Genomic DNA, 115,343 nt, shown 5'->3' with positions numbered 1-115,343 from the left:
GTTTCCTCCCAAAGTTTCGTTGGGAGGACACCATTCGCCTGCATTCGGGCGTAAAACGGAGCGATCTCGGGCCAAGACAACCGGAGATCGCAGGGCAGGGATGCCGGAAATGCGGCTAGACGGGATCCCAGGTGAAGATGTCGGCGGAGCGGTCGAGCTTGTAGAACGAGCCCTTCAGCGCCGGCATGCCGTGTTCCGCGATCGACTGCGGCGTCCAGCCCTCGCTCCGCTGCACCGAGCGGATCGGACGGTTCTGGCTGAACAGGAAGATCTCGTTCATGCGCACGCCGAAAATCTGGCCGGTGACGTCCTTGGCGGCATCGGAGATCAGATAGCCGCAGAGCGGGGCGATCTTCTCCGGTCCCATCTGCTTGATCTTCTCGACCCGCGCCTTTTCGGCCTCAGTCTCGGTCGGGATGGTGCCGATCATGCGCGTCCAGGCGAACGGCGAGACGCAGTTGGAGCGGACGTTGAAGCGGCCCATGTCGAGCGCGATCGACTTCGACAGCCCGACGATGCCGAGCTTGGCGGCGGCGTAATTGGCCTGGCCGAAATTGCCGATCAGGCCGGAGGTCGAGGTGAAGTGCACGAAGGAGCCGCTCTCCTGCTCGCGGAAGATGCGCGCGGCGGCGTGGCTGACGTAGAACGAGCCCATCAGATGCACCTTGATGACGGCCTCGAACGCCTCCACGCTCATCTTGTGGAAGATCATGTCGCGCAAAATGCCGGCATTGTTGACGACGCCGTCGAGCCGGCCGAAATGATCGGTCGCGGTCTTCACGATCTTGCTGGCGGGGATCGCTTCGGCGACCGACTCGAAATTGGCGACCGCGGTGCCGCCGCGCTTCTTGATCTCCTCGACCACTTCTTCGGCGGGCGCCGCGTTCGAACCGGCACCGTCCGAGGCTCCACCGGGATCGTTGACCACGACCTTGGCGCCCTCCGCCGCACAGAGCAGCGCGATCTCGCGCCCGATGCCGCGGCCTGCGCCGGTGACGATGATGACCTTGTCTTGCAGTGATTTGCTCATGCTAGCCTCTCCACGTTGCCTCTGGCCGCAGCTAACCCAGCTCGTCATGCGCGGGCTTGACCCGCGCATCCATCTCAGAAGAGGATGGATTGCCGGGTCAAGCCCGGCAATGACGAGCATGCGTTGTCCGCGCCGCTTACCTCTCGTTCGTAAACACGATCGTGCCGCTCGCCGCGAACATGCCGCCGACGCCGTGACATACCGAAATCTTCGCGTTCGGCACCTGCGCCGGTGCGATGCCGCGCATCTGCCGCACACTCTCCTGCAGCGCATACATGCCGTACATGCCCGAATGCATATAGCTCAGTCCGCCGCCATTGGTGTTGAGCGGCAGCTTGCCGCCGGGACGCGTATTGCCGTCGGCGATGAATTGGCCGGTCTCCTCATGCGGCATGAAGCCGAGATCGCCGAGGCCGAACAGCGGCAGATGCGCGAACGCATCGTAGATCATGAGGTGATCGACGTCCTTGTGTGCGATGCCGGCCTCCTTGAACGCGAGGGGGCCTGCGGTCTTGAACGCGCGCGAGGAGTTGAAGGTCTCCATCTGGCTGACCATCGGCGTCTCCACGCTCTCGCCGGTGCCCATGATATAAACGGGCTTGCGCGGAAAATCCCTGGCGCGATCGGCCGAGGTCAGGATCAGCGCGCCGCCGCCGTCGGTGACGAGGCAGCACTGCAGCAGGCGAAACGGATAGGCGATCATGCGCGAGTTGAGGACGTCGGCAACCGTGATCGGGTCCTTCATCATCGCGCGCGGATTCTTCGCGGCCCATTCCCGCTGCACCACCGCAACGGCAGCAAGCTGCTCGTGCGTGATGCCGTAGGTCTTCATGAAGCGCAGCACGGGGATCGGAAACATGCTGGGCGGACCGTAGACGCCGTAGGGCGCCTCGAACTGGCCCTGCAGGCTGTCGGCGGGGATCGAGCGCGGCGCCTTGCCGATCATCGACTTGCCGCTCTCGGCATGCGTGATCAGCACGGTCTTGCACAAGCCCGCCTCGATCGCCGCCGCGGCATGACGAACGTGCAGCATGAAGGAGCAGCCACCGACCGAGGTGCCGTCGACCCAGGTCGGCTTAATGCCGAGATAGTGGCAGACCTGCTGCGGCGTTTCGACCGCGGTGGCAAAGCCGTCGATGTCGGAGAGCTTCAGTCCGGCATCGGCGATGGCGTTGAGCGCGGCGTCTGCGTGAAGCTGGAGCTGCGAGGCGTTCGGGATGACACCGAGCTCGGTGGTCTCGGCCGCGCCGACGACGGCAACCTGGTTTTTGCGCATGGCTTATCCCTTCGCCGGACGAAACACGGGAAGGGTGATCTTGTCGTCGAGCGCCTGGAAGGCGACTTCGAGCTTCATGTCGAGCTCGAGCGCCTCGGGCGTCTGCGGGCAATCGATGATGTTGCTCATCATCCGCGGTCCCTCGACAAGCTCCACCACGGCGATCGCATATGGCGGCGTGAAGCCGGGCGCGGCGGGACGGTGATTGATCACGTAGCTGTAGAGGAAGCCCTTGCCACTCGCCTTGAAGATGCTGACCTTGCGCGAGGCGCAGGACGGGCAGAACGGGCGCGGCGGGAAGTAGACATGCGCGCAGGCGTCGCAGCGCTGCAGGCGCAATTCGCCCGCCTTCGTGCCGTCCCAGAAATGCTGGGTCTCCGGCGTCGGTTTCGGTCGCGCGCGCTGCGGTTCGGCCATGTCGGAACGCCCTCCCAGAAAGCAAATCTTGATAGGGCAGGCTTCACGCCCGCCCGTTTCGATCTTGATGCGACAATCGACCATGGTGCGTCAACGGTCCAGCAATACGCATGCATGCCATCATGCGCACAATGCTTGTGTCGAACTGAGGCAGCGCTATAGATTGCGCGCGACAATATTCCGTGAGACAGACATGCCCGAATTTCCGACGCTGGCGAAGCTCGCCGAAGACCTCGAAAGCGGCCGCACGACCGCCCGCAAGCTGGTCGAGGCCTGCATCGCCAGGATCGCCGATCCTGCCGGGGAGGGCCAGCGCACCTTCCTCCATGTCGACAAGGACGCCGCGCTCGCCGCGGCGGACGCGATGGACGGCTTGCGCAAGGCCAAGGCGGCGCCATCGCGCTATGCCGGCATCCCGATCTCGATCAAGGATCTGTTCGACATCAAGGGCCAGGTGACGCGCGCCGGCTCGCGCGCGCTCGACGATTCGCCGCCGGCCGAGCAGGATGCGGCGACGGTGGCGCGGCTGCGCAGGGCCGGCTTCGTCGTGATCGGGCGCACCAACATGACCGAGTTCGCCTATTCCGGCATCGGCATCAATCCGCACTACGGCACGCCGAAGGGCGGCTGGAACCGGGCCGTGGGCCATGTGCCCGGCGGCTCGTCCTCGGGCGCGGCGGTATCCGTGCTCGATGGCATGGCACACGGCGCGCTTGGCACCGACACCGGCGGCTCCTGCCGGATTCCGGCCGCGTTCAACGGCATCGTCGGCTACAAGCCGACGCAGCGGCGCGTGCCGCTCGATGGCTCCGTGCCGCTCTCATTCTCGCTCGACAGCATCGGGCCGCTGGCACGATCAGTCAGTTGCTGTGCCATACTGGACGCCGTGCTCGCGAACGAGCCGATCGCCCCGCTGAAGCCGCGTCCGATCCAGGGCATGCGACTCGCGGTGCCGACCACGATCGCGCTCGACGACCTCGATGCTGAAGTCGCCGAGACGTTCGAACGCGCCCTGAGGACGCTTTCCGACCATGGCGCCATCATTGAGCGCATCGAGATGGCCGAATTCCACGACATCGGTCCGATGAACGCCAAGGGCGGCTTTGCCGCGTCCGAGAGCTACGCCTGGCACCGCTATCTCATCACCTCCAAGGGCGATGTCTATGATCCCCGCGTCTCCGTACGGATCATGCGCGGCGAAGCGCAGAGCGCGGCCGATTACATCGATCTCCTCAACGAGCGCCGCTCGCTGATCGCCCGCGTCAACGCGCGCATCGCGCCCTATGATGCGCTGGTGCTGCCGACCACGCCCAACACGCCGCCGAAGATCGCCGACCTTGCCGATGACAAGGCATTCACGCGCGAGAACATCCGCGCACTGCGCAACTGCACCCTGATCAACATGATCGACGGCTGCGCCATCTCGCTGCCCGCACATCGCCAGGGCGACGTTCCCGTCGGCCTGATGCTGGCGGGCGCGGGCGGAACGGACCATCGTATTTTTGAACTTGCTGCCGGCATGGAGGCCGTCATTCGTGTTTGACCTGACTTTCACCGTCGATGCACAGGACACCACCACGCCGCTGACGCTCGCGATCGACCAGATGGTCATCGCCGGATGGACCGGCCGCGACCCCGTCGCGCGCGACAAGCACATAGCCGAGCTGCAGGAGATGGGCATCGCCCCGCCGGCCTCGACGCCGATTTACTACCGCGCCTCGGCGCGGCGGCTGACCCAGGAAGACAGCATCGAATGCACCGGCGGGGATTCCTCCGGCGAGGTCGAGTTCGTGCTGATCGGCTGGCAGGGCCGCATCTTCGTCGGCTGCGGCTCCGACCACACCGACCGCAAGGTCGAGGCCTACAACGTCACCGTGTCCAAGCAGATGTGCGACAAGCCGATCGCCGCCACGCTGTGGGAGCTCGAGGACGTCGTCGGCCATTGGGACAGGATGATCCTGCGCTCCTACGCCACGATCAAGGGCGAGCGCGTGCTCTACCAGGAGGGCACGCTGGACGCGATGCTGCCGGTGAACGACCTGATCGCACGCGGCTTCGAAGGAGGAAAATTCCCCGACGGCTGCGCCATGTTCGGCGGCACGTTTGCAGCCAAGGGCGGCATCCGCCCCGCCGACCGGTTCGAGTTCGAGCTGGAGGATCCCGTGCTGAAGCGGACGATCAAGCATGGGTACGACGTGGTGACGTTGCCGGTGAGGGGCTAGCTCTCCCCCCACCGTCATTGCGAGCGAAGCGAAGCAATCCAGAATCCTTCGGCGGAACCAGCCTGGATTGCTTCGTCGCAAGGGCTCCTCGCAATGACGGGAGATAGTCATCGGAAATCGGGTGGCGGGGTAAACGTCGGGCTGCCAAGGTGATTGTTATGACAATGACCGCACGTAAAACGGCCCAACCCTCCGGTCCCGACCTCGCCGCCCACGTCGACGCCCTCGACTGGCCTCAGATCACGGCCGAACTCGACACCCAGGGCTGTGCCGTCCTGAAGGGCCTGTTGACGCCGGACCAGTGCCGCGCCGTTGCGGCGCTCTACCCGGACGACACGCAGTTTCGCAGCCGCATCGTCATGGGCCGTCACGGCTTTGGCCGCGGCGAGTACAAATATTTCGCCTATCCGCTGCCGGATCTGATCGCACAGCTCCGCCCAGCGCTCTACGCGCGTCTGCAAGGCGTCGCCAATCGCTGGAACGAGGCGATGGGGAATGACATTCGCTATCCCGCCGCGCACGCGGCGTTCCTGAAACGCTGCCACGAGGCGGGGCAGGCGCGGCCGACGCCGCTGCTGCTGCAATATGAGGCGGGCGATTACAACTGCCTGCACCAGGACCTCTATGGCGAGCACGTGTTCCCGCTCCAGGTCGCGATCCTGCTATCCGAGCCCGGTCGCGATTTCAGCGGCGGCGAATTCGTGCTGACCGAGCAACGGCCGCGCATGCAGTCGCGGGCCGAGGTGGTGCCGCTGGCGCAGGGTGACGCCGTCGCCTTCGCTGTGCATCACCGCCCGGTGCAGGGGACACGCGGCACTTACCGCGTTAATCTGCGCCATGGCGTCAGCCGCATCAGGTCCGGCCAGCGCCATACACTGGGTGTAATTTTTCACGATGCCAAATGAGCGGAGCGTTGACGGCTGATTTGTTCGATAGCGTTGCCGAAGCGCAGCCGTCGCGCGAGGAGATCGCGGACGGTGCCGTGTTGTTGCGCGGCTTCGTCAAGCCGATCGAAACCGAGCTGATCGCCGCCGTGCGCGCGATCGTGGCGCAATCGCCGTTCCGCCGGATGACGACGCCCGGTGGCCATCTGATGTCGGTGGCAATGACCAATTGCGGCGAGCGTGGCTGGATCACCGACCACACCGGCTATCGCTACGATCCGATCGACCCGCGAACCGGCGCGCCCTGGCCCGAAATGCCGCCGGTGCTGCGCGATCTCGCGCGCCACGCGGCGGAGCAGGGCGGCTTTGCCGGCTTCGCGCCCGATGCGTGCCTCGTCAACCGCTACGAGCCCGGCACGCGGCTGTCGCTGCATCAGGACAAGGACGAGCTGGATTATGCGGCGCCGATCGTCTCGGTCTCGCTCGGCCTGCCCGCAACCTTCCTGTTTGGCGGCCTCGCACGTGCCGACAAGCCGCGCCGCTTCCGGCTGGTCCATGGCGATGTCGTGGTCTGGGGCGGCCCGTCCAGGCTCGCTTATCACGGCGTCGCGCCGCTCGCCGAAGGCGAGCATGCGCTGTTGGGACGGAAGCGGATCAATCTGACGTTCCGCCGGACGCGGTGATCTTCCTGCTCCCCTTGTGGGAGAAGGGAAGAGACCTCCGGAACGACGATGCTTCGCTTAAGGCTTCGGCGGGTGGATGAACGCCCACGGGCTCACTTCGGAATCCCGCGTCACTTCCACCGAGATCAGATACGGCCCGCCATGGCTGAGTGCTTTCTCTATCGCCGCCTTGAACTGATCGGGCGCGGTGACACGCGCAGCCGCGACGCCAAAGGACTCCGCGAGCTTGACGAAATCCGGATTGACGAGGTCGGACGCCACCACGCGGCCGTCGAAACGTTCGCGCTGGTCGCGGCGGACATTGCCGTAGGCGTTGTTGTTGAACACCAGCGTCACCACGCCGATGTTGAACTGCACGGCGGTTGACAACTCCTGCACGCCGAACATGAAGCCGCCGTCGCCGGTGATGGCGACCACGGGCTTATCCGGGTTCGCCACCTTGGCTCCGAGCGCGGTCGGGAAGCCCGAGCCGAGCGTGCCCTGATAGCCCGAGGTGATGAAGGTGCGCGGCTGGTAGATCGGAAATCCGTACCAGGAGGCGAAGCCGACCTGTGACAATTCATCTGTCACGATCGCGTTCGCGGGCAGCACCTCGCGCAGGATGTTCAGATAAGCCATCTGCGGCTGGACGCGCTGGATCTCGGCCTGAGCGCTCGCAGTTGCTTCGCGGATCGTGGCGCGGCGGCCGGAGGTCTTGCTGTAGCCGGCCTTGCGCACGGCAGCAGCGAGATCGGCGGTCGCGGCCCTGGCATCGGCGACAACAGCGGTGTCGGCAGCGAAGCGCCGCATTTCGACCGGATCGATGTCGATGCGGATGCTCTTCAGGCCCGCAGGCTGATACGGCCAGCGCGACATGGTCGGCAGCTCCAGCCGCGTGCCGATGCCGATCATGAAATCGGTGTTGGGCCACAGCTTGTAGGCCGCGGCCATGGTGAGGCCGAGCTCATGGGCGTTGGAGACGATGCCGCGGCCGCTGCGGAAGGCGACGACGGGTGCATCGATCATCTCGGCGAGTTCGAGGATCTCCTCGCCCGCATCGATCGCGCCGCTGCCGACGAAGATCATCGGCGCCTTGCTGCCCTTGATCAGCGCCGCCGCCTGCCTGATCAGGTCAGGATCGGGCAGCGGCGCCGGCAAGGGCTCCAGCACGCGTGCTGCAGCGGTGTCCGCGCGCTGCGTAAAGACGTCCCAAGGCATCTCGACCGAGGCGGGGCCGCGCCGGCCGGACGTCATCTCCTGAAAGGCGCGCGCCACCGTGGTCGGTGCGTTGCCGGGCGTCTCGATACGGTCGGCCCATTTCACATAGGTGCGCAGGGTCGCGAGCTGATCCGGCATCTCGTGCAGATGGCCGCGGCCCTTGCCGAGAAATTGCGTCGGCACCTGGCCCGTCACGCACAGCACCGGCTCGTTGCAGCCATAGGCGGTGAGCAGCGCTGCGCTGGCGTTGAGCACGCCGGGGCCGGGCACGACGCTGAACACACCGGGCCGGCCGCTCGCGCGTGCATAGCCGAATGCCATGTAGCCGCAGGCCTGCTCGTGCCGCGCGCCGATCACCTTGAGCTGGGCCTGGTGGAAGGCGTCGAACAGGCCGTAGACCTGCGCACCGGGCAGGCCGAACACGGTATCGACGCCATGGGCGACCAGGCCGCTTACGATCGCTTCGCCGCCGGTGAGGGTGGTCATTGCATCATTCCACTTCGATTGTTGATCAGGCTTCGTCGACGACACCGTTGCGCAAGCTGCCGATGCCTTCGGCCGCGACCTCGACGACGTCGCCGGGCTTCAGGTAACGCGGCGGATCGAACCGCGCACCGGCGCCGGTCGGCGTGCCCGTAACGATGATATCGCCGGGGACGAGCGTTGCGAAGGTGGAGATATAGTTGATGAGATAACGGAAGGAGAACATCAGCCGGCTGGTGCGATCGTCCTGCCTGAGCTCGCCGTTGACATGCGTGGTGAGCCTGACATCGGCGATCTGCGATTCCTGCACGTAGGGCACGAGCCATGGGCCGAGGCTGCCGCTGGAATCAAAGTTCTTGCCCTGGGTGACGTTGAACTTGGCGTGGCGCAGCCAGTCGCGCACCGAGCCTTCGTTGCACAGCGTCAGCGCGGCGATGTGATCGAGCGCAGCGCTTTCCGGAATATGCCGGCCTTGCTTGCCGATCACCAGCACGATCTCGCCCTCATAATCGAGCTGCGCGGACGCCCGCGGGCGCACCAGCGGCGTGTCGTGGCCGACGAAGGAGCGGGGCGAGCGCATGAACATGCTCGGATATTTCGGCGCGTCCTGACCGTCCTTGTACTCGGCGTTACGATCAGGATAGTTGACGCCGATGCAGATGATCTTCTCCGGCGCGGGCACCGGCGGCAGCCAGGTGATATCGGCGAGCGCGTGATCCGGCGCGCGGCCGGCGGCTTCCTCGGCAAAGCTCACGAGCTTTCCGGCCGCGATGACTTCGCGCAGCGTTGGATAGTGTTTTGCGTAGCGCGCGGAGAGATCGACGATGCCGCCCTGCAGGACAGCACCGTAGCTGACATCACCCTTGACGGAATAGGTGGCGAGGCGAGGAAGTTTCATCAGTCAGCCACCAGCACGTCCGCGACAAACTTCGGCTCGCGCACGGCCTGCCCGCTAAACAGCGAGCCCTGCTCGAACCAGGAACGCGGGGCGGGCGCGCCCCACAGCGTCTGGCGGCGCGGATCGCGCAGCGACCAGCGCAGCGGCTCGTGGTCGTGATCCCCCGTGAAATAGTCGCTGGTGTAGAGCTCGAGCCGGTGTCCGTCGGGATCGCGGACATAGAGGAAGAATGCGTTCGAGATGCCGTGGCGTCCGGGGCCGCGCTCGATGTTCTTGACGAAGCCTTGCGACGCCATGACGTCGCAGAGATGGATGATGTTCATCGCCGTCGGCGTCCAGTAGGCGAAATGGTGCAGGCGAGGGCCCTTGCCGTTGGTGATGGCGAAGTCGTGGACATTGCCCTTGCGATGCATCCAGGCGGCGGCGATGCGGCCGTTCGGTCCATCCTCCTCGGCGTATTCGGTGAGGCGGAAGCCGAGCCGGGCGTAGAACTCGACGGTGTCCTGCACCTCGGCGGCGAAGACGTTGAAATGATCGAGCCGCTGCGGGTGGCAGCCCCTATAGAGATCATAGCGGCGCAAGAGATGCGGCCGCCGATCCATCGACGCATAGAGCTCGATCTGGAAGCCGAAGGGATCGGTAAACTGCAGGGTCCGGCCCTGGAAGGGCTGGTCGACGAAAGCGTAGGCAAGCCCGTTCTCGGACAGGAAAGCGGCGGCCTTGTCGAGATCCCCGTCGTTGCCGACCTTGAAACCGAGGCGCGCGCACGCCGGGACTGCTGCTTTCCGCAGCACCAGCGAGTGATGCTGATGCTCCTCCGCGGCGCGCAAGTACACGACCTTGTCGTCGGCGTCCTCGACATGCAGGCCGACAATCGTCTCGTAGAACTCGCGGCTCAGCTTCAAGTCGGTGACGTCAAGCACGACGTGGCTGGAGCGGATGATGTTGAACGGCGGCTCGAAGATATGTTGCGGTACGGGCATTTGCGTTTCCCCTCGGCTCGGTCGTCATTCCGGGCGGCTCGAAGAGCCGAACTATGGTGCGCAATTGCGCACCTGAGAATCTCGAGGTTCCGGATTCGCTTCGCGCTCCGGAACGACGAAGCGTTAAATTCCCAGTTTCTGAATCTTGTGCGTGCCCCGCGCCAGCGAGACGTGCTTGGTTTCCATGTAGAAATCGAACGAATAATCGCCGCCGTCGCGGCCGATGCCGGACGCCTTCATGCCGCCGAACGGCGTCGGCAAATGGCGGACATTCTCCGAGTTCAGCCAGATCATGCCGGCCTCCAGCGCGTCGGCGACGCGCAGTGCGCGGCCAACGTCGTTGGTCCAGACATAGCCGGTCAGACCATAGCGGATGTCGTTGGCGATCTCGACGGCTTCGGCTTCGTCCTTGAAGGGCAACACGGTGAGGAACGGGCCGAACACCTCCTCCTGCGCCACGCGCATCTTGCCGTGCGCGCCGGTGACCAAGGTAGGCTCGACGTAATGCCCGCCGCCCGGGCCGTCATGGGCCTTGCCGCCGACCGCGATCACAGCGCCGTCCTGGCGCGCGACGTCGAAATAGCAGCAGACCTTTGCCAGATGCCGTTCGTGGATCAGCGGCCCGATCTCGGTGGCGGGATCAAGGGGATGGCCGACCTTCAGCGCCTTCACGCGCGCGGTGAGCTTCTCCGTGAACTTGTCCGCAATGCCGGCCTGAACCAAGAGGCGACTCGATGACGTGCAGCGTTCGCCGTTGAGCGAGTAGATCATGAACACGACGGCATCGAGCGCGCGGTCGAGATCGGCATCGTCGAACACGATCACGGGGTTCTTGCCGCCGAGCTCGAAATGCACGCGCTTCAGCGTCGGCGCGCCCTGCACCATGATCGCCGAGCCGGTCGCGCTCTCGCCGACGAAGCCGATCGCCTTGATCGCGGGATGCTCGGTCAGCGCCTTGCCGGCCTCTTCGCCGAAGCCGTGGACGGTGTTGAGCACGCCGTCGGGAACGCCGGCCTGCTTGACGAGCTTGCTGAGCATGTCCGCGGTGACCGGCGACCACTCGGCCGGCTTGTGCACGACCGTGCAGCCGGCGGCAAGGGCCGGGGCGATCTTCCAGGTCGAGAGCATGAACGGCGTGTTCCACGGCGTGATCACGCCGACCGGGCCGATCGGCACGCGCGTCGAGATGTTCCAGTGCTCGTCGCTCGGCGTGTTGAGGCCGTCGCGCGCCTCCGCGCATTTGTCGGCGAAGAAGCGGAAATTCTCGGCGGCGCGGATAGCGGCCTTGGCCATGAAGCGATAGGCCTGGCCGGTGTCGATGCATTCGAGCACCGCGATGTCGTCCGCATTGTCCTCGATCGCGTCGGCGACGCGATGCAGCAGCTTCTTCCGCATCGCCGGGCCCATATCGCGCCAGGACTTGAAGGCGAGCGCGGCAGCCGTTGCGGCGCGGTCGATGTCCTCGGCAGTGCCCCGCGCGACGCTGGCGAGCGTAGTGCCGTCGACCGGTGACTTCGTCTCGAACGTCTCGCCGGAGATCGAGGCGACGGTCTTGCCGTCGATCATGTGACCGATGCCGTCGGCACGCAGCTTCTTCAGCAGCGGTGCGACGCGGTCGCGGTTGGCCTGGAATACATCGGCTTTCGGGCTGGGCTTATCCATGGGCGGCTTCCACTTTCAGGGCGTCGTGGATGTTGTTGCGCTTCCAGCTGGTGTCCTTGTCGTTGATCTGCATGTCGAACGACAGAGCGAACTTGCTGGCAGCGAAGACGGGATCGAGATGTCGGGAGAGTGCCTGGAAGACGTGCTCGCCGGCCTGCTGCCGCGTCCTGAGATCGCGGCCCTCGCCGATGCGCAACACCATGTCGAGGAAGCCGTAGTCCTTCCGCGCGTCAGCGATCGCATAGTGCTCGCACCTGATGGCGCGGACGCGGATGCCGCCGAGCGGGAAGATGCCGGTCTCGACCGCCGCCTTGCGCACGATCTCGCACACCGCCGCGATATCGAGGCGGCCATCGAGATTGGCCGAATATTCAATCGTGAAATGCGGCATCGCGGTTTCACTCCCAGTATTCTTATGCGCCTAAGCGAAGTAGCAGCTGACCGAGCCGTAGGCGCCATAATCGGCCTGAATGGTGTCGCCCTTGCGGGTCTCGATCGGACGGATGAAGGAGCCCGCAAGCACGACCTGTCCAGGCTCCAGCGCAAGGCCGAGCGGCGCGATCTTGTTGGCGAGCCAGGCGACGGCGGTCGCCGGATGATTGAGCACGCCGGCGGCAAGGCGGGTCTCTTCGAGCTGGCCGTTCCGAAAACACAGCGCGCCGATCCAGCGCAAGTCTGCGTCGAGCGGGCGGATCGGCCGTCCGCCGAGCACGATGGCGGCATTCGCCGCATTGTCGGCGATGGTGTCGAAAATCTTTCGCGTCGCTTTGGTCTTGGGATCGACGCGCTCGATCCGCGTGTCCAGAATCTCCAGTGCCGGCACCACGAAATCGGTGGCGTTGAGCACGTCGAACAGCGTGCAGTCGGGCCCCGCGAGCCGCTTGCTCATGACGAAGGCGAGCTCGGCCTCGACGCGTGTCGCGATGAAGCGCTCGGTCGGAATGATCCCGCCATCGGCGAAGAACATGTCGTCGAGCAGCACGCCGGAATCGGGCTCGTCGATATTGAGCGCGCTCTGCATCGCCTTCGAGGTCAGGCCGATCTTGTGGCCCTTGACGATGCGCCCCTCGGCGATCTTGACGTCGACCCAGGCCTTCTGAATCGCGTAGGCATCGGTGATGGTGATGCCGGGGAAATCCTGCGACAGCTGCCGGATCTGCGTGCGGGTCTTCTCCGCCTCGTGCAGACGCCTCGCGCAAGCTTGGATATCGTCGTTGGAAAGCGCCATTTGTGATCTTACAAATTGGGGTGCCGGGAGATACTTAACATGTTAAGTGAATGCGTCAAACACAATTTCGGCTTGCTGCACTGCAAACGTTTTGCGGTTTGAAAGGGCATCATGGTGAAGAGACCGGCTGATCCAGCCAACGGAAGCGCGCCTGCCGCCCGGCAGGTGCCGATGCGCGATTTCTCCCGCTCGCTGCCGATGTCGCTGCTGCGAGCCCGCGAAGCGGTGATGCGGCAGTTTCGTCCCTCGCTGCGCGAGCACGGCTTGACCGAGCAGCAATGGCGCATCCTGCGTGCACTAGCGGCGATCGAGGCGGTCGAGGTCACGGAACTCGCGCGCACGGCGTTCCTGCTCGGCCCGAGCCTGTCGCGCATCCTGCGCGATCTCGAGGCGCGCAATCTGATCGAGCGAAAGACGGCGAAAGCGGACCAGCGCCGCAGCATGGTCTCGATCTCGAAAGAGGGCGTGAAGCTGATGGCCTCGGTGGCGCCGACGTCGGAAGCGATCTATGCCGAGATCACGCGACGCTTCGGCGCACGCAAGCTCGCCGAATTGCAGGAGATGCTCGGCGCGCTCGAACAGAGTCTTGCAGAGCTTGGCGCAAGCGAGGAGGCAAGTGCGGAGGAGTGAGCGCGTGATGGCCGGAACCGGGGGGTCGGGCGATGGTTTGACGTCGATTCGAAGGTGGTTGACGCTGGCCGTGTCGATGCCGGGGAGGTTAAACTGCCCATGCACGCCGCCAGGCCGATGCGGGGATCGGGAGGTGCCGATTCCGGGCGATCCGGGGCGGAAAATCGTGACGGAGCGGACCCGATCCCTTGCCGGATGACACCCCGGGCGGCAATAGTGAGCGCCGCTAGCGAGGTCGGCGTCAGCGAAGTCAGTATCCAGAGCGCGAGCGCATAGGCGTTGCGTCATTGCGAGCGTAGCGCGGCGCTCCGGTTCGCGCTAACAGCGGGTCGTGCTGTCGCGGCGCTCGTCATGGTGACGAAGGTCCAAACAACAAAGAAGGAAGGCAACGTGGCGAACAAGGTCAAGGAAATCTGGAAGTCGGGCAAGGCCGTGGTCAACGCGTGGCTCGCTATTCCCTCCGGCTTCTCGGCCGAGATGATCGCGCAATGCGGCTTCGACAGCGTCACCGTCGACATGCAGCATGGCGTGCAGGATTATCTCTCGATGGTGCAGTGCTTCCAGGCCATGGACAAGCACCCCGTGACCCCGATGGTCCGCGTGCCCTGGAACGAGCCCGGCATCATCGGCAAGGTGCTCGACGGCGGCGCCTATGGCGTGATCTGCCCGATGGTCAACACGCCGCAGGAAGCCAGGAACCTGGTCTCCTATTCCAAATATCCGCCGCAGGGCGTGCGCTCCAACGGCCCGATCCGCGCCGGCATGTACGGCACCGCCGGCTCCTATCAGAAGACCGCGAATGCCGACACCATCCTGCTGCCGATGATGGAGACCAAGACCGCGGTCGAGAACATGGAAGCGATCCTCGACGTCGAAGGCATCGACGGCGTCTATATCGGCCCGTCCGACCTCGGCTTCTCCTACGGCCTCGAGCCCAAGCTCGACCGCAGCGAGCCCGAGATCCTCGCGATCTACGAGAAGATCATCAAGGAATGCGGCAAGCGCGGCCTCAACCCGGGCATCCATTGCAGCGGCGCCGAGGGCGCAGCGCGCGCCATCAACATGGGCTTCAAGCTGGTGACGCTGTCGAACGAGGTCGGCCTGATGACGACCTACGCCAAGATGCAGGTCAACGCGACCCGCAAGGATTCGGGCGGGAAGGCCTGAGACCTCGCGAATGGCGAATGGGGGGTAGCGAATAGTGCTGCTCCCCTTTTTCCATTCGCCACTCGCTACTCACTATTCGCTCAAGGAGACCTGCCATGACCATCAGCCCCGTCATCCGCCTGCATCCTGATGATGGCGTGCTGATCGCGCGCGCCAGCCTGCCGCCCGGCACCGTCGTTGCCGACGGCGTGACCACGGTCGAGCGCATCCCCTCCGGGCACAAGGTCGCGATCAAGCCGATCGCTGTGGGCGAGCCTGTCATCCGCTACGGCCAGATCATCGGCTTTGCGACCATTCCGATCGCGCCGGGCCAGCACGTGCACGTGCAGAACATCGGCATGGGCGACTTTTCAAAAGACTATGCCTATTGCGCCGACGTCAAGCCGACGCCGAACTTCGATCTGCCGGCGACCTTCGAAGGCATTCGCCGCCCGGACGGCCGCGTCGCCACGCGCAACTATATCGGCATCCTCACCTCGGTGAATTGCAGTGCGCATGTCGCAAGCCTGGTCGCCGACGTCTTCAAGAAGAATCCCTTCACCGGCGACAATCCGCTCGCTGACTTTCCCAATGTCGACGGCGTGGTCGCGCTGACCCACAAGACCGGCTGCGGCATGACGCAGAACGAGCCCTTGGCGCTGCTCCGCCGCACGCTCGGCGGTTATGCGCGGCACGTCAATTTCTCCCACGTCATCGTGCTCGGCCTCGGCTGCGAGGTGAACCAGATCGGTGGTCTGATGGAGGAGCAGAAGCTCGCGGGACGCCTGCGCGCGATGGACATCCAGGAGGTTGGCGGCACCCGCAAGACCGTGGAGGCGGGCATCGCCTTCGTGCGCGAAGCGCTGGCTGACGCCAACAAGGTCAAGCGCGAAACGGTGCCGGCGAGCGAGCTGACGGTCGCTCTACAATGCGGCGGCTCGGACGGCTATTCCGGCGTGTCGGCCAATCCCGCGCTTGGTGCTGCGAGCGATCTCATCGTGCGTCACGGCGGCACCGTGATCCTGTCGGAGACGCCGGAGACCTACGGCGCCGAGCATCTCTTGACGCGCCGCGCCGTCAGCCGCGAGGTCGGCGAGAAGCTGGTCGACCTGATGCGCTGGTGGGACGAATACACGGAGCGCGAAGGCGCCGAGATGAACGCCAATCCGAGCCCCGGCAATAAGGCCGGCGGCCTCACCACCATTCTTGAAAAATCGCTCGGTGCGATGGCGAAGGCCGGCACCACCAACCTCGTCGAGGTGCTGCGTTACGCCGAGCCCATCACCAAGAAGGGTTTCGTCTTCATGGACACGCCCGGCTACGACCCTGTCGCGGCAACCGGGCAGGTTGCCGGCGGTGCCAATCTCGTCTGCTTCACCACGGGCCGCGGCAGCGTGTTCGGCTGCAAGCCGGCGCCCTCGATCAAGCTCGCCACCAACACGCCCATGTACAAGCGCATGGAAGAGGACATGGACGTCAATTGCGGCACCATCCTCGAAGGCGAGGAGAGCGTCGAGCAATGCGGCCAGCGCATCTTCGACCTCATCCTCAAGACGGCCTCGGGACAGCCGACCAAGAGCGAGAGCTTTGATTTCGGCGGCGCCGAGTTCGCGCCCTGGGTGCTCGGCGCGACGATGTAGCCGCGCTTCGCGCAGCACACATGCAATTGCGTGTCATTGGGGGACACGCGAGGCCGATGGGCAGCGCGTGTGGTTGCGCGAATTGCACCGATCGTTCGTTACGTAATGATACGGAGGCGAGGTTTCTTCGCTGGGGATCCGCGGCTTACACCTGATTAACACTGTTGCCGTAGACAGGGGGCGATGCGGCTCCACAGCGTGGTGGGCCGGCCTTTAAGGATCGAACCGATGCAAGCGATACGTCCCACGGGGGTGGAAAATCTCCTTGGTGAGGAGGAGCTGATTGTATCGAAGACCGATCTCAAAGGCCGCATCACCTACGCCAATGACGTCTTTCTCCGCATGGCGAAATACCCCTGGAAGCAGCTGATGGGCGCGCCCCACAGCCTGATCCGCCATCCCGACATGCCACGCTGCGTCTTCAAGCTGCTGTGGGATACGCTCCAGGCCAAGCAGGAAATCTTCGCCTACGTCGTCAATCTCGCGGGAGATGGCAGCCATTATTGGGTGTTCGCCCATGTCACCCCGACGCTCGACGATCGCGGCAACATCATCGGCTATCATTCCAATCGACGCAGGCCCGATCCGGCGCCGGTCGAGCGCATCAAGCCGATCTACAAGGCGCTCTGCGCGGAAGAGGCGCGCCACGCCAATGCCAAGGACGGCATGCGTGCGAGCTTCGAAATGATGGTCGGTCTGCTCAAGCAAAACGGTGTCGGCTACGATGAATTTGTGCTCTCTCTCTAAGGCGCAGGGAGCGACTGCAGTCGCGTGCCTTCTCGCCAGCATCGCGTTCGTCGCCTCGCTGCTCGGCTGGACCGGAATCGTCAATGCAGCGCCGCTCGGCGCGGCGATCCTGCTGCTCGGCTACGCGCTCTGGTGCCAGCACCGCACGGCGGTGGCCGTCGATGAGGTCGCCGATGTCTGCCGCAAGGCGGCGCGCGGCGATCTCGAAGCGCGGATCCTGAGCGAGCGCCAGGCCGGGCGCATCGGCACCATCCAGAAGTCGGTCAACGACATGCTCGACATCGCCGACGCCTTCGTCCGCGAGGCCTCGGCATCGATGGACTATGCCAGCCGCGGCAAGCATTTCCGCAAGATCCTCGCGCGCGGATTGCCCGGCTCGTTCCGCCGCTCGGCAACCGTCATCAATGCCGGCACCGACAGCCTCGGCCGCCGGGTGGTCGAGATCGCGGGCCTTGCAAAGCAGTTCGGCACGCATCTCGACGAAGTCGCAGGCAGCCTCATGAGCGCCGCGACCGATCTCGAATCCGACGCCGGCCAGATGGCGGCGGCGGCGGAGACGACGAACCGCCAGACCTCCGGCATGCGCAGTGCGTCCGATCAGGCCTCGAGCAACGTCGCGACGGTGGCGAGCGCCGCGGAACAGCTCGCATCCTCGATCGCAGAGATCAGCCGCCAAGTGGCCGGCTCGACCACGAGCACCGGCCGCGCCGTCGACGAAGCCAATCGTGCCGGCAGCGAGATTCGTAGCCTCGCGGATGCGGCGCTGCGGATCGGCGATGTCGTCAAGCTGATCAGCGAGATCGCCGAGCAGACCAATTTGCTGGCGCTCAATGCCACGATCGAGGCGGCGCGGGCAGGCGAGGCCGGCCGCGGCTTCGCCGTCGTGGCCTCCGAGGTCAAGAGCCTCGCCAACCAGACCGCCAAGGCGACCGAGGAGATCAGCGCCAAAGTCGGCGAGATGCAGCAATCGACGACCAATTCGGTCGCGGCTGTCGAGGCGATCGCGCAGACCATCGCCGAGATCGACGGTATCACCGCGAGCATCGCGGCCTCGATCGAGCAGCAGGGCTCCGCGACCCGCGAGATCGCCCGCAACGTCCAGGAAGCATCAGTCGGCACCTCGCAAGTGTCCTCCAACGTGTCAGGCATCAGCGAAGCCGCCGCCGACACCGGCCGCGTCGCCAGCCGCGTCAACAGCGCCTCCGAACGCGTCCACGGCGAAGTCGAGACCCTCCGCCGCGAGGTGACGCAGTTCCTGCAGCGGCTGACGTCGGCGGCGTAGGGCTGCGCCACTCACCGCTGTCGTCCCGGACAAGCGCGCCCCAAGGCGCGCGCCGGTCCGGGACCCATCACCAAAGGCAGAACCGTAGGGTGGGCAAAGGCGCGCACTTGCGCGGCGTGCCCACGAATTCTCGCCAATCAAACGCAGATCGTGGGCACGCTTCGCTTTGCCCACCCTACGATACTGTCCGCATGGCCCGCATCTTACCTAGGCACGGACTGCCCGTTGTTAGTGCTTGATCGCGTCCACCTCAGGTGTTCTGCTCAAAAAAGCTGCTGGAGCATCGCACCCCGTGTCGATCTACGTCGCATTACACCACGTCACGCACTACAAATACGATCGCCCGATCGATGTCGGACCGCAGACCATCCGCCTGCGGCCGGCGCCGCATACGCGCACGCCGATCATGAGCTATTCGCTCAAGGTCACGCCATCCAACCATTTCGTGAACTGGCAGCAGGATCCGCAAGGCAACTGGCTCGCCCGCTACGTCTTCCCGGAGAAGACGACCGAATTGAAGATCGAGGTCGACTTCACGGCGCAGATGACCGTGGTCAACCCGTTCGACTTCTTCGTCGAGCCCTATGCCGACAGTTTTCCGTTCGACTATCCGAACGACCTGAAGACCGAACTGGCGCCTTATCTGGAGACCATCAAGCCTGATCGCCTGTTTGCGAAATATCTCGATTCGATCCCGCAGGACGCTCCGAACACGGTCAACTTCCTGGTCGAGCTCAATCGCGAGCTTCAGAAGAAGGTCCGCTACATCATCCGCATGGAGCCCGGCGTGCAGACGCCGGAGGAGACACTCGCTTCGGGCGCCGGATCATGCCGCGACTCCGCCTGGCTCCTGATCCAGACCTTCCGTCATCTCGGCCTCGCCGCGCGTTTCGTCTCCGGCTATCTCATCCAGATCCGTCCCGACATCGACCCGATCGAGGGTCCGCCGGAAGTGGAGAACGACTTCACCGACCTGCACGCCTGGGCCGAGGTCTATCTGCCCGGCGCCGGCTGGATCGGTTTCGACGCGACCTCCGGCATGCTCGCGGGGGAGGGCCACATCCCCGTCGCCGCCACGCCGCATTATCGCTCGGCCGCGCCGATTTCCGGCAGCGCCGGCTTTGCCGAGGTCGAGTTCGCCTTCGATATGAGCGTGCGCCGCATCCGCGAGGCGCCGCGCATCACCAAGCCGTTCTCCGACGAATCCTGGGCGCGGCTCAATGATCTCGGCGAGCAGGTCGACGGCGATCTCGCCGCGCAGGACGTGCGGCTCACCATGGGTGGCGAGCCCACCTTCGTCTCGGTCGACGATCTGGAAGCTGCGGAGTGGAATACGGAGGCCGTCGGCCCGACCAAGCGCGCGCTGGGCGACGATTTGATCCGCCGTCTGCGCACGCGCTTCGCGTCCGGCGGCCTTCTGCATTACGGCCAGGGCAAATGGTATCCGGGCGAGAGCCTGCCGCGCTGGGCGTTTGGCCTGTACTGGCGCAAGGATGGCGTGCCGATCTGGAAGAACGCCGACCTCATCGCCAAGATCGAGAATCCGCGGCGCGCCGAGACGAAGGATGCTGAGGCCTTCATGGAGGGCACGGCGGCGCGGCTCGGGCTCGATCCCGGCTATATCATCCCGGCTTACGAGGACACTGCCTACTGGCTCCAGAAGGAAGCCGAGCTGCCCGTCAACGTCGATCCGTCGGACCCCAAATTATCCGATCCGGAAGCGCGCGCGCGGATGGCGCGCGTGTTCGACGACGGCCTCAACACGCCGCGCGGCTTCGTGCTGCCGGTGCAGCGCTGGAACGCGCCGCCGCGCTGGCGCAGCGAGCGCTGGGCTCTCCGGCGCAATCATCTGTTCCTGATGCCGGGCGATTCGCCTCTCGGCCTGCGCTTGCCGCTCGGCTCGCTCGGCTACGTCCCGCCCAATCAATATCCCTACATTATCGAGCGGGATCCGATGGAGGCGCGGGGCAAGCTGCCGGTGTTCAGCCTTCCGGCGCGCCCGGAATCGCCGCCGCGGGTCGAGCCCGAGCATCTCAACACGTCTGTCCCGGTGCGTACTGCGCTGTCGATCGAAGTCCGCGACGGCGTGCTCTGCGCCTTCGTGCCGCCGGTCGAGCGGATCGAGGATTATCTCGAAATGATCACGGCGCTCGAAGCCACAGCGGAGGAGATGCAGCTCCAGGTCCATGTCGAGGGCTATCCGCCGCCATTCGATCCGCGCGTCGAGGTCATCAAGGTGACGCCCGATCCCGGCGTGATCGAGGTCAACGTCCAGCCGGCAAAGAATTGGCGTGAGGCGGTCGACATCACCGTCGGGCTCTATGAGGATGCCGCCAGGATTCGCCTCGGCGCCAACCGCTTCCTGGTCGACGGCCGCCACACCGGCACCGGCGGGGGCAACCACGTCGTGGTCGGCGGCTCGAGCCCACAGGACTCGCCGTTCCTGCGCCGGCCCGATCTGCTCAAGAGTCTGGTCTTATACTGGCAGCGGCATCCGTCGCTGTCCTATTTCTTCTCGGGCCTGTTCATCGGCCCGACCAGCCAGGCGCCGCGCATCGACGAGGCCCGCCACGACAGCATCTACGAGCTCGAGATCGCGCTCTCGCACGTGCCGCCGCCGGGCTACCAGACGCCGCTGTGGCTGGTCGACCGGCTGTTCCGGCATCTGCTCGTCGACATCACCGGCAATACCCACCGCGCCGAGATCTGCATCGACAAGCTCTATTCCCCGGAGGGCTCGACCGGCCGGCTCGGCCTCGTCGAATTCCGCGCGCTCGAGATGCCGCCCGATCCGCGCATGTCGCTGGCGCAGCAGCTCTTGATCCGCGCGCTGATCGCAAAGTTCTGGCGTGAGCCGCAGGCCGGCAAGTTCGTGCGCTGGGGCACCGCGCTGCACGACCGCTTCATGCTGCCGCATTTCATCTGGGAGGATTTTCAGGACGTGCTCTCCGAGCTGAAGCAGTCCAGCTATCCGTTCGAGCCGGAATGGTATCTGGCCCAGCTCGAATTCCGTTTCCCCGCCTTCGGCCGCGTCCATCATGGCGGCGTGACGCTGGAGCTGCGCCAGGCGCTGGAGCCCTGGCACGTGCTGGGCGAGGAGGGGTCGGCCGGCGGCACCGTGCGCTATGTCGATTCATCGGTCGAGCGGCTTCAGGTCAAGGCGGAGGGTTTTGTCGAGGGCCGCCACATCGTCACCTGCAACGGCCGCCGCCTGCCGATGACCTCGACCGGCCGCTCCGCCGAGGCTGTCGCCGGCGTCCGCTTCAAGGCCTGGCAGCCGGCCTCCGGCCTGCACCCGACCATCCCGGTGCATGCGCCCCTGACCTTTGATCTCATTGATACCTGGAACGGCCGCTCGCTCGGCGGCTGCGTCTACCACGTCGCCCATCCCGGCGGCCGCAGCTACGACACCAAGCCGGTCAACACCTACGAGGCCGAGGCGCGGCGGCTGGCGCGTTTCCAAGACCACGGCCATACGCCGGGGCCGGTCCAGCCACCGCCCGAGGAACGCACAAATGAGTTTCCGCTGACCCTCGACTTGCGGACCCCGCTCCTGCAATGAGTATGATGGTGGGGCAGGGAGAGGCGCATGAGCGAGGGCGCAGCCGAGCAGGACAAGGCGGGTAGGGCGCAAGGCCAGCGTGAAGGCCAGCGCCGCCTTGCCCAATGGGTCCGCGACTATCGCCGCCTGCCCGGCATTCCCGACGAGTTCCTGGGCCCCGACGGCGCCCCGCGCGCGGTCTGGAGCCGCTTCTTCGATGCCTTCGGCGCGCTCGCGCCCGACGAGATCGAGCGTCGCTTCGGCATGGCCGACCGCCATCTGCGCGAGGCCGGCGTCACCTACCGTGCGCCCGGCGACAGCGCCGACCGGCCGTGGTCGATCAGCCATCTGCCGCTCCTGATCGACGAGGCCGACTGGCAGCAGCTTTGCGCCGGCATCACCCAGCGCGCCGAGCTGCTCGAGCTCGTGCTGGCCGACATCTATGGCGAGGGCCGGCTGGTCGCGGAAGGCGCGCTGCCGGCGGCCGCGATTGCCGGCAGTCCCGAATATCTCCGTCCCGTCTGCGGCGTGCCGCCGCCGGGCGGGCGCTATCTGTCGATCTATGCCGCCGATGTCGGCCGCGGACCCGATGGCCGCTGGTGGGTGCTCGGCGACCGCACCCAGGCGCCGTCGGGCGCGGGCTACGCGCTGGAGAATCGCCTCGTGCTCTCGCGCGCCTTCTCCGACCTCTACAAGTCGATGAACGTGCCGCGCGTCGCGCCGTTCTTCGAGGCCTTCCGCGACAGTCTTCGCGCGCGTGCCGACCGCGACGAGCCCAGGATCGGCGTGCTCACCCCCGGCAGCTTCAGCGAGACCTATTTCGAGCATGCGACGCTGGCGCGCTATCTCGGCTTCCTGCTGGTCGAGGGCGACGATCTCGCCGTCAGCGACAACCGCATCCACATCCGCACCGTTGCGGGCCTCAAGCGGCTCGACGTGCTCTTGCGCCGCGTCGATTCCAATTCGCTCGATCCGCTTGAGCTCGATGCCTCCTCGCATCTCGGTGTGCCCGGCCTGATCGACGTGCTGCGCAAGGACGGCGTCGTCGTCGCCAACATGCCGGGCTCGGGCGTGCTGGAGGCGCGGGCGCTGCTCGGCTTCCTGCCGGCGCTCAGCCGCCGCCTGCTCGGTGAAGAGCTGAAGATGCCGCATATCGCGACCTGGTGGTGCGGCCAGCGCAGCGCGCGCGAGGAGGTGCTGGCGCGGCTCGACGAGGTCGCGATCGAAGGCGCCTATCGGCGCGGCGTGCCCGGTTTCGACAGCGCGGGGCCGGTGCTCGCGAGCGAGCTGGATGCGAGCGACCGCCAGCGCCTGATCGACGCCATCGCCGCGCGCGGCATGGATTATGTCGGCCAGGAGGTGGTGCGGCTGTCGACCATGCCGGTGTGGGAGCAGGGCCAGATCACGCCGCGTCCCTTCGTGCTGCGCGTGTTCGCTGCGGCGACGCCCGACGGCTGGGCCATCATGCCCGGCGGTTTCTGCCGGATCGCCGAGCAGGCGGATGCGCGCGCGGTGTCGATGGGCGACGGCGCGCGCGCCGCCGACGTCTGGGTGGTCTCCGACAAGCAGGTCTCGACCGCGACGCTGCTGCCGGCGACCGACAAGGTCCGCATCCGCCGCATCGCCGGCGTGCTGCCGAGCCGCGCCGCCGACAATCTGTTCTGGCTCGGCCGCTATCTCGAACGCGCCGAGGCGACGCTGCGGCTGGTGCGCGCCTTGGGCTCGCCGAGCGGGCCCAACAAGGGCACCGCGGCCTCGCTGCAGTCGGGCGAACGCATCCAGCGCCTGCTGGTGGCCTGGGGCGCGATCTCGCAAACCTCGCGCGCCGCGCCAGGGCGGATCACCGCCGAAGCGTTGCAGAGCGCGGAACGTTTCGGCTCGGCGCTGTCGCTGGTGCGCGCGGCGCAGCGCACGGCGACCTCCTTGCGCGAGCGGCTGTCGCCCGATGCCTGGCAGGTCATCACCGAGATGGCCGAGCGCCTGGCCTACCAGGTCGAGGGCGACGACGGTGTGCTGAGCGCGGCCGAGCTGACCTTGCAGGAACTCGCCAGCCTCGCAGGGCTGGCGCAGGAGAACATGAACCGCGCCGCCGGCTGGCGCTTCCTCGACATCGGCCGCCGCACCGAGCGCGCCATCAACACCACGCGCTTCACCCGCCAGTTCGCCTATGACGAGGCCGGCGATGAGGATCTCGACATCCTGCTGACGCTGGTGGATTGCCAGATCACCTATCGCTCGCGCTATCTGCTGGCGCCGATCCTGGCGCCGGTGCGCGACCTTGCCGTGCTCGACGGCTACAATCCACGTTCGGTGGCGTTCCAGGTGACGACGCTGAACGAACACATTGCCGCGCTGCCCAGCCTGAAGGAGCACGGCCTGATCGAGAAGCCGCAGCGCCTTGCGGTGGCGATGCAGGCGATGCTGGCGACCGCGGAGGCCGAGAAGCTCGAGGTCAAGACGCTGTTCGCGCTGGAGCAGGATCTGCTCAGCCTCGCCGAGGCGATCGGGCAGCACTACTTCCCGCACGGCCCCAATGCCGCCCGGCCGGAAAAGCTGACGGGGCTGGCGTGATCTACGACATCCGTCACGTCACCACCTACGAATACGAGAATCCGGTCAGCTTCGCCCGCTGCACGCTGCGGCTGGAGCCCAGGAGCGGCGGCGGCCAGGAGCTGATCTCGCACAAGGTCGAGATCCGCCCGCGGCCGTCCGAGCGCAACGTCCGGCGCGACTTCTTCGGCACGCTGACCGAAAGCATCGTGATCGAAGCGGCGCATCGCAATTTGCGCATCGACTCGCGTTCGCGTGTCTCCGTGTCACGTAAGCCGCCGGCGCGCGATGTCGACAGTCCGAGCTGGGAGAGCATCCGCGACATCGCCTTCGAGGCGACCAGCCTCGGGCCGTCCTCGCCGGTCGGTTATGTCTTCGCGAGCCCGCTGGTGCCGGTGCTGCGTCCGGTCAGCGCCTATGCGGGGATGAGCTTTGCGCCGGGCGCGGGCATCCTCAAGGGCGCGGTCGATCTCATGCATCGCATCCGCACCGAGTTTCGCTACGACCCCAAGGCGACGGTGATCTCGACGCCGCTGAACGAGGTCTTCGACAAGCGACATGGCGTCTGCCAGGACTTTGCCCATGTGATGATCGCAGGGCTGCGCGGGCTCGGTCTGCCGGCGGCCTATGTCAGCGGCTACTTACGCACCATTCCGCCGCCGGGCCAGGCCCGCTTGCAAGGCGCCGATGCCACCCATGCCTGGGTGTCGCTGTGGTGCGGGGCGGAGCTTGGCTGGGTCGATTTCGACCCGACCAACGATCTGCTGATTGCCAACGACCATATCGTGCTTGCGGTCGGGCGCGACTTTTCGGACGTCTCGCCGGTCGACGGCATCATCGTCGGCTCGCCCAAGCAGAAGCTCGGCGTCGCCGTGGACGTGGTGATGGTGGAATAAACGCGGCCTCGTCGGCCGGGCTCGCCGCCGGGGTGTGCCGCGTCTTCACCGCAACCGCGATCTTGCATAGCACAACGGTAACATATTTCCGTAATCGCGTTCCCAAGGGTTTGGTCAGCCGGCCCAAGATGGGCTATGCTGGTCCTTGCGTCGCGGACAAGAATGAGACGTCGGGAGATGGCATGGGACACCAGCGGCGGACGGGGCTGCAGCCATGATAACCTTACCGAGACTGGCGGCTGAATCCCTCGAGGGCTTCCTCGGTAAGTTCATGCGTCGCCGGTACGATGAGACTTCTGCCAACATCATCGAAAGTGCGACCCGCACCGCGATGGAATGCATCGGCAACAGCGACGCGCTCTACCACAACATCGAACATACGATGCTGGTGACGCTGGCAGCTCAGGCCATCCTCGGCGGCCGAAGTCTTCATACCCATCTGTCGGCTGAGGATTATGTCCATGTCCTGATTGCCTGCCTCGCCCACGACATCGGCTATGTGCGCGGGCTGTTCGAGGAGGACGATGCGGACGGCTTCGTCATCGACGCGGCCGACACCAAGGTCTCGTTACCGCGCGGTGCATCGGATGCGAGTCTGATGATGTATCACGTCGATCGCTCGAAGCTCTACGTGACCCGGCGGCTGCGGCACATTCCCGGGGTCGATCCGGAGCGCGTTGCCCGCGCCATCGAGGGTACGCGCTTTCCGGCACGCGAAGGCCAGGACTATGACGACGAAGCCTCGATCCTGCGCGCCGCCGATTTCATCGGCCAGCTCGGCGATCCCAATTATCTGCGCAAGGCCAACGCGCTCTATTACGAGTTCGAAGAGGTCGGCATGAACCGCCAGCTCGGCTACGATTCGCCGGCCGACATCGTGAACCGCTATCCACAATTCTATTGGAACAGCGTCGCACCGCACATCCAGACCGAGATCGGTTACCTCAACAAGACCGAGATCGGCCGGCAATGGATCGCCAATCTCTACAGCAACGTCTTTCGCGCCGAGCGCGACATCTCGCTGTCCGGGCCGCAGCGGTAGACCTATTGTAGCCCGGATGGAGCGCAGCGAAATCCGGGATTCGGGGATGCTGGCGTTCCCGGATTGCGCTGCGCTCCATCCGGGCTACGAAATCCTCAATCCGTGAAACAATCATGCAACAAAAAACGATCACCACGGACGTCCTCGACATCGCCTATCGCGAATACGGCGCACCCGACGGCTGGCCCTGCATCATGGGCCACGGCTTTCCCTATGACGCGAACGCCTATGCCGAGACCGCCCCGATCATTGCCGAGGCTGGCGCGCGCGTGCTGGTGCCCTGGCTGCGCGGCTATGGACCGACGCGATTTCGTTCCGCGGACACGCCGCGCTCCGGCGAGCAGGCGGCGCTCGGCGCCGATCTGCTGGCCTTCATGGACGCGCTCGGCATCAAGCGTGCGGTCGTCGGCGGCTATGACTGGGGCGGGCGCGCGGCCTGCGTGGTCTCTGCGCTCAATCCGGAGCGCGTGGTCGGGCTCGTCTCCGGCAACTCCTACAACATCCAGAACATCGCCCGCGCCATGGAGCCGGCCTCGCCGCCGGAAGAGGCGGCGCTCTGGTACCAATATCTCTTCCACAACGAGCGCGGCCGCCGCGCGCTGGAGCGCAACCGGCGCGGCTTTGCCCGCCAGCTCTGGGCGATGTGGTCGCCGAAATGGGCGTTCGACGACACGACGTTCGAGCAGAGCGCGGAGTCGTTCGACAATCCTGACTTCGTCGATGTCGTGATCCACTCCTACCGCCACCGCTACGCGCTGGTCGCGGGCGACCCTGCCTACGCCGCGATCGAAGCGAAGCTCGCGGCCCAACCGCCGATCCGCGTCCCGACCATCGCGATCGATGGCGACAGCGATGGCGTCAATCCCGGCACCGCCCATCACGCGCGCAAGTTCGAGGGCCCATTCGAGCGGCGCGTCTTCACCGATGCCGGCCACAACCTGCCGCAGGAGCGCCCGGCCGAATGGGCGCGGGCGGTGGTCGAGGTCCGGAAAGCGGCCTCATAAAGGTCGTTTCTCGCCCGGCCGGCTGGCTTGTCTGCTGTCCCTCCGATTTTTCCCGATCCTGGGAACCTTTTGCGATTGCAGCCGTCCAAGCTGAGGAGCCGCTTCTATATGCGGCTCGTTGCAGGGGAGGATCTCGATGATGTCACAAGTGCGCAAGCTGGAACGTGTCGCGGTGGCGCAGGCGCCGGTCGAACGGCCCGACAGGGCGGAGGTCGAGCAGGCGATCCGGACCATGATCCGCTGGGCCGGCGATGATCCCGCGCGCGACGGTTTACGCGAGACACCGGACCGGGTCGCACGTGCCTTCGAAGAGTATTTTTCCGGCTATGCGCAGGATCCGACGGAAATCCTGCAAAAGACCTTCGAGGAGATCGAAGGCTATGACGAGATGATCGTCCTGCGCGGCGTTCGCTTCGAGAGCCATTGCGAGCACCACATGGCGCCGATCGTCGGCCGCGCCTGGGTCGCCTATATCCCGCAGGGCCGTGTCGTCGGCATCAGCAAGCTTGCGCGCGTGGTGGACATCTACGCCAAGCGCCTCCAGATCCAGGAGAAGATGACCGCGCAGATCGCCAATACCATCAACGATGTGCTCAAGCCTGAAGGCGTCGGCGTCATCATCAAGGCGACGCATCACTGCATGACCACGCGCGGCGCGCACAAGCCCGGGACCGATCTCGTCACCAGCCGCATGCTCGGGGTGTTCCGCGACAATGCGCTGACGCGCCAGGAACTGTTGGGGCTCGCCAATTCGGACGATTGACCCGCGGCTGCTCAAGGAGACGGCGCCATGACCGAGAACAACAAGCCGAGCGGACCCGACCTGAGCAAAGGCGTGTCGCTGACCGCGTTCAGGGATGGCAAACTGCTCGGTCATGTCGGCGAGGAAGACGTCCTGCTGGTGCAGGCCGGCAGCGAGATCTTTGCGATCGAGCCGGCCTGCAGCCATTACCACGGGCCGCTCGCCGAGGGCCTGGTGGTGGGCGACACCATCCGCTGTCCCTGGCATCACGCCTGCTTCTCCTTGCGCACGGGCGAAGCCACCCGCCCGCCGGCGCTGAACGCGCTGGCGGTGTGGGAGGTCGCGCGCGATCGAGACAACATCATCGTTCGGCGCAAGCGCGAGGCGCCAAGGCCGTCGATCGCTCATCGCAACGCGCCGACGCCGGAGAAATTCGTCATCGTCGGCGGCGGTGCAGCCGGCTTCGCGGCCGCCGAGACGCTCCGGCGCGAGGGCTTTGCCGGCGCCATCACCATGCTCAGCGATGACGGCGTGATGCCGGTCGACCGGCCCAACCTCTCCAAGGATTATCTCGCGGGCAGCGCACCGGAGGATTGGCTGCCGCTGCGGGGCGAGGACTATTATCAGGACGCGGGCATCGATCTCAGGCTCAACACTGACGTCTCCGCCATCGATGCGAAGACGCGCAACGTCACGCTCGGCAATGGCGACAGGCTTCCGTTCGACCGGCTGCTGCTCGCGACCGGCGCCGAGCCCGTCAAACTGCAGATCCCGGGCGCCGACCAGCCGCATGTCCACACCTTGCGCTCCGTCGCCGACAGCCGCGCCATCATCAAGGCCGCGGGGAGTGCCGGGCGCGCTTTGGTCATCGGCGCCAGTTTCATCGGCCTCGAAGTCGCGGCGTCCTTGCGGGCGCGCAAGATCGAGGTGCACGTGGTCGCGCCGGAAGAGCGGCCGATGCAGAAGGTGCTCGGCTCCGAGATGGGCGACTTCGTCCGGTCGCTCCATGAAGAGAACGGCGTGATCTTTCACCTCAAGGACACGGTCGAAAAGGTCGACGGCACCCGCGCCACGCTGAAGAGCGGAGCTGTCATCGAAGCCGACCTCGTCGTGGTCGGCATCGGCGTCAGGCCGCGCCTTGCGCTGGCCGAGCACGCCGGCCTTGCGGCGGACCGCGGTGTCAGCGTGAGCGAATATCTCGAAACCAGTGTCGCCGGCATTTTCGCGGCCGGCGACATCGCGCGCTGGCCCGATCCGCATTCCCGGCAAACCATCCGCGTCGAACATTGGGTCGTTGCCGAACGCCAGGGCCAGACCGCGGCGCGCAACATGCTCGGCAAGCGCGAGCGCTTCGACGCCGTGCCGTTCTTCTGGTCGCAACACTACGACGTGCCGATCAACTATGTCGGCCACGCCGAGAGCTTTGACGAGGTCGTGATCGACGGCAGCATCGGAGGCAAGGACTGCCTGCTGAAGTACCGCAAGGACGGCCGCGTGCTGGCGGTTGCGTCGATCTACCGCGATCTCGACAACCTCAAGGCCGAGCTCGAGATGGAGCGGTCGCGCGCCTGACGCGCCGCAGTCGATCTTGATTTACGTCAATGTTACTGCCGGTACGGATGCTCTGCTGGCTGTCGTCCCGGCACGGTGCGTGCTATTCTGGCGCGTGCCCCGGGCTACGCAAGCAGGAGTGGCCGTCATGACCAGTGCTTCGGACACGTCACATCACCCAAGTCTCGGCTCCGGCATCGCGGCGCTGCATGCCAAATGGGGCTGGATCGTCGCGCTCGGCGTCGTCTATCTCATCGCCGGCTTCGTCGCGCTCGGCAGCATGGTGATGGCGACGGTGGCGAGCGTGATCGTGGTCGGCGCCATGATGATCGTCGCGGGCGTCACCGAGATCATCGGCGCGTTCCAGATGAAGAGCTGGGGCAAGTTCCTGATCTGGGCCTTGCTCGGCGTGCTCTACGTGATCGCGGGCTTCCTGACCTTCGAGAATCCGCTATTCGCAGCCGTTCTGCTGACGCTGTTTCTCGGCGCCTCGCTGATCGCGTCGGGCGCCGTCAGGCTGTTTCTCGCCTTCAGCATGAAGCGTGAGAGCCCGTGGGTCTGGGTGGCACTGTCGGCCGTCATCACGCTGCTGCTTGGCCTGCTGATCGTGGCACGCTGGCCGGTGAACAGCGTCTATATCCTCGGCCTGTTCCTCGGCATCGATCTGATCATGGCGGGAGCGGGCTGGATCAGCTTGGGCTTCAGCTTGAAGCGGCGCGGCTAAGCCATCAGCAACTCGACGCAAGACCATGTTGCGGAACTCCGCTGATCTGACGCGCTGACAAAAAGCAGCACGCCGCGCGGCCGCCTCGCGCGGAGATCACCGGGGAGAAACCATGAAAGCCGCCTTGGCCCTGGCCGCAGCGCTCGCTGCCGCCTGCCTGTCCACATCCGTCTCCGCGCAAAAATCCTACGGTCCCGGCGTCAGCGACACCGAGATCAAGATCGGCAACACCATGCCCTATAGCGGGCCGGCTTCGCCCCTCAGCATCACGGGCAGGGTCATTGCGGCCTATTTCGACGAGGTCAACGAGAAGGGCGGGGTTGCCGGCCGCAAGCTCAATTTGATCTCGCTGGACGACGCGTTTTCGCCGCCCAAGACCATGGAGGCGGCGCGGCGGCTCGTCGAAGGCGACGGCGTCGCCTTCATCTTCGCGACCATGGGCACCGCGCCAAGCTCGGCGATCGCAAAATACCTCAACAGCAACAAGGTGCCGCAGCTCTTCCTGATCAGCTCGGCCTCGAAGTGGAACGATCCGGCCAACATGCCGTGGTCGATGGCGCTGCCCTGGGCGCCGAACTACACCAGCGAGGCCGCGATCGACGTCGCCTATGCCCGCGCCAAGAACCCGAATGCGCGCTTCGCCGTGCTCTATCAGAACGACGATGCCGGCAAGGAATACTTGCGCGGCGTCAAGGAGGCGCTCGGCGCCGACGCCGACAAGGCGATCGCGATGGCCTCAAGCTTCGAGGTCGCGGATCCCACCGTCGATTCCCAGGTGCTGACGCTGGCGAACACCAAGGCTGACGTCTTCATGATCTATTCGGTGACGCCGCGCGCCTGCGCGCAGGCGATCCGGAAAGCCCACGAGGTCGGCTGGCAGCCCACGCGCTTCCTTGCTAGCGGCTGCGCCAACAAGGCGACCGTGATGGTCCCTGCGGGCCTCGAGGCCGGCAAAGGCGTGCTCTCGCTCGGCGCGCTCAAGCCGTTCGTCGAAGCGCCGAAGAACGATCCGGCGATGACGGCCTATATCGATTTCATGAAGAAGCGCCTGCCCAATGCCGACGTCAACAACGTCGCCGGCCTCTACGGGTACACCGTCGCCGAGGCGCTGGTGGTGCTGCTGAAGCAGTGCAAGGACAATCTGACGCGCGAGAACATCATGGCGCAGGCTGCGAACCTGAAGAGCGTGCCGTTGTCGCTGCTGATGCCCGGCATCACGCTCAACACCACGCCGCAGGATTTCCGTCCGATCAAGGATGGCTATATGCTGCAGTTCGACGGCAACGACTGGGTCGTCGCGAGCGAATTGCTGAAAGGGACGTGAGGGGCGGGGCTCTCTCCGCGAACTCGGAATCGTAGGGTAGGCAAAGGCGCACTTGCGCCGTGCCCACCGCCTACTCAATACGGAAACAGGAGCGTGGGCACGCTTCCGCCTTCGCTCTTCGAGCTACGGCGGACGCTTTGCCCACCCTACGAGACTGACGCGAAGGTCGGCGAGCGGGAGGACTAAAATGGACTTTCAACATTCCGCCCGTTCGCTGGAGCTCCAGGACCGCGTCCGGCAGTTCATGCGGACACATGTCGAGCCGGTCGAGGAGCTCTATTACGAGCAGGTGAAGCCGGAGGCCGCGCGCTACAGGACGCCGCCCGTGCTGCAGGACCTGAAGAAGATGGCGCGGGAGCAGGGGCTCTGGAACCTCTTTCTCTCCGGCGAGCACGGCCCGGGTCTGACCAATCTCGAATATGCGCCGGTGAAGGAGATCATGGGCCGCATCCTCTGGGCGCCCGAGGTCTTCAATTGCTCGGCGCCCGATGTCGGCAACATGGAGGTGCTGGCGAATTACGGCACGCCTGCACAGCAGGAGCGCTGGCTGAAGCCGCTGCTGGAGGGCCGCATCCGCTCCGGCTTCTCGATGACCGAGCCTCAGGTCGCCTCCAGCGATGCCACCAATATCCAGTGCGCCATCACGCGCGACGGGGACGACTACGTCATCAACGGCCGCAAATGGTTCACATCAGGCGCGATGAACGAGGATTGCGAGATCCTGATCGTGATGGGCAAGACCGCGCCCGACGATCCCGACCGCCACCGCCAGCAATCCATGATCCTGGTGCCCAGAAACTCGCCGGGCGTGCGCATCGTCCGCGACATGTTGACCTACGGCTATGACGACGCCCCTAGCGGCCACCCCGAGATCGTCTACGAGAATGTGCGCGTGCCTGCGGAGAACATGCTGCTCGGCGAGGGCCGCGGCTTCGAGATCGCGCAAGGGCGGCTCGGGCCCGGCCGCATCCACCATTGCATGCGGCTGATCGGCTGCGCCCAGCGTGCGCTCGAATTGATGTGCCAGCGGGCCGTCTCGCGCGTGGCCTTCGGCAGGCCGCTCGCTGAGCAGGGCTCGGTGCGCGAGGACATCGCAAACTCGTTCTGCGAGATCGCGCAGGCGCGGCTCTTGACGCTGCAAGCCGCCGACAAGATGGACCGCGAAGGCAACAAGGCCGCGCGCGACCTGATCGCCGCGGCCAAGATCGTGGTGCCCAGCATGGCCGCCCGCGTCATCGACCGCGCGATTCAGATCCACGGCGCCGCCGGCGTCTCGCAGGATACGTTCCTGGCGCGTGCTTACGTCTACGCCCGCTTCATCCGCATCGGCGACGGCCCGGACCAGGTGCATCTGGCCGCTGTCGGCAAGGAGCTGATCAAGCGCGGCGGGGTGATGGGATAGAGCACCAGCGCTTGATCTGTTGATGTGGCTTCGCGCTATTTGCAAACGCGGCGGATGCCATCCTGACCGAGAAAGGTGCCTGTTGCCGCATCATAGGAGCGATAACGCTCCGCGCAGGAACGTGAAGCGGCGCCATCCATGCGGGCGAGGGCGTTGTCCGCGCCTTGTGCAGGCGCTGCGCCATCCGGCAACTCGAGACCCAGCCTGCCTGCCGGCGTCAGCGTACCATCCAGGTTGCGATTGGGGTTCTCGGCCTCGTAAGTATCGGGATGGCTGCCTGCAAAGCCGGATTGCGCGTAGGCGGCGCTCGCGGTCAGGCCCGACAACACGGCGACGGCAGCGAGAATTTTGAGTCCGTTCATGGTCGATCTCCATCATCAGCCGGCGCAGCACGCTGCCGGTGCGCTCAGATGTGGATCGACATAACCCGCCGACAAGCTCGCGTGATGCCATAAGCGCGCGTTGGCGCAACGGTGTCGTTCAAATACGGAAAGCATCGTTTGTTTGCGGAACGCGAAGGTGGTTGCGCGACCGCCGCGCACGAAACCGCCGAGGCAAACTAGCCGCGTCTTCCTCGCGTTTCGCGATGGCGGAGCGCGTCGACGATCACCTTGAATGCAGCCGAGTTCTGCCGCGAGGTCGGATAATAGATATAGTAGCCGTCGAATTTCGGCGACCAGTCGTCGAGCACGATGACGAGCTCACCGGATCGGACGTGCCGTGTCACCATGTCCTCGGGGACATAGGCGATGCCGAAACCTTTGACGGCGGCGTCGATCATCGCCCGGGAATCGTTGAAGGTCAGTTGTCCCTCGACGCGCACCCGGAGGTCGGGACCGTTCTTGGCGAACTCCCACACATAGTGGCCGCCTGCGGCCGCGCGCCGCTTGATGCAGACGTGCTTCAGCAGGTCTTGCGGATGTCTTGGTTTCGGATGCTCCTTCAGATAGGCAGGCGAGGCGACCGCGACGAGCCGCCAGTCCGGACCGATGCGCACCGCGATCATGTCCTTCTCGACGCTTTCGCCGAGGCGGATGCCCGCATCGAAGCCGTCTTCGACGATGTTGCGGAAGGCCGTGTCGAGGCTGAACTCGACCTTGAGGTCGGGGTATTTCTTCAGGACGGGCGACAGCTTCGGCCAGACGACCGTGTCCAGCGCATGGTCCGAGAGCGTGATCCGGATCGTGCCCGACGGCTTGTCACGCAGCGACATCAGCGCGGCGATATCGCGCTCGATCTCTTCGATGCGGGGCGCAACTGATTTTTGAAGGCGCTCGCCCGCCTCGGTCAGGCCGACGCTTCGGGTCGTGCGCGTGAGCAGCCGCAGCCCCATCTGCGATTCCAGGCGCTTGATCGTATGGCTGAGCGTCGATTGCACCACGCCCAGTTTCGCTGCGGCCTTGGTGAAGCTGCGCTCGCGGGCGACGGCCACGAAAGCCAGCAAATCGTTGAAATCCTGGCTTGCCATGGCCGCCACTATTCATGGCCCGGATCGATTAATGCAAGCAAATTATATCGACTAATCGGCCACCGCCCGGGACCCTAGATGATGTCGTAAACGCGCGGGCTGGGCTTCGCACCCGGCGGTCGCGTGGAGCGGGGTCTTTGCGCTGTCGCTTTGTGCCTCGACGCGATGCGCGGCCTGTGTGTCGGCGAGTCCGGCTTGTGACTCGAAGGAGAAAAGCAATGAAAGCGACAATCCTCTACGGACCCGGCGATGTCCGTTACGAAACCGTCGACGATCCCAAAATCGTCCACCCGACCGACGCCATCATCAAGCTGTCGGCGACGTGCATCTGCGGCTCCGACCTCTGGCCGTATCGCGGCCTGCAGCCGAGTGACGGCCCCGCACATATGGGTCACGAATATTGCGGCGTGGTCGTCGAGATCGGCAGTGCGGTGCGGACCGTCAGGCCCGGCCAGTTCGTCGTTGGTTCGTTCTGCCTGTCGGACAATACTTGCCCGCACTGCAAGTTCGGCTTTCAATCGTCATGCGAAAAGCGCGAGTTTATGTCGGGCGCGCAAGCGCCTTACGCCCGTGTCCCCCTTGCGGACGGCACGCTTGTCGCGACCAGGGAAGTGCCGGGCAGCGATCTCATCCCGCATCTGCTCGCGACCTCCGACGTGCTCGGGACCGGCTGGTACGCGGCCGACGCTGCGAATGTGAAGCAGGGCTCCGTGGTCGCGGTGGTCGGTGACGGCGCGGTCGGCCTCATGGGCGTGCTTGCGGCGAAAGAGATGGGCGCCTCGCGCATCATCGCCATGAGCCGCCACAAGACGCGGCAGGATCTGGCCAAAGCGTTCGGCGCGACCGATATCGTCGTCGAGCGCGGCGCAGAAGGCATCGCACGTGTCAAGGACCTGACCCGGGGCGTCGGCGCCGATTCGGTGCTCGAATGTGTCGGCACCCAGGAAGCGATGTCGCAGGCCCTGGAATGCGCGCGTCCCGGCGGCAGCATCGGCTATGTCGGTGTTCCCCACGGTGTGACGTTCGACGGCCAGGCCTTGTTCTTCGGCCAGCGGCGCATGATGGGCGGTCCTGCCCCGGTGCGGCGGTTCCTGCCCGATCTCATGGACCGCGTCCTCAATGGACGCATAAAGCCGGGCAGGGTGTTCGATCTGACCCTGCCAATCGACCAGGTCGCGGACGGCTACAAGGCGATGGACCAGCGCCGCGCGATCAAGACGCTGCTGACGGTGTGACGGCGGGCAGGGTGCTGTCTATCGGGGCGGCTTGGCAGCTCCCGATCGGCAGCCCGACGAGTCTATCGATAAAGGAGATCGTGACGTGAACATTTCATTCGAAGGCAAGGTCGCCTTGGTGACCGGCGCAGCGTCCGGTCTCGGTCTCGCGACCGCAAGGGCTTTCGCGGAATCGGGGGCGTCTGTCGCGCTAGCCGACTGGAACGAGAATGCGGCGCGCGCCGCCGCCGACGAACTCAATGCTCGAGGTCACAAGGCGATCGGCATCCGGTGCAATGTGGCAGATGATGCCGAGGTCGAAGCCATGATCTCAAGGACGGTCGAGACTTTCGGTCGGCTCGATGCCGCCTACAACAACGCTGGCGTCCAGAATGTGCTCGCGGAGACAGCCGACACCACTCGCGAGGACTATGACCGTGTCATGGGAGTCAATCTGCAGGGCGTATGGAGTTGCATGAAGTTCGAATTGCAGCAGATGCGCAAGCAGGCCAGCGGCGCCATCGTCAATTGCTCGTCTCTCGGCGGTCTCGTCGGAGGTGCGGAACGCGGGATCTATCACGCCGCGAAGCATGGCATCCTTGGGTTCACCAAGAGCGCGGCGCTCGAATATGGAACGCGTGGTATCCGCGTCAATGCCATTTGCCCGGGATTGATATGGACGCCGATGGTGGACCAGATGGTGGCCGACGGGCAAGGCGATGCGCTCAAGGCCATGGAAAAAAGCATTCCGATGGGGCGTGTCGGGCGTCCCGAGGAGATCGCGAAAGCAGTTCTGTGGCTATGCAGCGATGCTGCGAGCTATGTCACCGGCCAGTCCATCTCGGTCGACGGCGGCTTCGTCATGCGTTGATCGACATGTCGAGCCGCCGAGTGCGTCAGATTGCGGGCCGAAGCGGTTTGAACGCGGCGCGCAGCTCCGCGGAAAAAAGCTCGGGCTGCTCCCAGGCCGCAAAATGACCGCCTCTGTCGACCTCATGGAAGTAGGTGAGGTTACGATAAGCGCGCCGGGCCCAGGTCTCCGGGGCTTGATAGCTCTCGCCGGGAAAGACGGTGATGGCCACCGGGAGCGAGATCTCCGCGGTCTTCTCGGGGGCGGCGAGAGCGGGACTTCGCCCGCTGTATTCCCAGTAAAGTCGCGCCGATGAAACCGCGCTGTTCGTCAGCCAGTAGAGCGTGATGTCGTCCAGCACCTCGTCGCGGGACTTCTCGGGGTCGGTGCCATCGTAATTCCAATGCGAGAAGCCTGGATGACCGAGCATCCAGGCCGCCAGTCCCGCGGGAGAATCCGTCAAGCCGTACCCGACCGTCTGCGGCCTTGTTCCCATCATCACCGCATACGATCGGTTGCCCATCCTGGCCGCCGCGCTGAATGCGTCAAACGCCGTGCGTTCCTTCTCGGACAGGCCCGCCGGGGCAGACCCGCCGGCGGCGAGGATCGCGGCGATCTCGGGCGGCACGATCGCCGGCAAGTTGATGTGAATGCCGAGCAGGCCTGCCGGCGCCAGCCGCGCCATCGCGCTGGAGACCGGCGAACCCCAGTCGCCGCCCTGGGCGACGTAATGGGTGTAACCAAGTCGCTTCATGAGTTCTGCCCAGATGCGCGCGGTGTGCTCAGGACCCCAGCCGGTATCGAGCGGCTTGCCTGAGAATCCGTAGCCAGGCATCGAGGGGATCACCACGTCGAACGCGTCTTCGGGCCGCCCGCCATGGGCCGTTGGATCCGTGAGCGGATCGATCACCTTGAGCTGCTCGAAGACCGATCCCGGCCAGCCGTGGGTAATGATGACAGGGAGCGCATTGGGGTGCCTGGAGCGCACGTGAATGAAATGAATGTCGATCCCGTCGATAGCGGTGATGAATTGCGGAAGCCCGTTCATCCTGGCTTCGATCTTCCGCCAGTCGTACGCCGTCCCCCAATAGTGCATCAGCGGCTGGAGCTTCGCCAAGGGGATCCCCTGCGACTGATCGGAAACCGTCTCGCGGTCAGGCCATCGTGTCGCCAGCACACGACGTCGAAGCTCAACGAGATCGGCCTCGGGGACATCGATCCGGAAGGGGCGAATTGCGCTCTCGCCGGCAGCCGATGCTTTGTGCGCGGGAAACACGCTCGCGGAAATCGCTGCTGCAATTCCAAGCACGGCGGTGCTCAGAAGCGCGCGCCGATCTCTGTCAATGATGATCCCGGAATCGGATGACGAATTGGATGATACCGGCATGGGATGGCCTCCTGGCTTCGGGCGATCGGTGCCTGCGGGGCAGGACAGTCCTTCGTCTGTCCATGCAACATGGCCTGGAAGCTCGCCAATGGCTCGTTAGGCGTTGTTAAATGCTGTGAGCTGTCGCGAACGCTCGGCGTGGCGAAGCGAGACAAGCTCAGCATGGCTGTCCATGTCCGCTCACAAGGGCAGGGCGGACGGGGATAACGGCGGCACCCGGCGGTAGCGGCGCTGGGAACCATCCCAGTCCTATTACGTTTCTGTTAGTTGTGGAGGCCCCTCATGAGTAACGAGTGGAATAGCCACCGCACCTCAGTCGTCCTTTTTGCTGCTGCGGTGATCGTCGCAATACTCGCGGCGTTCGTCACGACGCTTGATCGGGTCGACACAAGGACGGCGAGCAACGAGACGCCGCCCGGTACGATGGGCCTCGCAAGGCCGCATCCGCCACTGGACCGAGCACCAGGGCAGCCGGTACTCGGCAACAATGAATTGCCGCATAGCGCGCCTGCCCGATGATCGAATTGTCCCTTGGACGGGCAGCTCGCGCGGCGGAGACGCATAATGGACCGCTCGCTATTTCTCGCCAGGCTGATGGGGCCAACATTTGTCGCGATCGCGCTCGGCATACTGATCAACCTCGGCATGTACCAAAGCATGATCGTGGAGGCGCTCCACACGGGCATCCTGTTCTATCTGTCCGGCTTGCTGTCGTTGCTTGCGGGCCTCGCGATCATCAATCTGCACAATAGATGGCAGGCGGACTGGCGCTCGATCATCACAGTAATGGGCTGGCTGATGACCCTCGGCGGCATCATGCGTATCGTCCTGCCGCAGGTCGCGGTGGCGATCGGTTCGACCGTCTACAGCGGCCGGGCCGCTACCGTCGTGGTAGCGCTGATAACTGGCGCCATAGGTGCTTTCCTCAGCTTCAATGGTTACGTCCGGCGCGCCTGAGGGCGCGGCGAACGGGACGCCCCCCGGGTGGGGCGACTAGGATCCCGAGCAGACCGCCATCGCCATGATGACATCATGCCGGTGTCTTGCCCGACGAGTCAAATCTATTTCGTAAAATCAGAATGATTTCGCGCCGGCAGCTAAGCCGTTGATTCAGCTGTCCCCGGCTACTGTGCATGGGGCTGTTTTTCAGTTTTTTGTCGGAGCGACCCCACCGAAGGCCCTGCAGCGGTGGACGCGCCGTTATCCCGCCTTGGCGATGCGGCCGTCCGCCGACCCCGCGCGCAGGTTCTGGAAGAACTTCTCGACCTCCCGCGACAGCGTCTCTGCCGTCTCGGTCAGGCTGCCCGCCGCCGTCAACACCGAGGATGCGGCGGTATCGGTCTCGCCGATGGCGTCGCGCAGCGAGGTGATGTTGGCGACCAGCGTCTCGTTGCCCTGCGCCGCGCTTTGCGCGTTGGACGAGATCTCGCGCGTGGCGGCGTCCTGCTGGCCGATGGCGCCGGCGATCGCCGAGGTGACCTCGTTGATCTCGCGCACCGCGCCGCCGATCTCGCGCACGGCATCGACCGCGTTGCGGGTCGAGGCCTGGATCATCGAGACGTTCTCGCTGATCTCGGCGGTGGCCTTGGCGGTCTGGCCCGCGAGCGCCTTCACTTCATGAGCGACCACGGCGAAGCCGCGGCCGGCGTCGCCGGCGCGCGCGGCCTCGATGGTCGCGTTCAGCGCCAGCAGATTGGTCTGCTCGGCGATCGCCTGGATCAGATTGAGCACGCCATCGATGCGCTGCGTGGCCGCGGCCAGGCTCTCGATCTCCGAGATCGACTTCTCGGTGCGCTGGCCGGTCTGCTCGACCGCGCCGGCGCTCTGCCGCACCTGGCGGCCGATCTCGACGACCGAGGCCGACAGCTCCTCGGCCGCGCCGGCCACCGCCGTGACGTTGTGCGAGGCCTGCTCGGTGGCGTTCGCCGCCGTGCCGGCGCGGCTGCTAGCGTCCGCGGTGACGCGCGTGATGGTCTGCGCGGTCTCGCGCATGGTGGAGGCGTTGTCGCTGAGGCCGCGCATGATCGCGCCGATCGCCCCGCGAAACTCCTCGACGGATTGCTCGATGTGGCGCGCGCGCTCCTCGCGCGCGGCCGAGCCCTGCGAGACCTGCGAGGCGAGGTTGCGGTTGCGGCCCATGGCCTCCTGGAAGACCTGGATCGCGCGCGCCAGCGCGCCGATCTCGTCGGCGCGGTCGGAGTGCGGCACCACGACATTCTCGGTCCCGTCGGCGACCTGCTTGATGGTCGCGGTGATCGCGGCGAGCGGCCGGGCGACCGAGCGGGCGATGATGACGATGCCGATCACGACCAGGGCCAGCGCCACGCCGCCGAGGCAGGTCAGGACGAAGGAGAGGGTGCGATTGGTCTCCGTCTCACGCGCGATCTGTCTGGCGCGCTCGGCATAGACCTTGGACAGCGCCTCGAGATCCTTGTTCAGCGCCGAGCGCACGGTGCGGTTGGCATCGTTGTCGCCCCATTCGCGGCCCGCGGCCGCGTTGATCTCGACGCCGCGGCGCACCAGCTCCTTGCGGAACTCGACGAACTGCTCGATGCGCTTCTTGAAGGTGGCGAACTGCTCGGCATCGTCGGCTTTGACGATGGTCTCCCAACGCTTCACGACATCGAGGATCTGGGCGTTGAACTTGAGCAGGCCCTCGCCGTATTTCTTCACCACGGCGGGCTCGGTCGACATGTAGACGCCGCGCGATTCCATCACGACCGCATAGACCAGCGAGTTGACGCGCTCGACGTTCAGCGCCGCGGCGTTCGCCGTCTCGATCGCGCTGGTCAGGTCGGCGCCGCGGCGGCTGTTGTAGTCGGACAGCATCGCGATCGCGGCCGTCAGCAGCGCGAACAGCGCGAAGATCGCATAGAGCTTGGTGGCAAGCGTGAAACGGCCGGCCAGCTTGGCGGCATTCCCAGATCGGTCTGATGTCATGGTGTTCAGGGGCCCGGAATGGCCTGAGGCGGCCGGTGAGCGGGGTGGTTTGAATTTGATGCAAAACTATGCAGAACGAAGATGGATGCGGCGTTAACACGGCCGTTGGCTGCCTCCGTCCTTGGTCGTAGGAAAGGCAAGTTATTTCAGCGTCTTGATCCAAAGGTAGAGTTTCAGGATAGTCTTAGGTCGGCCACCGGCCGACGCACCCCGGAGAGACCCTTGGTCTACCGCCATACCATCGACGCCACGACCCACACCTTCGCGGACCTGCGTGACCTCCTTGCCAGGGCGACGCCGCCGCGTTCCGGCGACCGGCTGGCCGGGATCGCCGCCGACACCGCCGAGCAGATGATCGCGGCGCGCATGGCGCTCGCAGACGTTCCGCTCGGCCAATTCCTGCAGGAAGCCGTGATCCCCTACGAGGCCGACGAGGTCACCCGCCTCGTCATCGACAGCCATGACGCGAAGGCCTTCGCGCCGGTGGCGTCCCTGACGGTCGGCGGCTTCCGCGACTGGCTGCTGTCGGATGCGGCGACGCCGGAGGTCCTGCGCAAGCTGGCGGGCGGCATCACGCCGGAGATGGCAGCGGCGGTGTCGAAGTTGATGCGCAACCAGGATCTGATCCTGGCGGCGCGGAAATGCGAGGTCACCACCGCCTTCCGCAATACCATCGGCCTGAAGGGGCGGATGAGCACGCGGCTGCAGCCCAACCATCCGTTCGACGATGCCAGGGGCATCACCGCCTCGATCCTCGACGGCATCATGCTAGGTGCCGGCGATGCCTGCATCGGCATCAATCCTGCGAGCGACGATCCGGCCGTCATCGCGCAATTGCTGCGACTGCTCGACGAGATCATCGCGCGGCTGAAGATCCCGACGCAGGCTTGCGTGCTGACCCATGTCACGACGACGCTGGCGCTGATCGGGCAGGGCGTGCCGGTCGACCTGGTCTTCCAGTCGGTCGCCGGCACCGAGGCCGCCAATCGCAGTTTCGGCATCGACCTTGCGCTTCTGAAGGAGGCGCAGCAGGCCGGGTTGTCGCTGGGGCGCGGCACGGTTGGGCAGAACGTGATGTATTTCGAGACCGGCCAGGGCTCGGCGCTGTCGGCGGGCGCCCATCACGGGGTCGACCAGCAGACCTGCGAGGCGCGCGCCTATGCGGTCGCCCGCGCCTTTGCCCCGCTGCTGGTCAACAGCGTGGTCGGCTTCATCGGTCCGGAATATCTCTATGACGGCAAGGAAATCATCCGGGCGGGACTGGAGGATCATTTCTGCGGCAAATTGCTCGGCCTGCCGCTCGGGATCGACATCTGCTACACCAACCACGCCGAGGCGGACCAGGACGACATGGACAATCTGCTGACGCTGCTCGCCGCCGCCGGCGTCACCTTCATCATGGGTGTCCCCGGCGCCGACGACGTCATGTTGAACTACCAGTCGACGTCTTTTCACGACGCGCTCTATGTCCGTGACGTCTTCGGTCTGCGCCGCGCGCCGGAATTCGACGACTGGCTGGTGCAGGCCGGGATTACAGGCGCCGATTTCCGTCTTGCCGGCGATGCAGGCCTGCTGCCCGATTTTGCCTCGCGGCTGATCGCCTGAGGCTGGAAGCCCCGAAAGGCTTTAGGAAACCATTGGTCCCTCTCCGAATTATGGTTGTGCCACAATATTGAGAAATTCCGGCGACGGCATTACGCTATGTGTCTGGCTGGCTATTTCCGCAACCAGATCGAGCGTGGCGGGGGAGCTTTGATGCGAGCTGAAAGTAACGGAACGTCCCGGCGGATCCTCTGTGTATTTCCGCGCTACACCTCCTCGTTCGGGACGTTCGAGCATTCCTATCCCCTGACCGATGGTGTCCGCGCCTTCATGCCGCCGCAGGGGCTGCTGCTGCTCGCGGCCTATCTGCCTCGGGAGTGGCAGGTCAAATTCGTCGACGAGAACCTGCGTCGGGCGACCAGGGAAGAGTTCGAGTGGGCCGAGGCGGTCTTCGTCAGCGGCATGCACATCCAGCGCCAGCAGATGAACGACATCTGCCGCCGCGCGCATGAATTCGATCTGCCGGTCGCGCTCGGCGGTCCCTCCGTCAGTGCCTGTCCCGACTATTATCCGTCCTTCGACTATCTCCATGTCGGTGAGCTCGGCGATGCCACCAACCAGCTGATCGAGATCCTGTCGCGCGACACCTCGCGTCCCGAGGCCCAGGTGGTGCTGACCACCAAAGACCGCGTGCCGATGACGGAGTTTCCGATCCCGGCCTACGAGCTTGCCGACGTGAAGAAATACTTCCTCGGCAGCATCCAATATTCCAGCGGCTGTCCCTATCAGTGCGAGTTCTGCGATATCCCCGGCCTCTACGGGCGCAACCCGCGCCTCAAGTCGCCGGAGCAGATCATCGCCGAGCTCGACCGCCTGCGCGAATGCGGCATGACCGACACGGTCTATTTCGTCGACGACAATTTCATCGGCAACCGCAAGGCAGCGATGGACCTGCTGCCGCATCTGATCGAATGGCAGAAGCGGACTGGCTACGTGGTGCGGCTCGCCTGCGAGGCGACGCTCAACATCGCCAAGCGGCCCGAGATCCTCGAGAAGATGCGCGAAGCCTATTTCATCACCATCTTCTGCGGAATCGAGACGCCCGATCCCGACGCGCTGAAGGCGATGCAGAAGGACCACAACATGATGGTCCCGATCCTGGAGGGCGTGCGCACCATCAACTCCTACGGCATGGAGGTCGTCTCCGGCATCATCATGGGGCTCGACACCGACAAGCCGAATACGTCTGAGGCGCTGCTCGGCTTCGTCGAGGAGTCCCGGATTCCGCTGCTGACGATCAACCTGCTTCAGGCGCTGCCGAAGACGCCGCTGTGGGACCGGCTGGAGCGCGAGGGGCGCCTGATCGAGGACGACGGCCGCGATTCCAACGTCGACTTCCTGCTGCCCTATGACGACGTCGTGGCGTCCTGGAAGCACGCCATGGCGGTCGCGTATGCGCCCGAGAAGGTCTATGCGCGCTTCCAGTATCAATGCGACCACGTTTATGTTCACCGCCTCAAGGTGCCGACCCCGGACGAGATGAAGACCTGGGCCAACATCAGGCGTGGCCTCGTCATGCTGCGCAACATCTTCTGGAAGGTCGGCGTGCTCGGCGACTACAAGCGCGTGTTCTGGAAGTTCGCGCTCGGGCGCATCAAGCGCGGCGATGTCGAAGGCCTGATCGGATGCACCCTGATCGCGCACCACCTCATCACCTTTGCGCGCGCGGCCTCCAGCGGCAGGCAGAATGCCTCGAATTACTCGATCCGGCTGCGCGAGGCCGCCGTTCCCGCCGAATGATGCGACATGTCTGATCCGGCCCTGCCGCGCCGTCCGACCCTCGATCTGCGGGCGTTCACGCCCGCGCGCGTGGCGCTCGGCCGCAGCGGCGCGAGCGTACCGACCAAGGCGCTGCTCGATTTCACGCTCGATCATGCCCGCGCCCGCGATGCCGTGCATGCCGCCTTCGATGCGCCGCGTCTGGCCGCCGATCTCGGCGCGCTGGGGCTTGCCGTCACCGAGGTGAGGAGCCAGGCGGTCGACCGCAAAGACTATCTGCGGCGGCCGGATCTGGGACGACGGCTCGACCCCGGCTCGGCCGAGGTCTTGGCGCGAGCGGCCTCGGCGCCGTGCCGGCTTGGGCTCGTGATCGGCGACGGCCTGTCCGCGGCGGCAGTCCACGCCCATGCGGTGGCCCTGGCGGGGCGCCTGCTGCCGCTGCTGGCGGAAGGGGATGATGTCGCGATCGACCATGTCGTCGTCGCCTCAGGCGCGCGAGTCGCGCTCGGCGACGAGATCGGCGCCATTCTCGGTGCGCGCATGGCCCTGATGCTGATCGGCGAGCGGCCGGGCCTGTCCGCACCCGACAGCCTCGGTGCCTACCTGACCTTTGCGCCGAAGCCCGGCCGCACCGACGCCGAGCGAAATTGCGTGTCGAACATTCACTACGCTGGGTTGAGCTACGACGAGGCCGCCTTCAAGATCGCCTGGCTGGTCCGCGAGGGGCTGGCCCGGCAGGTCAGCGGCGTGGCGCTGAAGGACGAGAGCGCGGACCGCGCGCCGCGTCGAATTGGCACGGCGTTGCCCGAATGACGGGCATCCCCGGCCCAGATCGCCACTTCTTGATCGATTCGGCCACACTTCGCCTGCTTGCGAAAAGACCGGTTCACCTGCTAAACCCCTCGCGGCGATTTTCCGCGCATTTTCAAAGGGCAAGCCTCCCATTTGTATGGCGTTTTCAAGCCGTTCGCGGGGCGCAATAAGCTCTCAGACCGAGCCGATTTAGGAACTGGATAAGGCATGCTCGAAAAGCACAGCGAGAATGAGGTTCATGTCGACAAGGTCGAGCAGGGACCTACGTCCTCGATCGCCTTCGGGCTGGAGCGCATCGGGCTGATCGCCGTCCGGGCGCCGATCGTCTCCTGCATCGTCCTGCTCGTCCTGATCGTCGGCGCTGTGTTCGGCATCCACCGGATCAAGATCGACGATTCACTGTCGCAGCTGTTTCGCTCCGACAGTCGCGAATTCCACCAATATGAAGAGGTCACGAAGAAGTTCCCGGCCGAGGAATTCGACGTCCTCGTCGTGGTCGAGGGCAAGAACCTGCTGGCCCGGAACAATCTGGAGAAGCTGCGCGACTTCGTCACCGACCTGCAACTGGTCGAAGGCACGCGCGGGCTGGTCTCGCTGTTCTCGGCACGCCAGGCGCCGGCACCGGGCAAGCTGCCGGCGGCGCTGTTCCCGGCCGAACTGCCCGAGGGCGCCGACTACGACAAGTTCATCGAGACCGTCAAAAACAACGAGATCATCCGCGGCAAGCTGTTGTCGGAAGACGGCACGCTGGCGCTGATCGTGCTGTCGCTCGATCCGGAGGTGGTGGCGTCCAGCAAGCTGACCAAGACCGTGGGCGACATCCGCGCCCTGATGAAGGAGGATCTCAGCGACACCGGTCTCAATGTGCAGCTCTCCGGCGTGCCGGTGATGCAGCTCGAGATCCGCAATGCCGTCGAGCGCGACGGGCTGACCTACAACATCCTCGGCATTCTCGCCGGCTGCATCATCGCCATCATCTTCTTCCGCAAGATCTCATTCATGGTCGCCGCGGCGTTCCCGCCGATGATCGCGATCCTGTTGGCGCTCGGCGCGCTCGGCTGGGCCAATTTCAATCTCAACATGTTCCTGAACGTGATGACGCCGCTCATCATGGTCATCAGCTTCTCGGACTCGATGCAGCTCACCTTCGCCGCGCGCGACCGGCTGATCGCGGGCCAGGACAAGTTCACCGCGTTCAAGAACGCGGTGCTGGTGGTGGGCCCGGCCTGCGTGCTGACGCACGGCACCGCCGGCATTTCCTTCATCGCGCTGCAGTTCTCCAACTCGGACCTGATCCGCAAGTTCGGCGAAGCGGGCCTCGCCGCTACCATCATCGCGCTGGTCGCGGTGCTGTCGCTGGTGCCGGTGTTCGGCGTGCTGCTCGTGCGCAACGAGAAGACGTTTGCGGTCAAATTCCAGAGCGCGGATGCCGGCGTCCAGGCGCTGCGCAATTTCTGCTATTGGATCGCGGTGCGGATGGTGGGCCGGCCCGGCCTGTTCAGCCTGATCGCGGTGCTGTTCGTCGGCGGCCTCGGCGTCATCTACGCCAATCTGGAGCCGCGCTACCGGCTTGCCGACCAGGTGCCGGACAAGCGTCAGGCGGTCGCTGCCAGCAACCGGCTCGATGCCAAGCTCACCGGCGCCAACCCGGTCAATGTGCTGATCCAGTTCCCCAAGGGTGAATCGCTCTATTCGCCGGAGACGCTGCAGACCATCGCGGACGTGCATGCGACCGTGGAGAAGGCGGCCGGTGTCGGCAACGTCTGGTCGGTCGAGACCCTGCGCCGCTGGCTTGCGGAAAAGGCCGGCAGCGCCGACGTCGCGACGCTGAAGGAATATGTCAGCGTCATTCCCGAGCATCTGGTGCGGCGCTTCATTGACGCCGAGCAGGACGCGGTCGTGGTCGCCGGCCGCGTGCCGGACAAGGATTCCAGCCAGCTCCTGCCGATCGTCGACAAGCTCGATGCCGAGCTCGACGCCGTCCGCAAGAAGCATCCGGGCTACGAGGTCGCGGTGACGGGCCTTGCCGCGATCGCCGCGCGCAACTCGGCCAGCATGATCGAGAAGCTGAACCGCGGGCTCACCGTCGAATTCGCGCTGGTCGCGATCTTCATCGGCCTTGCCTTCCGCTCCTGGGTGGTGATGTTCGCCTGCATCCTGCCGGGCATCTTCCCGGTGGTGATGTCGGGAACGGTGCTGTGGGCGATGGGCGAGGGCCTGCAATTCGCCAGCGTCGTCGCGCTCACGGTCTCGTTCGGTCTCGGCCTCAGCGCCACCATCCACTTCCTCAACCGCCTCCGGCTCGAGAGCAAGCCGGGCGTCGGCTCGGCGCTCGCGGTGGAGCGGGCGACCGTGCTGGTCGGCCCGGCGCTGATCCTGACCACGGTGGTGCTGGCCTGCGGCCTCGTCGTCACCGTGTTCTCCGACCTGCCGTCGCTCCGGCTGTTCGGCTGGCTCAGCGCCTTCTCGATGGTGATGGCCTTGGTCGCCGACCTCTTCATCCTGCGGCCGACGGCGATGTGGCTGATCAATCTGCACGCCAAGCTGCAAGGGACCGACAAGCCGGCGATCTAGTCGCCATCGCTTCGCACCACGGCGTCCGCGCGATTCCGGGAGAGCCCACCCGCGTCTGCGCGGAACTGCCGATCTTTCTTCACGGCTGAACGAACCTTTGCTGTGCCAGCCTGTTCAACCAGAGCTGTGAACGGCCCCAGCTGATATTGTCGTTTCAACAAGCAGGCGTGCGAGCGATGGCGCGCGGAGAAACTTCGGCGACAGCCTCAGTTCTGAGGAAGGGCGACATGCCCGCTGAGCCGGCTGATGAGGCGGCGTCTGGAGGTGGCATCGACAGCGTCGAGGCGCCGGATCGGACTCCTGCCAGCCTGGCTCGAACGGCCGGACCTGGCGCGTCCGCGCCGGATTGGGCGAAGGTCGCCCTCGTGACCGCAACGGTGGGCGTGTTCGCGGTCGCGGTCGGCCTGTCGTCGCCGCTGCTCGCTCTCGTTCTCAAGAGAGAGCAATTCAGCGGCCTTTTGATCGGCACCAATGCCGCGATGATGCCGATCGGGCTTTTGAGCTCCGCGCTTTGCGTGCCGCGTCTTGTGCAGGGAACGGGTGCCTACAAGGCTGCCGTCGGGCTTGCCCTGATCGCGGCCGCCGCGCTCGCCCTGATGATGGTCTTTCGCACGCTGTGGATCTGGTTTCCGGCGCGGTTTGTGCTTGGTCTCGCCATCGGCGGCTTCTACATCGTCAACAAGGCGTGGTTGAACGAGATCGCTGTGCCGGTCTATCGCGGCCGCGTCATGGGACTCTATGCGGCCGTGCTGGCCGCCGGTTTCTCGCTTGGGCCCTTCGCGCTTGCGCTTACGGGCTCCTCGGGGTGGTGGCCATTCGCGGTCGGCATATTGGCCCTGCTCGCCGCTGCGCTGATCACGGCCATCTTCGCGACGCGGCTGCCCAGCTTCTCCGTCAAGGAGCGCACGCCGATCACGAGCTTCCTTCCGCGCGCGCCCGTGCTTCTCGCGGCGGTCGCGACTTTTGCCCTGTTCGATCATGCCACGCTGACCTTTCTGCCGGCCTTCGGGATGAGGAACGGATATTCCGAGCAGGCGATGGCAATCGGCCTTGCCTTGCTCAATGGTGGCAACGTGTTCCTGCAAGTGCCGGTCGGTTGGCTTGCAGACCGGTGTCCGCGGCGGCTCGTGCTTTTGGGGCTTGCAGCCGCGACCGCAGCCGGCGCTGTCCTGCTCGCCATTGCCGTCCAGCAGGGACTGCTCATGTTGTTCATACTGTTGTTCGTCTGGGGTGCATGCGCATACGGCGTCACCACCGTCGCGCTTGCCGAGCTCGGCGATCGTTTCGGCGGCCCGACTTTGCTGGCGGGCAGCGCGGCCTTCACGCTCGCCAGCGGCATCGGCGGAATGTTGGGCGGCCCGCTCACCGGCGCTGCCATCGACACTGCCGGCGACAGCGGCCTGATCCTGGTCCTGGCAGGTGCCTACGGACTGCTCGGGCTGCTCGTCGTGGCTGTCCCGCTCACGCGTCGAGCCGGACGATACCGTACGGATTGAACTTGAAATCGCTCTCGGCGTAGTCCTGCTGGTGCGACAGCGTGAGCTTGCGATCGCGCAGCGTTGCATCGATCCCGCGCTCGGCCATGGCGTTGGCGATTTCCTCCATCAGCATCACCGCGGTCCATTCGTTGCCGAGCGGTTTCGCGACATGGACCTCCGGCAGGCCGACGAGGTGATAGCCGACGGTCTCGTAATAACGATCGCCGGCAAGCGGGCGCTTGGCGAAGGCAAGACGACAGGCCTTGGTGACGGCGGGGGTCATGCTCAGGCCGTGGCTGGTGATGGAGCCCTTGCGCGCCTGATCCATGAGACTTCGCCACCGCGCGACGCCGTGGGCAATGCCGGCGCTTTCGCCTTTTGCGGCCACGGCGCCGGCGTCGAACATCTCGTCCACGATCTGCAAGGCGGCGGCCGAAAAGGCGGCCGTCTTCTGCTGAGCCATCGGCGGGCCCAGCACGTAGAGGACTGATTTGTGGTTGGCCACGGCCGCTTCGTCGGATGCGGACCATGCCTTCGGGAAGACGCGGTCCCAACACACACCGAACGACCGCTCCATGTGCGGATCGGGCTTTGCTTGCGAATGGGTGCGGTCGATCTCGAAACCGAAATCGGCGATCGTCTCGGCCACCGCCTTCGGCGGTCGCAGCAGGCTTTCATTCTTGCCAAGGAAGCAGAGCACGTGACGCGGCTTCACGGACGAAGGCTGCATGTTCGCTCCCTGCTGATCATTGGCGAAGGCGCGAGTGGCCACGAAGAGCCCGGCGGCCTTGAGCAGATGTCTGCGTATCGGGTCCATCTCGGCAAGTCCGTTCCGGGTGAGTTCATGCCAGCAAAAAGCCCCCGGCTCGCGAGAACCGGGGGCTATGATTCCATTCAAGCTGGACGAAATCAGCTCTTCGTCATGGTGATGTTGACGCCGCGGATCTCGCCCTTGGAGCTGATCTGCACCGTCTGCTTGGTGCCGTTGGTGCGTAGCGACAGATTGGCGGCAAAGCCGTTGGCCTCGACGAACACGTCGATCTGGCCGCCGCCGGCGGTGCCCTGGAGGTTGCCGAAGATATTGCGGCTGGACTCGCTCCAATTTCCGGAGATGCGCTCGCCCTGGCTCGTCACGTCGCTGGTGAGGTCGAACTTGTAGCTGTCGGACGCGCAGTGCAGAGCCTGCTTCAAATTGAGGCCGCTGCCGGCGACCTTGTAGTCGGCCTTGCAGCGAATGCGCTCGGTGGAGCCGTCGGACAGCGACACCGTGCCGGTGCCGGTCCACGCGCCGTCGAAACCGGCAAAGGGGCCGGACGACTGAGCGTGGCCTGCCGAAACCGAGAAGAGCAGCGCCGCCCCGATGCCGGCCGCCTTGATTGCCAGTCCAGATCGCCCAAAGAATTTCATCTCAAATATCCCGTTTTGGAACGACGCCCGCTTACGCGTGATAACGTCTCGCCACATCGAAAGTTTAGTGCTCCGAGCCAGTGTCAGGTTCAAAGCCCGGCCGCCAGAGATGGCGGTTCACGACGTCTCTCGCCAGACCTGGACCGGTCGATTTGCCCTGTTTCTGCGTGTTTCCGGCGGGAAAGGCGGGGCGGACAGATGCAGCTCTGCAACAGGTATGCAGTAAAACGCAGTGCTTCCGAATTATGACGTAGTATCAATCTCTTACATCTGCCAATGAAGGCGCAGGGAAGACCTGATTTGGTGGGCGTGGCGCCAATTTGGCCGCATTTGCCAGTGCTTGTGCCTTCTCTGAGGCCGCACCTCCCGCGGCGACTTGCCATCAGAACAATCCGTTCCGGTCGTCCGCCCTGTGCAGTCCGGGTCCGGTGCGATTCTGCCGTCAGAATGAAGGAATACAATGCGTAAGCTTCTCGTCGCTCTCACCCTGCTGTCGGCATCCCTTTCGACGGCGGCCTTTGCCCAGGCAGGGCGCGGCACGGACGCCGAGCAGAAGGCCTGCACGCGCGACGTGCAGAAGTTCTGCCGCCCGGTCATCGACCAGGGCGATTTCACCATCCTGGCCTGCCTCAAGGAGAACCGGGCCAAGATCTCGCAGGCCTGCGACCAGGTCCTGAAGACCCACAACCAGTAAGCTCGGCCACTGGCTCACAAAAGGCGGCCCTCCGGGCCGCCTTTTCGGGCCCGATCCGCGGAAGGGCAGCCATCGAGAGACAGGATTGGTTTTGCGGTCGTATTCCCCTATATGGGGGCCGCGGCGGATCGCCGGCATGAGCCCGCGCGAGCGAAGAAGCCCTTCCTGTCCAAACGATTGTAAACCAGCCCTCGATGACCTCTGCGAGCGAATTGCGATCCGGTAAGGGTGACCGCGACGAGAATTTTCCCGTCGCGTCCTGGATCATTCATCCGCGTCATCGCGCCCTGATCCTGGCTTATTACAATTTCGTCCGCACCGCCGACGACATTGCCGATCACGCGACCCTGCCGCCCGACCAGAAGCTCGCTTATCTCGACCTGCTCGAGGCGGAGCTGCTCGGCAAGGGCGACACCCAGGCTGAGGCCGTCATCCTGCGCCGTGCACTGGCCGAGCGTGGCATGGCGCCGCGCCATGCGCTTGACGTGCTCATCGCGTTCCGCATGGACGTGACCAAGCTGCGTTACGAGAACTGGGACGAGGTCATCCACTATTGCCGTTACTCGGCGATGCCGGTCGGCCGCTTCATGCTCGATGTCCACGGCGAGAGCACCTCGACCTGGGCCGCATCGGATGCGCTCTGCGCCGCCCTCCAGATCAACAATCACCTCCAGGATTGCGGCAAGGATTTCCGCGAGCTCAATCGCGTCTACCTGCCGCGCGATGCGCTGGCAGCACACGGTGCCTCCGTCGAGCAGCTCGGGCTTTCGCAGTCGCCGCCGGCGATGCTGGCCTGCCTGCAGGCGCTGGCCGTGCGCAACGAAGCGCTGCTCGACGAGGGCAGGGCGCTCGCTGCGGAGATCCGGGATTTTCGTCTCGGCGTCGACGTCGCGGTGATCCAGGCCTATGCCGATCGCATCGTGCGCCTGCTCAAGGTGCGCGATCCCCTGCGCGAGCGGGTGCACCTGAACAAGTTCGAACTGCTCATCTTCAGCCTTGCCGGAATGTTCAGTGAGGCCGGCCGCCGCGCAATTGGACGCAAGGCCATTTCCAGACCGGGGACTGCACATGACGCTTGAGGCGACCTCGCCCGGCGCCAATTATGGCTCGACCGCATCCGGCAGCTCGTTCTACGCCGCGATGCGCATCCTGCCGCATGACCAGCGCGAAGCGATGTTCCAGATCTACAGCTTCTGCCGCCAGGTCGACGACATCGCCGATTCCGACGGCCCGCGCGCGGAGCGGCTCGCCGCGCTTCAGGAATGGCGCAACGACATCGACGCGCTCTATCAGGGCAATCCGCCGCCGCGGCTGAGGGACTACGTCGGCTCGGTGAAGACCTTCGGCCTCAAGCGAGAGGATTTCCTCGCCATCGTCGACGGCATGGAGATGGATGTGCCGCAGGACATCCGCGCGCCCGACATGGCGACGCTGGATCTGTATTGCGATCGCGTCGCCAGCGCCGTCGGACGGCTGTCGGTGCGGGTGTTCGGCCTGCCCGAGGAAGACGGCATCCAGCTCGCCTATCATCTGGGCCGCGCGCTTCAGCTCACCAATATCCTGCGCGACATCGACGAAGACGCCGGCCTCGGCCGGCTCTATCTGCCGCGCGAGGCGCTGCTGCATGCCGGCATCACCTCCGACGATCCGAACCGCGTGATCGCCGAGCGCGCGCTGCCCAAGGTCTGCCTGCCGCTGACGCAGCGTGCGAAGGCGCATTTCGAGAAGTCGGACGAGATCATGAACCGCAACAAGCGCCGCACGGTGCGCGCGCCGCGGATCATGTCGAAATACTATCATTCCATTCTGGATCTCCTGATTGCGCGCGGCTTCAACGCGCCGCGCCAGCCGGTGCGTGTGTCAAAGGTCACACGTATCCTGATCCTGCTCCGCTACGCTTTCATCTGATGCAAAAGACAGCACATATCATCGGCGCCGGGATTTCCGGCCTTTCCGCCGCCGTGCGGCTCGCCAATGCCGGCTTCAAGGTCGCCGTGCACGAGGCGACGCAGCAGGCCGGCGGCCGTTGCCGTTCCTATTTCGACGGCGCCACCAATCTCACCATCGACAACGGCAATCATCTGCTGCTGTCGGGCAACAGCCACGCGCGTGCCTATGCACGTTCGATCGGCAGCGAGGCCGGCCTCGTCGGCCCTGACAGTGCGCAGTTTCCGTTCGTCGACATCAAGACCGGGCAGCGCTGGCAGATCGATCTCGGCAATGGTCGTCTGCCGACCTGGGTGCTCGACGAAGGCCGCCGCGTGCCCGACACGGGCCTCACCGATTATCTGAAACTGGCGCCGCTGATCTGGGCGTCGGAAGACACATTGGTCGGCAAATCCATTCCTTGCGAAGGCGTGCTCTATCAGCGTCTGGTGCAGCCGCTGCTGCTCGCGGCGCTCAACGTCGATCCGCCCGAGGGCTCGGCCGGGCTTGCCGGCGCCATCGTGCGCGAGACGCTGCTTGCCGGCGGACAGGCCTGCCGTCCCCTGATCGCGCGCGACGGCCTCAGCGCCGTGCTGATCGAGCCGGCCGTGAAGTTCCTGCAGGACCGTGGCCATACCGTTCAGCTCGGCCATGAGCTGCGGTCCTTCACCAGCACTGACGGCAAGGCGACTGCGCTGAATTTCGGCGGCGAGGATGTCGTTCAGATCGGGGAGGGCGATGTCGTCGTGATGGCGGTGCCGCCGCGTGCTGCTGCGAGCCTGCTGCCGGGCGTGAAGACGCCGACCGAATACCGCGCCATCGTAAATGCGCATTTCCGGATCACACCGCCGGCGGGTTCGGCGCCGATCCTGGGCGTGATCGGCGGCGTCGTGGAGTGGCTGTTCGCGTTCCCGAACCGATTGTCCGTCACCATCAGCAACAGCGACCGTCTGGTCGACATGCCGCGTGAGGAACTCGCGCAGACGATCTGGAACGACGTCTGCAAGGCCGGCGGCGTTTCCGGCGAGTTGCCCCCCTGGCAGATCGTGCGCGAGCGCCGTGCCACATTTGCGGCGACGCCGGCGCAGAATGCCCTGCGTCCGGGGCCGGTCACTGCGCTGAAAAACCTGTTTCTTGCGGGTGATTGGACTGCTACGGGATTGCCTGCAACCATCGAGGGATCGGTTCGATCCGGTGATCGCGCCGCCGATCTGGTTCTCGCCGCCAAAGGATCCTGAAAGGCGGCCCTGACGGGCAGACGTCCCGGCCAATTTCAATCGACTATCGGAGCAATCGAGCGAGATGGATTCCGTGAACGCGACCAGCCGCGAAGCCCTTCAATCGGGCATCTTGCAATCGGGCATCCTGGAATCGAGCATTGCATCGGCGACGCAGGGCGTCCTCGACTTCCAGCAGGCGGACGGCCATTGGGTGTTCGAGCTCGAGGCCGACTGCACGATTCCGGCCGAATACGTCCTGTTGCGCCACTATCTCGCCGAGCCGGTCGATGCCGTGCTCGAAGCCAAGATCGCAAATTATCTGCGCCGCGTGCAGGGCGCCCACGGCGGCTGGCCGCTGGTGCATGACGGCGAGTTCGACATGAGCGCCAGCGTGAAGGCCTATTTCGCGCTGAAGATGATCGGCGATTCCGTCGACGCTCCGCACATGGTGCGTGCGCGCGAGGCCATTCACGCCCGCGGCGGCGCCATCAACAGCAACGTCTTCACGCGCTTCCTGCTTGCGATGTACGGCGTGGTGAGTTGGCGCGCGGTGCCGGTGCTGCCGATCGAGATCGTGCTGCTGCCGTTCTGGTCGCCGTTCCACCTCAACAAGATCTCATACTGGGCGCGCACCACCATGGTGCCGTTGATGGTGCTCGCAGCGCTGAAGCCGCGCGCGAGGAACCCGAAGGGCGTCGGCATCGACGAGCTGTTCCTGCAGGATCCGCGCTCGATCGGCATGACCGCGAAGGCGCCGCACCAGAGCATGGCCTGGTTCGTGCTGTTTCGCTCGCTCGACGCCGTCTTGCGCGTGATCGAGCCGATGTTCCCGAAGGCCTTGCGCAAGCGCGCCATCGATGCGGCGCTCGCCTTCACCGAGGAGCGGCTCAACGGCGAGGACGGCATGGGCGCGATCTACCCGCCCATGGCCAACATCGTCATGATGTACGACGCGCTCGGCAAGGATGAGAACTTCCCGCCGCGCGCGATCACGCGCCGGGGCATCGACAAGCTGCTCGTGATCAAAGACGACGAGGCCTATTGCCAGCCCTGCGTCTCGCCGGTGTGGGACACGACGCTGACGGCGCATGCGCTGCTGGAAGCCGGCGGCGACAAGGCGGTGCCGGCGGCCAAGCAGGGCCTCGACTGGCTGATCCCGAAGCAGGAGCTCGAGGTGAAGGGCGACTGGGCGGCGAAGCGGCCCGACGTGCGTCCGGGCGGCTGGGCCTTTCAGTACAACAACGCGCATTACCCCGACCTCGACGACACCGCCGTGGTGGTGATGTCGATGGACCGCATGCGCAGGGAGCACGGTGCCACCGGCTACGACGCGGCGATCGATCGCGGCCGGGAGTGGATCGAGGGCATGCAGAGCGACGACGGCGGCTGGGCGGCCTTCGACGTCAACAACCTCGAATACTACCTCAACAACATCCCGTTCTCGGACCACGGCGCGCTGCTCGACCCGCCGACCGAGGACGTCACGGCGCGCTGCATCTCGATGCTGGCCCAGCTCGGCGAGACCGAGACAACCAGCAAGCACGTGGCTGCCGGGGTCGCCTACCTCAGGAAGACCCAGCACCCCGAGGGGTCCTGGTACGGCCGCTGGGGCATGAATTTCATCTATGGAACCTGGTCGGTGCTCTGTGCCCTCAACATGGCCGGGGTCGACCACAAGGACCCCATGATTCGGAAGGCTGCCGGCTGGCTGGCCTCGATCCAGAACGAGGACGGCGGCTGGGGCGAGGATGCCGTCAGCTACCGCCTCGACTACCGGGGATGGGAGGCCGCCCCCTCGACCGCCTCGCAAACGGCATGGGCCTTGCTTGCCCTGATGGCGGCAGGCGAGGTTGATCATCCGGCCGTCGCCCGCGGGGTGGAGTACCTGATTGCAACACAGAACGAAAAAGGACTGTGGGACGAGCAGCGGTACACCGCCACAGGCTTCCCCCGCGTGTTCTATCTGCGGTATCATGGTTACCCAAAGTTCTTTCCGCTGTGGGCACTGGCGCGGTATCGGAACTTGCGGAACACCAACAGCAGGGTGGTAGGGGTCGGAATGTGACTTTGGGGACGGGGGACTATTTTACCGTGGGTAATGCCATCGACCCGCGGCCGATACTGATCGTGACCGGACTGGTTCAGGAGGCCCGCATCGCAGCTGGGCCCGGAATGGCGGTTATTTGTTCATCCAGCAGCCCGACCCAGTTGCGGGCGCTGCTGACGGTGGTGGATCCGGAGACGATTCGCGGCGTGATCTCGTTCGGCGTGGCCGGCGGGCTCGACCCGAGCCTGCGCTCCGGAGACGTCGTGCTGGCGACTGAGGTGCTCGACGGCGACACCCGCTGGGCCGCAGGGCTCTCGCTCGGCGACGAATTGATCGACCGCCTGACCTCGGGCCGTCGCCGCGTGGTGCGCGGCAGCCTCGCCGGTGCCGAGGAAGTGGTCACCAAGCGCGCCTGCAAGGCGGCGCTGCACTCGGAGACGGGCGCTTCGGCTGTCGACATGGAAAGCCACATCGCCGCCGCCTACGCCGCTGAAGCCGGGCTGCCCTTTGCCGCGGTCCGCGTCATCAGCGATCCCGCCCACCGCGCGCTGCCGGCGCTCGCCCGTGCCGCGATCAAGCCGAACGGCCAGATCGACCTCGCCGCCGTGCTGCGCGGTATCGTGCGCAACCCGGCAACCCTGCATGCCTTGGTCTCGACCGGCATCGACTTCAACCGCGCCCTGCGGAGCCTGCGTGGCTGCCGAGATTATCTGATCGGCACCGAGCTCGTCGAGAGCGAGGCACTGGTGTCGAAGGCGGCCTGAGCGGGTCGTCGATCGATAAAGATAGGGCCCGGTCGCCATTGGCGTCCGGGCCTTTTCTGTTTGTGGCCGATTCCGAACTCGCATCACCTCGACCGACTGGGTGGAAGACAGATCTGGGGCGGTGGACGAAAGTTAGGTGGCAATGGATATTGATCAAATAGATAGCTTTCGGACCGTGATCGCGACGATCATGAACCGCTCTGCCCGTGCGTGGGTCTATCTTCCGAGTGGCAGGACATGGAGTTTAGATTCCGAATCCGCGACGTTGGAAAGCGACGAGGTGCCACCAGAATTGGAAGATGAGCCTGATGCCGGGATTCCTCAATTCGCAAAACGACATGATCTGATGCAGGTAATGCCCGTAACAACCCTGCAAGACATCGTATCCAATGCGCGCCGGCAAAAGCCTGACGCGACCCTGGATGAACTATTTGCGGCTTTCGTTTTTTGCTACGAAAATGATGCATTTATGGAGCTGTAATAGCGCGGAGAGCTCAGCAGTTCGTGGGCCTTCTCGTTCGCGCCGCGCCGGGCGCTGCTCATGCAGTAGAATTCGTAGGATGGGTAGAGCGAAGCGAAACCCATCGTTTGGTGCGGGTGGTGGGTTTCGCGAAGAGCTCAACCCATCCTACCAGCTACAGCTTCCGGCGCAGGAAGTCCCCAATCTCAATCTTGATCCGTCGGTGGACCGCTGCCCGGTCGATACCGGGAGCATCCTTGCAGACGGCGGGCGCCTCAGCTTCCAGCGCGGGAGGGCATGGTCCGAAGAATATGAAATGGCCGCCCGGTACGGTCTCTTGCCGCGGCGGATGAGGGAATCCCGCCGCAAGAGCGAGGATGTTGCCGTCAGCCTTGAGAGCGCTGCTTTCCGCACGATAGAGCAACGTCGGCATTTCCAACGACGCTAACCCATCTCGATCGAACAAGGAGCCCCACGGCTCCAACAAGACGAGTGCCTTCACGGCGAGCGCATCCGACGACCTCCTGCCGACGGCGTTGGCCAGGGAGCCGTCAGTCGGGATGCCATCACAGGCCATCGGGTCGTCTGTGCGGTCTCGGCAGTAGGTCGCCAAGTGAGCCAAGCTGGGAGCTGCGCCCGCAATGATCAGGGTGACGGCGCCGCCGTAAGAGAATCCCATCATGCCAAGGCGATTTGGATCGGCATGCGTCGCGAAACGGGAGTCGGCCAACATGGCATCGAGCGCCTTGTGGATCTGGCGTGGTCGATCTTCGAGCGCCTCGCGAGGGCGCTTGGATCCCGGGTGATACGGTGCGACCACGACAAAACCTTCGCGCGCCAACGACGTTAGAAGATCGGCATAGGGCAGCGGAGTGCCTCCCGCTTTGATCGTTCCCCCTCCGCCATGCGAGAAGAGAACAATCGGAAAACGTGTCTTGGCCGCAATCGGCGCATCGCGGCTAGCGGCCAGAGTGTATGGTCCATCCTGAAAGGAAACTTCGGTCACCTCTGTCGGATACGCAACCAGTGTGTCAAACGGGACAACGTCCTGCACTGTGATGCGCGCGACGCCTGCGTGGAATGGCTGAGCATCTGCTTCCGGGGATATGCCCGCGACCAGCAGTGCGAGCACGAGAAATGAGGCGCGCAAAGGCCGAGACTCCAAGGTTGATTGAAACCTAGTACAATCTTAGATGGTGGGATGGGTAAAGCGAAGCGAAACCTATCGACTGATGTTGGGTGGTGATGGGTTTCGCGAAGAGCTCAACCCATCCTACGCTTCTACTGTGCATGGGGTTATTTTTCGAATTGTCGCAGGAAGGAATCCATTGGGCCGCAGGGTGGCGCGCGATGGATTCCGGGTTTGCGCTGCGCGCCCCGGAATGACGGCGAGTGGCGCGGCAAGCGGCTGGTCGAAATGACCCGTCGGGCAAAACAGGCGAACACCCGTCAATCCCTTCCAGCAAAAATATTCCACTTTACCGAATTTCGGATTTGTGGCATAGGGCGATTATCCCGGCCCTCCCAGAGGGGCGCTTCGCGATCGTCACGAGATGCGGGTCGGGGTGCGGTAGCAGCGCCGGCGCGAGAGGCGATGACAGGGCGGGCAACCGTGAGTCATGCGCATCGCGGGACGAACGGCGTGGTCACAGCGGTTTTGGTCGTCGTCGGGGGCGAGCACACGCTAGCTCTCGGCGATCAGGCCAGACCGTCCGCGGACGGAGAAGTCGTGTGGTCCTGACGCCCGCAGGCTGGCGTCAAGCCTTGCGGTGATGCGGCGGCCCGACCGGGCGCGCATCGATCAATCGCAAAGGCGACGGGGGCAACAGTGCAACGCTCCCCGAGGAGAGCACGAAGGACACCGTTAAAACCATCGCGCAGGGAAGGCCGGGCGACCGGCAACACCTGTAGTCCACCCCGTGTGCGTTTTTCCATGCACGCGGACCGCGGGTGCCGCCGGCGCCCGGCCTTCCCTGCGCCCTCTGGCTTTCATGGGGCGTGAACGAGACGCATAACCCGGGCAAATGCACCGCGGGAATGCGAAGGTGTGTCTGCGATGAAGAGCGCTGATGGAGAAGCAAGCTGGTGCCGCACACTCCGTCATTGCGAGCGCAGCGAGGCAATCCAGAATTTTTCCGCAGAAGCAGTCTGGATTGCTTCGCTGCGCTCGCAATGACGGCGAGAGAGAATGACTCGATCTCCTCTCGCGCCCCGGACGCAGCGCAGCGTCCCTTCGACGATGCGCTGCAGAGCCGGGGCCCATGCATCGACACGGCACGCGGCTGCTGGGTCCCGGCTCTGCGCAGCAGCGCAAAGAGCGCTGCAGCGCGTCCGGGACACGGGCCGCTCGTCTAACGGCGCACAAGACAAAGGCCCGGTCGCGTTCGCGATCGGGCCTTTCTCGGTTGTAAATATGATTGGCGCTTTACGCGGCGGTCGAAGCCTTCTGTGCGGCCTTCGCCTGCGCGGCCTCGGCCTCGTCCTTGCGAATCTCCGACAGGCGCTTCTGCACTTCCGCCGAGAAGATGTACTGTGCCGGGCGCTGCTTGCTCATGTCGATCTCGGGCGCCATCGGGCCCGAAGTCTTGATGCCGCGCAGCGACACCCACATCGCCTTCAGCGGGTTGTTGAGGGCTGCGGTCGCCGCCGTCGGCTCGTAGCCGCAATGGGCCATACAGTCGGCGCACTTCTCGTATTTGCCGGTGCCGTAGGTCTCCCAGTCGGTGGTGTCCATCAGCTCCTTGAAGGTCTTGGCGTAGCCTTCACCGAGCAAATAGCAGGGCTTCTGCCAGCCGAAGATGTTGCGCGCGGGCATGCCCCAGGGCGTGCACTCGTATTCCTGGTTGCCGGCGAGGAAGTCCAGGAACAGGCCGGAATGCATGAAATTCCACTTCTTGCCCTTGCCCATCGCAAAGACGTCGCGGAACAGCTTCTTGGTCTTGGTGCGGTTGAGGAAGTGCTCCTGGTCCGGCGCGCGCTCATAGGCGTAGCCGGGCGACATCGAGACGCCGACACCGAGCTCGACGGTGAGGTCGAGGAACTTCGCGATCTCCTCGGCCGGATGGCCGTCGAAGATGGTGGCGTTGACGTTGACGGTGAAGCCGCGCGCCTTGGCCGCCTTGATCGCGGAGACGGCGCGATCGAACACGCCCTTCTGCGACACCGCCTTGTCGTGATGGTCCTTCAGGCCGTCGAGATGCACGGAGAAGAACAGATACGGGGAGGGCTCGAACAGATCGAGCTTCTTCTCGAGCAGCAGCGCGTTGGTGCAGAGCGAGACGAACTTCTTGCGCTCAACGAGGCCGCGCACGATCTCGCCGATCTCCTTGTGGATCAGCGGCTCGCCGCCGGGAATGGCAACCATCGGCGCGCCGCACTCGTCGGCCGCGTCCCAGCACTCCTGCGCCGTCATGCGGCGGTTGAGGATCGCATCCGGATAATCGATCTTGCCGCAGCCGACGCAGGCGAGGTTGCAACGAAACAGCGGCTCCAGCATCAGCACGAGCGGATAGCGCTTGCGGCCAAGCAGTTTCTGCTTGAGCAAATAGCCGCCGATACGCATTTCCTTGAAGAAGGGGATAGCCATTACAAAGTTTCTTTCTGGGCTTGGAATTCGGGTGGGTCAGCTCGCAGCCAGTTGGGCCGGAAGCCGGAATTCGATGTTTTCCTCGCGGCCCGGCAACACCTGGACCTTGACCGGTCCGATTCGCCGCATCGCTTCGATCACGTCATCCACGAGTACCTCGGGCGCCGAAGCGCCGGCCGTGATGCCGACGGTCCTGGCATTTTTCAACCACTCCGGATTGAGCTCGCTGCCGTCGGCAATCAAATAACTCGCGACGCCGGCTTCGGTGCCGATTTCGCGAAGCCGGTTCGAATTCGAGCTATTGGCAGCGCCCACCACCAAGATCACGTCGACCAGCTTGCTCAAGTCCCTTACCGCAGATTGGCGGTTCTGTGTCGCATAGCAGATATCCCGGATATCCGGACCTTGAATATCTGTAAAGCGGGTCTGAAGGGCCGCGATGATATCCTTGGTGTCGTCGACCGACAGGGTGGTCTGGGTGATGTAGGCCACTGGCGTATCAGCCGGCAGCGTCAGGGCCGTAACCTCTTGAACGCTTTGGACAAGCAGCACGGGGGCGGGAACCTGGCCCATCGTGCCCTCGACCTCGGGGTGGCCGGCATGGCCGATCAGGATCAGCGTGCGGCCCTTGGTGATGTAGCGCTTCCCCTGATTGTGAACTTTCGTGACCAGCGGGCAGGTGGCATTGAGCACGGGAAGGTCGCGCGCGGCGGCCTCTTCCTCGACGCTACGGGCGACTCCGTGAGCGCTGAAGACCGTTACCGCCTTCGGCGGCACCTCGGACAGCTCCTCGACGAAGATGGCGCCTTTGTTCTTTAGGCTCTCGACCACGTATTTGTTGTGCACGATCTCATGGCGCACGTAGACGGGCGGGCCATACTTCTCCAGCGCCCGTTCCACGATCTCGATCGCACGCACCACGCCCGCGCAGAAGCCGCGCGGTTGCGCCAGATAAACTTCCATTGGACGCCCATCACGCAAGTTGCACCAATCCGCTTCGTAAGTTTCCGGCGGCACCCCGATACTGACCAATGCGTTGCAATATCCGCACCATTGGTCCGCGCCCGCGGTAGCCACCCACCCCCGTCGGGGCTCCGGCGCATGGAGGCGCAATACTTTGTGTCAAAAAATCGGCGGTAAGGAAAGGCCGAATGGACCTGAGTTCCCTGCTAGGCCCGATTTTACGGTATTATAGTAGAGAGGTGGGTGTATGCAAGCCAGCGACATCAGTGACCAGCCCTTCGTCACTTTCCCGCCTCAACTCCCCGGCTATACCCACCGCCCCGCTTGATTTTGCCACGGTCTGCCGCCGTTTACCTCGAACCTTCTGGCGGCGAGAGCCTCTCAAAACAGCAATAGGTTTCGCCCGGGAACTCCGATAAACAGCGGGCGTTTCCGGCAAGCTGTTAACCGCAGAAAGAAAAGAAGTGCTGCAAAGCGTAGTCGTTGCCATCGTCAGGGCCTGCACCCGGTTTGCCTCCCTCGTCGTCGTTCTCGGGCTCCTGCTGTCGGTGGGAGCGGGCTATTACGCTGCGCGCCACTTCGCCATCAACACCGACATCAATTCGCTGATTTCCCAGAATCTCGACTGGCGCAAGCGTGACCAGCAGTTCGACAAGGCGTTCGATCAAAACGAAACGATCCTCGCTGTGGTCGAGGCCCGGACCCCGGAGATGACGAGCGCAGCGGCGGACGCGCTCTATGCCAGGCTGAAGGACGACAAGACCAACTTCCAGTCCCTGCAGCAACTCGGCAGCGGCGAGTTCTTCGAAAAGAACGGATTGTTGTTCCTGCCGACCGAAGAGGTCGGCAAGATCACCAGCCAATTCGAATCTGCAGCGCCCCTGATCGAGATCATTGCTGGCGATCCCTCGATCCGCGGCCTGACCGGCGCGCTGGAGACGGGACTTGCCGGCGTCAAGCGCGGCCAGGTCAAGCTCGACAACACCGAGCGTCCGTTCAACCTGATCGCGCAGACGGTCGAGACCGTGCTCAACAAGGGCAATGCGAGCTTCTCCTGGCGCGAGCTCGTCAGCGACGAGCCGCTGAAGGATTCGGACAAGCGCGCCTTCATCGAGTTCAAGCCGATCCTCGACTACAACGCGCTGGAGCCCGGCAAGGATGCCACCGACGCGATCCGCAAGGCGGCAGTGGATCTGGATTTTGCGACCAAATACCAGGCGCGGGTGCGGCTGACCGGCCCGGTGCCGATCGCCAACGAGGAATACGCGACAGTCCAGGAAGGCGCCGTCGTCAACGGCGTCGGCACGGTGCTCGTCGTGTTGCTCATCCTGTGGCTGGCGCTGCATTCGTCGAAGATCATCTTCGCGGTGTTCGTCAATCTCTTCGTCGGCCTCGCGCTGACGACCGCGGCCGGCCTGATGATGGTCGGATCGTTCAATCTGTTGTCGATCGCATTCGCGGTGCTTTTCGTCGGCCTCGGCGTCGATTTCGGCATCCAGTACAGCGTCCGCTACCGCTCCGAGCGCTACAAGCACAACGATCTCACGGGCGCGCTGGTGCTGGCGGCGAAGCGCTCGGCGGTGCCGCTGTCGCTCGCGGCGATGGCGACCGCGGCCGGCTTCCTTTGCTTCATGCCGACCGACTACAAGGGCATCGCGGAGCTGGGCCAGATCGCCGGCGTCGGCATGCTGGTGGCGTTCCTTTCCTCGATCACCGTTCTGCCGGCCATGCTGAAGCTGCTGAATCCGCCCGGCGAGAAGGAGCCGGTCGGTTACGCCTTCCTGGCGCCGCTCGATCACTTTCTGGAGAAGCACCGCGTGCTGGTCGTGGGCGGCACGCTGATGCTGGCGCTCGCCGGCCTGCCGCTACTCTATTTCATGAAGTTCGACTTCAACCCGATGAACCTGCGCAACCCGAGGGCCGAATCGATCGCGACCTTCCTCGACCTGCGCAAGGATCCGAACACCGGCGCCAATGCCATCAACGTGATGACCACGTCCGAGGAGCAGGCAAGGCAGGTCGAGGCGAAGCTCGAAAAGGTGCCCGAGGTGCTGCGGGTGATGTCGCTCAACAGCTTCGTGCCGGAGGATCAGCCGCCGAAGCTGAAGCTGCTCGCGCAGGGCGCCAAGGTGCTGAATCCCGCGCTCAACCCTGATCAGATCGATGCGGCGCCGACCGACAAGGAAAACGTCGAGGCGCTGAAATCCTCGGTCGACAATCTGCGCCGGACCGCGGGCGATGCGAAGGGGCCGGGCTCGATCGCCTCGCGCCGTCTGGCAGACGCGCTCGAAAAGCTCGCCAATGGCGACGAGGCCACGCGCAACAAGGCGCAGGACGTGTTCGTCACGCCGATGAAGATCGTGTTCGATCAGCTCAGGAACGCGATGCAGGCCGGGCCTGTCACCCTGAGCTCACTGCCGCCCGATCTCGTCAGCGCCTGGAAGAGCAAGGACGGCATCATCCGCGTCGAGGCGCTGCCCAAGGGCGATCCCAACGACAACGACACGCTGCGCAAATTTGCGGCGGCGGTGCTCGTTGCCGAGCCGACCGCGATCGGCGGGCCGGTCTCGATCCTGAAATCCGGCGACACCGTGGTGCGGGCGTTCATCCACGCCGGCATCTACGCGCTGCTGGTGATCGGCCTCTTGCTGTGGATCACGCTGCGCCGCTTCGTCGACGTGCTGATGACGCTGGTGCCGCTGCTGGTTGCTGGCGCGGTGACGCTCGAGATCTGCGTGTTGATCGGCCTGCCGCTCAACTTCGCCAACATCGTCGCGTTCCCGCTGCTGCTCGGCGTCGGCGTCGCCTTCAAGATCTACTATGTCGTGGCATGGCGCTCGGGCAGGACAAACCTGCTCCAGACCAGCCTGACGCGTGCGATCTTTTTCAGCGCGCTGACGACGGCGACCGCGTTCGGCAGCCTGTGGCTGTCCAGCCATCCCGGCACGTCCAGCATGGGCAAGCTGCTGGCACTCTCGCTGGTGACGACGCTCGCCGCCGTGCTGCTGTTCCAGCCGGCCCTAATGGGCAAACCCCGCAATCTCAGGGAGTAGGCAGATGTCGCCGACCGGGTCGGCGGCACCTTTCGGACCCGGCTTGGCGGGGGCGGTGGCGCTCTTTTGGGTCCCCGCCGCCGGAGCAGGCGCCGCTGTCGCGCCCATCGTGCCCTGAGCCTTCGGCGCCGCGCCGGTGGACTTGGGCGCGCCCTTGGCCATGGCATTGGCGGTGCTCAAGGGGATCGGCGGGCCGACCCGGGTCCAGGTCTCGCCGCCGCAGAGGAAGCCCATTACGCAGCCCTTGATTTCGAGCTGGTCGGCGCCGGCCGGCGTGATGGTCGCGCTATAGAGCTGGCCGTCCTTGGCGTTGTAGACCTGCCCTTCCCACTGATCGGCGCCGGGCTTCTTCTTCATGTCGATCAGCGTCGCCATGCCCAGCGTCGGCCTGGTCTTTTTCGAGGCATCCGGATTGTTCTCGTCGCGGCCGCCGGGCTGCTTTTCCCAGGAAACCGCGCCCCACATGCTGCCATTGCATTGGGCGACACGAATGTTGGCGACGCCGTCGGCAACCCGCCAGTCGCCGGTGGGATCGGCGGCGAGCGCCGGGGTCAGGCAGGTGTAACCGCCAACCAGTATTAGTCCGGTGTAAAGGGCTAAACGCATGATAGTTCCTTGGCAGTGCAACATGGGCTAAAGCTGTGCTTGCGAAGATGGTCCGAAAAAGGGCAAAAGGCCGCACAGACCGTTTTCAGTAACGGTCCCTTTTCAGTTGACGAGACGGCCCTCAACCGAAGTATGTAACGGATGCACAGCCCAAATCCAGACATGTCGGAGCTTTTCGCGGACCGTCAGGCCCAGCGCAGCACCCTGCATAATCGGTATCTGAACGAGCAGTTCGTTCGGGTTCTCAAGACCATCGGCTACGATGTCGGCTTCCAGAAGGGGCAGGGGCAGTATCTCTACGATCGCGACGGCGCGCGCTATCTCGACCTGCTGTCCGGCTTTGGCGTGTTTGCGATCGGACGCAATCATCCGGTCATGCGCGACGCGCTCAAGAGCGTGCTCGATGCCGACCTGCCCAATCTCGTCCAGTTCGACGTCTCCGTGCTCGCCGGCGTGCTCGCCGAGCGGCTGCTGAAATATGTCCCCTACCTGGACAAGGCGTTCTTCGCCAATTCCGGCGCCGAATGCGTCGAAGCCGCGATCAAGTTCGCGCGCGGCGCCACCGGCCGCCCCGGCATCGTCTACTGCGCCCACGGCTATCACGGCCTGACCTATGGCGCGCTGTCGCTGACGGGTGATTCGAACTTCCGCACCGGCTTCGAGCCGCTGCTGCCCGGCTGCACCTCGATCCCGTTCAACGATCTGGCCGCGCTGGAAAAGGCGCTGGCCTCGCGTGAGGTCGCGGCGTTCGTGGTCGAGCCGATCCAGGGCAAGGGCGTCAACATGCCCACCGACGAGTTCCTGCCGGGCGCGGCCGCGCTCTGCAAGAAATACGGCACGCTGTTCGTCGCCGACGAAATCCAGACCGGCATGGGCCGCACCGGCCGTTTCCTCGCGGTCGAGCACTGGAACGTCGAGCCCGACATGGTGCTGCTGTCGAAGTCGCTGTCGGGCGGCCACGTGCCGGTCGGCGCGGTGCTGACGCGCAAGGCCATCTTCGACAAGATCTTCAACCAGATGGACCGCGCGGTGGTGCACGGTTCCACCTTCTCCAAGAACGACCTCGCGATGGCCGCGGGCATCGCGACGCTGGACGTGATGGAGTCCGAGAAGCTGATCGAGTCCGCCGCCAAGCGCGGCGCCGAGCTGCGCCTCGCGCTGACGCGCATGGTGCCCGGCTATGAGCTGATGAAGGAAGTGCGCGGCAAGGGCCTGATGATCGGCGTCGAGTTCGGCCCGCCGAAGTCGCTGCGGCTGCGCGCCTCCTGGAACGTGCTGGAGACGGCCAACAAGGGCCTGTTCTGCCAGCTCATCACCGTGCCGCTGTTCAAGGATCACAAGATCCTCACGCAAGTGGCCGGTCACGGCAGCCACACCATCAAGCTGCTGCCGCCGCTCACCATCACCGAGGAAGATTGCAGCTGGATCGAAAAGGCGTTCGACGACGTCATCGCCGGCAGCCACAAGGTCCCCGGCGCGATCTGGTCGCTCGGCAAGACGCTGGTGGACAACGCGGTGCGACGGTCGGCCTGAATTCGGCCGAGCCATTTCGGCAATGGTCATTGCGAGCGAAGCGAGCAATCCAGACTGTCTCTGCGAAGGCAACCTGGGGATTGCTTCGTCGCTCCAGCGCAAAATTGCTTCGCAATTTTGTCGCGAGCTGCTCGCAATGACGGTGTAGCAAGATCTACCCCTCCACATTCGCCTTCATCGCTGTCTCGAACTTATCGACGAACTCGGCGAGCTCGTCGGCAGCGATGTCGCTGACGGCCCAGAAGTTCAGGCCGCGCTCGCTCCAGCGGCGGCAGTTGAAGCCCTGCATGGTCTGGGTCTTCGGCGGCCGATGCTCGGTGCTCGATGTCTGCGACACGAACAGATTGACCACGTGCTGGCGGCGCTTGTAGACGACCGCACCGATGGCGCGCGCGTCGATATAATCGAGCCGGCCGCCGACCAGCGTAAAACCTTGCGCGGTGAGGTCGATCACGGGCGGGGCGACGTCGAGCTTGCCGTTGAACCACGGTTTCACGGTATGCTGGTCGGTCGAGATCACGTCGGTGAGATGGCCGGCCTGCAGCGAGCGCAGATGCGCGGAGACGACCTCCGAGAGGATGCGCTGCTGGTCGTCCTGGCGCAGCACGATGGCGACGATTCCGGTTGCGGCGAGCGCGGAGACCGCCGAGCCCATCGCAAAGCCACGCAGTACGGAGCGGCGGCTCGGCTGGCGTTGCGGCTCGGGCAGCGAGGCCTCGATCCGGGCGCGCAGGCTTGCCGGCGCGGTGTAGCGCAGACTGGTATTGGCGAGCACACCCTGCATCTCGCGCTGTGCGGCAAGCTCCGCCGCGCAGTCCGGGCAGCTGGCGATATGGGCTTCGACCTCGCGCGCGTGGCCGGCATCGAGCTCGTTGTCGAGCAGCGCGTGAAGCAGGATCCTTGCTTCGTCGCAGGTCATTTCGCTTGCTCCTCTTCCGCCGTCCAGGCCGCGCGCAGCAGGGCACGGGCGCGAGCGAGGCGGGACATCACAGTGCCGATGGGCGCGCCGACGGCTTCCGCGATTTCACGATAGGACAGGTTGTTGATCTCGCGCAGCACGAAGGTTTCCTTGAACGGTTCGGCGAGCGCCTCGATCAGCTTGCGGATGGCGCCGGCATCGCGGCTGCGCAGCACTTCGGTCTCCGGGCTCGCCTCGCTCTCCTGCCAGATCGGCGACGGCTCGGCCGCGCCGGGCGTATCCTCGAGCGCGCTGGGCCTGTGCGCGCGCCGTGCGTATTCCGCGTTGCAGACATTGCGCAGGATCGCGAACAGCCAGGGCTTCATCGCCGGCCCGCGATAGCTGTCGAAGTGCTTCAGCGCGCGCAGATAGCACTCCTGCACCGCATCTTCCGCGTCCGAGGCGTCGCGCAGCAGATAGCGCGCGAGCGTGTAGACGTCGTCGAGATGGGGCAGCGCCGCCTCGCGGAAGCGTTGCGCCTTGTCCAAATCGTCGCTTGTCGGTGGCATCGCCGCTCGCTTTGCCGTTTCGCCTGATGTCGCCGGAGACGCAGGAGCCCGGCCGGCGTGGGACCACCGGCCGGGCAAGACGTTGATGCCTTGGTTGGAGACGTTACTCAACCTTGATCATCCCCGTCATGTGCGGGTGCAGCGAACAAAAATACTTGTAGTCGCCCGCATTGGTGAAGGTGAAGGAGAATTTGTCCTCGGTGTCCAGGGTCTTGGACCTGAACTTGCCGGCCGACACCACGGTGTGCGGGATGTCGTCCCGGTTGGTCCAGGTCACGGTGGTGCCGGCCTTAATCTTGAGCTCGGCCGGCTGGAAAACGAAATTGTCGATATGCACGTCCATGTCGTCGGCACGGGCTTTTGTTGCGGGCAGCAGGATAGCCGCGGCCAGAGCGAGTCCGAGATCGACGCCGAAGTCGCGGCGGTTGAGTGGCTTCATTGTCAGCTTCCACCTTTAGCCCTGGAGCGGTGTGTCGATGATCGCGAGCCGCTGCTCGTTCTGCTTGAAGTTGATGCTGGCAACGCCGAGCATTGAGCGCAGTTTTGTGTCCTCGACCTTCATTGGTCCGGGCGAGGGGGCAGCTCCCGGCGCCGGCTGCGGGAAGGCGGTGGAGCGCGCGGTGTGGAAGGTGACGTTGCCCTCGACCTTCTGCATCACCTGGTGGATGTGTCCGTTCAGCACGGTGACCGAGCCGAAACCCTTCACCTGTTCCAGCGCGCGGCCGCCGTCCTCGGTGCCCCAGCCCCATTCCGGATAGACGGTCCAGAGCGGGATGTGAGCGAACAGCACGATCGGCGTCGATTTCGATTTGCCGCGCAGGTCGTCCGCGAGCCAGGCTAGCTGCTCGGCGCCGAGGTTGCCGAGGCCCCCCGCCTTGAGGTCGACCACGTTGACGAGTCCGATGAAGTGCACGCCGCCGGCATCGAAGGAGTACCAACCCTGGCCCTTGGTGCCGCGCCCGTAACGCTCGCGATAGAACTTCACCTCCTCGTCGAGGAAGTCATGCTCGCCGGGCACGTAGTGCACGTCGAGCTTGCTCTGCGAGATGACGCGCTCGGCATTGTCGAATTCGGCGGCCTTGGACAGATGCGTGATGTCGCCGGTGTGGATCATGAAGGACGGCTTTGTCGGCATCGCGTTGATCTTGCCCACAGCTTCTTCCAGCGTGCCGAGCGCGTTGGGATTGGCCGGCTTGTCGAAGCCGACATGGCTGTCGCTGATCTGGAGGAAGCTCATGCCGGGCGCGGCTGCGGTCGCGGCCTCCGCGGAATCGATGATGCCGAGCGAGCGCGGCACGCCGCCGGTGACGGTCCAGAGCACTCCGGTGCCGGCCCAGGTCATGCATTCCAGCACCTTGCGACGGCTGACGCCGTCGCCGCCGTGATCGTGTCCGCTCATCGCGCATCTCCGCTTCGCCCGGAATTGGGCTTCGGAGAGGTGATTGGGGGAGGAGGGGACTTATTCGCGGGAGGTTATGACGATTTCGTGAGGTGATTCGTGTCCCGGACGCGTCGCAACGCGTAGCGTTGCTGCGCAGAGCCGGGACCCAGAAGGCTTCACGGGACGTGGCGAGATGGGCCCCGGCTCAGCGCAGCAGCATTGCACGCTGCAGCGCGTCCGGGGCACGAGACCTATTTCGAAAAATCTCTGACGGCTTCGACCACACGCTCCGGCACTTCCTGCGCCACGCAATGCCCGGCGTCTTCAAAGACCATCGTGCTGGCCTGCGGGATCAGCGCCACCGCGCGCCGCGCCATCTCCCAATAGATCGGCCCCGACTTCGCAGCGGTCGTGACGCGCACCGGGCAGTCGATTTCGGTGAGCGAGGCAAACGGATTACCGCGGGCATCGCCGACATAGACCTGCTCCATCGCCTCGTAGATCGGACGCAGGATTGCGCACTCGATCTCCGGCGTGCAGCAGAGTCGCACCCGGCCATCGTCGAGCGGCACGAAGCCGTGGCGTACATAGGCTCGAAGCGAGGTCTCGGTCCAATCCGCAAACGCCGGCGCTGTGCGGTAGCGTTCGAAGACGGTCTCAGCACTGTCGAACTCGGCGCGCCGGCGCAGCGTGCCTTCTACTCGCGACAGGGATTCCTCGTCCAACCCTCCGGCGCGTGCCGCGCGCGGGTCCATGATGGTCGGCTCCATCACGAACAGGCGTGTGAAGCGTCCGGGCAAGAGCTTAGCCGCCAGCAGAAGGTCGGTCGCACCGGCGCTGTGGCCGATCCCGTAGACGTCGTGCAGCTCGAGCGCGTCGATCACCCTGCAGACATCCTCGGCATAGTCCAGGAAGTGATAGGCGCCGGGCTTGTGGCTGACGCCATGGCCGCGCCGGTCGAGCGCATAGACGGTGTAGGTCGATGCAAGCCCGCGCGCGACCTCGTCCCAGACGTCGGCGACGAAACCGGTGCCATGCAGGAGGAGGGCGGGCGGCTTGCCGCTCTCGCCCCATTGCAGCATGGCGATCTGTGCGTCGGCGCGGCCGATTGAAAAGCGGTGGGGATTGATCATGGCGACAGGATGCTACTTCGCATCCTCCAAAATCATCGTCGCGCCCTTCTCGGCGATCATAGCCGTCGGCGTATTCGTGTTGCCCGAGGTGATGGTCGGCATGATCGAGGCGTCGACAATGCGCAGGCCTTCGAGCCCGTAGAATCGCAGGCGTTCGTCCACCACCGCCATCGGATCGGTCACGGCGCCCATCTTGGCGGTGCCGACGGGATGGAAGATCGTCGTGCCGATATCGCCAGCAGCCTTTGCGAGCGAGGCATCGTCGTCGCCGACGGAGGGGCCGGGCAGATATTCGCTCGGGCGATATCGTGCCAGCGCCTTCTGCTGCATCAGGCGGCGTGTGGTGCGGATGGCGTCGGCGCCGACCTGGCGGTCGTCGTCGGTCGACAGATAATTCGGCGCGATGATCGGCTTCTCGTCAGGGCTCACCGAACGCAGCCGCACGATGCCGCGCGAGGTCGGCTGGAGATTGCAGGCGCTGACGGTGATGGCGGGGAAACGGTGCAGGGGATCGCCGAACTTGTCGAGCGACAGCGGCTGCACATGGAACTGGATGTTGGCGCGGGCGCGCGTCGCATCCGAGCGGGTGAAGATGCCGAGCTGCGACGGCGCCATGGTCAGGGGACCGCGGCGGCGGAAGGCGTAGTCGAGCCCCATCAAGCCGCGGCGGAACAGATTGTAATAGGTCTCGTTCAGCGTGCGCACGCCCTCGACCTTGTAGATCGCACGCTGCTGCAGATGGTCCTGCAGATTGCGGCCGACGCCGGGCTTGTCCATGACGATGTCGATGCCGAGCGGCGACAGCCAGTCGGCGGGGCCGATGCCGGAACGGTGCAGCACCTGCACCGAGCCGATCGAGCCTGCCGAGAGGACTACCTCGCGTTTCGCACGCGCTTCGATCATCTCGCCGTTCTGGATGAAACGCACGCCGACGGCGCGGCCTTGCTCGATGATGACGCGGTCGACCAGCACATGCTTCTCGAGCCGCAGGTTCGGGCGGTTCAGCGCAGGCTTGAGGAAGCCGCGCGCTGAGGACCAGCGCCGACCGCGCTTCTGGTTGACGTGAAAATAGCTGGTGCCCTCGTTGTCGCCGGTGTTGAAATCCGGGATGCGCTTGATGCCCATCTCCTCGGCGGCATCGCCGACGGCATCGAGAACGTCCCAGGACAGCCGCGGCGCCTCGATGCGCCAGCCGCCGCCAGCGCCGTGATGCTCGTTGGCGCCGAGGAAGTGGTCTTCGAGCTTCTTGAACAGCGGCAGCACATCGTCATAGCCCCAGCCCGTCATGCCGAGCTGGCGCCAATGATCATAATCGGCGGCCTGGCCGCGCATCGAGATCATGGCATTGATCGCCGAGCAGCCGCCGATCACCTTGCCGCGGGGATAGGCGAGCGATCGGCCGTTCAGGCCCGGCTCGGCCTCGGTCTTGAACATCCAGTCCGAGCGCGGATTGCCGATCGCGAAGAGATAGCCGACCGGGATGTGGAACCAGATCCAGTTGTCGTCGCCGCCGGCTTCGAGGACGAGGACGCGATTGCCGGGATCGGCCGACAGCCGGTTGGCGACGATGCAGCCCGCCGTACCTGCCCCGACGACAATGTAATCAAATTCACCTTCGAGCCGTCTCGGCATTCTGCTTCCACCCGACCGGCGTCATGCCCGGGCTTGTCCCGGGCATCCACGCACTTTCTGTTCTAATAGTCAGACGTGGATGGCCGGGACAAGTGTTTAGCCCGGCCATGACGAGAGGACAGGGTTACCCTCGGCCGGCGGCAGTTGGGTGGACTGGCGCTTGCATGGTAGACAGTCCTGCATTTTCAACAAAGCTTGAGACCCTCCATGCCCATCGTGAACCGCGTCGCCGACCTTCAACCCGATATTCAGGCCTGGCGCCGGGACATCCACGAGCATCCCGAGCTGCTGTACGACGTTCATCGCACTGCAGCATTCGTCGCGGACCGGCTGCGCGAATTCGGCTGCGACGAGGTCGTGACCGGGCTCGGCCAGACCGGCGTGGTCGGCGTGATCAAGGGGCGCAAGCCGGCCGGCGAGGGGCTCAAGACGATCGGCCTGCGCGCCGACATGGACGCGCTGCCGGTCGAGGAGCAGACCAACCTGCCATACGCCTCCAAGATTCCGGGCAAGATGCACGCCTGCGGCCATGACGGCCACACCGCGATGCTGCTCGGGGCCGCCCGCTACCTCGCCGAAACCCGCAATTTCGCCGGCGATGCGGTCGTGATCTTCCAGCCCGCCGAGGAGGGCGGCGCCGGCGGCGCGGCCATGGTCAAGGACGGCCTGATGGAGCGCTTCGGCATCGAGCAGGTCTACGGCATGCACAATGGCCCCGGTATTCCGATCGGCTCGTTCGCGATCCGGCCGGGTCCGATCATGGCGGCGACCGACGAGGTCGACATCATGATCGAGGGTCTCGGCGGTCATGCCGCGCGTCCGCACAAATGCATCGATTCCGTGCTGGTCGGCGCGCAGGTGATCACCGCCCTGCAGTCGATCGTCGCGCGCAGCGTCGATCCGCTGGAATCGGCCGTGATCTCGATCTGCGAATTCCACGCCGGCAACGCCCGCAACGTCATTCCGCAGACCGCGACGCTGAAGGGCACCATCCGCACGCTCTCGCCCGAGGTGCGCAAGCTGGTCGAGAAGCGCGTGCATGAAGTGGTGGCGGGCGTCGCGCAGATCACCGGTGCCAAGATCGACCTGCGCTACCAGCGCAACTATCCGGTCGTGAACAACCACGCCGCGGAGACCGAGGTGGCGCGGCGCATTGCGAAGCAGGTTGCCGGTGATGCCAACGTGCACGAGATGCCGCCGCTGATGGGCGGCGAGGATTTCGCCTACATGCTGGAAGCGCGCCCCGGCGCTTTTATCTTCTGCGGCAACGGCGACAGCGCCGGCTTGCATCACCCCGCCTACAATTTCAACGACGAGGCGATCGTGTTCGGCACGTCCTACTGGGTGAAACTCGTCGAAGAATCGCTCGCGGCGTCGTAACGCCAAGCTCCAAGCGCAAATGAAAAGGGTGCCCGTGCATCGCACGGGCCCTTTGTCTTTGAGGAGCGTGATTGCTCAGAAGATCCGCGAGAAGATCACGTACAGTGTGGCCGACAGCATGATCGCGCAGGGCAGCGTCAGCACCCAGGCCATCAGCAAATTGCGAATGGTCGCCATTTGCAGGCCCGAGCCGTTGGCGGCCATGGTGCCGGCGACGCCGGACGACAGCACGTGGGTGGTGGAGACCGGCAGGCCGAATACGTCGGCGGCGCCGATCGTAGCGGCGGCCACCAGCTCGGCCGAGGCGCCTTGCGCGTAGGTCAGATGGCTCTTGCCGATCTTCTCGCCGACCGTGATCACGATGCGCTTCCAGCCGATCATGGTGCCGAGGCCGAGCGCGATGGCGACGGCGACCTTCACCCAGGTCGGGATGAACTTCGTGGCGCTGTCGAGCCCGCCCTTGTAGGCGTTCAAGGTCGCGACCTCTTCCTTGTTGAGGTCGTTTTCCTTGTCCTTCATCAGGAAGCGGATCGCTTCCGAGGTCAGGTACATGTCGTTACGGGTGTTGCCGACCACTTCCGCCGGCACCTTGTTGAGCGAGCCGTATTTCGCGACCTGGTCGCCGACATCCTTCACCAGCACCGACAGCGAGGGGTAGGTGCCTTCGCTGATGTGGTGCGAGGTGATGTACTGCGTCACCGCAGGACGGGGATCGCCGATGATCGAGTGACCGGCACCCTTGGCCGCGATCACCTTGGAAGCGGCATCCGAGACCTTCTGGAACTGGGCGACCTGGGATTCCGGCAGCGCGCGGTTGAGCGCGTAGGCCGTCGGCACGGTGCCGATCAGGATCAGCATGATCAGGCCCATGCCCTTCTGGCCGTCATTCGAGCCGTGCGCGAAGCTGACGCCGGTGCAGGTCGCGATCAAGAGGCCGCGGATCCAGAGCGGCGGCGCCTTGTTGCCTTCGGGCGCAGCATACAGGGCCGGGTTGCGCACGATGAACTTGAGCAGCAGCAGCAGCGTCGCGGCGCAGATGAAGCCGAACAGCGGCGACAGCAGCAGCGCGTAGCCGATCTCGGTCGCCTTGGTCCAGTCCACGCCCGAGGTGCCGTCGCGGCCGCGCATGACGGCGTTGGCGACGCCGACGCCGATGATCGAGCCGATCAGCGTGTGCGAGGAGGAGGCGGGCAGGCCGAAGAACCAGGTGCCGAGATTCCACAGGATCGCGGCGATCAGCAGCGCGAACACCATCGCGAAACCGGCGCTGGAGCCGACCTGCAGGATCAGCTCGACCGGCAGCAGCGAGACGATGCCGAAGGCGACCGCGCCGGAGGACATGAGCACGCCGAGGAAGTTGAAGAAGCCCGACCACATCACCGCGACTTCGGCCGGCAGCGAATGCGTGTAGATCACGGTCGCCACCGCATTGGCGGTGTCGTGGAAGCCGTTGACGAATTCGAAGCCGAGCGCGATCAGGAGCGCGACGAACAACAGGATATAGGGCAGGAAGCTCGTCACGCGCGCGCCGGTCGCGTTGACGTCGACATAGATGCTGTAGGCGACGAACAGCAGGCCCGCGGCGAGGATGCCGAAGAACAGGATCATCGTCAGCGGATTGAAGCCCTTGTCGAGATTTGGCCGCGAGGCCGGCTGGATCGGCGCGGGATCGGCTACCGCGCGGTCGAATGCAACATCGGTCATGTCTGGACGCCCCTTAACTTTGAAGTAAGGGTATTGTCCGCGATGGATTTGAAGGCTGGATGACAAGCGGCGGTTGAAAACCGTTTTCCTGCCAGTATTTAGGCGGCCCGCGCGGCTTTCTTCTGCAAGCCGGCAACGATCTTCAGATCTTCGACAAAGCGCTGATATTCCAGCGCCTTGGCTTCAGGATCTGGCAGCCGCAGCAGATAGGACGGGTGCACCGTCACCAAAGCCTTGCGTCCGTCGGGAAGGTCGATGAGCCGCCCGCGGGACTTGCCGATGGGAGTGATCTTGCCGAACACGCTTTGCGCGGCGGTAGCGCCCATCGCCACGATCAGATCAGGCTGAATTGCCGAGACTTCCCGCTCATACCATTGCCGGCAGGCTCGGATCTCCGGCGTATTCGGCTTCTGGTGCAGGCGGATCTTTCCGCGCGGTACGAATTTGAAGTGCTTCACCGCATTGGTGACATAGACCTTCTTGCGATCGACACCGGCCTCCTCCAGCGCACGGTCGAGCATCTGGCCCGCCGGACCGACGAAGGGGTGGCCGGCGAGGTCTTCCTTGTCGCCGGGCTGCTCGCCGACCAGCATGATGTTGGCGGATCTCGGGCCTTCGCCGAACACGGTCTGGGTCGCGTCTTTGTAGAGGTGGCAGGCGCGGCAATGCGCGGCCTCCTCGCGGAGCGCTTCGAGATCGTCGGCAGCTGGCTTGCGTTTCATCGGAGCCTCCGGCCGCTTCTGAGGCTTGTGCGGCTCGGTTGCGGCATTGGCGATCATGGCGCCGGTCATGCGTTCGGCGTCCTCGATCAAGGGCTTAATGATCGAAGCCTCGGGCAGGTTCCTCCAATATTTCTTCGGCATCTCGGCCTGCATCGCCTTCACCTTGAGCCGGGCCGGATTGAAGATGCTGGCGTAATAGCGCCGCCAGGCTTCCTCCAGCCGGTCTTCGCCCGGTGCTTCGCTCTTGCTGACGCCCGGCGTGAACGCGAGCGCGTGGCCGTCCCAATGTGCGCAGAGGTCCGGCGTCAGGATCGACCAGGGCATGTCGGCAAAGCGTTTTGCGAAGAACGGGGCTGCGAGCTCGACGATGTGATGCTCCGGCTCGAACCAGGCGACGTAATGCGCTGCGCGCTCGCGTCCGATCTCGCGGAAGCGGACGAAGGCGTGCATCTTGTGCTCGTCGCGATGGACCGCGCGGGCCATCGCCGTAACTTGCGCGACGTCAGGGTCGGTCGCGACCTCGATGAGATCGTGGTTGTCCTTCAGCCGAAACAGCAGCCGATAGAGGATCGCAAAGCGCTTGATATCGCGGTGCAGGATTGCGGCCTGGGCGAGTTCGACGAATTTGCCTGACACGTTGAAGGTGCCGTCGTTCACCTCGAGGATCGGAGACGGCGCTTGCGGCGCGAACAGCTCGGCTTCGCCGCCCTGCACGGTCCAGGTGACATCGGTGGGCTTCACGTGATGAAGCACGAGGCTGCGCGCGGCTTTGCGCCAGCCGTCGAAATCGGTTTCGGTGTCGAGGGTGATGTACTGCATCAGAAGCCAAATCCCAGTTGAGTTGCTTTCGGCTTGAAGCGCTCGATCAGCCCGGCGGCATCGAGACGATGCGGCGAGGGCCGGTGATCGCTGAGGACGATGAACGGCAATGCCTTGTGCTTGGGCACGTGCAGCCGGGCGAGATCGGCGATGCGGATCGTGGTGGTGCGCCGTGTTGCAATGATGCGCTCGACCGCCTTGGTGCCGAAGCCCGGCACGCGCAGCAGCTCCTCGCGGCTGGCGCGGTTGACGTCGAGCGGGAAGCGGTCGCGATGGCGCAGCGCCCAGGCCAGCTTGGGATCGATGTCGAGCGGCAGCATCGCGCTGTCGTCGACGATCTCGCCGACATCGAAACCGTAGAACCGCATTAGCCAGTCGGCCTGGTAGAGCCGGTGCTCGCGCAGCAGCGGCGGCTGCACCAGAGGCAAGGCGCGGCTGGCGTCGGGGATCGGGCTGAAGGCGGAGTAGTAGACGCGCCGCAGGCGGTAGGCGCCGTAGAGATTGGCGCTGGTGTGGAGAATGGTGTGGTCGGAGGCAGCATCGGCACCGACGATCATCTGCGTGCTCTGACCGGCCGGCGCGAAACGCTGTGGCCTCGCCTTGGTCTTCGCGCTGCGGCCTTCCTCGGCCTCGTCCAGCTTCAGCCGCAGCCGGCCCATGGTGCGGCGGATCGCGCGCACGTCCTTCTCCGGCGCGAATTGCTGCAGGCTCGTCTCCTCGGGCATCTCGATGTTGATGGAGAGACGATCGGCATATTTGCCGGCTTCCGCGATCAGCGCATCGTCGGCTTCGGGAATGGTCTTGAGATGGATATAGCCGCGGAAGTGATGCTCTTCGCGTAGCTTTCGCGCGACGCTGACCACCTGCTCCATGGTGTAGTCGGGGCTGCGGATGATGCCGGAGGAGAGAAACAGGCCCTCGATGTAATTGCGCCGGTAGAAGTCGAGCGTGAGCTTGACCAATTCGTCGACGGTAAAGCGGGCGCGGGGCACGTTCGAGGAGGCGCGGTTGACGCAATAGAGGCAATCGTAATTGCAGGCGTTGGTCAGCAGCACCTTGAGCAGCGAGATGCAGCGTCCATCAGGCGCGTAGGAATGGCAGATGCCCATGCCGGGCGCGGTCGAGCCCATGCCCTTGCCGTCGCTGGAATCCCGCTTCTCGGTGCCGCTGGAAGCGCAGGACGCGTCGTATTTGGCTGCGTCCGCCAGGATTTCCAGCTTGCGTTGTACGTCCATCTTGGAATCCCTTTGATTCAACTCATGAATCCATTTGCGCGCCAATTCGATTGACTCTTCGCGCGCCGTTAGCTTTATATTAGAACATATCATGAACAAATGAGCCAGCCGCTGGTTCTCTTTTTGAGAGCCATCGGCAATCACCTCTGAAGGAGCGGCGAGCATGAGCGGCGCACGTCAAAGCGCGCTTGCGACCTTGCGCGGCCAGATCGAGCGCATCGAGACGGCGACGGTCGTGCATCCGCACGATCGCGTCGCACTCGGTCACAGCGAAGCCGACAACGCGCTGAAGGGCGGGCTCGCGCGTGCGGCGATCCACGAGGTGTTTTGCACTGGGTCTCAGGGGACGGCCGCAACCGGCTTCGTCATGGGGCTTGCCGGGCGTGTCTCGGCGCAGCGGCCGCTGCTGTGGGTACGGCAGGATTTCTTGGAGATAGAGGCAGGCGCACTGTCGATGAGCGGGCTCGCCGAGCTCGGCCTCGATCCGCGCCGCGTGGTGATGGTGCGCGCCGCCGATGTCGAGAGCGCGCTACGCACCTCGGCCGATGCGCTCGCCTGCGATGCGCTGGGCGCCGTCGTGCTCGAGCTCTGGGGCGAGACCAGGCAGTTCGATCTCGTGGCGAGCCGCAAGCTGACGCTGGCCGCGCAAGGCTCCGGCGTCACCGGCCTGATGCTGCGGATGGCGGCGCAGCCGCTGCCTTCGACGGCGGAGACACGGTGGATGCTGCGCGCGGCGCATTCGCCGCCGGGGTCGGTGTGGGACGCATGGGGCGCGCCGCGCTTCGATGCCGAACTCTTGCGTAATCGTCATGGCCCCTGCGGCCGGTGGATCATGGAATGGAATTGTGATGAGTGCCAGTTCAGTGAACCGTCGACGTATTCTCAGCCTGTGGCTGCCGCGCCTGCCCATCGACCGGATCCAGCGGTTCTTCAACAGCGCCGGGCTGGGTAAAACCAATAATGAGCCGAGCATCGTCGTCATCAAGGACAACAATGCGCTGGTGATCCATGCGCTGGACGAGGCTGCCGAGCGTCTCGGCCTGTACATAGGTCAGCCGCTCGCCAATGCGCGGGCGATGTGCCCGGACCTGAAAGTGTTCGATGCCGATGTCGCGGCCGATGCGAAGACGCTTAGCGACATCGCCGACTGGTGCGACCGCTTCACGCCGCTGGTGGCGCTCGATCCGCCGCACGGACTGTTCCTCGACATCACCGGCTGTGCGCATCTGTTCGGCGGCGAGGCTGCGCTGTTGCAAGCGCTGGTTCGTGCGCTCGGCCGACAAGGCTTTGCCGTCAGCGCGGCCATCGCCGGCACCTCGGTCTGCGCACGAACGCTGACGCGGCAGGCCACGGGCACCATCGTTGCCGATGGCGAAGAGGCGAGGGCGATCAGCCGGTTTCCGGTGTCCGCGCTCGGTGCGGGCGAGGGCATCACCACCGGCCTGCGCCGCGCCGGCCTCAAGACCATCGGTGATGTCGCCGCGCGCTCGCCGAGCGAGCTCACGGCGCGGTTCGGTGCGCGGTTCTCAACCTTGCTCGCCCATGCGCTGGGGCAGGGCGATGCGCCGATCAACCCGCGAAAACCGCTGCCCGATTACATCGTGGAGAAGCGTTTCGCCGAGCCGATCGCGACCGACACGATGATCGCAATGACGCTGTCGCGGCTCGCCGATACGCTGATCGCGTCGATGGAGAAGCAGGGCAAGGGCGCGCGCCGACTGGAAGCTGCCTTCTTCCGTACCGATGGCGTGGTGCGCGCGATCATGGTCGAGACCGGGCGGCCGGTGACGCGAAGCGCGGTGATCGACCGTCTGTTCCGCGAGCGCCTCGACGCACTCGCCGATCCCCTCGATCCCGGTTTCGGCTTCGACATGGTTCGCCTGTCGGCGAGCCGCACCGAAATCGTGGTGCAGGAGCAGCGCGATCTCGACGCCCATGTCCACGACAATGACGAGCTTGCCGCCCTGATCGACCGCATCGCCGCGCGCATCGGCGGCAAACGCGTCGTCGTGCACCTGCCTGAGGATACCCATATCCCCGAATGTGCCGTGCTGGCCGCGCCGGCGCAGCATCATCTCGCCGCCGCCATGCAGGCTGAGTGGCCGGCACGGACCGAGAGCGAGCCGCCGCTGCGCCCCTTGAGGCTGTTCGACAAGCCGGAGCCGATCAAGGTGCCGTTCGCGGCCGTGCCGGATGGTCCGCCGCATCAGTTCACCTGGCGCCGCGCGCTGCATGCCGTGGTGCGGGTGGAAGGACCCGAGCGTATCGCGATGGAATGGTGGCGGCAGGACGGCAAGCAGCTGACCCGGGATTACTTTCGCATCGAGGACGCCGAGGGCCTGCGCTTCTGGATTTTTCGCGACGGACTTTACGAGGGGGAGGTGTTCGACGGCGACGGCGAGCCTGCTTCTCCCGGCTGGTATGTGCACGGTCTCTTCGCATGAATAGCCCCGCTTATGCCGAAATCGGCATCACCACCAATTTCTCCTTCCTGCGCGGCGGTTCGGATCCGCGCGCCTATGTGCATCAGGCGAGCAAGCTCGGCATTCCCGCGATCGGCATCGCCGATCACAACACGCTCGCCGGCGTGGTGCGGGCCTGGAATGAGCTCGACAATGACAAGGTGCTGCATAAGCCGAAACTGCTGATCGGTGCGCGCATCGTTTTCATCGACGGCACGCCCGACATTTTTGTCTACCCGCGCGACCGCGCCGCCTATGGCCGGCTCTGCCAGCTCCTGACCAAAGGCAAGCGCGGCGACGACATCACGCGGATCGAGAAGGGCGAGTGCCGTCTCACCTTTGCCGATCTCCTGGAGTTTTCGGAAGGCCAGCTCCTGGCCCTGACGTTGCCGCATCGTTTCGAGCCGGCGCAGGCGCTGGATGTGCTTGCAAAGCTGAAGGCGAGCCGCGCCGAAGGCGCGTGGCTCGCGGCGAGCCTGATCTATCGCGGCGACGACCGGCGCCGCCTGGCACGGCTCGATGACCTCGCGGGCAAAGCAAAAGTGCCGCTGCTCGCGACCAACGAGGTGCTCTATCACGATCCCGGCCGCCGTCCGCTTCAGGATGTGCTGACTTGCATTCGGGAAAAGACCACGATCGAGGCGGTCGGACGGAAGCTGGAAGCCAATGCCGAGCGCTTTCTGAAAACACCCAGGGAGATGGCGCGGTTGTTCCGCGATGTCCCCGAGGCGATCGCGGAGACCATGCGTTTTGCGGGGAAGATCGACTTCTCGCTCGACCAGCTCAAATACCAGTATCCGGATGAGCCGGTGCCGCCGGGCAAGTCCGCGCAAGGGCATCTGGAGGATTTGACCTGGGCGGGCGTCGATAAATACTTTGGCGGCATCGAGAACATTGACGACAAGCTGCGCGCCACGCTCAAGAAAGAACTCGCGCTGATCGCCGAGCTGAAATACGCACACTATTTCCTCACCGTGCACGACATCGTGCACTACGCGCGCAGCCAGAACATTTTGTGCCAGGGCCGCGGCTCGGCGGCGAATTCGGCCGTGTGCTACGTGCTCGGCATCACCTCGGTCGATCCGACCAAGGTCGATCTGCTGTTCGAGCGCTTCATCTCCAAGGAGCGGCTGGAGCCGCCCGACATCGACGTCGATTTCGAGCATTCCCGGCGCGAGGAGGTGATGCAATATGTCTATCGCCGCTACGGCCGCCATCGTGCCGCGATCATCGCAACGGTCATCCACTATCGCCCGCGCAGCGCCATCCGCGACGTCGGCAAGGCGCTGGGCCTGACCGAGGACGTCACCGCCGCGCTCGCCGACACCGTCTGGGGAAGCTGGGGCAAGGGTCTCAACGACATGCAGGTCAGGCAGGCCGGGCTCGATCCCAATAATCCCATGATCAACCTTGCGGTCGAGCTTGCGACCGAGCTGATCGAATTCCCGCGGCACCTGTCCCAGCATGTCGGCGGTTATGTGCTGACGCAGGACCGGCTCGACACCTATGTCCCGATCGGCAACGCGGCGATGGACGACCGCACCTTCATCGAATGGGACAAGGACGACGTCGACGCGCTCAACATGATGAAGGTTGACGTGCTCGCGCTGGGCATGCTGACCTGCATCCGGAAATGTTTTGATCTGATCGCCGGTCACAAGGGGAAGCGTTACGAGCTTGCGGATATCAAGGGAGAGGATGACGACGAAGTCTATCAAATGCTGCAGCGAGGGGAGTCGCTCGGCGTGTTCCAGGTCGAGAGCCGCGCCCAGATGAACATGCTGCCGCGCCTGAAGCCGCGGACCTTCTACGATCTCGTCATCGAAGTCGCGATCGTGCGACCGGGACCGATCCAGGGCGACATGGTGCATCCGTATTTGCGCCGACGGAACGGACTTGAGAAAGTGACCTATCCCTCGCCATCGCCCGAGCATGGCCCCGCGGACGAGCTCTACAAGGTGCTGCACAAGACGAAGGGCGTGCCTCTGTTCCAGGAGCAGGCCATGCGTATCGCGATCGAGGCGGCAAAGTTCACGTCCGAGGAAGCCAACGGCCTGCGCCGCTCGATGGCGACCTTCCGCAATGTCGGCACCATCGGCCAATACGAGGAGAAGCTGATCGGCAATATGGTCGCGCGCGGTTACGATGCAAATTTTGCCAGAAGCTGCTTTGACCAGATCAAGGGCTTTGGCTCCTACGGCTTCCCGGAGAGCCACGCCGCGAGCTTCGCCCAGCTCGTCTACATCTCGTCATGGCTGAAATATCATCACCCCGACGCCTTCTGCTGTGGACTCCTGAACTCGCAGCCGATGGGCTTTTATGCGCCCGCACAGATCGTCAGCGACGCCCGCAAGAACGACGTCGAGGTGCGCGACATCGATGTGTCCTACAGCTTTGCGCAGAATACGCTGGAGAACACCGACAAAAAATATTGTGCCGTCCGCCTTGGCTTTCGCCAGATCGACGGCTTCCATTGGCTCGATCCTGATGAGGAGGCCCTCAAGAAGGAGCAGGCGAAGCGGCAAGGCAAGGTCTATGTCACTCAGGAAGACTGGGCCGACCGCATCATCGCCGCCCGCAACCGACGTCCTTTCACCTCGCTCGAAGATTTTGCCCGCGACACCGGCCTGCCCAAGCGCGCGCTGATCCTGCTGGCCGATGCCGACGCGTTTCGCTCGCTCGGGCTCGACCGCCGCGAGGCGCTGTGGCAGGTGCGGCGGCTGCCCGACGACGTGCCGCTGCCGCTGTTCGAGGCGGCGACCGCGCGCGAGCAGCCCGACGAGCACGCACAACCGCTGCCGGTGATGCCGCGTTCCGAGCAGGTCGTCGCGGACTATCAGACCATCCGGCTATCGCTGAAGGGGCACCCGATGGAATTCTTGCGCGAGATGTTTTCGCGCGAGCGGGTAGTCGCCTGCAAGGAGGTCAGCCACGAGAACGAGCGCCGCCGCGTCCGCTGCGCCGGCGTGGTGCTGGTGCGGCAGCGGCCGGGCAGCGCCAGCGGCGTCGTGTTCATGACGCTGGAGGACGAAACCGGCATCGCCAATGTCGTGGTGTGGCCCAAGATCATGGAGCAGTACCGGAAGGAGGTGATGGGCGCGCGCCTCATCCTGGTCGAGGGCTATATCCAGAGCAGTCCCGAAAAGGTGACGCATCTCATCGCCCAGCGCATGGTCGACCGCTCGCATGATCTGGTCGGCCTCGCCAACGACGCCCTGAGCCGCAAGCATCCGGTGCCATCAGGCGCCACGGTGATCGAGCCGCTCAACGAAGACCCTCGCGCGCTCACGGACATGCCGGCGCAAAAACACCGCCACCCCCGCAACGTCCGCATCCTGCCGCCATCGCGGGATTTTCATTGAGGTGTGGCGCGGAGTGCCGCCACACGCTCAGCCGTCATACCCCGCGAAAGCGGGGTATCCAGTACGCCGCGGCTTCTCGGTTCTAGCCGCGCCGTCTCTGGAATACTGGATCGCCCGATCAAGTCGGGCGATGACAGTGTGCCCTTCTAAAAATTCACCCGGTTCGAGATCGCGCCGTCCACGACGAGATTCGATCCCGTCGTGAACCCCGACACCGGGCTTGCCAGAAACACCGCGGCGCTCGCGATTTCCTGCGGCGTGGCCATCCGGCCGGTCGGATTGCGCTTCATCGCGTCGTTGTAACGCTCCGGCATGTTCTTCTCGACCATCTCCCAGACGCCGCCCTTGAAATAGACCGTGCCGGGCGACACGACATTCACGCGGATCTTCTTCTTTGCATATTGCCGCGCCAGTCCTTTGGCCATGTGGATCAGCGCCGCCTTGATTGGGCCGTAGGAGCTGGCCGTGTCCGCCTGCGCCGCCGAGATCGAGGAGATGATGACGAAAGCGGCGTCGCCGCTTCTCTCGCCGCTCGCTTCGAGGAACGTCCGCGCGGCATCGAAGGCATGCACGGCGCCGAGAAGGTCGAGCTGGAAGTTCTGCTGCCAGGATGCGGCATCGTGGCCCTGCGCCATCGCGCCGGCATTGGAGAACAACAGGTCGACGCCGCCGAGCTCCTTTGCTGCACCCTCGATCCAGGATTTCAGCGCCGCGCCGTCGGTCACGTCGACCGGGCCGCCGGTGGCGTTGACGCCCTTCGCCTTCAGCTCGGCAACGGTGGCCGCAACCTGATCAGCATTGCGCGCGCACACCGCGACATTGGTGCCTTCACCGGCGAGCGTCTCCGCAATCGCCCGCCCGATGCCGCGCGTGCCGCCGAGCACGATGGCGTTCTTGCCTTTGAGACCGAGATCCATTGTTGGGTTTCCTTTTTGTTGGTCGTGGAGAGTGTAGCTGTTTCGGAAGAAGCCCAGAAGCCTCCACATGGTCATTGCGAGCGCAGCGAAGCAATCCAGAAATGCACCGGCGAAAAATAGTCTGGATTGCTTCGTCGCATCAGCGCAAAATTGCTATGCAATTTTATCGCGAGCTCCTCGCAATGACGTGGAGAGAAGTGGGGCCTCCTCACTCCGGCGCCGCGCCGACCGGCGGGCCGCCGGGCGGGCGATGCAGGAAGGTCAGCGAGGCGTAGGCGCCAGCCCATGAGCCGATTGCCGCGAAAGCGACATAGAACGGGTTCTCGGTGTAGCTGATCACGGCGTAGGAGGAGAGCATGTACCAGACGGCGCTCCAGTTCGCCGCTGACATGCGTTTGCGCGCGATCACGGCCGAGGTGAACATGACATAGACCGCGTCTGTGGCCGCCGTTGCGATGAACACGGCGCCTGCGGTAAGGGGGTCGATGGCGGCCATTGCATTTCCCTATGTGCTGATGGATGGTCGCTTGAAAAACTAAGGGAGAGAAGCGGCCATGCAAAGCCCTGCCGACATTCTCAAGCACATCTGGACCTCCGCCGGGGGTGATGCGCGGGCGCTCGAATGCGTACGGCTGAGCGGTGAGGAGCCTCAGCTTCCGTCCTCGTTCCGGGTCGCGATCGCCGGACAGACGACCATCGCCGCGGCCGGCCTTGCCGCCGCTGAGATCTGGCGGCTGCGCAGCGGGCAGACGCAGGACGTAAGCGTCGACATCCGCCACGCCGTCGCCGAATGCCGCTCCGAGCGTTATCTGCGCCTCGACGACAAGCCGCCGCCGTCCGCCTGGGACGCGATCGCCGGCGTCTACAAGACCGCCGACAATCGCTTCGTTCGCTGCCACACCAATTTCCCGCATCACCGCGACGCCGTCTGCAAGGTGCTCAGCTGCGAGCCCGAGCGCGACAAGGTGCAGGCCGCGCTGATGCAATGGAAGGGCGAGGATTTCGAGACTGCGGCTTACGCCGCGGGCGGCGTCGTTGCGCTTATGCGCTCCTACGACGAATGGTCGGCGCTGCCGCAGGCGCGCGCGCTCGCCGAGTTGCCGCTGCTCTCGATCGAGAAGATCGGCGAGGCCCCGCCAAAGCCGTGGCCAAAAGGCGATCGTCCGCTTGCAGGCGTGCGCGTGCTCGATCTCTCCCGCGTCATCGCGGGGCCCGTCGCCGGCCGCACACTCGCCGCGCATGGTGCGGATGTGCTGCTGGTGTCAGGGCCGGAACTGCCCGCCATTCCCTGGCTCACCATCGACACCGGCCGCGGCAAGCTCACCACCTTCATCGCGCTGAAAAGCGAGACGGGCAAGGCGCAGTTGCGCGAACTGTTGCGGGACGCCGACATCTTCTCGCAAGGCTATCGCCCGCGCGCGCTCGCCGCCCTCGGCTTCGCACCCGAGGATGCCGCGCAGATCAATCCGGGCATCGTCTATGTGACGCTGTCGGCCTATGGCCACGCCGGCCCCTGGGCCGAGCGGCGCGGCTTCGATTCCCTCGTGCAGACCACGACCGGATTCAATCATGCCGAGGGACGCGCTGCCGGTCTCGATGGTCCCAAGGAATTGCCGGCACAGATGCTTGATCACGCCACTGGCTATCTGATGGCGTTCGGCGCGATGATGGCCAAGGTGCGTCAGGCGCGCGACGGCGGCAGCTGGCACGTGCGTGTGTCGCTGGCGCAGACCGGACGCTGGCTTTGGAATCTCGGCCGCCTCGATCGCGGACTGAACACCCCGGATCTTACGGGCGACGCCGTACATGCTGCGTTCATCGAGAGCATGCCATCTGGCTTCGGCATGTTGAAGGCGGTGCGCCATTCGGCGATGCTGTCGAAGACGCCGGCGCAATGGAGCCGTCCGGCAATGCCGCTCGGCAGTCATCCGGCACAGTGGCCGGCGCGAAGCTGACGTGAAGCTGACATGTCGCGAAATTTTAACGCAAACCGAAAGGCGCCCTGCGTTTTTTAGGTTGTTTGAACTCCCAATTCGGCACTATTAGCGCAACCGATAAGGCAGGCATCTGCCGAGATCGTCGCAGACACGACCGGGCTCCATGGTAGTTGAAAATACCAAGCGATTGCAGGTGTTTACAAAACAACGGGTGATCACATCCGTAGTTTTACTAGCTCTTGCCGGTGTCGGCGCCGGGGCCTACGGCTTCCTCTCTTCCGGGTCCAAGGAAAAGAAGCACTCCGAGATCTCCAGCCAGTCACGCAGGAATGCCCAGAACTTCACGCCGACGCCGTCCGAATGGGCGACGCTGACGATCGAGCCGGTCAAGGCCAAGGCCTTCCGCGCCGAATATGTCACCGAAGGCAAGGTCGCCGTCGACGAGGACCGCTCGACACCGGTGTTCTCGCCCTATGCCGGCCGCGTCACCAAGCTGCTGGCCAAGCCGGGTGAGATGCTGAAGCAGGGCCAACCGCTGTTCACGATCGAGGCCGCCGACACCGTGCAGGCCCAGAACGATTTCATCGCGGCGATGACCTCGCAGAACAAGGCGAAGTCGGCGCTCGAGCTCTCCGACATCCAGTTCAAGCGCGCCAAGGACCTCTACGAGGGCCATGCCATTCCGCTGAAGGATTATCAGCAGGCCGAAGCGACCCAGGTTCAGGCGCGGAACGACATGCGCTCCTCGGGGACCGCGCTGGAAGCTGCGCGCAACAAGCTGCGCATCCTCGGCTTCACCGACGAGACCATCAAGGCGTTCCAGGACAAGGGCGCCATCAATCCGGAAGTCACGATCTATTCGCCGATCGCGGGCACGGTCGTGCAGCGCAAGATCGGCCCCGGCCAGTACGTCAATTCCGGCGCCAGCGATCCGGTCTTCGTGGTCGGCGATCTCTCCACGGTCTGGCTCACCGCCTTCGTGCGCGAGAGCGACGCCGCCGCGGTCTGCATCGGCCAGGACATCACCGTCAACGTGATGGCACTGCCGGGCCGCCCCTTGACCGCCAAGATCAATTACGTCGCTGCCGCGATCGACCCCAACACCCGCCGCCTGCAGGTTCGCGCCACCATCGACAACAAGGACGGGCTGCTCAAGCCCGAGATGTTCGCCAACGTCACGATCTATTCGGCCGGCGATCGCGCAGCGCCCGCGGTGCCGAAGCAGGCGTTGATCTATGAAGCCGACAGGGTCCGCATCTGGGTCGCGCGCGAGGACAAGTCGGTCGAGCTGCGCCAGATCAAGATCGGCCTCATCAACGGCAACCTCGTCGAGGTCACCAGCAATCTGAAACCCGGCGAGCAGATCGTCACCAAAGGCAGCCTGTTCATCGACCGCGCGGCGTCCGGCAGCTGATCGACGACCCAAAAAATTGCAGACAAACTGAAGCTTGAATGGATCGTCTCGTCGCCCTTGCCGTCAACCGGCGCTTCCTGATGGTCGGGATGTTCGTCGCCGTGCTGATCGGCGGCGTCATCGCGTTCAACCAGCTCAACATCGAGGCCTATCCCGATCCGACCCCGCCGATGGTCGACATCGTGACGCAGAGCCCGGGGCTGTCGGCGGAGGAGATCGAGCGCTACATCACGATCCCGATCGAGACCCAGGTCGCAGGCCTGAAGAACATCACGACCATCCGCACCATCTCGCTCTATGGTCTCTCCGACGTCAAAATCCAATTCTCCTTCGCCTATACTTACGAAGAGGCGTTGCAGCAGGTGCTGAACCGCCTGGCGCAGCTGGCGCCGCTGCCGGGCAACGTGCAGCCGCAGATCTCGCCGCTCAGCCCGATCGGCGAGATCTTCCGCTACCGTCTCGTGGGTCCGCCGAACTACAGCGTGCTCGATCTCAAGACCATCCAGGACTGGATCCTGCAGCGCCGCTTCCGCGCCGTGCCGGGCGTCATCGACGTCACCGGCTGGGGCGGCAAGAGCAAGACCTATGAGCTCCAGGTCGACTTCAACAAGCTGGTCGCCAACGGTCTGACGCTGCCGCAATTGCTCCAGGCGGTCGGCAATTCCAACGTCAATGTCGGCGGCAACACCGTCAATATCGGCCAGCAATCGGCCGTGGTTCGCGGCGTCGGCCTGATCCGCTCGATCGACGATCTCGCCAATACCATGGTGGCGCAGACCGGCGGCAATCCGGTGCTGGTCAAGGACGTCGCCACCGTCACCGTTGGCCAGAAGCCGCGCCTCGGCATCGCCGGCCTCGACGAGTCCGACGACATCGTGCAGGGCATCGTCCTGATGCGCCGCGGCGAGCAGAGCTCGCCAACCATCAAGCGTGTCCACCAGCTCGTTCAAACCATCAACAACTCCAGCATCCTGCCGCCCGGCGTGCGCATCGAGCGCATCTACGACCGCGGGGACTTGATCGAGCTCACCACCCACACCGTCCTGCACAACATGGTGGTCGGCATTCTCTTGATCGTGCTGTTGCAGTGGATCTTCCTCGGCGATCTGCGCAGCGCGCTGATCGTTGGCGCCACCATTCCGTTCGCGCTGTTCTTCGCCGTCATCATCCTGGTGCTGCGGGGGGAATCGGCCAATTTGCTGTCGGTCGGCGCGATCGATTTCGGCCTGATCGTCGATGCCACCGTCATCATGGTGGAGGCGATCTTCCGCCGTCTGACCCAGACGACGCCGATGTCCGAGACCGAGCATATGTCCAATGAGACGCTGTTCGGCATGAAGAGCCACGCCATCCTCAGCGCGGCCGCCGACGTCTCGCGCTCGATCTTCTTCGCCGCGGCGATCATCATCGCAGCCTTCCTGCCGCTGTTCACGCTGTCGGGCGTCGAGGGCAACATCTTCGGGCCGATGGCCCGCACCTATGCCTATGCGCTGGCCGGCGGGCTGCTTGCGACCTTCACCGTCACGCCGGCGCTGTCCGCGATCATCCTGCCCGCGCATGTCGAGGAAACCGAGACCAGGGTGATGCGGATCCTGCACCGGTTGTACTCGCCGTTGCTTCAATGGGCGGTCGCCAACCGCAACATCGTGCTCGGCGGTGCGGTCGGCCTCGTGCTGATGACGGTGGCGCTCAGCCGGATGCTCGGCCTCGAATTCCTGCCGAAGCTGGAAGAGGGCAATCTCTGGATTCGCGCCACGCTGCCGCCGACCATCTCGCTCCAGGAAGGCAACAGCTACGTCAACGAGATGCGCAAGGTGATCCGCGCCCGGCCCGAGGTCGAGTCCGTCGTGTCTCAGCACGGCCGTCCCGACGACGGCACCGACGCAGCCGGCTTCTTCAACGCCGAGTTCTTCGCGCCGCTCAAGCCAATCAGCCAATGGCCCGGGACCCGCGACAAGGAAGAGCTGACCGCGCAACTGCTCAAGCAGCTCGACGATCGCTTCCCCGGCGTCGAGTTCAACTTCTCGCAATATCTCCAGGACAACGTTTCCGAAGCCGTCTCCGGCGTGAAGGGCGAGAACTCGATCAAGCTGTTCGGCAGCGACCTTCAGGCGCTCACCGACACCGCCAACAAGATCAAGTCGGTGCTGGCCACGGTGCAGGGCGTCACCGACCTTGCTGTGTTCACCTCGCTCGGGCAGCCGACCGTCCAGATCGATATCGACCGCGCCAAGGCCGCGCGCTACGGCCTTGCGCCGGGCGACATCAACGCCACGATCAAGGTTGCGATCGGCGGCGACACTGCGGGCGATCTCTACGAGTCCGGCTCCGATCGTCACTTCCCGATCATCGTCCGCCTCGCGCCGGAATACCGCCGCAGTGCCGAGGCGATCCAGAATTTGCGCATCGGCGCACCCGGGCCGAACGGCACCGTCACGCAGATCCCCCTGAGCGAGGTCGCCACCATCAGCCTCGTCTCGGGCGCGGCCTACATCTATCGCGAGCAGCAGGAACGCTATCTGCCGATCAAGTTCTCGGTGCGCGAGCGCGACCTCGGCAGCGCCATCAGCGAAGCTCAGCAGAAGATCGCCGAGCAGGTGCAGCTGCCGCCGGGCTCGCGCATGGAATGGGTCGGCGAGTTCGGCAATCTCCAGGACGCGATCCGGCGGTTGTCGATCGTGGTGCCGATCTCGCTGGCGCTGATCGGCGTGCTGCTCTGGTTCAATTTCGGCTCGATGACCGACACGCTGCTCGCGATGAGCGTGATCCCGATGGCGATCTTCGGCGGCGTGCTGGGCCTGTTGATTACCGGCACTGCGTTCAGCGTCTCCGCAGCGATCGGGTTCATCGCGCTGTTCGGCATCGCCGTGATGGACGGCATCATCATCCTGTCGCAGTTCAACCAACTCATCGAGGAGGGCATGGACCGCGCGAGCGCGGTGGTGCGCACCGGTGAGTTGCAGCTCCGGCCGGTGCTGATGACCTGCGTCGTTGCCGGCGTCGGCCTGCTGCCGGCGGCGCTGTCCGAGGGCATCGGCTCGCAGGTGCAGAAGCCGCTCGCGGTCGTCGTCGTCACCGGCATGATGCTGGCGCCGGTCGTGATCCTCGTGACCCTGCCGGTCCTGATCTCGTTCTTCTCGCGGCGCGCGCGCTGACCGTCAAAATCCGTAGAGTCGTGCCGGGTTGTCGACCAGGATCTTCTTGCGGACATCGGCATCCGGTGCCCACACCGGAAGCTGGTTGAGCAGGCGGCCGTCGTCGATCTGATAGAGCGGCGCGATGTCGGTGGGCTTGCGTCCCTCGACACGGCTCGAATCCGGATGCGGCCAATCGGTGCCCCAGACGATGCGGTCCGGATTCGCCGCGATCAGCGCACGTGCATAGGGCGCCATGTCCTGATAGTCGGGCGCGAGCTTCGACGAGCGATAGGCGCCGGAGATCTTCACATAGGCCTTGCCGGACTTCACCAGCGCAGCGAGATCGGAGAAACCCGGCTGCTCCAGGCCGAGCGAAGCTTCCAGCCCGCCGAAATGGTCGAACACGACAGGTACCGGCGCCGTCTCGACGAGGTCCTTGATCGCCGAGATCATAGGAAGCGTGGTGTAGAGCTGCACGTGCCAGCCGCGCGCCTTCATGCGCTCGACGGCGGTGGTGAAGCGTGACCTGCCGACATTGGGGTCGTTGACGCCGCCGGTTGCGAGATTGAGGCGCATGCCGCGGAAACCGTCCGCCTGCATCGCATCGAGCTGTGCCTCGGTCGTCTTGTCGTCGATCACGGCGACGCCGCGCGCATTGGCGCCGCGTGCCTTCATGCCGAACAAGGTCGACGAATTGTCGGTGCCGTAGACGCTGGGGGTGACGATCACCACGCGCTCGATATGCAGCGCCTTGTGCAGTGCAGCCATTTCTTCGGGGCTTGCCGGCTCGGGCGTGTAGACGCGCCCGGCGAAGAACGGAAACTTCTCGACGTCGCCATGAATGTGAGTGTGGCAGTCGCAGGCATGCGCGGGGACGTCGAAATTGACCGGCGTCGCAGGCTGCGCCGCGCGGGCGTGGGCTCTGTTGGTCATGGCTACTCCGGCGGCGAGGGAGGCAAGCAGGACGCTGCGTCGATTGAGCACGGTTTCTCTCCCTGGTTGTTTTATTTGGCAGTGTGCCGGGACGGTATCACATCAGCCGGATCGAAGCTGCGCTTCGTTGCATAGCTGCTCGACAAGGTCCGCAAGCGCGCGTGAGCCGTCGACGCGCACGACTGGGCAGGGCAAGCCCGCGAGCCAGGCTTCGTGCTTGGCGAGGCTGCGGCCGTCGCGGTCACCGGCCTCGTAATGCGAAGCCCATTCGACGAAGGCTTCGGTCTGCTCATGACGCCAGCCGCCCGGTGCGACGGCATCAGCACCGAAATGCGCGGCCTCGCGGGCGCGCAACCGCGTCAACCGTAGTTCGCGGGGCGTGACCACGAAGACCACGAGGTCGAAATACGCGACAAGTTCGTCGCCCCAGCCGGTGGCGGTTCCGCTCAAGACCCAGTCGTGCCGCGGTAGGAACATCTCGCGCATCAGGCGTAGCCGATCCGCGGCCGGGCGCGTCGTCTGGTAGGGCGGCGCGGTCGGCAGCCAGAAATAGTCGTCGCTATCGTGATGCGGCAGCGCAAGCCGCCCCGCGAGCGCCCGGCCGAGCGTCGTCACGCCGGAGCCCGAAGCGCCCGTCAGATGGATGCGGCGGCTTTTCATGGGCACCGGCCCGATAGATTGAACTACTGCCCCGACGGCGTGCGCAGCCCGTGCCAGGCGTCGCGGACCTGGTGGTAGTGAACCTCGGGCAGATAATCCGGCGTGTTCAGGCTGAGCGTCTTGACGTCGAGATGGCCGATGGCGCTGAGCAGCGTGTAGGAGGCGATGACGCGGTCGCGGTTGGCGCCGATCAGGCGGGCCTTGGCCTGGATCAGATCGGCCTGCGAGTTCAAGACGTCGACCGTGGTGCGTTGTCCGCCGGCGGCCTCGCGCTGCACGCCCTGGAGCGCGACGGTCGCAGCCTTCACTTCGGATTCCGAGGCCGACACGGTGATCTTGGCGCCTTCATTGGCCACCCAGGCGCTCACTGCCGCCGTGCGTGCCTGGTTGCGGACCTGATCGAGCACGAGCCGGCTCTGCGCCGTGATCTCCTTGGCCTGCCGGGTCTGCGCGGCGGCCTGGCCGCCGTCGTAGATCGGCGCGGTGACATTGGCGACGATCGAGGCCTGGTCCTCGGCGAAGGTGCCCAGCGTCGGGTCGTTGTTGCGGCTCTTGCTGGCGCTGCCCTGGATGGTGGCGCTCGGCAGCAATGAGCCTTCGGCGATGCGGATGTTGGTGGAGGCGACATCGACGTCGAAGCTGGCGGCCATCACCGCCGGGTGCTGGCGGATTGCCATCGTCATGGCGTCTTCGCGGCTCTTCGGCAGATAGCGATCGACGGCCTCGGCGGCCCGAAGCTGCGATGGCGCATTGCCGATCACTTGCGCATAGGTCGCCTGGCTGACGGCAAGCGCGACCTCGGCGGCGTTGAGATCGGCAAGGCCGCGGTTGAGGCGCGCTTCAGCCTGCGCGCTGTCGGTCGGCGTGACATCGCCGGCGTTGAGACGGCGCTGGGTGACCGAGAGCGTCTCGCGCAGGAAGGCGACGTTGGAACGCTGCGCCTCGACCAGCGACTGGTTGGCGAGCACGTTGGTGTAGGCGGTGACCGCGTCGAGCAGCACGCCCTGGCCGACATTGCGCAGCGCCTCGCGGCCCGACTGCACCTGGAGCTCGGCGGCCCGCACGTTGTTGGCGGTGCGGAAGCCGTTGAACAGGGTCTGCGTCACGGTGACGCCGATGATCCATGGCTTCAAATTGCCGGTCTGGATTGTGTTGTCGGGCAGCAGATTGCGCACCGATTGCAGGCCGGCGCTGAGGCTCGCCACGATCTGCGGCCGGTAACCGGCGAGGGCCTGCGGCACGTTCTCGTCCGTGGCGCGTTGTCGCGCACGTTCGGCATTAAGCTGTGGATTGGTCTGGTAGGCCTTGGCGAGGGCCTCCGGCAGGGCTTCGGCCCAGGCGGCGGAGGGCAGGGCGCAGCAGAGCGCCAACGTGGTCCATGTCGCAAGCACAGGACCCACGCCCGATCGATGCCGCGTCATCACGCGACCAGCTCTGGCGGTACGCCCAATCATGTAATCCCGCTTAACCCCGGCTGTCCGCCCCCGCCGACGGTGGCCTCTTAACTGTTTAACCAGCCGAGGTCCCGCAGGCAAACTGCCGCGGGGGAAACCCCCATGAAATCCGTGCTTGTTGCAGCTTCGTCACAGGGGGGCTCTGCGGGAACGCAGCAGAGCCTTACACCAGCCTGACCGTTCCCTGACGTTACCGGTTCTTGTTCACCGGCTTGCGCTTCTCGATGAACGCCGCCATGCCCTCGGAGCGGTCCTCCAGCGCGAAGGTCGAGTGGAACAGGTTGCGCTCGACGCTCATGCCCTCGGCGAGCGTGGTCTCGAAAGCGCGGTTCACCGCTTCCTTGGCCATCGCGGCCGCAGGGCGCGACATCGCGGCGATCTTCTCGGCCGCCGCCATCACTTCGTCCATCAGCTTGTCAGCGGGCACGATGCGGCTGACGAGGCCGCTTCGCTCGGCTTCCGCCGCATCCATCATGCGGCCGGTGAGGCAGAGGTCCATCGCCTTGGACTTACCGATCGCGCGCGTCAGACGCTGGGTACCGCCGATGCCGGGAATGGTGCCGAGCGTGATCTCGGGCTGGCCGAACTTTGCGGTGTCGGCGGCGATGATGAAATCGCACATCATGGCGAGCTCGCAGCCGCCGCCGAGCGCATAGCCGGCAACCGCCGCAACCGTCGGCTTGCGGCAACGCGCGATACGGTCGCCGCCGATCGCGGCGAAATCCTCGGAGAACATGTCGATGAAGCCCTTCGGCTGCATCTCCTTGATGTCGGCGCCGGCGGCAAAGGCCTTCTCGCTGCCGGTCACGACGATGCAGCCGATGGCGTCATCGGCCTCGAGATCGTCCACCGCCGCGGCGATCTCGCGGAAGACGCCGAACGAGAGCGCGTTGAGCAGCTTCGGCCGGTTCAGCTTGATGATGCCGACCGCGCCTTTGCTTTCGACGATGATGTGTTCGAACGTGCTCATGCTCCACCCACGCTTTTGATTGGGCGGGCAATGTGCCCGCTGGCGCGGTGAGCTTCAAGGGGCTAACGGCCGCCGGAACACGCAGCAAGATGCGCGTTCCGGGGAGGTCTCTCAGGCCAGGATCGGGCCCGCAATCACGCCATGAACATGCGCGCGGCGGACGCCAGCGTCAGCAGCGTGCCGACGCCGATGAAGATCTTGCCGATCAGGGAGCTCTGGTCCCAGGCCGAGCTCTGCTGGGTGCTTGCCATCACCGGTGCCGGCCGGGGCTGGGCCTCGGTTGCGGCAATCACCGCCTTTTGCGCCGGCGGGCTGTCCTGTTGCGCGGCGCGGTCGATGTCGTTGAGCTGATCGGGGGCGACGACCTGGCTCTCGGCGTTCGCAGCGTTGGTATTATCGGCCGCTGCCTGGACATTGGTGTTGGCGCGGTCCGTCATCGCCGAGGCCGCAGCCGCGGTCGGGGTATCGGTGGTGGCGAGCTGCGCATTGGCGTTGGCGACCGCCGGCGGCATCTGGCTCAAGGCCGGGACGTTATTATCGGCCGCCTTGTTGTCAGACTTGGCCTCGTCGGCCTTGTTGTCGGCCTTGGCCGGAGCGGCGTTCTTGTCGGCCTTGTCGTCGGATTTCTGTGCTGTCTTGCCGCTGGTGGTGGTGCGGCGTGACTCATGGCGCCGGTGCTTGCTCGGCTTGGCCTCGTCGGTCTGCTTGCCCGCGCTCTCCGAATTGCTCGTGGCTGAGCTTGGGGCCGCCTGTGCAAGGCCTCCGAACAGCAACAATAGGCCGGCCAGAACGATCAGGGCCGCGCGCCCGCTGGCTTTCATCATGGTGATGATCTCCCCAATTCCGCCCGTCCCGGAAACGAACAGAGACCCCGGGGCGTGACGACAGCGGGGCAGAAAATGGGAATCTTCGGGCTACACCGGGCAAAACCGGGGCAGACCGGCCTCCGTGAAGCCAGCCGCCGGGTGCGGGACGGGCCGATCGGTGTTATGAGCCGTCGCAGACGTTTACGGCCGGTTCGGTCGCGGGGACCGGGGCATATCACGAATTCGTGATCTTGTCGGACCCCCGTAACAAATTGAACGGACGGCCGAATTGCATGGTGAGGGGCGCGCGTGCGCGGACGTGAGGACGAATGGACCGGCCTGATGCGGTCGGCCATGGCGGGCGATGATGCGGCCTATCATCGCCTGTTGAGGGCGGTCACGCCGGTGCTGCGCGCTGCCGCGAGACGAGGCCTGGCACGGGCAGGCCAGCCTCCCGACCAGGCAGAGGATATCGTGCAGGAGATTCTGTTGGCGGTGCATCTGAAGCGGCACACCTGGGACAGCGAAGCCCCCTTCGCGCCCTGGCTGTTTGCCATCGGCCGCAACAAGCTGATCGACTCGCTGCGCCGGCGCGGCAGACGCGTCTTCGTCAATATCGACGATTTTGCCGAAACCCTGCCGGGCGAGGCGCCCGAGGAAACGGCGTCCGCGGGCGAGGTCGCAGCCCAGCTCAACACCCTGCCGCAGCGCCAGCGCGACGTGCTGCAGTCGATCGCGGTCGAGAGCGCCTCGATCAAGGATACGGCGGCGAAGTTTTCGATGAGCGAGGGCGCGGTGCGCGTCGCGCTGCATCGCGGACTTGCGGCGCTGACGACTAAACTGCGGGACCAGTAGTCATGGACACCGATCAACTCATCCGTTCGCTCGCAGCCGACAATGCCCATCGCGCGCCGCGCGTCGGCGCCGTGCTGACCATGGCGCTCCTGGTGGCCGCGCCCTTGTCGATCCTGATCTTCGCGACGTTCCTCGGCGTGCGTCACGACGTGATGAGCGCGATGCACAACCCGTTCTTCGACATGAAGTTCGCGGTGACGCTGTCGCTCGCGATTCCCGCCATCATCGTCAGCCTGCATCTGTCGCGTCCCGAAGCCCTGCTGCGCGGCTGGGGCTGGCTGCTGCTGCTTCCCGTCGGGCTGCTCGCGGTCGCGATCGGCAGTGAGGCGATGATGGCGCCGGCCATGCCGATGACGATGCGCTTGATGGGCAAGAACTCAAGGGTGTGCCTGGTCGCAATTCCGGCGATGTCGCTGCCGCTGCTTGCGGGGGCGCTGTTCGGCCTGCGCCATGGCGCGCCGTCGCGCCCGGCGCTTGCCGGAGCACTCGCCGGCCTGGTGTCGGCCGGCCTTGCCGCGACGCTCTATGCCTCGCACTGCACCGACGATTCGCCGCTGTTCGTCGCGACCTGGTACACGCTCGCGACCGCGCTGGTGACGGCAATCGGCGCGGCGGTCGGGGCGAAAGTCCTGAGATACTGACCGCGCCGGACCTCACGCCGCCGGTGTCGTGCCCAGCTGCATGCGGTGGAAGCGCAGCACCTGCTGCGCGGTCGAGCTGCGCAGCGCCTCGTAAACGTCGCGCAGCGTCAGCATGTCGGTCTGCGACCCGCCGGAGAGCTTCTCGCGCATGGCGATGATGGCGCGCACGCTTGGCCAGGACATGCCGGCGACCTTGGCGAGGATCATCACGCCCTCGGTGCGGCTTTCGATCATCATGGTCTCGGCGGTCTCGACCGCGACGCCGGCGAGCGCCGCGAGCCCCGCATTGGTTTCGTCGAACTTGCCCTGCTCGGCGAAACTGGTGACCTGGAATTCGTTGAGGCGGCCGTCCTCGTGCAGCGACTTCACCAGCGCGCGCGCCATCTCGGTCTGCTTCGTCATGGCGGCAGCGCGGACCCTCTGGGCCACTTCCTGCACCACGCTCGACACCTCGTCCACGAGCTCCGGATGCGCGGCCTCGAGCTTCCTGCGCACGCTCAAGGACGCTTTCGCGACCAGCTTCAAATAGTGATGGCGCGGCAGGTCCGGCCGCTGGCCGATGCAGGTGGCGAGGTCGTCGTCGCGTTCGGCGCGGGTGACGAGATCGGAGAGGCTTCCCTCGGAGAGCCGCGCCCCCGGATTGCCGACGGTCGACTGCACCACGTCCTCGTTGCCGCGCGTCACCAGGACGTCGGTCAGCGCTTCCGACAGCACCCGCCGCAGCGAGATCGCCTTGAGATGCGCCTGGCCCCTCGTGCGCGCGATCTCGATCAAGGTCGTCTCGTCCAGCCGTTCCGATTTCGACAGCACGGGGCCGGAGACCTCGATGACCTCGTCGAGCGCGAGCGTGCGCATGATTTTCGGCGGCGCGGCCGCGATCGGTGCGAGGCGGTCGGCGAGCAGCGCCTTGGCCGACGTCTCGATCTGCTCGATCAGGCACTGGAACACGTCGTCGAACACGCGGATGTGGTCGTCGGAATAATCCACCGCGTTGCCCACGAACAGATCGGTGACGCGGCGCAGCGTCTCGACCCGGCGCGCGACGGTGCCGTGCGAGAGTGCAGCCTGCAATTCCTCGAGCAGATTCTCGGATGTTTTTGCGGATCTTGATCTCATGGCCCTGTCCTGGAGCGCTCGGTCCGGCGGCGGGTTCTGTCGCAGCAGGAAAAAATGGATTGGTCAGCTCGTTGCAATGCGGTTGCGCCCTTGCGCCTTGGCGGAATAGAGCGCGCGATCGGCGCGCGCGAGAAAGGTATCGGCAGTATCGACGTTGCGCAGCGTCACCACGCCCGCGGAAATGGTCACGCGCAAATTCAGGGAGAATGCGCTCCAGTCGAGGTCGGCGACGATGCTGCGCAAGCGCTCGAGCATGCGCTGTGCAGCGTCATCCGACGTGTCGGGCAGCAGCAGCAGGAATTCCTCGCCGCCATAGCGGCCGAAGCAGTCGGCCGGGCGGATGTTGGCGAACATGGTGATTGCGAAAGTGCGCAGCACCTCGTCGCCGACCGGATGGCCGTGGGCGTCGTTGATGCGCTTGAACCAGTCGAGATCGATCAGCGCGATCGCGCAAGGCATCGACGTCTGTCGCGACTTTTCGATCTCGGCATCGAGAAGCCGCATGATGCAGCGGCGGTTGTAGGAGCCGGTGAGTTCGTCGAGCTCGGCCAGCTCCTCGATACGCTGATAGGCGGCCTTCAGCTCGATACTGCGCCGGTACAGGATCTTGCGCAGGGTGGCGCCGAACAGGCCGAGAAAGGCGCACTGGCCGATCACCAGCACGAAGCAGAGCATCGAGGCGGTTCGCTCCAGGCGGGTCGTGACCGGCAGTCCGATCGGCAGGTCCGAGCCCAGGAAGACCAGCGCGAGCCCGCAGGTGGCAAGGCCCCAGGTCACCATCGCCTGGCTCGAGGTCATCCGCAGCGTGCCAAACGCGAAGATCAGAAACAGCACGGCGAGGAAAGCGACCCCGGCCGTCGGCACTGCGAGCAGGAACAGCAGCTGCAGCGCCATATGCGCCGAGATCTGGAAGACGGTGAGGTAATGATCCTCGAACCGGTCGCCGAAGCCGGCTTCCGACAGCACGGTGAACGTACCGATGATCAGGAGGCCGCCGAGCCAGAACAGCGACGGAACAGCCATGGAGACCGTGCCGCCATAGGCGTAGAGCAGCAGGACCGAGGCGCCCAGCGAATAGCTCGCCACTTGGCCGATATACATCTGGCGGCGCTGCCGGGCTCGGCGCGCCAGCACTTCAGAAGCCGCGGCCTCGGGCGTGAGCACGAGATCCGCGACCTCAGCGGCATTCCTCTCGGGAAAGGACGTCGCGGCCGTACTCATGGTCCCGCCAATGGTGATGTCAGCGTAAAAATCTACGTGGCAAGCCTTTAGGTTTGGTATCCTTGGAAACCGAATCCGAACCGTGCAGCGCGGAACAAGGTGGCAGGCCGGCGGGAGAAATTTTGCCGGTGATGAGGCATCCGTTTGCGATGCGATCGAGCCTAAGCCGGGCTTGGCGAGACATATGTCGTGCAGGGCTGCTATGGAACCGAACGAGGCCGGGCCGCCTGTGCCGGACAGGCATTCCGCAGGGAAGTGTTGCAGTATTATGTTACCGATCTGGATGAAGGCGGCTGACGGCCGCGGGTGGGACAAGAAAAATACGCGTATGTGGGGTAGGTCACACAAGCCTCCGTATGACCGCGGTAGACTGAAGAATTTTGCCCCCCCTATCGAACCGTCCGCCGCGCCGACCCGACCAACTTTGCGAGACGGGCATTGAGCGTGACACAGGCGGCTTCGGACGAGGTCCTGATCGCCAGGATCGCCCAAGGTGACCGGCTCGCCATGCAGGTGCTGTACGGGCGGCACCATGTCAGGGTCTACAGGTTCGGGCTCAGGCTCGTGCGGGACGAGCAGGCGGCGGAAGACCTCATCAGCGAGGTGTTTCTCGACGTCTGGCGTCAAGCCGGCAAGTTCGAGGGCCGATCCGCCGTTTCTACCTGGCTGCTGGCAATCACCCGTTTCAAGGCCCTCTCTGCGCTCCGGCGCAGGAAGGATTTTGAACTGGACGAAGACGCCGCCAACGCGATCGAGGATACGTCCGACAATCCGGAAACGGTGGCGCAGAAGAAGGATACCAGTGAAGCGTTGCGGGAGTGTCTGACGGGCCTCTCGCCGGACCATCGGGAAATCGTCGATCTCGTCTACTACCACGAGAAGTCCGTGGAAGAGGTGGCCGAAATCGTCGGGATACCGGAGAACACTGTGAAGACGCGCTTGTTTTATGCGCGCAAGAAACTGGCCGAACTGCTGAAGGCAGCCGGCGTTGAGCGAGGCTGGCCATGATGGCTTTGAGCAAGAAGATGCTGGAGCAAGAGCCCAGTGAGATTGAACTGCTGCTGCCGTGGCACGCGGCCGGCACGCTGAACGCGCGCGATGCGCGGCGGGTCGAGGAAGCGCTGGCGCGCGATCCCGAGCTTGCCAGGCAATATGCGGCTATCCGCGGCGAGTACGAAGAGACCATCCATCTGAACGAGAGCTTAGGGGCTCCGTCGGCGCGCGCGCTGCAGAAGCTGTTCGCCGCGATCGATGCCGAGCCGGCGCGGGCGAGCGGCTCGCTGCCGCTATCGGCGCGCATCTCGACCTTCTTCGCGAGCCTGTCGCCGCGCACGCTGGCGTGGTCGGCGAGCCTCGGCGCCATCGCGCTGATGCTGCAAGCCGGAATCATCGGCGCCGTGCTGATGAAGAACCAGCCCGCGACCTTCCAGACCGCCTCGCTCTCGACCAGCGGTCCGATCACACGCGAACTCGGCACGACTGTTCCGCCGGCGCGAGCGCTGGTGCGCTTCACGCCGGAGGCCCGCGTCGCCGACATCACCGCGCTGCTCGACAGCTACCAGGCCTCGATCATCGGCGATGCCAAGGGCGGCATGTTCCGCCTCCAGTTCGACAAGGCGATGAGCCAGGACGAGCTCGCCTCGCTGCTCGGCAAGATGCAGCGCGAGAAGTTCGTCAACCTCGCCGTCGCGGCGCCCTAGGCGCGCCGCTGATCCGATGACAGGCAAGTCCGAGAGCAGGGTGCGCGCCGGGGCCTACGCTTCATCGGTCGGCGCCGCGCTTCTGATCGCCGCCTGCCTCGGCGTCGAGGTTGCGCAGGCGCAGGCGATCATGCGCACGCCGACGATCAGCGTGCCCACGCGAACGCCGACCATCTCTCCGAGCCTCGCCCCGCGCATCGGTCCGACCATCTCGGCCAGGGCGGTGTCCGTCGACCGCGGCCCGCGGACGATGGCGACCATTCCCCACACCACGACGTCGCGCCTGCGGCCGACGACGACGGTGCTGCCCTATGCGCGCTACTCGCCGAACCTGTATCCGGCCTGTACCGCGCCCTATCGCGATGCCGACGGCGAATGCCTGGCGCAGCCGAATGCCGGCGGCGGTGGCTCGGGCAAACCCGCCAAGAAGAGCGCCGGCAAGGGCCGCGGCAACGCCACGCCGGCCGCCGCCAATCTTCACAGCTTCGCCAACGAATTCGTGGCCGAGATCGACGGCACATTGTCGCCCGGTGATGCTGACGCGCTGGCCCGCCGGCACGGCTTGACGCGGATCTCGTCGGAGAGCTTCCCGCTGATCGGGGCTACGTTCGGTCTGTTCCGCATCACGGATGGCCGGCCGTACGAGACGGTGCGGCGCGAATTCGCGGCCGACGGCAGCGTGCGCTCGGTCCAGGCGAACTTCCGCTATGTGCTGCAGGACCAGAAATCGCCGCCCCCCAGCGAAGGCGATCCTGCGCAATATGCACTGACAAAGCTCCGCTTGCCGCAGGCGCATACGCTGGCGCACGGCGCCAACGTCACGGTTGCCGTGATCGACTCCGGCATCGACACCAAGCATCCCGAGCTCGCCAATTCCGTCGCCGACAATTTCGATGCGCTCGGCAGCGCGGAGGGGCCGCACGTCCACGGCACCGGCATCGCCGGCGCCATCGTGGCGCATGACCGGCTGATGGGCAGCGCGCCCCAGGCGCGCATCATCGCGATCCGTGCCTTCGGTGGCAGCAATGGCGGCGCCGAGAGCTCGTCCTACATCATCCTGCGGTCGCTGAATTACGCCGCCGAGCACGGCGCGCAGATCGTCAATATGAGCTTTGCCGGTCCGAAGGACGCGGTGATCGAGCGCGCCATCGCGGCGACCGCCGCGCGCGGCCTCGTGCTGATCGCCGCCGCCGGCAATGCCGGCGCAAAATCGCCGCCGCTCTATCCAGCCGCCAATCCCAACGTGATCGCCGTCAGCGCGACCGATCAGCAGGACAGGCTGTTTACCGCATCCAACCGCGGCAATTACATCGCCGTCGCAGCGCCCGGGGTCGACATCTTCCTGCCGGCGCCGGACGGCAAGTACCAGATGACGTCGGGAACCTCGTTCTCGGCCGCCTATGTCTCCGGCGTCGCGGCGTTGCTGCTCGAGCGCAATTACACCTTGAAGCCGGAAGCGCTGCGCATGACGCTGGCGAAGACCGCGCGCGACCTCGGCTCCCCCGGGCGTGACGAGCTTTTCGGCGACGGCCAGACCGATGCGTTTGCCGCGGTCATGGCTGTTCCCGCCGACAGCGCGACGCCGGTTGCGGCTGCGTCCGGTACAACAAAACGTGAAGATGCCGGGAAGCGTCGCGACGAGCCTGGCACCCGCGCGATCGAACAACCCTCGCTGTCGAGCGCAGACGATAAATCCACGGTTTCTCAGGCGGATAGGCCGGCGACGCGATAGCGGCTGCGACAAAGATGCACGCGTTGGGAAGGTCAAAAAAGCGAACCCCGCATTGAACGTTCAGCCAGCTGCCACGACCAAATTATGTGGGAGCGGTCATCCCTCCCCATCAGTCATATCAGGCGCGAGCGCCCATCCACCCCAAGCGCCCATATGGCTTGACCCGTCCGGTTGTCCCCCCGGACGGGTCTTTTCTTTTCGGCATCCGATTCTTCGAAGCCTCGCGTTCGTTCAGCTTGCGGTTGATGGGACGGCGCTATGTTCGAGTCGGCTGTTCGCCCGGCGCGTCGCACCTCCGCTATGCTTGTGCGAGGCTTGACTCGAAAACACAGCAAATCTCCGCACGACTACGGTGATTGACGACGACTGCCGTGTCGTTGCTGGACAAGTCAAAACTTTTCCACAAAATATTCATGTCGCGTCTAAATTGATTCGTGTGCGTTGCGTCCCCCGCGTCCGTATTTTCCCCTGACGGGCTGGTTCATGACACATCGCCAAGAGTCTGATTGCGCGTCTGCGCGTGCCGTGGTCGCTGGCCGCGACGTCGCGGCGCGCTGGTGCGCTCTCGCCGAGCAGCGGCTGCAACATCTCTCCGAAATGTTCGAGACCGGCCGCTGGCGCCGTTATCACTCCGAGATCGCATTCCTCGAAAACATCCAGGAAGCCAAGCGCGCGGTCCAGACCTGGCGCGCGCTTGCGACCGGTGCTGATGTCGCCGAGGCCGCTGCAAGCGTGACGCCGGCATTTGGCTGGTCGCCGGCGACCATGCCCCGCGTGTTTCCGCGCGAGCAGCAGGCGCAGATCGTGCAGCCCAAGATCCTGCAGCCAAAGGCCGTCCACATCGCCCCCGAGACCGCCGTGCCGGTCAGGCTCGATCCGAAGCCGGACGTTCTCGCCGAGATCACCGAAGCCCCGATCGCGCCACTCGCCGCGCCCGCAGCCTCCGCTGCGATGGCGTCGTTTATCGCGCCTGCCGAGGTACCGCCGCTCAAGGCTCCGGCTGCGAGGGCGCCGCTGACCGCACCCGCCGTGAGGTCGCCGCTCGCCGTGCCCGCCGCAACGGCCCCATTCACCGCGCCTGAAGTGAGGCCGCCGCTGGCTGCGTCTGCCGCGAAGCCGCCGAAGACCGCGCCTGCCGCGATGGCATCGCTCCTGCCGCAGTTCGCCCCGCCAGCCGAGGAAATCGTCGCAGCCCCGGAGCGCGTCGTCGAATTCACCCTCAGCCTCGACGGCCTGCAAGCCAAGTACCCGCTGCTCAGGAACGCGTTCTAGCGTCTGGCGGCCAGAGGCGACGGGCGGCTTTAGCGCCGCACCGCATTGCCGCCGAGCACCACCTGTGCGAACCGCTGCGCGCCGTCGGCTGACAGATCCGAGGTTACGGCACGCGCGTGATCGAGGCCGACCACGGCGCCGCGCGGGGTCTCGGAGATCATGTTGTTGTTGACCAGCGCGATGCCGGCGCCCGGCACGACGGAGACGCCGACGCCGGCTAGCGCCTTGCGGATCACGTTGCCCGTGATGGCGACATCGCGCAGATATTTGCCCCAGCCGGCGACGATGCCGTAGGACGGCGCATTCTCGATCACGTTTCCGGTCACCGAGGTGTCGGCCTCGATGTAGATGCCGACGCCGGCATCGTCGTCCGGCGCGGTGCCGATCGGCCGCTTCGGGACCAGGTTGCGGATGATGTTGCCCTGGACCACCGCGATGCGGCCGCCTTCGTTGAAATTGCAGACGGAGACGCCGACGGCCGCGCCGTCCACCGTGTTGTTGGCGATCACCGCGGCCTCGAACGCGAACTCCGAATAGAGCGCGACCTCGCGCACGTCGCTGACGCTGTTGCCTGATATGTGAATGTTCGAGGCAGAGTTGCCGCGCACCGCGGAATAATCGCAGTTCCTGATGCGGTTGCCGCGCACGATCACGTTGCCGGCGCGGAAGGCATTGATGGCGTTGCCGTACTGGCCGGAGCCGCCGGGGCCTGCCTTGATGTTCTCGATGCGGTTGTCGGCGACGAGCGTGCCGTCGTCGCCGATCGCGGTCCGCAAGATCTCGATGCCGTTGTCGTTGGTGCCGATGATGGTGTTGCGGGAGACGCTGAGACCCCTGGCGTCGAAGGAGACCACCGCGGTGACCGCGATGTCAGTGAAGATGTTGCCGGAAATGTCGCCGGATACCTGCTCGAGCCAGATGCCGCTGCCGCCGGAGCGGGTGATCTCGCAATCGGCGATGCGGACGTCGCGCCCGCCGAGGACATGGATCAGCCCGCGCCGCGCCGGCAGCGGGATGCTGCCGCCGTCGAAGGTGATGCCGGTGAGGCCGATGGAGTCCGAGCCGTCGCTCTGGATCGCCGAGGCGCCGCCGGTGAAGACGAGCTTCGTTGCCCCACGCACGCCGATCAATTGTGCGCCGTTGGGCAGCCGCAACAGCCCGCTGCGATAGACGCCTGGTGGTAGCGCCAGTGGCAGCTGTGCGCGTGCAGTCTCGTCGATCGCGCGCTGCAGCGCGCGGGTCTGATCTTCGCTGCTGCCGGGCCGCACGCCGTATTGCGTGGCATCGCGGCCCAGCAGGGATGTCAGCGGCGCCGCGCGCGCGGCGTCGCCCGGCATGGCGAGTGCGCCCGCGATGCCTGCAGTCGAAGCTCCGATGAGATGACGGCGATTGAGGTCCATGACGCGTCCTCCGGCGGACGCGGGGGTCCGCGCCGGACTAGGTAGCGCAGGGCAGGCGAGGGCGCGGGGATTGTTCGCGGTAGGGTTAAATGTTTACCGCAAAGACGGTGCCGTAGGATGGGTTAGCCCTGGGGACTGCGCGAAGCGCAGTCCGCGCGGCGTAACCCACCATCTCCCCCGCGACTACGGTGTGTGCTGAAGCCAAGATGGTGGATTACGCTTCGCTAATCCACCCTACGAAGCCGGCGTGTTCCGCCCCTTCCGTGCCAACTGCACCATCTCCATCAGCATGGCTTCCCCCGCATCCACCAGCTCGTCCAGCGTGATCCGCGACGCGCCCTTGCGCCGGACCGCACCGCTGCGCGCAAGCAGGGGGATATGGATGAACGCCGCGAGCTGCGGCCCGCCCGCCCGCACATTCTCGATCGCGCGCCAGCTCAGATAGTTGCAGAGATAGGCGCCGGCATCGCGCGAGGCGCGCGCATCGATGCCGGTGAGGCGGGCGGCGCGCAGCAGCCTTGCCGTGTGCGGACCGAAGTTCATCGCGTCGGCATGGCCGGCGATGCCGCGCTTGCTCGAGCGGGTGTTGGCGGCATCGGGCCAGAGCATGGTGACGGCGTTGCGCGCGCGACTCTCGATGCGCAGGTAAGGCGTGCGTGCGGCGAGACCGAACATCAGCAGCGCATCCGGCTTCACCTTTGCGAGCACCTCCGGCAATTGCCGGTCGACCGCGGCATAGGTGACCGGGAATATGTGACTGGAGATCGCGATATCATCGAGTGCCGGGCGGCGCAGTTGCGCGAGCCGCGCGACCAGCGGCTGGGTCGGGTTATAGGGCGCGCCGGGGAAGGGGCCGAAGCCGGTGAGGAGAATGCGAAGCTTTTCGCTCATTGCAGCAACTCCAGGATCTGCTCGGCGGCGAGGGCCGGCGTGAGATGGCCGTCGGCGACCTCAGTCTCGATCTTCCGGACCTTGCTGCGAACCGAGGCTTCGCTGCGCAGCCGCGCCAGCATCCGTTGCTCCAGCATCGACCACATCCATTTCACCTGCTGCTGACGCCGCCGCGCGGCGAAATCGCCCGACGCGTTCATCGCCTTGCGGTGATCCAGGACCTTCTGCCAGAGGTCGGTGATGCCGGTGCCGGCCAGCGCCGAATAGGTGACGACGGGTGGGTGCCAATGTTCGGACCGCGGCGCCAAAATATGCAGCGCGCCGCGATAATCGGCGGCAGTGATGTTGGCGCGCTTGAGATTGTCGCCGTCGGCCTTGTTGATGGCGATCATGTCGGCGAGCTCGACCAGGCCCTTCTTGATACCCTGCAATTCGTCGCCGCCGCCCGGCAGCATCAGCGCGAGGAAGAAATCCGTCATGTCGCAGACCGCGGTCTCGGACTGGCCGATGCCGACGGTTTCGACCAGCACCACGTCGAAGCCGGCGGCCTCGCAAAGCAGCATCGCCTCGCGCGTTTTTGCCGCGACGCCGCCGAGCGTGCCCGAGGACGGCGAAGGGCGGATGAAGGCATGGTCGGAGGCCGACAGCCGCGCCATTCGCGTCTTGTCGCCGAGGATCGAGCCGCCGCTGCGTGCCGAGGACGGGTCGACCGCGAGCACCGCGACCTTGTGGCCCTGTTCGATCAGATAGGTCCCGAGCACATCGATGGTGGTGGACTTGCCGACGCCGGGCGATCCCGTGATGCCGACGCGGAACGCCTTGCCGGTGTCGGGCAGCAGCATCTGCACCAGCTCGCGCGCCAGCGCCTGGTGATCGCCGCGCCGGCTCTCCACCAGCGTGATGGCGCGGGCGAGGGCCGCGCGGCTTCCAGCGCGCAGGTCGCGGGCGAGAGATTTGATGTCCAGCGAGGCCTTCTTCTCAGTCATGCCCTGCTTTACAACGCCGAGGCGGGGCAGGCGAGGGCCGCTCGCCCGGAATCACCTGCTTGTCGCCGCCGCCGTCTGCACCGGTTTCACCTTGCGCCACACCCACACCATCACCGGCCACAGCAGGGCGCCGATCGCCATCGCGGCGAGGATGGCCGCGACCGGGCGCTCGAAGAACGGCAGGATACTGCCGTCGGACTTGATCAGTGACGTCACGAAGGCCTGCTCGACCATGGTCCCCATGACGATGCCGAGCACCATGGCGGCGACGGGATAGCCGTTCGCCTCCATGACGTAGCCGATCACGCCGAAGGCGGCGACGGTGACGACGCCGAACATGTTGTTGCCGATCGCGAACGAGCCGACCGCGCAGCACAACATGATGATCGGCATTATGGTCGAGGGCGGCGCCAGCAGGATGTAGGCGGCAACCCGGATCATGGCGATGCCGAGCGGGATCATCAGGATGTTCGCGATGATGAACATCAGGTAGATCGCGTACATGCTCGACGCCTTCTCGGTGAACAGCGTCGGGCCCGGATTGAGGCCCTTCATGTAGAGCACGCCGATCGCGATCGCGGCGATGGTGTCGCCGGGGATGCCGAACAGCAGCGAGGGCACCCAGCCCGAGGCGATGCTGGCATTGTTGCTGGCGCCGGCCTCGACCAGGCCCTCGACATGACCGGTGCCGAATTTTTCCGGCTCCTTGGAGAAGCGCTTCGACATCGCGTAGGAGACCCAGGCGGCCATGTCGGCACCGGCGCCGGGCAGCACGCCGATGATGATGCCGACGATGTTCCCGCGCGTCATCTGCCAGTGATACAGCTTGGTCAGCCTCCACTGGCCGGCCATGATGCTTCCGAATTTTCGCCGCGGCAGCGGCGGCGGCTCCGGCGTCAGCATCGCGCGCATCACCTGCGCCACCGCGAACACGCCGACCAGCGCCGGGATCGGCTCGATGCCGCCGAACAGATCGGTGAGGCCGAAGGTGAAGCGCGGCACGCCGCCGGGATTTTCGATGCCGATGCAGGAGACCAGCAGGCCGAGGAACATGCCGGCGATCGCCTTCACCGGGGAGGAGCGCGCCACCAAGGTGGCGCACATCAGACCGAGCAGCGCCAGCCAGAAATATTCGAAGGTCGAGAACGACAGCGCGATCTCGGCAAGCGGCGGCGCCAAGATCATCAGCGACAGCACGCCGGCGATGCCGCCGACGGCGGAGAACCAGACGCCGGCTCCGAGCGCGAGCTCGGCCTGGCCCTTGCGCGTCATGGCGTAAGCTTCATCCGCATAGGCGGCCGAGGCGGGCGTGCCGGGGATGCGCAGCAGTGCGCCCGGAATGTCGCCGGAGAAGATCGCCATCGAGGACGCCGCGACGATCGTCGCGATCGCTGCGATCGGCGAGAGGTAGAAGGTGACGGGGACGAGCAGGGCGGTCGCCATCGTTGCCGACAGGCCCGGCAGCGAGCCGATCACGAGGCCGTACACGGAGGCCGCGAACATCGCGATGATGACCTCCCAGGTGGAGATCAGCGCGAATGCTTCAATCAGGGTCTTGAGCATGGGGGATTACCAGGGCGTCGGCAGCAGGCCGGCAGGCAGCGGCACACGCAGCAGCTTGCCGAAGATGAGGTGGATGGCGAACGGCGACAGCGCGGCAAGCGGCAGCGCCAGCTTCCACTTCGCACCAAGCGCGGTGGACGTCACATAGACCATGATCGCCGCAGTGATGATGAAGCCGAGCCGGTCGGCGGCGGCGACGTAGAACAGCAGCAGCGCCGGCGGCAGCAAGGCGCGCAGGCCGTAGAGCTTGCCTTGCGGCGGCGGGGCGGCTGCCTGGCCGTCCTCAAGCGGAATCAGCTCTTCCTCCTCCTCGAAGGAGTGGCCGATCCCGAACACGATCGCGAGCCCGCACAGCGCAAGGCCGCTGCCGATCACGAGCGGAAACACGTTGGGGCCGACCGGCTGGCCCGGCACCGGCGGCAAGATCCAGCCGCCATAGGCCGCCGCAGCACCAAGCACGACGAGAAACGATCCCGTAACGGAGTCGGGAAGACGCATGGGAGGAGTCCTGTGAGAGAAGTTCTCCCTCGCCCCGCTTGCGGGGAGAGGGTTGGGGTGAGGGGGCTCTCCAGGTAGGACGGTGAGAGTTGGACTCTCCACGCAGGCGGGGAGAGGCGATCAGACCGTCTCGGTACCAGATCACGCCTTGCTCAAGCCGGCCGCCTTCATCGCTTCGCCCATCTGGGCGTCGCCCTTGTCCATGAAGCCTGCGAACTGGCCGGCATCTCCCCACACGGTGCCGAAGCCGCGATTGCTCATGAAGTCCTTGAACTCGGCGGACTCGTAGACCTTCTTCAGCGCCGCGGTGAGCTTGGTTGCGATCTCCGGCGGCAGGTTCTTCGGGGCGCCGATGCCGCGCCAGGCGCCGGTCGCATAGTCGATGCCCATCGCTTCCTTCAGCGTCGGCACGTCCTTGAAGATCGGGTTGCGCGCGGGGGCCATGATGGCGAGGCTCCTGGCCTTGCCGGCCTCGATGATGGCGCGCGCCTCCGGCACCGAGCAGGTGGTGAGGTCGAGGCCGCCCGCGGCGAGATCCTGCATCGCAGGGGCCGCGCCGTTCGAGGGCACCCAGGCGACCTGGTTGGCGGGCAGGCCCATCGCCTGCATCCAGCCGACTAGCGCCAGATGCCAGATGCCGCCCTGGCCGGTGCCGGAGGCCTTGAACTTGCCGGGAGGCGCCGCCTTGATCGCCTCGGCGAGCTCCTTGACCGTCTTGTAGGGCGAAGACGAGGAGACCTGGATGCCCGGCGGGTCCTCGTTCATCAGCGCCAGCGGCGTGTAGCTCTTCGGCGTCAGCTCGGTGAGGCCCTGCCAGTGCATCATCGAGATTTCGACGGTGAGCATGCCGATGGTGTAGCCGTCGGGCTGTGCGGTCGCGATCGCGCTATGGCCGACCACGCCGGAGCCGCCGGTGCGGTTGACCACGTTGAAGGGCTGGCCGAGGTCCTTTTCCAGCAGCGCAGCGACAATGCGCGCGGTCGCATCGGTTCCGCCACCCGCGCCCCACGGCACGATCACGGTGACCGGCCGGGCCGGATAGGCTTGCGCAAGTGCTGGCTTGAAGCCGAAAGCGGCGGATGCCGCAACTGCGGCGGTCGAAGCCGCAAAGGTGCGGCGCGAAATCTTGGACATTGAATCTCTCCCAGCGGCGCCCGTGACGTCGGGTGCTCTTCTCAATGCGCCATTCTAGTCGGCTTTGCAGCGCCGCCGCAAGGTAGCGCTACCAACGAGATCGACATGTTGTGTGAAAACAGCATGCCCGTCGGATGGGCAGTCGGAAATCGGGTGGGTTTTGCCCGCGCAATTCGCCAACCTCTGCGCGTAACGAAAGCCAAAGGCAAGCCACCGATGACCCAAGCCTATTACAGCGCCGTGCTGGACCGCCCGCTGAACGAAGTCTGGTCGCTGATCCGCGACTTCAACAACTATCCCGCTTACATCGACGGCGTGAGCGAGAGCGTGATCGAAGACGACAAGCGCGGCGATGAAGTCGGCGCGATCAGGCGCTTCTGCTATCTCGGAAACTGGATCCGCCAGCGCCTGGTCGATCACTCGGATCGGCAGCACACCCTGACCTATGCCGGTCTCGAAGCGCTACCGTATCCGCAAGATGACGGAAGCCAGACGCCGGCGCCGACGCGCTATCAAGGCACCATGCATCTGCGCCCGATCATCGAGGGCGATCGTACCCTCATCGAATGGTCGGTCGCGCTTGATACCGAGCCGGCGGATGCCGATCGCTGGCAAGCGCTATTCGCGTCCTGGATTCCTGATTGGACTGACTCACTTGCGCGAACGCTGGCGCGGGCCAGTTAGCGGCCGCTCACGGCTCCTCGGCGTCGCCCTTCGGCCGCGCGCCGCCGAAGATGCGCGCGCCTTCCGCGGTGAGATACGGCTTCAGCGTCTCCCACGGCACGAAGGCGACATATTCGCCCTCGGCGTAGGGGCCGACGGCGTAGGGCGGATAGTGGAAGGTCAGCCCGGAGCTCTTGCCCGCTTCAGTCGAGGGCGCGAGCGTCACCGCGCCGACCTTGAGCAGGCTCGGCGCGACACCTTTGAACCATTCGTCGGTTGCGGTCTCGCTGGCGTCGCGTTTTTTCTTCTCGGTGCGGAGCGAGGCGATGATGGCCTTCACTATGGCCTTCATCGTCGCCCCGTTATCGGCGGTCTCGGTGAAGAACGGGCGGATCGAGATGCGCTTGTTGTCGGCCTTGTCCCACAGGATCGTGTTCACGTCCGAATTGGGATGCGCGCCATGGGTGTTCATGTAGTCGTTGCGGAGGACGCTGACGTAGCGGTCAGCGACCACCGAGCGGATTCCGTATTTGCGCTCGAAATCCCAGCCGCCGTCCCTAGAGAACTGCGGATCGGCTTTGCGCGATGCGGCAGCTTCCGAGGCATTCTTGTCGAGCCATTTTTTGCCTTCCGCGAGGCAGTCCGCCGCCAGCGCCGCATCCGCCTTGATCCTGTCGTCGAGGAATACGCGGGCGTCGATGCTCTTGGTCTTGACGATCGCATCGGGCTTGGGGTCGGCGGCGAGGGCGGAGAACACGCATGTTGCGCTCAGCGTCAGGACGGCGCTCAAACCGGCGATAAATTTCAAGGATAGTGCTCCTGCGTGAGCGTCAGAATATCTCGTGTATGTCGTCTGCGATCCGCTCCGCAAAGCGGGGAGAGATGGAGCGGCGAACAGTTGCCTGTGCTTGCAAGCCAGTCGCATCCTCGATGATGTGCTCGACATCGATCAAGTTGAGCAGCGAAAAAGAGGTGTCCGGCTCGATCTCGACGAGAACGTCGATATCACTGTCAGGCCGATAATCGTCCCGGGCGCGCGAGCCGAAAATGGCAAGCTTCGATACGCCCTTGCCTTTGATGGCATCCGCGTTCTTGCGTATCGCAGCGATGATTTCGTCACGTGTCATGGACGCAACCGGCCGGTCACCCGGCCAGTCTATCAGCTACTCCGCCGCCTCGCTATGGCCGAGCCGGGCGTTCAGCTTGCGGATCAGCTCCTCGGCGGCGTCTGCAATCACGGTGCCGGGCGGGAAGATCGCTTCGGCGCCGGCGGCATAGAGCGCGTCGTAATCCTGCGGCGGCACCACGCCGCCGACGATGATCATGATGTCGTCGCGGCCCTGCTTCTTCAGCGCGGCCTTCAGCTCCGGCACGGCGGTGAGATGGGCCGCGGCGAGCGAGGAGACGCCGAGGATGTGCACGTCGTTCTCGACCGCCTGCCGCGCGGCCTCATCGGCGGTGGCGAACAGCGGCCCGATGTCGACGTCGAAGCCGATATCGGCGAACGCCGACGCGATCACCTTCTGGCCGCGGTCGTGGCCGTCCTGGCCGATCTTGGCAACCAGGATGCGCGGGCGGCGGCCTTCCGCCTCCTCGAAGGCGTCGATCAGCGCCTGAACTTTCTCGACTTGATTGCCCATGCTCGATGCTTCCCGCTTATAGACGCCGGTGATGGACTTGATCTCGGCGCGGTGCCGGCCGAACACTTTCTCCATCGCGTCCGAAATCTCGCCGACGGTCGCCTTGGCGCGCGCAGCATCAATGGCGAGCGCGAGCAGATTGCCGTTGCCTTCGCCGGCCGAGCGCGTGATCGCCGCGAGCGCGGCATCGACGTCCTTCTGGTTGCGCTCGGATTTCAGCCGCGTCAGCTTGTCGATCTGCAAGCGCCGCACATTGGTGTTGTCGACCTTCAGGATGTCGATCGGCACCTCGTCGGTCGGCTTGTACTTGTTGACGCCGATCACCGCCTGCTTGCCGGCGTCGATCCGCGCCTGCGTCTTGGCGGACGCTTCCTCGATGCGCAGCTTCGGCAGGCCGGCTTCGATTGCCTTCGCCATGCCGCCGAGCTCCTCGACCTCCTGGATGTGTCCCCACGCTTTCGCCGCGAGGTCGCGCGTCAGACGCTCGACATAATAGGAGCCGCCCCAGGGGTCGATGATGCGGGTGGTGCCGCTCTCCTGCTGCAGGAACAGCTGGGTGTTACGGGCGATGCGCGCAGAGAAGTCGGTCGGCAGCGCCAGCGCTTCGTCGAGCGCGTTGGTGTGCAGCGACTGGGTATGGCCTTGCGTTGCCGCCATCGCCTCGACCGTGGTGCGCATCACGTTGTTGAAGACGTCCTGCGCGGTCAGCGACCAACCCGAGGTCTGGGAATGCGTGCGCAGCGACAGCGAGCGTGGGTCTTTCGGATTGAAGGGTTTCAGCAGCTTCGCCCAGAGCAGGCGCGCGGCGCGCAGCTTGGCGACTTCCATGAAGAAGTTCATGCCGATCGCCCAGAAGAACGACAGCCGCGGTGCGAAGCGGTCGACGTCGAGACCTGCGGCAAGGCCGGCACGTAGATATTCGACGCCGTCGGCGAGCGTATAGGCAAGCTCGAGATCCTGCGTCGCGCCGGCCTCCTGCATGTGATAGCCGGAGATCGAGATCGAATTGTATTTCGGC

General features: G+C 65.1%; 96 protein-coding genes (1 of these 96 running past the window's edge). 50 read left to right on the top strand and 46 right to left on the bottom strand.

The window, feature by feature from the left end; genetic code table 11:
- Positions 1-115 precede the first annotated feature (115 nt).
- The 3 genes from RAD10_RS09185 to RAD10_RS09175 form a co-directional block, all read right to left on the bottom strand.
- Positions 116-1,030 carry an SDR family oxidoreductase gene (locus RAD10_RS09185; RefSeq protein ID WP_091953453.1) on the bottom strand — a complete coding sequence of 305 codons (915 nt, stop codon included), beginning with the start codon at positions 1,028-1,030 and terminating at the stop codon, positions 116-118.
- Positions 1,031-1,166: 136 nt separating this feature from the next.
- The gene (locus tag RAD10_RS09180) at positions 1,167-2,306 is read right to left on the bottom strand and encodes a thiolase C-terminal domain-containing protein (RefSeq protein ID WP_461617192.1); all 1,140 of its coding nucleotides are present in this window, start codon (positions 2,304-2,306) and stop codon (positions 1,167-1,169) included.
- A 3-nt stretch (positions 2,307-2,309) separates the two neighbouring features.
- A complete protein-coding gene (locus RAD10_RS09175) occupies positions 2,310-2,723 on the bottom strand; it encodes a Zn-ribbon domain-containing OB-fold protein (RefSeq protein WP_461617191.1) in 414 nt (137 codons plus the stop codon).
- Between the two features lie 193 nt (positions 2,724-2,916).
- On the opposite strand from RAD10_RS09175, the gene RAD10_RS09170 reads away from it, so the two are divergent.
- The 4 genes from RAD10_RS09170 (at position 2,917) to alkB (ending at position 6,512) form a co-directional block, all read left to right on the top strand.
- Entirely contained in the window at positions 2,917-4,266 is a 1,350-nt protein-coding gene (locus tag RAD10_RS09170) for an amidase (protein WP_461617190.1), read from the top strand.
- Positions 4,259-4,945 (top strand): DUF2848 domain-containing protein, encoded by a 687-nt coding sequence (locus RAD10_RS09165; RefSeq protein ID WP_461617189.1) that lies wholly within the window; start codon positions 4,259-4,261, stop codon positions 4,943-4,945. Before RAD10_RS09170 ends, RAD10_RS09165 begins: the two co-directional genes overlap by 8 nt.
- A 158-nt stretch (positions 4,946-5,103) precedes the next feature.
- Entirely contained in the window at positions 5,104-5,850 is a 747-nt protein-coding gene (locus RAD10_RS09160) for a 2OG-Fe(II) oxygenase (protein WP_461617188.1), read from the top strand.
- Between the two features lie 8 nt (positions 5,851-5,858).
- Positions 5,859-6,512, top strand: a complete 654-nt coding sequence (alkB, locus tag RAD10_RS09155) for a DNA oxidative demethylase AlkB (RefSeq protein ID WP_461617495.1) — start codon at positions 5,859-5,861, stop codon at positions 6,510-6,512.
- A 57-nt stretch (positions 6,513-6,569) separates the two neighbouring features.
- Here the strand turns inward: alkB and RAD10_RS09150 are convergent, their stop codons facing one another.
- The 6 genes from RAD10_RS09150 to hpaH all read right to left on the bottom strand — a co-directional run bounded on the left by RAD10_RS09150 (position 6,570) and on the right by hpaH (position 12,963).
- On the bottom strand, positions 6,570-8,195 hold the full coding sequence (locus tag RAD10_RS09150; RefSeq protein ID WP_461617187.1) for a thiamine pyrophosphate-dependent enzyme: 1,626 nt from the start codon (positions 8,193-8,195) through the stop codon (positions 6,570-6,572).
- Between the two features lie 25 nt (positions 8,196-8,220).
- On the bottom strand, positions 8,221-9,090 hold the full coding sequence (locus RAD10_RS09145; protein ID WP_461617186.1) for a fumarylacetoacetate hydrolase family protein: 870 nt from the start codon (positions 9,088-9,090) through the stop codon (positions 8,221-8,223).
- Complete coding sequence (gene hpaD, locus RAD10_RS09140; protein ID WP_183258476.1) at positions 9,090-10,073, bottom strand: 3,4-dihydroxyphenylacetate 2,3-dioxygenase; 984 nt, start codon at positions 10,071-10,073, stop codon at positions 9,090-9,092. Before hpaD ends, RAD10_RS09145 begins: the two co-directional genes overlap by 1 nt.
- Before the next feature lie 123 nt (positions 10,074-10,196).
- A complete protein-coding gene (gene hpaE / locus RAD10_RS09135; RefSeq protein ID WP_461617185.1) occupies positions 10,197-11,735 on the bottom strand; it encodes a 5-carboxymethyl-2-hydroxymuconate semialdehyde dehydrogenase in 1,539 nt (512 codons plus the stop codon).
- Positions 11,728-12,126: a 5-carboxymethyl-2-hydroxymuconate isomerase gene (locus tag RAD10_RS09130; RefSeq protein WP_461617184.1), complete on the bottom strand. Its 399-nt coding sequence runs from the start codon at positions 12,124-12,126 to the stop codon at positions 11,728-11,730. The genes hpaE and RAD10_RS09130 overlap by 8 nt, the downstream gene beginning before the upstream one ends.
- A 30-nt stretch (positions 12,127-12,156) precedes the next feature.
- Positions 12,157-12,963 (bottom strand): 2-oxo-hept-4-ene-1,7-dioate hydratase, encoded by an 807-nt coding sequence (gene hpaH / locus RAD10_RS09125; RefSeq protein WP_461617183.1) that lies wholly within the window; start codon positions 12,961-12,963, stop codon positions 12,157-12,159.
- Between the two features lie 111 nt (positions 12,964-13,074).
- Here hpaH and hpaR point away from each other — a divergent pair, with 111 nt between their 5' ends.
- The 15 genes from hpaR to RAD10_RS09050 all read left to right on the top strand — a co-directional run bounded on the left by hpaR (position 13,075) and on the right by RAD10_RS09050 (position 33,184).
- A complete protein-coding gene (gene hpaR / locus RAD10_RS09120) occupies positions 13,075-13,593 on the top strand; it encodes a homoprotocatechuate degradation operon regulator HpaR (protein ID WP_183258472.1) in 519 nt (172 codons plus the stop codon).
- Positions 13,594-13,983: 390 nt separating this feature from the next.
- Positions 13,984-14,760 (top strand): HpcH/HpaI aldolase family protein, encoded by a 777-nt coding sequence (locus RAD10_RS09115; RefSeq protein ID WP_008549964.1) that lies wholly within the window; start codon positions 13,984-13,986, stop codon positions 14,758-14,760.
- Between the two features lie 95 nt (positions 14,761-14,855).
- The gene (locus RAD10_RS09110; protein ID WP_104462345.1) at positions 14,856-16,379 is read left to right on the top strand and encodes a UxaA family hydrolase; all 1,524 of its coding nucleotides are present in this window, start codon (positions 14,856-14,858) and stop codon (positions 16,377-16,379) included.
- A 228-nt stretch (positions 16,380-16,607) separates the two neighbouring features.
- Entirely contained in the window at positions 16,608-17,126 is a 519-nt protein-coding gene (locus RAD10_RS09105) for a PAS domain-containing protein (RefSeq protein WP_461617182.1), read from the top strand.
- Positions 17,104-18,408 carry a methyl-accepting chemotaxis protein gene (locus RAD10_RS09100; protein WP_461617181.1) on the top strand — a complete coding sequence of 435 codons (1,305 nt, stop codon included), beginning with the start codon at positions 17,104-17,106 and terminating at the stop codon, positions 18,406-18,408. The genes RAD10_RS09105 and RAD10_RS09100 overlap by 23 nt, the downstream gene beginning before the upstream one ends.
- Positions 18,409-18,700: 292 nt before the next feature.
- Entirely contained in the window at positions 18,701-21,970 is a 3,270-nt protein-coding gene (locus tag RAD10_RS09095) for a transglutaminase family protein (protein WP_461617180.1), read from the top strand.
- Positions 21,971-21,997: 27 nt separating this feature from the next.
- On the top strand, positions 21,998-24,520 hold the full coding sequence (locus tag RAD10_RS09090; RefSeq protein ID WP_461617179.1) for a circularly permuted type 2 ATP-grasp protein: 2,523 nt from the start codon (positions 21,998-22,000) through the stop codon (positions 24,518-24,520).
- Complete coding sequence (locus RAD10_RS09085) at positions 24,517-25,395, top strand: transglutaminase family protein (RefSeq protein WP_461617178.1); 879 nt, start codon at positions 24,517-24,519, stop codon at positions 25,393-25,395. The genes RAD10_RS09090 and RAD10_RS09085 overlap by 4 nt, the downstream gene beginning before the upstream one ends.
- A 214-nt stretch (positions 25,396-25,609) precedes the next feature.
- Complete coding sequence (locus tag RAD10_RS09080) at positions 25,610-26,437, top strand: HD domain-containing protein (protein ID WP_091953406.1); 828 nt, start codon at positions 25,610-25,612, stop codon at positions 26,435-26,437.
- Between the two features lie 113 nt (positions 26,438-26,550).
- Entirely contained in the window at positions 26,551-27,441 is an 891-nt protein-coding gene (locus tag RAD10_RS09075) for an alpha/beta fold hydrolase (RefSeq protein WP_461617177.1), read from the top strand.
- A gap of 136 nt (positions 27,442-27,577) precedes the next feature.
- Positions 27,578-28,204, top strand: a complete 627-nt coding sequence (gene folE, locus RAD10_RS09070) for a GTP cyclohydrolase I FolE (RefSeq protein ID WP_461617176.1) — start codon at positions 27,578-27,580, stop codon at positions 28,202-28,204.
- 27 nt (positions 28,205-28,231) lie between these two features.
- On the top strand, positions 28,232-29,755 hold the full coding sequence (locus tag RAD10_RS09065) for an FAD-dependent oxidoreductase (RefSeq protein ID WP_461617175.1): 1,524 nt from the start codon (positions 28,232-28,234) through the stop codon (positions 29,753-29,755).
- Positions 29,756-29,882: 127 nt separating this feature from the next.
- Positions 29,883-30,458, top strand: a complete 576-nt coding sequence (locus RAD10_RS09060) for an HdeD family acid-resistance protein (protein WP_461617174.1) — start codon at positions 29,883-29,885, stop codon at positions 30,456-30,458.
- A 112-nt stretch (positions 30,459-30,570) separates the two neighbouring features.
- A complete protein-coding gene (locus RAD10_RS09055) occupies positions 30,571-31,782 on the top strand; it encodes an ABC transporter substrate-binding protein (RefSeq protein WP_018315678.1) in 1,212 nt (403 codons plus the stop codon).
- A 187-nt stretch (positions 31,783-31,969) separates the two neighbouring features.
- Complete coding sequence (locus RAD10_RS09050; RefSeq protein WP_461617173.1) at positions 31,970-33,184, top strand: acyl-CoA dehydrogenase family protein; 1,215 nt, start codon at positions 31,970-31,972, stop codon at positions 33,182-33,184.
- 35 nt (positions 33,185-33,219) lie between these two features.
- Here the strand turns inward: RAD10_RS09050 and RAD10_RS09045 are convergent, their stop codons facing one another.
- Both RAD10_RS09045 and RAD10_RS09040 read right to left on the bottom strand, forming a co-directional pair.
- A complete protein-coding gene (locus tag RAD10_RS09045; RefSeq protein WP_461617172.1) occupies positions 33,220-33,546 on the bottom strand; it encodes a BA14K family protein in 327 nt (108 codons plus the stop codon).
- Positions 33,547-33,743: 197 nt separating this feature from the next.
- On the bottom strand, positions 33,744-34,652 hold the full coding sequence (locus RAD10_RS09040; protein ID WP_461617171.1) for a LysR family transcriptional regulator: 909 nt from the start codon (positions 34,650-34,652) through the stop codon (positions 33,744-33,746).
- A gap of 218 nt (positions 34,653-34,870) precedes the next feature.
- Here RAD10_RS09040 and RAD10_RS09035 point away from each other — a divergent pair, with 218 nt between their 5' ends.
- Positions 34,871-35,887, top strand: coding sequence for a zinc-dependent alcohol dehydrogenase family protein (locus RAD10_RS09035; RefSeq protein WP_461617170.1), 1,017 nt, complete (start codon positions 34,871-34,873; stop codon positions 35,885-35,887).
- Positions 35,888-35,972: 85 nt separating this feature from the next.
- The gene (locus tag RAD10_RS09030) at positions 35,973-36,737 is read left to right on the top strand and encodes an SDR family NAD(P)-dependent oxidoreductase (RefSeq protein ID WP_461617169.1); all 765 of its coding nucleotides are present in this window, start codon (positions 35,973-35,975) and stop codon (positions 36,735-36,737) included.
- Between the two features lie 25 nt (positions 36,738-36,762).
- On the opposite strand, the gene RAD10_RS09025 is transcribed toward RAD10_RS09030, so the two are convergent.
- A complete protein-coding gene (locus RAD10_RS09025; RefSeq protein WP_461617168.1) occupies positions 36,763-38,103 on the bottom strand; it encodes an epoxide hydrolase family protein in 1,341 nt (446 codons plus the stop codon).
- A 564-nt stretch (positions 38,104-38,667) separates the two neighbouring features.
- Between RAD10_RS09025 and RAD10_RS09020 the strand changes: the two genes are divergently transcribed.
- Positions 38,668-39,060, top strand: coding sequence for a hypothetical protein (locus tag RAD10_RS09020; protein ID WP_018315684.1), 393 nt, complete (start codon positions 38,668-38,670; stop codon positions 39,058-39,060).
- A 243-nt stretch (positions 39,061-39,303) separates the two neighbouring features.
- Here RAD10_RS09020 and RAD10_RS09015 read toward each other — a convergent pair whose 3' ends face one another.
- The gene (locus RAD10_RS09015; RefSeq protein ID WP_461617167.1) at positions 39,304-41,043 is read right to left on the bottom strand and encodes a methyl-accepting chemotaxis protein; all 1,740 of its coding nucleotides are present in this window, start codon (positions 41,041-41,043) and stop codon (positions 39,304-39,306) included.
- 222 nt (positions 41,044-41,265) lie between these two features.
- Between RAD10_RS09015 and RAD10_RS09010 the strand changes: the two genes are divergently transcribed.
- The 5 genes from RAD10_RS09010 (at position 41,266) to RAD10_RS08990 (ending at position 49,247) form a co-directional block, all read left to right on the top strand.
- On the top strand, positions 41,266-42,648 hold the full coding sequence (locus RAD10_RS09010) for an ethanolamine ammonia-lyase subunit EutB (RefSeq protein WP_461617166.1): 1,383 nt from the start codon (positions 41,266-41,268) through the stop codon (positions 42,646-42,648).
- A gap of 150 nt (positions 42,649-42,798) precedes the next feature.
- Positions 42,799-44,385: a B12-binding domain-containing radical SAM protein gene (locus tag RAD10_RS09005; RefSeq protein ID WP_461617165.1), complete on the top strand. Its 1,587-nt coding sequence runs from the start codon at positions 42,799-42,801 to the stop codon at positions 44,383-44,385.
- Between the two features lie 6 nt (positions 44,386-44,391).
- The gene (eutC, locus tag RAD10_RS09000) at positions 44,392-45,177 is read left to right on the top strand and encodes an ethanolamine ammonia-lyase subunit EutC (RefSeq protein ID WP_461617164.1); all 786 of its coding nucleotides are present in this window, start codon (positions 44,392-44,394) and stop codon (positions 45,175-45,177) included.
- 207 nt (positions 45,178-45,384) lie between these two features.
- Positions 45,385-47,751 carry an efflux RND transporter permease subunit gene (locus tag RAD10_RS08995; protein WP_028143222.1) on the top strand — a complete coding sequence of 789 codons (2,367 nt, stop codon included), beginning with the start codon at positions 45,385-45,387 and terminating at the stop codon, positions 47,749-47,751.
- Between the two features lie 227 nt (positions 47,752-47,978).
- Positions 47,979-49,247, top strand: coding sequence for an MFS transporter (locus RAD10_RS08990; RefSeq protein WP_461617163.1), 1,269 nt, complete (start codon positions 47,979-47,981; stop codon positions 49,245-49,247).
- Here RAD10_RS08990 and RAD10_RS08985 read toward each other — a convergent pair.
- Positions 49,213-50,046, bottom strand: coding sequence for a hypothetical protein (locus tag RAD10_RS08985; protein WP_461617162.1), 834 nt, complete (start codon positions 50,044-50,046; stop codon positions 49,213-49,215). The genes RAD10_RS08990 and RAD10_RS08985 overlap by 35 nt on opposite strands.
- Before the next feature lie 92 nt (positions 50,047-50,138).
- Positions 50,139-50,636 carry a hypothetical protein gene (locus RAD10_RS08980; protein ID WP_091953368.1) on the bottom strand — a complete coding sequence of 166 codons (498 nt, stop codon included), beginning with the start codon at positions 50,634-50,636 and terminating at the stop codon, positions 50,139-50,141.
- A 460-nt stretch (positions 50,637-51,096) separates the two neighbouring features.
- Here RAD10_RS08980 and RAD10_RS08975 point away from each other — a divergent pair, with 460 nt between their 5' ends.
- The 7 genes from RAD10_RS08975 (at position 51,097) to RAD10_RS08945 (ending at position 57,768) form a co-directional block, all read left to right on the top strand.
- On the top strand, positions 51,097-51,330 hold the full coding sequence (locus RAD10_RS08975) for a hypothetical protein (protein WP_028143219.1): 234 nt from the start codon (positions 51,097-51,099) through the stop codon (positions 51,328-51,330).
- A 194-nt stretch (positions 51,331-51,524) separates the two neighbouring features.
- Positions 51,525-52,409 carry a squalene synthase HpnC gene (hpnC, locus tag RAD10_RS08970; RefSeq protein ID WP_461617161.1) on the top strand — a complete coding sequence of 295 codons (885 nt, stop codon included), beginning with the start codon at positions 51,525-51,527 and terminating at the stop codon, positions 52,407-52,409.
- Positions 52,399-53,238: a presqualene diphosphate synthase HpnD gene (gene hpnD, locus RAD10_RS08965; RefSeq protein WP_091953365.1), complete on the top strand. Its 840-nt coding sequence runs from the start codon at positions 52,399-52,401 to the stop codon at positions 53,236-53,238. The genes hpnC and hpnD overlap by 11 nt, the downstream gene beginning before the upstream one ends.
- Complete coding sequence (gene hpnE / locus RAD10_RS08960) at positions 53,238-54,494, top strand: hydroxysqualene dehydroxylase HpnE (protein ID WP_461617160.1); 1,257 nt, start codon at positions 53,238-53,240, stop codon at positions 54,492-54,494. The genes hpnD and hpnE overlap by 1 nt, the downstream gene beginning before the upstream one ends.
- Positions 54,495-54,558: 64 nt before the next feature.
- Positions 54,559-56,541 carry a squalene--hopene cyclase gene (gene shc / locus RAD10_RS08955; protein ID WP_461617159.1) on the top strand — a complete coding sequence of 661 codons (1,983 nt, stop codon included), beginning with the start codon at positions 54,559-54,561 and terminating at the stop codon, positions 56,539-56,541.
- Entirely contained in the window at positions 56,475-57,287 is an 813-nt protein-coding gene (locus tag RAD10_RS08950) for a phosphorylase (protein WP_104462325.1), read from the top strand. Before shc ends, RAD10_RS08950 begins: the two co-directional genes overlap by 67 nt.
- A 142-nt stretch (positions 57,288-57,429) precedes the next feature.
- Complete coding sequence (locus RAD10_RS08945) at positions 57,430-57,768, top strand: DUF7716 domain-containing protein (protein ID WP_461617494.1); 339 nt, start codon at positions 57,430-57,432, stop codon at positions 57,766-57,768.
- Positions 57,769-57,922: 154 nt separating this feature from the next.
- On the opposite strand, the gene RAD10_RS08940 is transcribed toward RAD10_RS08945, so the two are convergent.
- From RAD10_RS08940 to ispH, 3 genes are all read right to left on the bottom strand, one after another.
- Positions 57,923-58,897: an alpha/beta hydrolase family protein gene (locus RAD10_RS08940; protein ID WP_461617158.1), complete on the bottom strand. Its 975-nt coding sequence runs from the start codon at positions 58,895-58,897 to the stop codon at positions 57,923-57,925.
- 1,275 nt (positions 58,898-60,172) lie between these two features.
- Positions 60,173-61,333, bottom strand: a complete 1,161-nt coding sequence (gene hpnH, locus RAD10_RS08935) for an adenosyl-hopene transferase HpnH (protein ID WP_091953349.1) — start codon at positions 61,331-61,333, stop codon at positions 60,173-60,175.
- A 36-nt stretch (positions 61,334-61,369) separates the two neighbouring features.
- Positions 61,370-62,296, bottom strand: coding sequence for a 4-hydroxy-3-methylbut-2-enyl diphosphate reductase (ispH, locus tag RAD10_RS08930; RefSeq protein WP_018315702.1), 927 nt, complete (start codon positions 62,294-62,296; stop codon positions 61,370-61,372).
- A gap of 464 nt (positions 62,297-62,760) precedes the next feature.
- Here ispH and hpnN point away from each other — a divergent pair, with 464 nt between their 5' ends.
- On the top strand, positions 62,761-65,349 hold the full coding sequence (gene hpnN, locus RAD10_RS08925) for a hopanoid transporter HpnN (protein ID WP_461617157.1): 2,589 nt from the start codon (positions 62,761-62,763) through the stop codon (positions 65,347-65,349).
- On the opposite strand, the gene RAD10_RS08920 is transcribed toward hpnN, so the two are convergent.
- A complete protein-coding gene (locus RAD10_RS08920; RefSeq protein ID WP_461617156.1) occupies positions 65,317-65,955 on the bottom strand; it encodes a DUF2147 domain-containing protein in 639 nt (212 codons plus the stop codon). The genes hpnN and RAD10_RS08920 overlap by 33 nt on opposite strands.
- 141 nt (positions 65,956-66,096) lie before the next feature.
- Between RAD10_RS08920 and hpnO the strand changes: the two genes are divergently transcribed.
- Positions 66,097-67,488, top strand: coding sequence for an aminobacteriohopanetriol synthase HpnO (gene hpnO, locus RAD10_RS08915; RefSeq protein WP_018315705.1), 1,392 nt, complete (start codon positions 66,097-66,099; stop codon positions 67,486-67,488).
- 154 nt (positions 67,489-67,642) lie between these two features.
- On the opposite strand, the gene RAD10_RS08910 is transcribed toward hpnO, so the two are convergent.
- The 6 genes from RAD10_RS08910 to RAD10_RS08885 all read right to left on the bottom strand — a co-directional run bounded on the left by RAD10_RS08910 (position 67,643) and on the right by RAD10_RS08885 (position 73,101).
- Positions 67,643-68,407 (bottom strand): anti-sigma factor family protein, encoded by a 765-nt coding sequence (locus RAD10_RS08910; RefSeq protein WP_461617155.1) that lies wholly within the window; start codon positions 68,405-68,407, stop codon positions 67,643-67,645.
- On the bottom strand, positions 68,404-68,955 hold the full coding sequence (locus RAD10_RS08905) for a sigma-70 family RNA polymerase sigma factor (protein ID WP_461617154.1): 552 nt from the start codon (positions 68,953-68,955) through the stop codon (positions 68,404-68,406). The genes RAD10_RS08910 and RAD10_RS08905 overlap by 4 nt, the downstream gene beginning before the upstream one ends.
- A 103-nt stretch (positions 68,956-69,058) precedes the next feature.
- On the bottom strand, positions 69,059-69,394 hold the full coding sequence (locus tag RAD10_RS08900; protein ID WP_461617153.1) for a cupredoxin domain-containing protein: 336 nt from the start codon (positions 69,392-69,394) through the stop codon (positions 69,059-69,061).
- 15 nt (positions 69,395-69,409) lie between these two features.
- Positions 69,410-70,354: a metallophosphoesterase family protein gene (locus tag RAD10_RS08895; protein ID WP_461617152.1), complete on the bottom strand. Its 945-nt coding sequence runs from the start codon at positions 70,352-70,354 to the stop codon at positions 69,410-69,412.
- A gap of 233 nt (positions 70,355-70,587) precedes the next feature.
- On the bottom strand, positions 70,588-71,469 hold the full coding sequence (locus tag RAD10_RS08890; RefSeq protein WP_461617151.1) for an alpha/beta fold hydrolase: 882 nt from the start codon (positions 71,467-71,469) through the stop codon (positions 70,588-70,590).
- A gap of 12 nt (positions 71,470-71,481) precedes the next feature.
- The gene (locus tag RAD10_RS08885) at positions 71,482-73,101 is read right to left on the bottom strand and encodes a GMC family oxidoreductase (RefSeq protein ID WP_461617150.1); all 1,620 of its coding nucleotides are present in this window, start codon (positions 73,099-73,101) and stop codon (positions 71,482-71,484) included.
- Between the two features lie 207 nt (positions 73,102-73,308).
- Here RAD10_RS08885 and RAD10_RS08880 point away from each other — a divergent pair, with 207 nt between their 5' ends.
- Positions 73,309-74,481: a M20 aminoacylase family protein gene (locus RAD10_RS08880; RefSeq protein ID WP_461617149.1), complete on the top strand. Its 1,173-nt coding sequence runs from the start codon at positions 73,309-73,311 to the stop codon at positions 74,479-74,481.
- A gap of 75 nt (positions 74,482-74,556) precedes the next feature.
- Here the strand turns inward: RAD10_RS08880 and RAD10_RS08875 are convergent, their stop codons facing one another.
- From RAD10_RS08875 to RAD10_RS08865, 3 genes are all read right to left on the bottom strand, one after another.
- Complete coding sequence (locus RAD10_RS08875) at positions 74,557-76,185, bottom strand: inorganic phosphate transporter (RefSeq protein ID WP_461617148.1); 1,629 nt, start codon at positions 76,183-76,185, stop codon at positions 74,557-74,559.
- Between the two features lie 98 nt (positions 76,186-76,283).
- Positions 76,284-77,726 (bottom strand): UdgX family uracil-DNA binding protein, encoded by a 1,443-nt coding sequence (locus RAD10_RS08870; RefSeq protein ID WP_461617147.1) that lies wholly within the window; start codon positions 77,724-77,726, stop codon positions 76,284-76,286.
- On the bottom strand, positions 77,726-78,961 hold the full coding sequence (locus RAD10_RS08865; RefSeq protein ID WP_461617146.1) for a putative DNA modification/repair radical SAM protein: 1,236 nt from the start codon (positions 78,959-78,961) through the stop codon (positions 77,726-77,728). Before RAD10_RS08865 ends, RAD10_RS08870 begins: the two co-directional genes overlap by 1 nt.
- A 163-nt stretch (positions 78,962-79,124) precedes the next feature.
- Here RAD10_RS08865 and RAD10_RS08860 point away from each other — a divergent pair, with 163 nt between their 5' ends.
- From RAD10_RS08860 to RAD10_RS08850, 3 genes are read left to right on the top strand one after another with little or no spacing between them, the layout of a single operon-like run.
- Entirely contained in the window at positions 79,125-79,913 is a 789-nt protein-coding gene (locus RAD10_RS08860; protein WP_461617145.1) for an ImuA family protein, read from the top strand.
- Positions 79,810-81,405: a Y-family DNA polymerase gene (locus tag RAD10_RS08855; RefSeq protein WP_461617144.1), complete on the top strand. Its 1,596-nt coding sequence runs from the start codon at positions 79,810-79,812 to the stop codon at positions 81,403-81,405. The genes RAD10_RS08860 and RAD10_RS08855 overlap by 104 nt, the downstream gene beginning before the upstream one ends.
- Positions 81,402-84,785 (top strand): error-prone DNA polymerase, encoded by a 3,384-nt coding sequence (locus RAD10_RS08850; RefSeq protein ID WP_461617143.1) that lies wholly within the window; start codon positions 81,402-81,404, stop codon positions 84,783-84,785. The genes RAD10_RS08855 and RAD10_RS08850 overlap by 4 nt, the downstream gene beginning before the upstream one ends.
- A 146-nt stretch (positions 84,786-84,931) precedes the next feature.
- Here the strand turns inward: RAD10_RS08850 and RAD10_RS08845 are convergent, their stop codons facing one another.
- A complete protein-coding gene (locus RAD10_RS08845) occupies positions 84,932-85,702 on the bottom strand; it encodes an SDR family NAD(P)-dependent oxidoreductase (protein WP_461617142.1) in 771 nt (256 codons plus the stop codon).
- 208 nt (positions 85,703-85,910) lie between these two features.
- Positions 85,911-86,198: a hypothetical protein gene (locus tag RAD10_RS08840; RefSeq protein ID WP_212251384.1), complete on the bottom strand. Its 288-nt coding sequence runs from the start codon at positions 86,196-86,198 to the stop codon at positions 85,911-85,913.
- Positions 86,199-86,256: 58 nt separating this feature from the next.
- On the opposite strand from RAD10_RS08840, the gene RAD10_RS08835 reads away from it, so the two are divergent.
- The 3 genes from RAD10_RS08835 (at position 86,257) to RAD10_RS08825 (ending at position 92,208) form a co-directional block, all read left to right on the top strand.
- Positions 86,257-87,657, top strand: a complete 1,401-nt coding sequence (locus RAD10_RS08835) for a CoA transferase (RefSeq protein WP_461617141.1) — start codon at positions 86,257-86,259, stop codon at positions 87,655-87,657.
- Between the two features lie 145 nt (positions 87,658-87,802).
- Complete coding sequence (locus tag RAD10_RS08830) at positions 87,803-89,053, top strand: efflux RND transporter periplasmic adaptor subunit (protein WP_461617140.1); 1,251 nt, start codon at positions 87,803-87,805, stop codon at positions 89,051-89,053.
- 38 nt (positions 89,054-89,091) lie between these two features.
- On the top strand, positions 89,092-92,208 hold the full coding sequence (locus RAD10_RS08825) for an efflux RND transporter permease subunit (protein WP_461617139.1): 3,117 nt from the start codon (positions 89,092-89,094) through the stop codon (positions 92,206-92,208).
- A gap of 3 nt (positions 92,209-92,211) precedes the next feature.
- Here RAD10_RS08825 and RAD10_RS08820 read toward each other — a convergent pair whose 3' ends face one another.
- The 5 genes from RAD10_RS08820 to RAD10_RS08800 form a co-directional block, all read right to left on the bottom strand.
- A complete protein-coding gene (locus RAD10_RS08820) occupies positions 92,212-93,174 on the bottom strand; it encodes an amidohydrolase family protein (RefSeq protein WP_461617138.1) in 963 nt (320 codons plus the stop codon).
- A gap of 51 nt (positions 93,175-93,225) precedes the next feature.
- The gene (locus tag RAD10_RS08815; protein WP_461617137.1) at positions 93,226-93,783 is read right to left on the bottom strand and encodes a P-loop NTPase family protein; all 558 of its coding nucleotides are present in this window, start codon (positions 93,781-93,783) and stop codon (positions 93,226-93,228) included.
- Positions 93,784-93,806: 23 nt separating this feature from the next.
- Positions 93,807-95,204 (bottom strand): TolC family outer membrane protein, encoded by a 1,398-nt coding sequence (locus RAD10_RS08810; protein WP_049801717.1) that lies wholly within the window; start codon positions 95,202-95,204, stop codon positions 93,807-93,809.
- A 223-nt stretch (positions 95,205-95,427) separates the two neighbouring features.
- Positions 95,428-96,207 carry an enoyl-CoA hydratase gene (locus RAD10_RS08805; RefSeq protein ID WP_028143187.1) on the bottom strand — a complete coding sequence of 260 codons (780 nt, stop codon included), beginning with the start codon at positions 96,205-96,207 and terminating at the stop codon, positions 95,428-95,430.
- A 134-nt stretch (positions 96,208-96,341) separates the two neighbouring features.
- Positions 96,342-97,031, bottom strand: coding sequence for a hypothetical protein (locus RAD10_RS08800; protein WP_461617136.1), 690 nt, complete (start codon positions 97,029-97,031; stop codon positions 96,342-96,344).
- A gap of 291 nt (positions 97,032-97,322) precedes the next feature.
- Between RAD10_RS08800 and RAD10_RS08795 the strand changes: the two genes are divergently transcribed.
- Both RAD10_RS08795 and RAD10_RS08790 read left to right on the top strand, forming a co-directional pair.
- Positions 97,323-97,868 (top strand): sigma-70 family RNA polymerase sigma factor, encoded by a 546-nt coding sequence (locus tag RAD10_RS08795; protein WP_028143185.1) that lies wholly within the window; start codon positions 97,323-97,325, stop codon positions 97,866-97,868.
- A 2-nt stretch (positions 97,869-97,870) separates the two neighbouring features.
- Positions 97,871-98,509, top strand: coding sequence for an NrsF family protein (locus RAD10_RS08790; RefSeq protein WP_461617135.1), 639 nt, complete (start codon positions 97,871-97,873; stop codon positions 98,507-98,509).
- Between the two features lie 12 nt (positions 98,510-98,521).
- Here RAD10_RS08790 and RAD10_RS08785 read toward each other — a convergent pair whose 3' ends face one another.
- Both RAD10_RS08785 and RAD10_RS08780 read right to left on the bottom strand, forming a co-directional pair.
- Positions 98,522-99,625 carry a DUF2336 domain-containing protein gene (locus RAD10_RS08785; protein WP_461617134.1) on the bottom strand — a complete coding sequence of 368 codons (1,104 nt, stop codon included), beginning with the start codon at positions 99,623-99,625 and terminating at the stop codon, positions 98,522-98,524.
- A gap of 63 nt (positions 99,626-99,688) precedes the next feature.
- A complete protein-coding gene (locus RAD10_RS08780; protein ID WP_461617133.1) occupies positions 99,689-100,846 on the bottom strand; it encodes a GGDEF domain-containing protein in 1,158 nt (385 codons plus the stop codon).
- A 438-nt stretch (positions 100,847-101,284) separates the two neighbouring features.
- On the opposite strand from RAD10_RS08780, the gene RAD10_RS08775 reads away from it, so the two are divergent.
- The 4 genes from RAD10_RS08775 to RAD10_RS08760 all read left to right on the top strand — a co-directional run bounded on the left by RAD10_RS08775 (position 101,285) and on the right by RAD10_RS08760 (position 105,550).
- A complete protein-coding gene (locus RAD10_RS08775) occupies positions 101,285-101,854 on the top strand; it encodes a sigma-70 family RNA polymerase sigma factor (protein WP_461617132.1) in 570 nt (189 codons plus the stop codon).
- Positions 101,851-102,546 carry a hypothetical protein gene (locus tag RAD10_RS08770; RefSeq protein ID WP_091953286.1) on the top strand — a complete coding sequence of 232 codons (696 nt, stop codon included), beginning with the start codon at positions 101,851-101,853 and terminating at the stop codon, positions 102,544-102,546. Before RAD10_RS08775 ends, RAD10_RS08770 begins: the two co-directional genes overlap by 4 nt.
- A 16-nt stretch (positions 102,547-102,562) precedes the next feature.
- Entirely contained in the window at positions 102,563-104,278 is a 1,716-nt protein-coding gene (locus tag RAD10_RS08765; protein WP_461617131.1) for a S8 family serine peptidase, read from the top strand.
- Positions 104,279-104,803: 525 nt separating this feature from the next.
- Positions 104,804-105,550 carry a TIGR03809 family protein gene (locus tag RAD10_RS08760; protein WP_461617493.1) on the top strand — a complete coding sequence of 249 codons (747 nt, stop codon included), beginning with the start codon at positions 104,804-104,806 and terminating at the stop codon, positions 105,548-105,550.
- A gap of 29 nt (positions 105,551-105,579) precedes the next feature.
- On the opposite strand, the gene RAD10_RS08755 is transcribed toward RAD10_RS08760, so the two are convergent.
- From RAD10_RS08755 to RAD10_RS08730, 6 genes are all read right to left on the bottom strand, one after another.
- Positions 105,580-106,950 carry a TIGR03808 family TAT-translocated repetitive protein gene (locus RAD10_RS08755; RefSeq protein ID WP_461617130.1) on the bottom strand — a complete coding sequence of 457 codons (1,371 nt, stop codon included), beginning with the start codon at positions 106,948-106,950 and terminating at the stop codon, positions 105,580-105,582.
- A gap of 234 nt (positions 106,951-107,184) precedes the next feature.
- Positions 107,185-107,841, bottom strand: coding sequence for a pyroglutamyl-peptidase I (locus tag RAD10_RS08750; protein WP_461617129.1), 657 nt, complete (start codon positions 107,839-107,841; stop codon positions 107,185-107,187).
- Positions 107,838-108,827 carry a methylmalonyl Co-A mutase-associated GTPase MeaB gene (gene meaB, locus RAD10_RS08745; RefSeq protein ID WP_461617128.1) on the bottom strand — a complete coding sequence of 330 codons (990 nt, stop codon included), beginning with the start codon at positions 108,825-108,827 and terminating at the stop codon, positions 107,838-107,840. Before meaB ends, RAD10_RS08750 begins: the two co-directional genes overlap by 4 nt.
- 51 nt (positions 108,828-108,878) lie before the next feature.
- A complete protein-coding gene (locus tag RAD10_RS08740) occupies positions 108,879-110,390 on the bottom strand; it encodes a tripartite tricarboxylate transporter permease (RefSeq protein ID WP_461617127.1) in 1,512 nt (503 codons plus the stop codon).
- A gap of 6 nt (positions 110,391-110,396) precedes the next feature.
- Positions 110,397-110,888: a tripartite tricarboxylate transporter TctB family protein gene (locus tag RAD10_RS08735; protein WP_091953270.1), complete on the bottom strand. Its 492-nt coding sequence runs from the start codon at positions 110,886-110,888 to the stop codon at positions 110,397-110,399.
- 141 nt (positions 110,889-111,029) lie between these two features.
- Entirely contained in the window at positions 111,030-112,022 is a 993-nt protein-coding gene (locus RAD10_RS08730) for a tripartite tricarboxylate transporter substrate binding protein (RefSeq protein ID WP_152103274.1), read from the bottom strand.
- 216 nt (positions 112,023-112,238) lie between these two features.
- Between RAD10_RS08730 and RAD10_RS08725 the strand changes: the two genes are divergently transcribed.
- On the top strand, positions 112,239-112,706 hold the full coding sequence (locus RAD10_RS08725) for an SRPBCC family protein (RefSeq protein ID WP_461617126.1): 468 nt from the start codon (positions 112,239-112,241) through the stop codon (positions 112,704-112,706).
- A 7-nt stretch (positions 112,707-112,713) separates the two neighbouring features.
- On the opposite strand, the gene RAD10_RS08720 is transcribed toward RAD10_RS08725, so the two are convergent.
- The 3 genes in view from RAD10_RS08720 to scpA are tightly spaced (at most 36 nt apart) and all read right to left on the bottom strand, a layout consistent with a single transcriptional unit that may run on beyond the window.
- Positions 112,714-113,493 carry an RsiV family protein gene (locus RAD10_RS08720; protein ID WP_461617125.1) on the bottom strand — a complete coding sequence of 260 codons (780 nt, stop codon included), beginning with the start codon at positions 113,491-113,493 and terminating at the stop codon, positions 112,714-112,716.
- A gap of 22 nt (positions 113,494-113,515) precedes the next feature.
- Complete coding sequence (locus RAD10_RS08715) at positions 113,516-113,812, bottom strand: nucleotidyltransferase family protein (RefSeq protein ID WP_091953260.1); 297 nt, start codon at positions 113,810-113,812, stop codon at positions 113,516-113,518.
- 36 nt (positions 113,813-113,848) lie between these two features.
- On the bottom strand, positions 113,849-115,343 hold the 3' portion of the coding sequence (scpA, locus tag RAD10_RS08710) for a methylmalonyl-CoA mutase (RefSeq protein ID WP_461617124.1). 662 nt of this gene lie beyond the right edge of the window; 1,495 of the gene's 2,157 nt are visible here — the last part of the coding sequence; its start codon lies off the right edge, out of view; it ends in the stop codon at positions 113,849-113,851.

It is taken from the genome of Bradyrhizobium sp. 23AC, from assembly GCF_054863025.1.
Note: the sequence above shows the minus strand (reverse complement) of the source record. Positions and strands in the feature narration are given on the sequence as shown.

Bases quoted from the DNA above. Each gene is read 5' to 3' on its own strand.
- eutC (WP_461617164.1), top strand. From the start codon at position 44,392: ATGTCTGATCCGGCCCTGCCGCGCCGTCCGACCCTCGATCTGCGGGCG.
- RAD10_RS09145 (WP_461617186.1), bottom strand. From the start codon at position 9,090: ATGAAACTTCCTCGCCTCGCCACCTATTCCGTCAAGGGTGATGTCAGC.
- RAD10_RS09035 (WP_461617170.1), top strand. From the start codon at position 34,871: ATGAAAGCGACAATCCTCTACGGACCCGGCGATGTCCGTTACGAAACC.
- RAD10_RS08995 (WP_028143222.1), top strand. From the start codon at position 45,385: ATGCTCGAAAAGCACAGCGAGAATGAGGTTCATGTCGACAAGGTCGAG.
- RAD10_RS08905 (WP_461617154.1), bottom strand. From the start codon at position 68,955: ATGCCACCGACAAGCGACGATTTGGACAAGGCGCAACGCTTCCGCGAG.
- RAD10_RS08740 (WP_461617127.1), bottom strand. From the start codon at position 110,390: ATGCTCAAGACCCTGATTGAAGCATTCGCGCTGATCTCCACCTGGGAG.
- RAD10_RS08865 (WP_461617146.1), bottom strand. From the start codon at position 78,961: ATGGACGTACAACGCAAGCTGGAAATCCTGGCGGACGCAGCCAAATAC.
- RAD10_RS09110 (WP_104462345.1), top strand. From the start codon at position 14,856: ATGACCATCAGCCCCGTCATCCGCCTGCATCCTGATGATGGCGTGCTG.
- RAD10_RS08860 (WP_461617145.1), top strand. From the start codon at position 79,125: ATGAGCGGCGCACGTCAAAGCGCGCTTGCGACCTTGCGCGGCCAGATC.
- RAD10_RS08750 (WP_461617129.1), bottom strand. From the start codon at position 107,841: ATGAGCGAAAAGCTTCGCATTCTCCTCACCGGCTTCGGCCCCTTCCCC.
- RAD10_RS08825 (WP_461617139.1), top strand. From the start codon at position 89,092: ATGGATCGTCTCGTCGCCCTTGCCGTCAACCGGCGCTTCCTGATGGTC.
- RAD10_RS08900 (WP_461617153.1), bottom strand. From the start codon at position 69,394: ATGAAGCCACTCAACCGCCGCGACTTCGGCGTCGATCTCGGACTCGCT.
- hpaR (WP_183258472.1), top strand. From the start codon at position 13,075: ATGGTGAAGAGACCGGCTGATCCAGCCAACGGAAGCGCGCCTGCCGCC.
- RAD10_RS09185 (WP_091953453.1), bottom strand. From the start codon at position 1,030: ATGAGCAAATCACTGCAAGACAAGGTCATCATCGTCACCGGCGCAGGC.
- RAD10_RS09100 (WP_461617181.1), top strand. From the start codon at position 17,104: ATGAATTTGTGCTCTCTCTCTAAGGCGCAGGGAGCGACTGCAGTCGCG.
- RAD10_RS09160 (WP_461617188.1), top strand. From the start codon at position 5,104: ATGACAATGACCGCACGTAAAACGGCCCAACCCTCCGGTCCCGACCTC.
- hpaE (WP_461617185.1), bottom strand. From the start codon at position 11,735: ATGGATAAGCCCAGCCCGAAAGCCGATGTATTCCAGGCCAACCGCGAC.
- RAD10_RS08790 (WP_461617135.1), top strand. From the start codon at position 97,871: ATGGACACCGATCAACTCATCCGTTCGCTCGCAGCCGACAATGCCCAT.
- RAD10_RS09065 (WP_461617175.1), top strand. From the start codon at position 28,232: ATGACCGAGAACAACAAGCCGAGCGGACCCGACCTGAGCAAAGGCGTG.
- hpaD (WP_183258476.1), bottom strand. From the start codon at position 10,073: ATGCCCGTACCGCAACATATCTTCGAGCCGCCGTTCAACATCATCCGC.
- hpnH (WP_091953349.1), bottom strand. From the start codon at position 61,333: ATGGCTATCCCCTTCTTCAAGGAAATGCGTATCGGCGGCTATTTGCTC.
- RAD10_RS08810 (WP_049801717.1), bottom strand. From the start codon at position 95,204: ATGACGCGGCATCGATCGGGCGTGGGTCCTGTGCTTGCGACATGGACC.
- RAD10_RS08770 (WP_091953286.1), top strand. From the start codon at position 101,851: ATGATGGCTTTGAGCAAGAAGATGCTGGAGCAAGAGCCCAGTGAGATT.
- RAD10_RS09040 (WP_461617171.1), bottom strand. From the start codon at position 34,652: ATGGCAAGCCAGGATTTCAACGATTTGCTGGCTTTCGTGGCCGTCGCC.
- RAD10_RS09055 (WP_018315678.1), top strand. From the start codon at position 30,571: ATGAAAGCCGCCTTGGCCCTGGCCGCAGCGCTCGCTGCCGCCTGCCTG.
- RAD10_RS09080 (WP_091953406.1), top strand. From the start codon at position 25,610: ATGATAACCTTACCGAGACTGGCGGCTGAATCCCTCGAGGGCTTCCTC.
- RAD10_RS09005 (WP_461617165.1), top strand. From the start codon at position 42,799: ATGCGAGCTGAAAGTAACGGAACGTCCCGGCGGATCCTCTGTGTATTT.
- RAD10_RS08880 (WP_461617149.1), top strand. From the start codon at position 73,309: ATGCCCATCGTGAACCGCGTCGCCGACCTTCAACCCGATATTCAGGCC.
- RAD10_RS08835 (WP_461617141.1), top strand. From the start codon at position 86,257: ATGCAAAGCCCTGCCGACATTCTCAAGCACATCTGGACCTCCGCCGGG.
- RAD10_RS08735 (WP_091953270.1), bottom strand. From the start codon at position 110,888: ATGCGTCTTCCCGACTCCGTTACGGGATCGTTTCTCGTCGTGCTTGGT.
- RAD10_RS08725 (WP_461617126.1), top strand. From the start codon at position 112,239: ATGACCCAAGCCTATTACAGCGCCGTGCTGGACCGCCCGCTGAACGAA.
- ispH (WP_018315702.1), bottom strand. From the start codon at position 62,296: ATGGAAGTTTATCTGGCGCAACCGCGCGGCTTCTGCGCGGGCGTGGTG.
- RAD10_RS09050 (WP_461617173.1), top strand. From the start codon at position 31,970: ATGGACTTTCAACATTCCGCCCGTTCGCTGGAGCTCCAGGACCGCGTC.
- meaB (WP_461617128.1), bottom strand. From the start codon at position 108,827: ATGACTGAGAAGAAGGCCTCGCTGGACATCAAATCTCTCGCCCGCGAC.
- RAD10_RS08785 (WP_461617134.1), bottom strand. From the start codon at position 99,625: ATGAGATCAAGATCCGCAAAAACATCCGAGAATCTGCTCGAGGAATTG.
- RAD10_RS09180 (WP_461617192.1), bottom strand. From the start codon at position 2,306: ATGCGCAAAAACCAGGTTGCCGTCGTCGGCGCGGCCGAGACCACCGAG.
- RAD10_RS08855 (WP_461617144.1), top strand. From the start codon at position 79,810: ATGAGTGCCAGTTCAGTGAACCGTCGACGTATTCTCAGCCTGTGGCTG.
- RAD10_RS08830 (WP_461617140.1), top strand. From the start codon at position 87,803: ATGGTAGTTGAAAATACCAAGCGATTGCAGGTGTTTACAAAACAACGG.
- hpnE (WP_461617160.1), top strand. From the start codon at position 53,238: ATGCAAAAGACAGCACATATCATCGGCGCCGGGATTTCCGGCCTTTCC.
- hpaH (WP_461617183.1), bottom strand. From the start codon at position 12,963: ATGGCGCTTTCCAACGACGATATCCAAGCTTGCGCGAGGCGTCTGCAC.
- RAD10_RS08885 (WP_461617150.1), bottom strand. From the start codon at position 73,101: ATGCCGAGACGGCTCGAAGGTGAATTTGATTACATTGTCGTCGGGGCA.
- RAD10_RS09020 (WP_018315684.1), top strand. From the start codon at position 38,668: ATGGACCGCTCGCTATTTCTCGCCAGGCTGATGGGGCCAACATTTGTC.
- RAD10_RS08840 (WP_212251384.1), bottom strand. From the start codon at position 86,198: ATGGCCGCCATCGACCCCCTTACCGCAGGCGCCGTGTTCATCGCAACG.
- RAD10_RS09025 (WP_461617168.1), bottom strand. From the start codon at position 38,103: ATGCCGGTATCATCCAATTCGTCATCCGATTCCGGGATCATCATTGAC.
- RAD10_RS08975 (WP_028143219.1), top strand. From the start codon at position 51,097: ATGCGTAAGCTTCTCGTCGCTCTCACCCTGCTGTCGGCATCCCTTTCG.
- RAD10_RS08755 (WP_461617130.1), bottom strand. From the start codon at position 106,950: ATGGACCTCAATCGCCGTCATCTCATCGGAGCTTCGACTGCAGGCATC.
- hpnO (WP_018315705.1), top strand. From the start codon at position 66,097: ATGCACAGCCCAAATCCAGACATGTCGGAGCTTTTCGCGGACCGTCAG.
- hpnD (WP_091953365.1), top strand. From the start codon at position 52,399: ATGACGCTTGAGGCGACCTCGCCCGGCGCCAATTATGGCTCGACCGCA.
- RAD10_RS09150 (WP_461617187.1), bottom strand. From the start codon at position 8,195: ATGACCACCCTCACCGGCGGCGAAGCGATCGTAAGCGGCCTGGTCGCC.
- RAD10_RS09075 (WP_461617177.1), top strand. From the start codon at position 26,551: ATGCAACAAAAAACGATCACCACGGACGTCCTCGACATCGCCTATCGC.
- RAD10_RS09090 (WP_461617179.1), top strand. From the start codon at position 21,998: ATGAGCGAGGGCGCAGCCGAGCAGGACAAGGCGGGTAGGGCGCAAGGC.
- RAD10_RS08920 (WP_461617156.1), bottom strand. From the start codon at position 65,955: ATGCGTTTAGCCCTTTACACCGGACTAATACTGGTTGGCGGTTACACC.
- RAD10_RS09060 (WP_461617174.1), top strand. From the start codon at position 29,883: ATGACCAGTGCTTCGGACACGTCACATCACCCAAGTCTCGGCTCCGGC.
- RAD10_RS08845 (WP_461617142.1), bottom strand. From the start codon at position 85,702: ATGGATCTCGGTCTCAAAGGCAAGAACGCCATCGTGCTCGGCGGCACG.
- RAD10_RS08895 (WP_461617152.1), bottom strand. From the start codon at position 70,354: ATGAGCGGACACGATCACGGCGGCGACGGCGTCAGCCGTCGCAAGGTG.
- RAD10_RS08805 (WP_028143187.1), bottom strand. From the start codon at position 96,207: ATGAGCACGTTCGAACACATCATCGTCGAAAGCAAAGGCGCGGTCGGC.
- RAD10_RS08765 (WP_461617131.1), top strand. From the start codon at position 102,563: ATGACAGGCAAGTCCGAGAGCAGGGTGCGCGCCGGGGCCTACGCTTCA.
- RAD10_RS08985 (WP_461617162.1), bottom strand. From the start codon at position 50,046: ATGGACCCGATACGCAGACATCTGCTCAAGGCCGCCGGGCTCTTCGTG.
- RAD10_RS08980 (WP_091953368.1), bottom strand. From the start codon at position 50,636: ATGAAATTCTTTGGGCGATCTGGACTGGCAATCAAGGCGGCCGGCATC.
- RAD10_RS08850 (WP_461617143.1), top strand. From the start codon at position 81,402: ATGAATAGCCCCGCTTATGCCGAAATCGGCATCACCACCAATTTCTCC.
- RAD10_RS09105 (WP_461617182.1), top strand. From the start codon at position 16,608: ATGCAAGCGATACGTCCCACGGGGGTGGAAAATCTCCTTGGTGAGGAG.
- RAD10_RS08870 (WP_461617147.1), bottom strand. From the start codon at position 77,726: ATGCAGTACATCACCCTCGACACCGAAACCGATTTCGACGGCTGGCGC.
- folE (WP_461617176.1), top strand. From the start codon at position 27,578: ATGATGTCACAAGTGCGCAAGCTGGAACGTGTCGCGGTGGCGCAGGCG.
- RAD10_RS09175 (WP_461617191.1), bottom strand. From the start codon at position 2,723: ATGGCCGAACCGCAGCGCGCGCGACCGAAACCGACGCCGGAGACCCAG.
- RAD10_RS09170 (WP_461617190.1), top strand. From the start codon at position 2,917: ATGCCCGAATTTCCGACGCTGGCGAAGCTCGCCGAAGACCTCGAAAGC.
- RAD10_RS08815 (WP_461617137.1), bottom strand. From the start codon at position 93,783: ATGAAAAGCCGCCGCATCCATCTGACGGGCGCTTCGGGCTCCGGCGTG.
- RAD10_RS09015 (WP_461617167.1), bottom strand. From the start codon at position 41,043: ATGACATCAGACCGATCTGGGAATGCCGCCAAGCTGGCCGGCCGTTTC.
- RAD10_RS08890 (WP_461617151.1), bottom strand. From the start codon at position 71,469: ATGATCAATCCCCACCGCTTTTCAATCGGCCGCGCCGACGCACAGATC.
- RAD10_RS08875 (WP_461617148.1), bottom strand. From the start codon at position 76,185: ATGACCGATGTTGCATTCGACCGCGCGGTAGCCGATCCCGCGCCGATC.
- RAD10_RS08715 (WP_091953260.1), bottom strand. From the start codon at position 113,812: ATGACACGTGACGAAATCATCGCTGCGATACGCAAGAACGCGGATGCC.
- hpnC (WP_461617161.1), top strand. From the start codon at position 51,525: ATGACCTCTGCGAGCGAATTGCGATCCGGTAAGGGTGACCGCGACGAG.
- RAD10_RS08990 (WP_461617163.1), top strand. From the start codon at position 47,979: ATGCCCGCTGAGCCGGCTGATGAGGCGGCGTCTGGAGGTGGCATCGAC.
- RAD10_RS08730 (WP_152103274.1), bottom strand. From the start codon at position 112,022: ATGTCCAAGATTTCGCGCCGCACCTTTGCGGCTTCGACCGCCGCAGTT.
- RAD10_RS08910 (WP_461617155.1), bottom strand. From the start codon at position 68,407: ATGACCTGCGACGAAGCAAGGATCCTGCTTCACGCGCTGCTCGACAAC.
- shc (WP_461617159.1), top strand. From the start codon at position 54,559: ATGGATTCCGTGAACGCGACCAGCCGCGAAGCCCTTCAATCGGGCATC.
- RAD10_RS08800 (WP_461617136.1), bottom strand. From the start codon at position 97,031: ATGATGAAAGCCAGCGGGCGCGCGGCCCTGATCGTTCTGGCCGGCCTA.
- RAD10_RS08945 (WP_461617494.1), top strand. From the start codon at position 57,430: ATGGATATTGATCAAATAGATAGCTTTCGGACCGTGATCGCGACGATC.
- RAD10_RS08780 (WP_461617133.1), bottom strand. From the start codon at position 100,846: ATGAGTACGGCCGCGACGTCCTTTCCCGAGAGGAATGCCGCTGAGGTC.
- RAD10_RS09045 (WP_461617172.1), bottom strand. From the start codon at position 33,546: ATGAACGGACTCAAAATTCTCGCTGCCGTCGCCGTGTTGTCGGGCCTG.
- RAD10_RS09130 (WP_461617184.1), bottom strand. From the start codon at position 12,126: ATGCCGCATTTCACGATTGAATATTCGGCCAATCTCGATGGCCGCCTC.